The following is a 91509-nucleotide window of genomic DNA, read 5'->3' as shown; positions in this document are numbered from 1 at the left end:
CGCTGGCCGCTTTGAGGACCTTGGAGATGTCCAGATAGCTGGCCGCGGGGGTGTCACCACCCAGGGCGAACGCCTCATCAGCGGCGCGGACATGCAGAGCGTCCCGGTCCGGGTCCGCATAGACGGCCACGCTCGCGATCCCGGCGTCCCGGCAGGCCCGGGCCACGCGGACAGCGATTTCGCCACGGTTGGCGATGAGCACCTTGCGCACGATTGAGGCTCCCTCCTTGAAACAAGCCGAGTTTAGGGACTGCCGACACGGCACTTCGACCCGTCCCCAATGGTGAGCTTGCCCACACGGAGCGTGATTCGAGGCTCACTCGACCCGCGAAATCCCTTGTAGTGCCGCGAAACACAGCACTCCTCGGGCAAACCCTAGCCCTCCTGTGTGGGCAAGGTCTCTGTAAGAGGGTGCTGCGGGCCACTCTGTTTCTTTGTGGAGTCCCTACGAATGGCCCAATGATTCTTTGCCCGCGGCAGACCCCTTGTCGCGAGGTTTACCCGTTAGTAACGTGCCGGATGTCTCGGACGTACTTGGGGTAACAGCTGTCCTGTGCGGCAGCGGTCGAAAGTGGGTGGGGACCGGTGACAGTGCGCAGGCCGGTGGCGTGGACCGTGGCGGTCGTGCTCTTCGCGGAGGCGGTCGGCGTCGCGGCGCTGAACTGGTTCCTCGGGATCGTCGTCGACCGCCAGGACATGTCCCTGGCCGGTCTCGACCCGGACATGATGTCCGTGTCCTCGAAGATCGGCGGAGTCGTCTTCGGGCTCTACTTCGCGCTGTGCGGGCTGGTGGCCCTGCTCGTGGCGGTGCGGGACCGCCCGCCGGCCGGAGTCGGGCGGGTGCTGCTCGTCAGCGCGGCCGTGGTGCACGCGCTGCTCGGCGCCTTCGGCTGGGGGCTGGTGGGCTGGCACGCCTTCCTCTTCATGGTCCTGGTGCTGGCCCTCATCGTGCTGCTGCTGATGACCTACGACACCCGGACCGGGCCCGCGGCCGGTGAACCGGCGGCCCGCGGGCCCGAGGACGGCAAGGGCGGCGACGGCGCCCCCGTCAGCCCTCCACCGGCGCCCACAACTCCGTGATGCCGACCCCGAGGTCGGCCAGGAGGCGGCGCAGGAGGGGCAGGCTCAGCCCGATCACGTTCCCGTGGTCGCCCTCGATGCCCTCGATGAACGGGGCCGAGCGGCCGTCCAGGGTGAAGGCCCCGGCGACGTAGAGGGGCTCGCCCGAGGCGACGTAGGCGGCGATCTCCGCGTCGGTCGGCTCGCCGAAGCGGACGACGGTGGAGGCGGTCGCCGAGACGTGGCGGCCGGAGGCGGTGTCCCAGACGCAGTGGCCGGTCTGCAGGGTGCCCGCCCGGCCGCGCATCGCCTTCCAGCGGGCGGTGGCCTCCTCGGCGTCCGCGGGCTTGCCGAGGGCCTGTCCGTCCAGGTCGAGCACCGAGTCGCAGCCGATCACCAGGGCACCGCGCACCTCGGGCTTCGCGGCCACCACGGAGGCCTTGGCCTCGGCGAGGGCGAGGGCCAGCTCGGCGGGGGTGGGCGCGGTGACCGCGTCCTCGTCCACGCCGCTCACCAGCACCTCGGGGACGAGCCCGGCCTGGCGCAGCAGCCCGAGCCGGGCCGGGGACTGGGAGGCGAGGACGAGGCGGCGGCGCGGCTGCTGATCTGTCATGCCGTCCAGCGTATCGGCGGCGCCGGGCGGACCGCCCGCGCTATCCGAGCCCGATGACGATCATCGCGAGAACCATCGCCAGCGCCAGGAAGACGCTCAGCCGCCGCAGCCTGTCCTGCATGTCGCGCAGTTCCTCGGGCGGCTCGTTCTCGGGATCGGACCACAGCATTCCACCAGCGTGCGACCTGGTGAGGGGGCGGCGCGTGAGTACGGGTACTCATTCCGGGGGCGGGGAGCCCAGGGGCGCGGAGTCTCCTCCTCTGCGCGCTCCCGCCGCGGAGCCGCACATCGGCAGGGCCCCGCGCCCCCGGGAGGGCGGTCCCTAGCCCGGCCAGTAGGTGCGGCCCCAAGCCGCGGGGCCCGGCTGCGGCAGGTGGGCCGACGCGATGCGCGACGGGTCGGACCACGCGTCGCGCGGTCCCCGGGCGCCGGACGGCTCCTCCTCCGCCGCCACGGCGCGGGCGCGGACCACCGCCAGGGCGGCGGCCAGCTCCTCGGGGGTCGGGTTGCCCCGTACGACCTTGATGGTCACAGCGGCTCCTTGCAGGGCTCAGAGAGGGATGTTGCCGTGCTTCTTCGGGGGGAGGGTTTCCCGCTTCGTGCGCAGCTGACGCAGGCCGCGGACGATGTGGCGGCGGGTGTCGGACGGCATGATCACGGCGTCGACGTAACCGCGCTCGGCCGCCGTGTAGGGGTTGAGGAGGGTGTCCTCGTACTCCTGGATCAGGCGGGCGCGGGTGGCCTCGGCGTCGTCACCGGCATCGGCGATGGTGCGGCGGTGCAGGATGTTGACCGCGCCCTGGGCGCCCATGACGGCGATCTGGGCGGTGGGCCAGGCCAGGTTGAGATCGGCGCCCAGGTGCTTGGAGCCCATGACGTCGTAGGCGCCGCCGAAGGCCTTGCGGGTGATGACCGTGATCAGGGGGACCGTGGCCTCGGCGTAGGCGAAGATCAGCTTGGCGCCGCGGCGGATGATGCCGTCGTGCTCCTGGTCGACGCCGGGCAGGAAGCCGGGGACGTCCACGAAGGTGATCACGGGGACGTTGAAGGCGTCGCAGGTGCGCACGAAGCGGGCCGCCTTCTCGGAGGCCGTGATGTCCAGGCAGCCGGCGAACTGCATCGGCTGGTTGGCGACGATGCCGACCGGGCGGCCCTCGACGCGGCCGAAGCCGGTGAGGATGTTCGGCGCGAACAGCGCCTGCGTCTCGAAGAACTCGGCGTCGTCGAGGACGTGCTCGATGACGCTGTGCATGTCGTACGGCTGGTTCGCCGAGTCCGGGACGATCGCGTCCAGCTCGGCGTCCTCGTCGGTGAGGGCGAGGTCCGCCTCCTCCGGGAAGGCGGGCGGCTCGGAGAGGTTGTTGGAGGGCAGGTACGACAGCAACTGCTTGACGTACTCGACGGCGTCCTTCTCGTCGCCCGCCATGTGGTGCGCCACGCCGGAGGTGGAGTTGTGGGTGCGGGCGCCGCCCAGCTCCTCGAAGCCGACGTCCTCGCCGGTGACGGTCTTGATGACGTCGGGGCCGGTGATGAACATGTGGCTGGTCTGGTCGACCATCACCGTGAAGTCGGTGATCGCGGGCGAGTACACCGCGCCGCCCGCGCAGGGGCCGACGACCAGGCTGATCTGCGGGATGACGCCGGAGGCGTGCGTGTTGCGGCGGAAGATCTCCCCGTACGCGCCGAGGGAGGCCACGCCCTCCTGGATGCGGGCGCCGCCGGAGTCGTTGATGCCGATGACCGGGCAGCCGGTCTTCAGCGCGAAGTCCATGACCTTGACGATCTTCTGGCCGTAGACCTCGCCCAGCGCGCCGCCGAAGACGGTGAAGTCCTGCGAGAAGACGGCGACCGGACGGCCGTCGACCGTGCCGTAGCCGGTGACGACGCCGTCGCCGTAGGGGCGGTTGGCGTCCAGGCCGAAGTTGGAGGAGCGGTGCCGGGCGAACTCGTCCAGCTCGACGAAGGAGTCCTCGTCGAGCAGGAGGTCGATGCGCTCACGGGCCGTCAGCTTGCCCTTGGCGTGCTGCTTCTCGACGGCGCGTTCCGAACCGGCGTGCGTCGCTTCCTCGATACGGCGCCTGAGGTCCGCGAGCTTGCCCGCGGTCGTGTGGATGTCGGGCTGCTGCTCTTCCGGCTCGGACATCGGGATGCGGCTCCCTGCCTGCTCAAAAGGGGGGACGGTTACTCGTTCGTAGAGTAGTGGGGGGCCTTCCGATCGGCAGTGCGGTGTTTCCCACACCTAGGGTGGGTTGCATGACGCCCCGAGATGCCTCCGACCCCTCGCGCAGCCCCTGGTCCGACCTGAGCCGGCCGCCCCTCAGCAGCACGGCCCTGCGCCGGGGGCTGGTGCGGGAGGACGGGCTGTGGCGGCGGGTGGACGTGGTGCGGCGCACCGGCTCCACCAACTCCGACCTCGTGGCCCGTGCCGCCGCGGGGGAGGCGGGCGAGGGCGCGGTGCTGGTCGCCGAGGAGCAGACGGCCGCCCGCGGACGCCTCGACCGGCAGTGGACGGCACCCGCCCGCTCCGGGCTCTTCTTCTCCGTGCTGCTGAACCCCGCCGAGGTCCCCCTCACCCACTGGGGCTGGCTGCCGCTGCTCACCGGCGTGGCGGTGGCGACCGGGCTGTCCCGGACCGCGGGCGTCGACACGGCCCTGAAGTGGCCCAACGACCTGCTGGTCACGGTCGGCGACGAGGAGCGCAAGGCGGGCGGCATCCTGGCCGAGCGGGCCGGTGACGCCGGGGTCGTCGTCGGCGTCGGCGTCAACGTCACCCTCCGGGCGGACGAGCTGCCGGTCCCCAGGGCCGGGTCGCTGGCGCTGGCCGGGGCGGTCAACACCGACCGGGACCCGCTGCTGCGGGGCGTGCTGCGGTCGCTGGAGGACTGGTACGGGCGCTGGCGTGCGGCCGGGGGCGACCCGGCGGCCAGCGGGCTCCAGGAGACGTACGCGGCGGGCTGCGCGACGCTGGGGAGGATGGTGCGGGCGGAGCTTCCGGGAGACCGGTCGCTCGTGGGGGAGGCGGTGGCCGTGGACGGGGAGGGGCGGCTGGTGCTGGCCACGGAGACCGGCGTGCAGGAGCCGGTGGGGGCGGGGGACATCGTGCATCTGCGACCGGCGTGAACGCGCCCGCCCCGCCGGCGCCGGGGTGCCACCGCGGACTCCGCGTGACGGAGTGAGCTGGGGCACACCTGACGTAAAGTTGGGGCCGGTCGAACCTGACCGCGGCAGATCGGAAGGGCAGCAGGCGTGACCGTCGACGACACGGGCTCCGGCGCGGACGGGGACGGCCGGGTGGACCCCGAGCCCGACCCGGACTCCGCCGACTCCGGCGAGGACCCGCTCGCGCTGCGCCTGGAAGGGCTCATCCTGGGCGCCGAGCGCCGCTACACCCCCTTCCAGGCCGCCCGCAGCGCGGGCGTGTCCATGGAACTGGCGTCCCGTTTCTGGCGGGCCATGGGCTTCGCCGACATCGGCCAGGCCAAGGCGCTCACCGAGGCCGACGTCCTCGCGCTGCGGCGGCTGGCCGGTCTGGTGGAGGCGGGGCTGCTCAGCGAGGCCATGGCGGTGCAGGTGGCCCGGTCCACGGGACAGACCACCGCCCGGTTGGCCGAGTGGCAGATCGACTCCTTCCTGGAGGGGCTCACCGAGCCGCCGGAGCCGGGGATGACGCGCACCGAGGTGACGTACCCCATCGTCGAGCTGCTCCTGCCCGAGCTCCAGGAGTTCCTCGTCTACGTGTGGCGCCGCCAGCTCGCCGCCTCGGCCGGCCGGGTCGTGCAGGCCGGTGACGACGAGGAGATGGTCGACCGGCGGCTCGCGGTGGGCTTCGCGGACCTGGTCGGCTTCACCCGGCTGACCCGCCGGATGGAGGAGGAGGAACTCGGCGAGCTGGTCGAGGCCTTCGAGACCACCGCCGCCGACCTGGTCGCCGCACGCGGTGGACGCCTGATCAAGACCCTCGGCGACGAGGTGCTCTACGCGGCCGACGACGCCGGTACGGCCGCCGAGATCGCGCTGCTCCTCGTCGAGACGATGGCGAACGACGAGACCATGCCGGAACTGCGCGTGGGCATCGCCTTCGGCACGGTGACCACCCGGATGGGCGATGTCTTCGGCACGACCGTCAACCTGGCTTCCCGGCTCACGTCGATAGCTCCCCGGGACGCGGTCCTCGTCGACTCGGCCCTCGCCGAGGAGCTGGTCCGTACGCGGGACGCCCCCGAGTCGGAGGCCGTGGCGGCCGAGGAGGCCGCCGCCGCCGAGAAGGAGGGCGAGGCGCCGCCGGCGTACCGCTTCGCGCTCCAGCCGATGTGGCAGCGGCCGGTCCGCGGCCTCGGCGTGGTGGAACCGTGGCTGCTCACGCGGCGGGGCGAGGACGGGGAGTCCTGACGAGGGCGTTGGCCCGGCGCCCCCGGGCGCCCGTCAGCGGTTGCCGCCGAGCAGGTCCACGCACAGGCCGATGACCGGCACGCACAGGCCGTCCGGGTGGTCGTGGCCCGGCGCGGGCGCCGGCGTGCCGCGACCGGGCGGCGGGTCGGGTGTGGGGCGAGGTGCGGGCGCTCCCGGCCGGGGCGGCGGGGAGGACCGGGGCGGCGGCGCCTGAGCGGGCGGGCCCGCTTCGTTGCCTGAGGATTCCGAAAGGCCCGAGGAGCCCGATGATCCGGGGACGCCCGAGGAGCCCGTCGTCCCCGACGAGCCCGACGAGCCCGAAGCGTCCGTGGTGGTCGTCCCGGAGGGGGACGCGGCGGAGGGCGTGCCCCCGACCGGCCCCGGTATGAGTCCCGGTGCCGGGAACGCGCCGAGACCGCCCATGGCCGAGGTCGCCGACGGACTCACCCGCGGCGGGCCCGCGGTGCTCGCGGCGGGGGACGTCCGGTCGGCCGCGGTGCCTCCCGCGCGGTCCGTCTCCACGCGGGGCCCGGCCTCGGCACCGAACCCGTGCACGTCGTCCCCGCCGGGCTCGGCCAGCAGGCGTACGAGGCCCAGGGTGCCGGCCGCGAGGGCCAGGCCGCCGGCCGCGACCATCGCCCCGCGCGGGCGGGGCCGGCGGTGCCTGCCGCGGCGGCTCCGTCCGTACCGCCGATCCGTCGGTGTGCCGGTCGTCGTCATGTTCCCTCCCCGGTGCGCACGCGTCCCCGTCGCGGCGCGGCGGGGCGACGCTATGTGCTGCCGTCGGCGGAGGCGGGGCGGTCGGCCGGATGTCACTCGAACGGGTAAGCGGAGTGCTCCGGGAAACGGACGCGCCCGGCCTTTCCCCGTGCGGGTCCGCCTGCGATGATCGGGCGGTCCAGTCGTTAACCCGCGTTAACCGGAGGGTGTCATGAGCGAGGAGCGGTTCGGAGAGTTCGTCCTGGTGCGGAGGCACGCGGACGGACATGTCGCGGAGCTCGCGCTCGACCGGCCGCAGGCCATGAACGCCGTCTCGACCGCGATGGCCCGGTCCATCGGCGCGGCGTGCGCGGCGCTGGGCGAGGACCGGAGCGTGCGGGTGGTGGTCCTGACCTCGACGCACGAACGGGCGTTCTGCGTCGGGGCCGACCTCAAGGAGCGCAACTCCTTCTCCGACGCCGACCTGCTACGCCAACGGCCGGTGGCGCGGGGCGCCTACACCGCGGTGCTGGAACTCCCGGTGCCGACGGTCGCCGCCGTGCACGGGTTCGCGCTGGGCGGCGGCTTCGAGCTGGCGCTGTCCTGCGACGTGATCGTGGCCGACCCCACGGCGCTGGTCGGCCTGCCCGAGGTGTCGGTCGGGGTGATTCCGGGCGGCGGCGGTACGCAGTTGCTGCCGCGCCGGGTGGGCGCGGCGCGGGCGGCCGAGCTGGTGTTCACGGCGCGGCGGGTGGAGGCCGCGGAGGCGCGTGAGCTGGGGCTCGTGGACCAGTTGGTGGACGAGGGGCGTGACCGGGAGGAGGCGCTGGAGCTGGCCGCCCGGATGGCCGCCAACTCGCCGGTGGGCCTGCGGGCGGCCAAGCGCGCGCTGCGGCTCGGGCACGGGCTGGACCTGCGGGCCGGTCTCGAGGTCGAGGACGCGGCGTGGCGGTCGGTGGCGTTCTCGGGGGACCGGGCCGAGGGGGTCGCGGCGTTCAACGAGAAGCGCGCCCCGCGGTGGCCCGGGGAGTAGCCCAGGCCTCCCTGACCTTTCCCGGCCTCGCCCGGCTTCTCCTGCCCCGCGTGCCTCGCGGGGGCGTCCGGCGACGGGCACGGCCCGGCGACCCTTTCGCCCTGCTTGAGTGACGTTTCTCCCTGAATCTCCCTAGCCTGGAGCGATGGGTGAGGACAGTCGGCTCGCGGCCGTCGTGGCGCTGGCGCAGGGCATGGCCGCCGCGCAGGGCTCGCGCGAGGCATGGCGGGCGGCCGCCGTCGGCGCGTGCAAGGCGCTGGGCGGCAGCTTCGCCGCGCTGTCCGTGTGGGAGCGCGAGCTGGGCCGGCTCCGGGTCCTGGTGAACGTCGGCCGGCGGGCCGAGGACGAGGAGGAGTTCCCGGAGGACGAGTCCTATCCGGTGCACCAGTTCGCGGAGATCACCGAGTTCCTGCACGAGCGCTGGGCCGGCGGCGGGGAGCCCGACGCCTGGGTCGAGACCGCCGAAGGGCCCGCCGCCGGGCGTCCGGGCTACGTCCACCAGCGCGTCGCCGCCCTGCGCCGCCGCGGGCGCGGCTGCTGCGTGGTCGCGCCGATCGTGCTGCACGGCCGGGCCTGGGGCGAGCTGTACGTCGCCCGCCCGGTCGGGGAGCGGGTCTTCGAGCGGGCCGACGCCGACTTCGCCACCGTGCTGGCCTCGGTGGTGGCCGCCGGGATAGCGCAGACCGAACGGCTGGAGGAGGTCCGGCGGCTGGCCTACACCGACGCGCTCACCGGTCTGGCCAACCGCCGCGCGGTCGACTCCGCGCTGGACGAGGCCGTCGAGCGGCACCGCAGGGAGGACGTGGTCGTCAGTCTCCTCGTGTGCGACCTCAACGGTCTTAAGCAGGTGAACGACACCCACGGGCATGCCGCCGGGGACCGGCTCCTGGAGCGCTTCGGGTCGGTGCTGTCCCTGTGCGGGGCGATGCTGCCGGGGGCGCTCGCGGCACGGCTGGGCGGGGACGAGTTCTGCCTGCTCGCGGTCGGGCCGGCCGCCGACGCCGTGGTCAAGGCGGCCGAGGAGCTGTGCCGCCGGGCGGGCGAGCTGGAGCTGGGTGAGGGCGTGGCCTGCGGGGTGGCGTCCACGGAGGACCCCGTGGGGCCGGTGCGCTCCGCCCGGAGGCTGTTCCGGCTCGCGGACGCGGCCCAGTACCGCGCCAAGGCCGAACGGTCGGAGGGACCGGTCGTCGCCGGCCGCGAGGGACCCGACGACCCCGTGGTCCGGCTCGCGGACGAGCCCTCCCGCGAGGAGGACGGCGAGCGCAGGCGGTTCCGGGGGCGGCACTCGCCGTGAGGCGGACGTGGTAAGGGGCGAACCCGGTGCCCGGTGGTGACGTACCCCCTCGTGACATCATCGAATTCAGTGCGTACGCTCCTGAATATGGATATGCACAGTGTGATGGTGGGGACCACCGGAGTCACCGCGTCCGACGTCCTCGCCGTGGCGCGCGGCGGCGCCCGGGTCGAGCTCTCCGGCGAGGCGGTGGCCGCTCTGGCCGCGGCCCGCGAGATCGTGGACGCGCTGGCCGCCAAGCCGGACCCCGTGTACGGCGTGAGCACCGGGTTCGGCGCCCTGGCGACCCGGCACATCAGCCCGGAACTGCGGGCTCAGCTGCAGCGCAACATCGTGCGCTCGCACGCCGCCGGGATGGGTCCGCGCGTCGAGCGCGAGGTGGTCCGCGCGCTGATGTTCCTGCGGCTGAAGACCGTCTGCTCCGGGCACACCGGCGTCCGGCCGGAGGTGGCGCAGACCATGGCCGACGTGCTCAACGCCGGGATCACCCCGGTCGTGCACGAGTACGGCTCCCTCGGCTGCTCCGGCGACCTCGCCCCGCTCTCGCACTGCGCGCTCGCCCTCATGGGGGAGGGGGACGCCGAGGGCCCCGACGGCACCGTGCGGCCGGCCGGCGAGCTGCTCGCCGAGCACGGCATCGCCCCCGTCGAGCTGCGCGAGAAGGAGGGCCTCGCCCTGCTCAACGGCACCGACGGCATGCTCGGCATGCTGGTCATGGCCCTCGCCGACCTCGACACCCTCTACAAGTCCGCCGACGTCACCGCCGCCCTGACCATGGAGGCCCTGCTCGGCACCGACCGCGTACTGGCGCCCGAGCTGCACGCCATCCGCCCGCACCCCGGGCAGGCCGCGAGCGCCGCCAACATGCTGGCCGTGCTCAAGGGCTCGGGCCTGACCGGGCACCACCAGGACGACGCCCCCCGCGTGCAGGACGCCTACTCGGTGCGCTGCGCCCCGCAGGTCGCGGGCGCCGGACGCGACACCCTGGCCCACGCGACGCTGGTCGCCGAGCGCGAACTGGCGTCGGCCGTGGACAACCCGGTGGTCCTGCCGGGGGGTACCTCCCAGGCTTTCGGCACTGGGGGTGGCCGGGTGGAGTCCAACGGCAACTTCCACGGAGCCCCGGTCGCCTACGTCCTGGACTTCCTCGCCGTCGCCGTCGCCGACCTCGGCTCCATCGCGGAGCGGCGCACCGACCGGCTGCTGGACAAGAACCGCAGCCACGGCCTGCCGCCGTTCCTCGCCGACGACGCCGGCGTCGACTCCGGCCTGATGATCGCCCAGTACACGCAGGCCGCCCTGGTCAGCGAGTTGAAGCGGCTGGCCGTACCGGCCTCCGCGGACTCCATCCCCTCCTCCGCGATGCAGGAGGACCACGTGTCGATGGGCTGGTCGGCGGCGCGTAAGCTGCGCACGGCCGTCGACAACCTGACCCGCGTGATCGCCGTCGAGCTGTACGCCGCCACGCGCGCGATCCAGCTCCGCGAGGGCCTCACCCCCGCGCCCGCCTCGCAGGCCGTCATCGATGCCGTACGGGCGGCCGGCGTCGAGGGTCCCGGCCCGGACCGCTACCTGGCGCCGGACCTCGCCGCGGCGGACGCCTTCGTGCGCGGCGGGCACCTGGTCGCGGCGGCGGAGACGGTCACCGGGCCGCTGCGCTGACCGGGCCGGACGCGAAGAGGGGCCCCGCCCGGAGGACGGGGCCCCTGTTCCGTCTGCGTACTCGCGGCGGACTCACCGTCTCCGGACGGTCAAGAGTGCCAAAAGAACGTCAAGTTTCCTCAAAAGTCGAGGCGTTCCCGACGTACCGAGTAGCCCACGAAGCCTGCCCCGAGACCGAGGCAGAGGGCGCCGCCGACGACGTACGGAGTGCTGTCGAAGCTGCCGGTGTCGGCCAGGCGGGTGGTGCCCTCGCCGGAGGCGGCCGTACCCGTGGATACGGCTCTGGCCTGCTCGGTGACCTGCGGAGACGGGGTCGCGGCGGCGGACTGGAGCACCTGCGTGTCGGGTGTCGCGTTCGCGGACGGGACGAACCACAGGGCACACAGCAGACCCCCCGCGGCGGCGGCGGTCAGCAACGGACGGCGAGCGGATGACACGGAATATCGATCCCCTTGTGGCGCTGGCGAATTGGCCGTGTGGGCAGATGTTAGTGAAAGGCGCGGGTCACGGGAAAGTCACGGGAGGGGCCGGCCTTACGCTCCGGACATGAGCACTCCAGAGACATCACGTTTTGTACGGGTTCGCGTCGACCTCGTCCTCGCGATCGACGACGACGAGGCCGTCACGGGGGCCGCGCTCCAGGCGCTCGCCGACGACGCCGACCTGCCCGACGGGGAACGCGCCCGGGCCGAGCGCGCCGTGACGGAGGACACCGCCGAGGCGCTGGCCCATCTCGTCGACCCGTTCGACCTGGTCAGCGCGGTGCCCGGGGTGGAACTCCAGCAGGCCTCCTGGAGCAGCGAGCAGATCGACTACGACCCCGATTCGTCCGAGTGGGACCTCGGCGAGGATGATGGCGACGAGAACGACCCGGAAGACGAGGAAATGACGGTCGGCTGACGCGGTGTGGGAAAACTTCTGACCCCGGGCGGCAACCACCGCCCGGGGTTTCGTCGTCTCAGGGGGCGCGCACGACCCACCCTCCCGTCGCACGCCACCGTCCGCCTCGGCGCAAACGTGGCATGCCCCACACCGGGCAGCGATGGGGAACGGGACGAACCGGTCGTAGCGTTGAAGGTCTTGACGGGGAATCTCGGGGTTTCCGGAATCGGCAACGATGGAGAAGCGTGTGATGACGGACGGTAAGCGGCGCAAGGGCCTGGCGGCCGCGTCCGCACTGCTCGGCGGTGTGCTGGTGCTCTCGGCTTGTTCGGGCAGCGACGCCGAGACCTCCGGTGGTGGGGACAAGACCTCGCAGGCCGAGGCCGACGCGGCGGCGGCCAAGGAGTCGTCCGAGGCGCAGATCAAGATCACCCCCGACGACGGCTCGGACAACGCCTCCATCAACAACTCGGCCGGCGTCACCGTGAGCAAGGGCACGCTCACCCAGGTGAAGATGACCGCCACCGACGGCACCGAGGTCAGCGGCCGGATATCGTCCGACAAGACCAGCTGGAAGCCCACCGGCCAGCTGGAGCGGGCCACCACCTACAAGCTGACGGCGACCGCGCAGGACTCCGAGGGCCGCGCCGCCCACGAGAACGCGTCGTTCACCACGGTCTCCCCGAAGAACAGCTTCATCGGCACCTTCACCCCGGACGACGGCAAGACCGTCGGTGTCGGCATGCCCGTGTCGATCAACTTCGACAAGGAGATCACCGACAAGGCCGCCGTCCAGAAGGGCATCACGGTCAACACCACCAGTGGCCAGGAAGTCGCCTGCCACTGGTTCAGCACCCAGCGCATGGACTGCCGCCCCGAGGACTACTGGCAGGAGGGCGCGACCGTCACCCTCAAGCTGGCGCTCGACGGCGTCGAGGGCGCCCAGGGCGTCTACGGCGTCCAGCAGAAGACGGTCAGCTTCAAGATCGGCCGCAACCAGGTCTCGTACGTCGACGCGAAGACCAAGCAGATGAAGGTCACGCAGGACGGCAAGACCGTCAAGACGATCCCGATCTCCGCGGGCTCGCCGGAGAACAAGACCTACGAGGGCCAGATGGTGATCTCCGAGAAGTACAAGGAGACCCGGATGGACGGCTCGACGGTCGGCTTCACCGACGACGACGGCAAGGGCGAGTACGACATCAAGGACGTGCCCCACGCCATGCGGCTGAGCACCTCCGGCACCTTCATCCACGGCAACTACTGGGGCAAGGGGATCTTCGGCCAGGCCAACACCAGCCACGGCTGCGTGGGTCTGGCCGACGCCAAGGGCGCCGACGACCCGAACACGCCGGGTGCCTGGTTCTACGACAACTCCATCGTCGGTGACGTGGTCGTCGTCCAGAACACCGGCGACAAGACCATCGCCCCGGACAACGGCCTCAACGGCTGGAACATGGACTGGGCCCAGTGGAAGGCGGGTTCGGCGGTCTGACGGACGGCGGTCCGGCGGTGTGACACCGAACGGCCCGCCCGCCTCCACGACTTCGTCCGGCGCCCGTCGCCCTCCTCACCGGGGGCGGCGGGCGTCCGTCGTCCCCACGGCTTCTCATCCTCCTCTTACGCGGGCCTTATCCCTTCATCACGGGCCGTCCCTAGCTTGCGGCCATGTTCTTCACGTATCTGAGGCGCGAACTGCGCCGCCGCAGAAAGGCGGCCCTCGTCGTCGCCTCCGGGCTGGCGCTGGGCATCGCGCTGGTCATCGTCGTCGACTCGGTCTCCTCCGGCATGGGCCGGGCGCAGGACAAGGTCCTCCAGTCGCTGTACGGGCTGGGCACGGACATGACGGTGACCAAGGCCGCCTCCCCGGCGGACGCGGGTGAACGGCCGCGCTTCCGTTTCGACGCGCGGGAGGACGGCTCCGAGGAGGAGCAGAGCACGGACCGCGTCATGGTGCAGGGGTTCCAGACGCTGGCGGGTTCGACCGTGCGGAAGGTCGCCGGGCAGAGCGGTGTCCATGACGCGGTGGGCGGACTGAGCCTTCAGGTCGTCAAGGTCAGCGGAGAGTTCACCCGCGGCCAGGTCCAGCAGGAGGGCGGCACCGGCGGACAGGGCGGGGGCGAGGGGCCGGGCGGTGAGCAGGCGCCCCAGGGGCGCGTCCAGGGCGGCGGCGCCGACTTCGACGTCAACAGCTACTCGGTCTACGGCACCGACGTCACCGAGCCCGCCCTCGGCCCCCTCACCTCCTCCACCATCACCAGCGGCCGCACCTTCAAGGCGTCGGAGACCGACGCCGAGGTCGCCGTCGCCGACTCCGCCTACGCCAAGGAGAAGAAGCTCGAGGCCGGCAGCACGATCACCGTCAAGGGCACCGAGTTCGAGGTCGTCGGCATCGCCACGGCCGACAGCGGCGACGCGGCGGCCGATCTCTACCTGCCGCTCCGGCAGGCCCAGACGCTGGGCGACGCGAAGGACAAGGTCACCACGATCTACGTCGAGGCGACCGACTCGCAGCGGATCGACGACGTCAAGGCGGGCATCCGGAAGAACATCCCGGGGACCACGGTCACCACCTCCGCCGACCTCGCCGACACGGTCTCCGGCTCCCTGTCCACCGCCTCCTCCCTCGCCGCCGGCGTCGGCAAGTGGCTGTCGATCCTGGTGCTGGTGGCCGCCTTCCTGGTCGCCGGACTCCTCACCTCCTCGGCGGTCTCCCGCCGGGTGCGCGAGTTCGGCACGCTCAAGGCGCTGGGCTGGCGGTCGGGCCGGGTGACCCGGCAGGTGGTCGGTGAGGCCGTCGTCAACGGCCTGATCGGCGGCGTCCTCGGCATCGCGCTCGGCCTGGCGGGCGCGTACGCCGTCACCGCGGCGGCCCCGACGCTCCAGGCCCAGCTCGGCGGCACCGCGGGCGGCTCCGCCGGCGGCATGGGCGGGGGCCCCGGACGGCAGGCCGCCGCGAAGACCCTGGACGTCGCCCTCACCGCGCCCGTCAGCCTCACCACCGTCGCCCTGGCGGTGGGCCTGGCGGTGGCCGGCGGGCTCGTCGCCGGCGGCTTCGGAGGCTGGCGCGCCTCCCGGCTGCGCCCGGCGGACGCCCTGCGCCGCGTCGAGTGACGGCGGGTCACAGCGGCGCCACCATCCCCACGTATTCCAGGAGTTGCCCCATGTACGAACTCAGCGGCGTCACCAAGCGCTACACCCGTGGCAAGGACACCGTGCACGCCCTCGACGGCGTCGACCTCACCATCGCCGACGGCGACCGGCTGGTCATCCAGGGCCCCACCGGCGGCGGCAAGTCCACGCTCCTGCAGATGCTGGGCGCGCTGGACCGGCCCAGCTCCGGCCAGGTCGTCCTCGACGGGACCGACCTGGCCAAGCTGCCCGAGGCCCGGCTGACCCGGGTGCGCAGCGAGAGCATCGGCTTCGTCTTCCAGTCCTTCAACCTCGTCCCGACCCTGACCGCACAGGAGAACGTGGAGACCGCGCTGGTCCCGCTCGGCGTGAAGGCGAGGGAACGGCGGGAGAAGGCCGCCGAGGCGCTGGAGTCCGTCGGGCTCGGTGAGCGGCTCGGCCATCTGCCCGGTGAGATGTCCGGCGGTCAGCAGCAGCGCGTCGCCATCGCCCGCGCTCTGGTCAAGCAGCCGAAGGTGCTGCTCGCCGACGAACCCACCGGGAACCTCGACGAGTCGATGCGCGACGAGATCATGGACGTCCTCGACCGCATGTGGGAGGAGCTGGGCCTCACCTTCGTCATGGTCACCCACGACTCGGCGATCGCGCGGAAGGCACCGCGCCTGGCGACGCTCCGCAAGGGGCGGATCACGGTGACGGAGAAGGCGAGGGCGTAGGGCCCGTCCGACCCTTCCCGCCTGCCTCGCGGGCGACGGAGCGAAGGGCCGGGCAGGCCCTGGTTCGCCGGCGGGCCGCGCCAACCCGTAGACCACGTAACGGACTTCGCGCGGCCCCGTTACGACGGCCCGGCGGTTTGCCCACCTTCCGCCGAACCGTTGAGCGGATGATCTCCCCTCGGCATACTCCGAGTTCCGGGGGGAGCACGCGCGTGCGAGACCGCCCCCGGCCGGGTGAACGGGGAATTCTCCCGGTACTTCCGCAAGGGGGAACGTTGCGCAGACATGTGAACAGGGCCGGCGCGGCCACCGTCGCCACGGCGGCGGCCGTCGCCCTCACGGCGGGCCTGACCAGCCCGGCCGTGGCGGCCGGGGACCGGACGCCGGCCTCCGAGGAGGGGACGCGGACCGCGTCCCCGGCGAGGACCGGTGCCGCACCGGCCGCCTCCGGCGCGGCCAGACACCGCGTCACGCTGATCACCGGCGACCGGGTCGTCGTGGACGCCAAGGGCCGCGTCGTCGGACTGGAACCGGCCGCGGGGCGGGAGCACATACCCGTCCAGGTCCGCAGGGCAGGCGGGCACACCCTCGTCGTCCCGGCCGACGCGGCCCGTCTGGTCGCCACCGGCAAGCTGGACCAGCGCCTCTTCGACGTCACCGAACTGAGCAGGGCCGCCACCCGCAAGGCGCAGCGGAACGGCCTGAAGGTCATCGTCGGCTACCGGGGCACCGCGGGGGCCACCAAGGCCGACGTCCGCGAGGCGGGCACCCTGCGCCGCACGCTGGCGTCCCTGAACGCCGACGCCGTACAGACCCCGCACGAGGACGCGCCCGAGCTGTGGGACGCGGTGACCGACGGCGAGAGGACGGCCGCCGGCATCGCGCACGTGTGGCTCGACGGCGTCCGCCGGGCCAGCCTCGACCGGTCCGTCCCGCAGATCGGCGCCCCGAAGGCGTGGGCGGCCGGCTACGACGGCAAGGGCGTGAAGATCGCCGTACTGGACACCGGCGTCGACGCCACCCACCCCGACCTGAAGAACCAGGTCGTCGCGGAGAAGAACTTCTCCGTCTCGTCCGACGCCACCGACAGGTACGGCCACGGCACCCACGTCGCCTCCATCGCGGCCGGCACCGGCGCCAAGGCGGGCGCCACGTACAAGGGCGTGGCCCCCGGCGCCCAGCTGCTCAACGGCAAGGTGCTCAGCGACGACGGCTTCGGGGACGACTCCGGCATCCTCGCCGGCATGGAGTGGGCGGCCGAGCAGGGCGCCGACATCGTCAACCTCAGCCTCGGCGGTGGCGACACCCCGGCGATCGACCCGCTGGAAGCGCAGGTCAACAAGCTCTCCGCGGAGAAGGGCATCCTCTTCGCCATCGCCGCCGGCAACGAGGGCGAGTTCGGCGACCGGACCGTCGGCTCGCCGGGCAGCGCCGCGGCGGCCCTCACCGTCGGCGCGGTCGACGACAAGGACCGGCTCGCGCCCTTCTCCAGCACCGGACCCGGCCTGGACGGCGCGGTCAAGCCCGACGTGACGGCCCCCGGCGTCGACATCACCGCCGCCTCCGCCAAGGGCAGCCTCATCGCCCGGGAGGAGGGCGAGAAGCCCGCCGGATACGTCACCATCTCCGGTACGTCGATGGCGACCCCGCACGTCGCGGGCGCCGCGGCCCTTCTGAAGCAGCAGCACCCCGACTGGACGTCCGCCGAGCTGAAGGGCGCGCTGACGGGGTCGGCGAAGGGCGGCGCGTACACGCCCTTCCAGCAGGGTTCGGGCCGCATCCAGGTCGACAAGGCGGTCAAGCAGACCGTGATCGCCGACCCGGTGTCGCTCACCTTCGGCACCCAGCAGTGGCCGCACACCGACGACAAGGCGGTCAGCAAGCAGCTGACCTACCGGAACCTCGGCACCGAGGCCGTCACGCTCAAGCTGACGTCCACCGCCACCGACCCCAAGGGCAAGGCGGCCCCCGCCGGCTTCTTCAAGCTGGGCGCCGGCTCGGTCACCGTCCCGGCGGGCGGCAAGGCCTCCGTGGCCCTCACCGCGAACACGAGGCTCGGCGGCACGGTCGACGGCGCCTACGCGGCGTACGTCACGGCGACCGGCGGCGGGCAGACCGTCCGCACCGCCGCCACGGTGGAACGCGAGGTGGAGTCGTACGACGTCACCCTGAAGGCGCTCGGCCGCGACGGCCGGCCCACCGCGCACTACGAGACCGACCTGACCGGTGTCTCGGGCCTCGCCACGGACACGTGGCTCACGCCGTACGAGGCCGACGGCACCGTCACCGTCCGGGTGCCCAAGGGCGGTTACATTCTCAACTCCTCGATCCACGTGAGCGGTGACCCGGAGGTGTGGAAGGGCGCCGACTGGATCGCCCAGCCCAAGCTGAGCGTCACGAAGAACACCACCGTCACCCTGGACGCCCGTACCGCCCGGCCCGTGGACATCACCGTCCCGGACAAGGCGGCGAAGTCCGCGTTCGTGTCGGCGGACTACACGGTCGAGGCGTCCGGCAACTCCTACAGCTACGGCTGGTGGCTGGACTCGTACAAGGGGCTGCGGACCAAGCACCTCGGGCCGCGCACCACCGACGGCTCGCTCAGCCAGCAGTGGGACGCGCACTGGACCAAGGGCGCCAAGGAGCAGTACGACACCGTCACCGGCGGCCCGGTCCAGCAGCTCGCCACCGGCTACACCCGGCACTACAAGGCCGGCGAGCTGGCCACCCTCAAGGCCGGCCTCGGCGCCTCCGCGAGCGGCAAGAAGGGCGCCGTCTCCGTGACCGGCTGGCTGCCCGGCGGCACCGGCGGCTCCTCGATCGGCATCGAGCAGGCCCTGCCCGGCACCCGCACCCTGCACCTGTCCACCGGGAACGGCGTGACCTGGGACCTCGGCTTCGAGCAGTACGGCGGCCGGGACGCCGAGGGCTTCCCGGTGCTGGAGGCGGACTACGTGTCCGACGCCCCCCAGCGCTACAAGGCGGGCAAGAGCTACTCGGCGACGTTCAACACCGCCGTGTTCGGTCCGCGCCTCACCAAGGACGCGGGCCTGTACCGGGACGGCAACTCCCTCACCGGGATGCTCCCGCTCTTCGCCGACGGCAAGGGCCACCCGGGCTCCTCGGTCTTCACGTCCGTCGCCACCACCCTCTACCGCAACGGCACCAAGGTCGGCTCCCACAAGGACCCGCTGTTCGGCGAGGCCGAGTTCAAGGTCCCGTCCGGTGACGCCGGGTACCGGCTGACGACGTCCGTCAAGCGCTCCGCCAAGGTCGCCGCGGCCTCCAGCCGCATCGACGCGAGCTGGACGTTCCGCTCCAAGAAGACGACCGCCCTCACCAAGCTGCCCGCGTCCACCGCGCGCTTCGCCGCCGTCACCGGCCTCGACAGCAAGGTCGCGGCCGGCAAGACGGTCACCGTCCCGGTCACCGTCGAGGGCGCGGCCGCCGGCCGCAACCTCAAGTCCCTGACCGTGCACGTCTCCTACGACCACGGCAAGACCTGGAAGAAGGTCACCGTGAAGAAGGGGAAGATCAGCGTCAAGAACCCGGCGAAGGGGAAGTCCCTCTCCTTCCGCGCCAAGATCATCGACAAGAATTCGAACGAGTCGCTGATCTCGATCTACGACGCGTACTACGGCAAGTAGACCGCGGCCCCACCACCAGGACCCGGCCGGAGCCCCCGCGGCTCCGGCCGGGTCACCTCGGCAGGGACGCCGCCGCGTCCGAGCCCCAGCTCGCCAGCAGGCGCAGGCCCTCCGCCGAGGGGGAGCCCGGCTCGGCGTGGTACGTCACGAACGCCTGCTCCTCGTCGTCGACCAGGCGGAACGTCTCGAACGACAGCGTCAGGTCGCCGACCAGGGGGTGGCGCATCCGCTTGACGCCGTAGGACTTCTCCTTCACGTCGTGCGTCGCCCACCGCCGCCGGAACTCCTCGCTCTTCACGGACAGCTCCCCGACCAGGGCCGACAGCCTCGGGTCGTCCGGGTGCCGGCCCGCGTCCATGCGCAGGAAGCTCACCATGTCGGACGCCTTCTGGTCCCAGTCCACGAAGAGGTCGCGGTAGTCGGCGTTGAGGAAGACCAGCCGCGCCCAGTTCCGCTCCTCGGCGGGCAGCCTGCCCCAGTCACCGAAGAGGGCCGCCGCCATCCGGTTCCAGGCGAGGATCTCCGACCGCCGGCCCGTCACGTACGCGGGCACCGTCTCGATCGACTCCAGCAGCTGGAGCAGCGCCACCCGCACCGGCTGCTGCGCCCGCGCGCCCGCCGTCCGCCTGCGCTGCTGCCTGGGCTTCGCGAGGTGCGTCAGGTGCGCCTGCTCGGCGTCCGACAGCCGCAGGGCCCGGGCGATCGCGTCGAGGACCTCCGCCGACACGTTCCGCCCGTTGCCCTGCTCCAGGCGCGTGTAGTACGCCACCGACACTCCGGCCAGCTGCGCCAGCTCCTCCCGCCGCAGGCCCGGCACCCGGCGGTGCCGCCCGAACGACGGCAGCCCCACGTCCTCCGGCTTCAGCCGGGCCCGCCGGGTGCGCAGGAACTCGCTCAGTTCGGCACGCCGGTCCAGCTGTCCATCCATGTCCTCCAGTATTGCCGCACGTATTCCCGGTCGTACGCACCTGAGCCTGTCCCCGCCAGTGGTACGCACGCCGGTCGTACGCAAAGGCGTGGCCTGGGTGAACGTCCCGATCGGAGGCACGCTGGAAGGACCACCCAGACCGCCGTCACGAGACCTCGTCTCGGGAATTCCGGAGAACCCGGCATGACCACTGTCGCCGCATACGCCGCACCCGCCGCCAAGGCTCCGCTGGAGCGGACCACCATCGAGCGGCGCGAGGTGCGCGAGCACGACGTCCTGATCGACATCAAGTTCGCCGGCATCTGTCACTCCGACATCCACCAGGTGCAGGAGGGCTGGGGCGAGGCCATCTTCCCGATGGTCCCCGGCCACGAGATCGCCGGCATCGTCTCCGAGGTCGGCCCCGGCGTCACCAAGTACGCCGTCGGCGACCGCGTCGGCGTCGGCTGCATGGTCGACTCCTGCCGCGAGTGCGACAACTGCAAGGCCGGCCACGAGCAGTACTGCACCGGCGGCAACGTGATGACCTACAACGGCGTCGGCAAGGACGGGGAGCCCACCTACGGCGGCTACTCGCAGAAGATCGTCGTCGACGAGAACTTCGTCCTCGGCATCCCCGAGGGCATCGCGCTGGACGAGGCCGCGCCCCTGCTCTGCGCCGGCGTCACCACCTACTCGCCGCTCCGGCACTGGAACGCCGGCCCCGGCAAGAAGGTCGCCGTCGTCGGCATGGGCGGCCTCGGCCACATGGCCGTCAAGCTCGCGCACGCCCTGGGCGCCGAGGTGACCGTGCTGTCGCAGTCCCTGCGCAAGAAGGACGACGGCCTGAAGCTGGGCGCCGACCACTACTACGCCACCAGCGACCCGGCCACCTTCGAGCAGCTCGAGGGCACCTTCGACCTGATCGTCTCGACCGTCTCGGCCCCGCTCGACTTCGGCGCCTACCTCGGCCTGCTGCGGACGGACGGCGCCCTGGTCAACGTCGGCGCCCCCGAGGAGCCGGTCTCCCTCAACCTGTTCACCCTGCTCGGCGGCCGCAAGACCCTCGCCGGGTCCATGATCGGCGGCATCCGGGAGACCCAGGAGATGCTGGACTTCTGCGCCGAGCACGGCATCGGCGCCGAGATCGAGCTGATCGCCGCCTCCGAGGTCAACGAGGCGTACGAGCGGGTCCAGGCGAGCGACGTGCGGTACCGGTTCGTGATCGACGCGGCGACGATCTGACCGGATCACGGGCTCGGGGGAAGACGGGAGAACTTCTTCCCCGTTCCTGTCACACGGCCGCGACGCCGCGGGTCACACCGCCGTACACACACGGCGGACGCCCGGACGGGCAGGTCACGCACCTGTCCGTCCCGGCGCCAGACCCCGGGAGCAGCCATGACGTACCCCTCGTCCACCACCACCCCCCTCCTGGTCACCGGCGGCACGGGCACCCTGGGCCGCCACGTCGTCCCGCTGCTGCGGGCGGCCGGCCACCAGGTGCGGGTCCTCAGCCGGCGCCCCCGCCCCGCCGCGGACGGTGTCGCGTACGTCACCGGAGACCTCCTCACCGGTGCGGGCGTCGACGCCGCCGTCGACGGTGTGCACACCGTCCTGCACCTGGCGGGCGGCCCCAAGGGCGACGACGAGGCGACCCGCACCCTGGTGCGGGCCGCGTCCGGCGCCGACGTGCGGCACCTCGTGTACATCTCGGTCGTGGGCGCCGACAGCGTGCCGCTGGCGTGGCTGCGCACCAAGCTGGAGTCGGAGCGGGCGATTGCGGACTCCGGCATCCCGTGGACGGTGCTGCGGGCGGCCCAGTTCCACGAGCTGACCCTCACGATGATCGAGAAGACGGCGAAGCTGCCGGTCCTCCCCGTCCCGGGCGGGCTGCGCCTCCAGCCGGTCGACTCGCGCGAGGTGGCGGCCCGCCTCGCCGAACTGACCCTCGCCGCCCCGTCCGGCCGGGTCCCGGACATGACCGGCCCCGAGGTACTGGACCTGGCCGACCTGACCCGTTCGTACCGTGCCGTCCACGGCGGGCGCCGGCGCCCGCACCTGCCGGTCCGCATCCCGGGCAAGGCGGGCCGCGCCTACCGGGCGGGGGCCAACCTCACCCTGGAGGGGGCCCTGACGGGCCGGCTGACGTGGGAGGAGTTCCTGACGGAGCGGGCGGGACGCGGGACGCGGTCGACCGCCGCGCGCCCCTCCTGAACCGGGTCCCGGCGGCACCGCGGGGGTGGACCGGGCGGCGCGGGCCGGCCCTCCGCGGCAGGCGCGCACCGTCGCGGCACCCCGATGGTGACGGCCGCCGTGCTCTGACATCATGCTCTGGCATCATGGCCAAGTGGAACCCTGTCCCGCTTGATGGTGCGGAACAGTGCCCCGTTCCGTCCCGTCCGGCGGGTCCGGGAGCGGAGGGAACGACGTGGTGAAGGACGGCGACGGGGCCGCGGAGCACGCGGCCCGGCCCAAGCGGGCGGACGCCCGGCGCAACCAGGAGACCCTGCTCGACGCGGCCGCCGCGGTCTTCGTCGAGTCGGGTGTCGAGGCGCCGGTGCGCGACATCGCGGCCCGGGCCGGTGTGGGCACGGCCACGATCTACCGGCACTTCCCGACCCGGGCCGACCTCATCATCGGCGTCTACCGGCACCAGGTGGAGGCCTGCGCCGAGGCGGGGCCGGCCCTGCTGGCGAGCAGCCCGACCCCGTATGCAGCGCTGGCGCGGTGGATCGACCTCTTCGTGGACTTCCTCGTCACCAAGCACGGCCTCGCCGCCGTGCTGCAGTCCGACAACGCCGGCTTCGAGGCGCTGCACGCCTACTTCCTCGACCGGCTCGTGCCCGTGTGCACCCGGCTCCTCGACGCCGCGACCGCCTCCGGCGAGATCCGCACCGACCTGGAGGCCATCGCCTTCATGCGCGGCGTCGGCAACCTCTGCATCGGCGCGGAGAACGACCCCCGGTACGACGCCCGGAGGCTGGTCGCACTCCTGGTCGCGGGGCTGCGCCGAGCGGGCTGAGCGCGGGGTGCGCGTCGGCGGCGGCCCGGCTCCTCGCCCGGTCTCCGCGTGCCGTGCAGCCGTACGGGATGCGAGGCGGTCTCCGTGTGCCGTGCAGCCGGACGGGGTTCGTGGCGGTCACCGCCCCTCGCGCAGCCGGACGAGGTACGTCGCGGTCACCGCTACGGCACGGTCGTCGTCGTGGACGAGTTCCGCGAGGGCGCGTGAGGCCGTCGGTCCCGGGATGTCCGCCAGTGCCTGGGTCACCCGTACGCGGCCGGGCGCCTCGGTGGCGTCGTCGGCGAGGCGCTCGACGAGTCCGCCCGCGATCCGCTCCGCCGTCGCGTCGTCGCCGGCCAGCATGCTCAGCGCGTCGGCCGCGTCGGTGTCGTTCGGCCCCTCCACGACCATGTCGGTGAGCGTCGGCACGGCATCGGCCACTCCCCGCGTCCCGAGCGCCAGAGCCGCGTGGCCGCGGACCACCACGTCCGGGTGCGCCAGGGCCTCCCGCAACCGGGCGGTGGCCCCCTCACCGGGCAGCTCGGCGAGGCACTGGACGGCGCGTGCCCGCACCGCGGCCACCGGGGACGCGAGGCCCTCCGCCAGCGGCGCCGTGCCGGCGCCGCCCGACCGGGCCAGCGCCCACCGCAGGGCGCCGGCGACATTCGTGTCCGTCTCGCTCAGCACCGCCTCGACCAGGGCCTCCACCGGCACGGGCACCTCGTCGACCGAGGAGAGGGCCGCACGCTGGCGCGCGGCGGCGCTCTTCGACCCCAGGGCCTGGAGGACCGAGACGGCCTGGAGGACGTCCTCCCAGTCGGCGGGCCCCACGGCTCCGATCCGGCTGAGCCGCGTCAGCAGCTCGGTCTCGGCCGCGATGCGTTCACGGGTCTGGCGGATGAGGTCGTCGACGAGCGCCGAGGGCGCGAAACCCGGATCGTCGAGCGCTCGCCCGATCTCCCGCAGCGACAGCCCCAGCGACCGCAGGCTCTCGATGTGGAAGATCCGCCGGATGTCCTCGGCGGCGTACTCCCGGTAGCCGGAGCCGGTACGGCCCGAGGGCCGTATCAGGCCCAGCGACTCGTAGTGCCTGAGCATGCGGGCACTGACCCCGGACCGCCGCGCCACCTCACCGATCAACACCTCCTATCGTCCCTCCTGGCCGGAGCCGCCGAGAGCCACCAGGCGCTTCGCCTCCTCGATCGCCGCCTCGAAGGCGGTGTCCGGGTCGCGCAGCAGCCGCTCCGTGGCGAGCGCGTGCGCGCGGACGCCTTCGTCCGGGGCCGCCGCCGCGGCCCGCAGCGCCGGCGGCACGACGTCGCCCAGCGCGACCAGCGCCCGGCTGAGACTCCGCTGCGTGTCCCGCTCGCCGCGCCCGAGCTGCGTCGCCAGCGCCGAGGCCAGGGCGGCCTCCTCGCCCGCCGGGACGAGCACGACGGCCGCCCGCCAGGCGCTCCGGGCCACTTCGTCGTCGGCGTCGGACAGGAGGGCGCCGGTGATCGCCGGCCACGCCCGCCGGTCCCCGATCTTGGACAGGGTGTGCAGCGCCTGGCTCCGTGCCTGCGCCCGCTCGGACCCGACCTCCCGGAGCAGCAAGGGAAGCGTCGAGGACACCGGGTGACGGGTGAGCGCCCAGGTCAGCATGTCGCGGACGAAGAACTCGGGCTCGACGGCGCAGCGCTCGACCAGTGTGCCGACGAAACGCGGGTCCGGGGTCGTGCCGACGGCCAGCGCCGCCCGCAGCCGTACGGACGGACTGTCGTCCTCCAGGGCCCGCAGCGCGCGCGGCGCGTCCGGGGCCGGTGTCGTGGTCATGGGGAGAACCACCTCCTGGCGGACAGTGAAGGCCTTGTCACCGTGTCAAGGTCAACCCCGCCGCGCGCCCCACCGGCGGACGGGTGCGGAATCACGCGGAGCCTTCCCGTGTTGACACAGGTCGGACGGGATGCGGGCGTGTGCTGAGCAACCCGAGTGACCCGGCTGACAGGAATGGGAGGGCCGCAATGGCTGCGCAGACACAGAGGGCCGTACTCGCGGGCGGATGCTTCTGGGGCATGGAAGAGCTGATCCGCCGGCTTCCGGGCGTGACCGCGACCCGGGTCGGTTACACCGGCGGCGACGTGCCGAACGCGACGTACCGCGACCACGGCACGCACGCGGAGGCCATCGAGATCCTCTACGACCCCGAGCGCACCGACTACCGCGCGCTCCTGGAGTTCTTCTTCCAGATCCACGACCCGAGCACGAAGAACCGCCAGGGCAACGACATCGGCCTCAGCTACCGCTCGGCGATCTACTACGTGGACGACGAGCAGAAGCGGATCGCCGAGGACACGATCGCGGACGTGGACGCCTCCGGCCTGTGGCCCGGCAAGGTCGTCACCGAGGTGGAGCCGGTCGGCCCCTTCTGGGAGGCCGAGCCCGAGCACCAGGACTACCTCCAGCGTTACCCCGAGGGGTACACCTGCCACTTCCCGCGCCCGGGATGGCGGCTGCCCGCCCGCGCCGAGGGCTGACCGCGGGACGGCCCGGCGGGCGCTCCTCCGGGGGCCGCCCGTCGGCGCGCCCTCAGTGGGGGAGCGTCGCCGGGCTGCCGCCGTTCGCCTCGTAGCCCGCCACCGCCATCGCGCGGTAGACCGCGAACTCCCCGGCCGGATCGGGCGACAGGGTCCAGGGGAGGGCGCCGACGTGGCCGTCGATGACGACTATCTGGTTCATGGCCTCGGCCCAGCGCTCGCCGCGGACCAGGAAGAACACCAGCAGATGGCGGACGTGCGCCTGCATCGGGTCGTCGGGGCGGGCCGAGTGCACCGCGTGCAGGGCGCCATGGACCGCCTTGGTGACGACCTCGCTCTGGTAGAAGCCGCTGACCAGATTGACCTCGGGCAGGTGCTCGAAGACCGCGAACAGGGGCATCGCCGCGAGGAGTGAGCCCTGCGGCGCGCGGGCCGCGGCGGCCTCCGCGAAGGAGTACGCCAGCTCCCGGGAGCCGTGCCACTTCTCGCACCAGTAGTGCAGGGCGGCCAGGTGCGCCCCCATGTGGTTCGGAGCGCGGTCGAGGATCTTCAGCCACAGCTGCTCGAACTCCTCGCGCGGATAGCCGAGGCCGCGGGCCACCGACAGCTCCACGATGTACGGGATCGGGTCGCCGGGAGCGAGCAGCGCCGCCTCCGAGCAGGCCGCCCTGGCCTCCTCCATGATGATCCGGAAGTCGTCCGTACCGGGCGTCGCCGTCCGCCACGCCTGCTGCACCAGGAACTCCGCGTGCACGGCCGCGCCGCCCGCGTCCTTCGGGACCTCCGCGCGCCACACCCGCAGCCACTGGCCGCCCGGTGCCTCGCCGACACCGCCCGGCCGCCGCGACAGCTCCAGGGACGCGGCACCCGCGAAGGCCTGCACCCGCTGCCAGCGCCGCTCGCCCTCGGCCTCCGTACCGGCAAGGAGCTGCTGCGCCCCCCGGTAGTCCTGCGTGCGCTGCACCAGGTCCAGGACGTCCAGCAGGTCGTGGTCGGGGCCGGGCATGCGGATGTCCAGCTCCTCCTCGCGCGCGAAGCCGTAGTTCGCGGGGTCCGCCGCGTCCGGGTGGCCGGGGGGCACCAGGCCGACCGCGCTCCGCCGGCGCCGCGAGATTTGGAGCAGCACGAAGCCCAGCATGACCAGCGCTATCAGCACCCAGAGAATCTCCATGTCTCAAGCGAACCAGACGGCGCCGACAATTGGCCAACCTGCGCCCCGACCCTGTGGAAAACGCGCGGAGGCGTCCGCGCCGCTACCCTCGGTGCCCATGAGCGACAGGCACATCAGTCAGCACTTCGAGACGCTCGCGATCCACGCGGGCAACACCGCCGATCCGCAGACCGGCGCGGTCGTCCCGCCGATCTACCAGGTGTCGACGTACAAGCAGGACGGCGTCGGCGGGCTGCGCGGCGGTTACGAGTACAGCCGCAGCGCCAACCCGACCCGCACGGCCCTGGAGGAGAACCTCGCCGCCCTGGAGGGCGGCCGTCGCGGCCTCGCCTTCGCGTCCGGACTGGCGGCCGAGGACTGCCTGTTGCGTACGCTGCTGCGTCCCGGCGACCACGTGGTCATCCCGGACGACGCCTACGGCGGCACGTTCCGGCTCTTCGCCAAGGTCGCCACCCGGTGGGGCGTGGAATGGTCGGTGGCCGACACGAGCGACCCCGCCGCCGTGCGGGCCGCCCTCACCCCGAAGACCAGGGCCGTGTGGGTGGAGACGCCCTCCAACCCGCTGCTCGGCATCACCGACATCGCCGCCGTCGCCCAGGTCGCCCGCGACGCCGGCGCCCGGCTGGTCGTCGACAACACCTTCGCCACGCCGTACCTCCAGCAGCCGCTGGCGCTCGGCGCGGACGTCGTCGTGCACTCCCTGACCAAGTACATGGGCGGCCACTCCGACGTCGTCGGCGGTGCGCTGATCGTGGGCGACCAGGAGCTGGGGGAGGAGCTGGCGTTCCACCAGAACGCGATGGGCGCGGTCGCCGGGCCCTTCGACTCCTGGCTGGTCCTGCGCGGCACCAAGACGCTCGCGGTCCGCATGGACCGGCACAGCGAGAACGCCGGCAAGGTCGCCGACATGCTCAGCCGGCACGCGCGTGTGTCGAGCGTGCTGTACCCGGGACTGCCGGAGCACCCGGGCCACGAGGTCGCCGCCAAGCAGATGAAGGCCTTCGGCGGCATGGTGTCCTTCCGCGTCGAGGGTGGCGAGGAGGCGGCCGTCGAGGTGTGCAACCGCGCGCAGGTGTTCACGCTGGGCGAGTCCCTGGGCGGTGTCGAGTCGCTGATCGAGCACCCGGGCCGGATGACGCACGCCTCCGCGGCCGGCTCGGCCCTGGAGGTCCCCGGCGACCTGGTGCGCCTGTCCGTCGGCATCGAGAACGTCGACGACCTGCTCGCCGACCTCCAGCAGGCGCTCGGCTAGGCCGTCGCCCCCAGCGGGCTCACCAGCCCTCCCAGCCCGTCACGGGTGGGGTCGTCTCCGACGGCGGCTCCACCCAGGGCCGGACGGTCAGCGCCCACACCGCGAACGCCACGGCGGCCGCGCACAGCACCAGCCACAGCAGACGACGGGCGACGGTCCTGCGCCGCAGCATCCGCCCGCCCCGGCGCACGGCGTCCGCGTGCAGTCCCGGCGGCACCCGCGGGGGCGACTGCTCCATGATCCGCCGCGCCGCGGCCTCACGCTGCGGGCGGTTCACGGGCGCCTCCCGATGTTCCTCCGACGCGCGCGCGTGCCCGTCACGGCGTCGCCGCCTTCGCTTCCGCCGGCACCGGGCGGGCCGGTGCGGCGGGCGGGTGCAGCAGCGTGGCCGTCGCGCGGTCGCAGAGGGTCCGGACACGTTCCACCGGCAGGCCCAGCAGGGCGGCCGCCTGTTCCTCGGCGACGCCCTCGTAGAGCCTGAGCACCAGGATCAGGCGCTCCTGTGGGGCGAGGCCGCTCAGCGGGCCGGCGGGCGGCCTGCGCGTCCGGCCGAGGCCGCCGCCGTACCGGTGCCGGAGTTCGTGGGCGAAGCGGCCGGCCAGGTACTGGCGGGCCCGGTCGTAGGGGTCCTCGCCGCGCAGCCGGTCCCAGTACGCGTACGTGTGCGCGAGGGAGAGCGCCAGCAGGCGCCGCGCGCGCGGGTTGTCGGCCGGCGGCTCGGCCGTGAGCAGGGTGGCGGCGTGCAGCAGCCGTCCCGCCGCGCCCGCGACGAACGCCTCGAACTCCCGGGCCCGGCGGGCACCCTGCGAGGCCTGCCGTTCTCGCACCGCGCCTCCCGCCCGGGGGCGGCTCCGCGTCCCGTACGACGACCCCTGGGTCTCATATCAGGCCAGGGGCGGCACGCCGGTCAAGAGTCCGGTACGAACGGTCCGGGAAAGGCGGTGCGGACCGGCGGAAGCGGGTGAGGGCCGGTGGACGGCGGCTCAGGAGGCCGTCGGCGCCTCCTGGCCCGACGCGCCCGTCGGGGCCATACGGGCGGACAGGGCGCCGTTGAAGCGCGTCAGGAGCGTGCAGAACGCCTCGCGCTCCTCGGGAGCCCAGTCGTGGGTCAGTTCGGCCATGAGCAGGCGCCGGGAGGACCGGACCTCTTCCAGCCGCGACTCACCGCGCGGGGAGAGCTGGAGCACCACCGCGCGCCCGTCCTCGGGGTGCGAGGTCCGCTTGACGAGTCCGGTGTCGACGAGCGGGGCCACCTGCCGGGTGACCGTCGAGGAGTCGATCCCCATGCTCGCGGCGAGCGCCTTGACGCCCATCGGGCCCTCTTTGTCGAGGCGGTTGAGCAGCAGGTAGGCGGCGCGGTCCATGGAGTTGCGCACCTGGCCGACCCCGCCGAGCCGGGTCTGTTCGGCACGACGGGCGAAGAGCGCCACCTCGTGCTGGAGCGTCTCGAGAAGACCGGTGTCACCGGCGGTCGTCATGTCCATCGACATTTCAGGTGTTGTGGGCATGGCCGGGGGCTCACTTCGTGGAGGGCTGCTAATTGGGGGACAGGGTACGCGGCCGGGCGGCGAGGCGTACCGGCGCTGGGCAAAGCGGGTCTCGGAGGTTGGTCACAACGGTCTCCGGCGCCCGTGGACTGCGATGCTGGAGGCATGAGCTACAGCACGGCCGCCCTCGTCGGACCCGTCACCCTCGACGACGTGCGCGGGGCACAGAAAATGCTCTCGGGCGTGGCGCGGGTGACGGCGATGGAGGGCAGCAGGCACCTGTCCCAGCTGGTCGGCGCGCCCGTCCACCTCAAGTGCGAGAACCTCCAGCGGACGGGCTCCTTCAAACTGCGCGGCGCCTACGTCAGGATCGCCGGGCTGCTGCCCGAGCAGCGGGCCGCCGGAGTGGTCGCGGCGAGCGCGGGGAACCACGCCCAGGGCGTGGCCCTTGCCTCCTCGCTGCTCGGAGTGCGTGCCACGGTGTTCATGCCGAAGGGCGCCCCGCTGCCGAAGATCAGCGCGACCCGGGAGTACGGCGCCGAGGTGCGGCTGCACGGCCAGGTCGTCGACGAGACGCTGGCCGCCGCGCAGGAGTACGCGGAGCGCACCGGCGCGGTGTTCATCCACCCCTTCGACCATCCGGACGTCATCGCGGGCCAGGGCACCGTCGGGCTGGAGGTGCTGGAGCAGTGCCCCGAGGTGCGGACGGTCGTGGTCGGCATCGGCGGGGGAGGTCTGGCGGCCGGGATCGCGGTCGCGGTGAAGGCGCTGCGGCCGGACGTGCGGATCGTGGGCGTGCAGGCCGAGGGGGCGGCGGCGTACCCGCCGTCCCTGGCGGCCGGGCGGCCGGTGGCCGTCGAGCATCCGGCGACGATGGCCGACGGCATCAAGGTGGGGCGGCCCGGCGACGTGCCGTTCCGGATCGTCGGCGACCTGGTGGACGAGGTCCGTACGGTCTCCGAGGACGAGCTGTCCACCGCTCTGCTGCTCTGCCTGGAGCGGGCCAAACTGGTCGTGGAGCCGGCCGGGGCGAGTCCGGTGGCGGCCCTGCTCAGCGCCCCGGACACCTTCGAGGGGCCCGTGGTGGCGGTGCTGTCCGGGGGGAACGTGGACCCGGTGCTGATGCAGGGCGTGCTGCGGCACGGCATGGCGGCCCAGGGCCGCTACCTGGCGGTCCGGCTGCGCCTGACGGACCGGCCGGGGGCGCTCGCCACGCTTCTCGGGGTGCTGTCCGTGGTCGACGCCAACGTCCTCGACGTGAGTCACGTGCGGACCGATCCGCGGCTCGGGCTCACGGAGGCCGAGGTCGAGCTGCATCTGGAGACCAAGGGCCCGGAGCACTGCGCCGAGGTCGGCCGGGCGCTGCACGAGTCGGGCTACCCCGTCATCGGCTGACGCCCCCCGGCGACCGCCCTCGACCCGGCGTTCACTCGTTCGAGGCAGTTCGTCCCCAAGCCTGGTCGGACGCGATACATCGCGTTATGGTGTGTCGTAATTCGCTCGCTGAGCGCGTCGAACCGTACAAACCTAGGCTTTGCGAAGAATCCCCGACGACGTGGAGACTCATATGCCAGGCGCCATCTACGCCGAAGGCCTGGTGAAGACCTTCGGTGACGTAAGGGCTCTGGACGGCGTCGACCTGGACGTCCCCGAGGGGACGGTCCTCGGTCTGCTCGGACCGAACGGCGCGGGCAAGACCACCGCCGTGCGCTGCCTGACCACCCTGCTCCGCCCCGACAGCGGCAAGGCGGTCGTCGCGGGCATCGACGTGCTCAGGCACCCCAACGAGGTGCGGCGCTCGATCGGCCTCTCCGGCCAGTTCGCCGCGGTCGACGAGTACCTGACCGGCCGGGAGAACCTGCAGATGGTCGGCCAGCTCTACCAGATGCGCGCCAAGGCCGCGAAGGTCCGGGCCCGCGAGCTGCTCGACCAGTTCCACCTCACGGACGCGGCCGACCGCCCCACGAAGACCTACTCGGGAGGCATGCGCCGCCGGCTCGACCTCGCGGCGGCCCTGGTCGTCTCCCCACCCGTCATGTTCATGGACGAACCGACGACCGGCCTCGACCCGCGCAACCGGCAGGAGCTGTGGGAGGTCATCAAGCAGCTCGTCTCCGGCGGGACCACCCTGCTGCTGACCACGCAGTACCTGGAGGAGGCCGACCACCTCGCGCACGACATCGCGGTCGTCGACCACGGCCGCGTCATCGCCCGCGGCACCTCCGACCAGCTCAAGGCCCGGACCGGCGGCGAGCGCGTCGAGGTCGTGGTCCACGAGCGGGGACACATCTCGACGGCGGCCGAGGTGCTCGCCGGCTTCGGCAAGGGCCCCACCACCGTCGAGGACCACACCCGCAAACTCACCGTCCCCGTCACCGGCGGCGCCAAGCTGCTCGCCGAGGTCATCCGCGAACTCGACGTCCGCGGCATCGAGATCGACGACATCGGCCTGCGCCGCCCCACCCTCGACGACGTCTTCCTCTCCCTCACCGGCCACGTGGCCGAGACCGAGACCGCCGGGGACGGCGACCAGGACCCGGCGTCCGGCGCCGGCCACGCGGACCGGAAGGAGACCGTCCAGTGAGTACCGCCACCACCGACACCGAGCAGGTCGCGGCGACCACCCACCCGATCGGCCAGTCCGTCCGGGACTCCCTGGTCATCGCCCGCCGCAACCTGATCCGGATGACCAGGATCCCCGAGATGGTCCTGTTCGGGGTCGTCCAGCCGGTGATGTTCGTGGTCCTGTTCACGTACGTCTTCGGCGGTTCGATGCGCATCGGGAACACCACCGACCCGGACGTCTACAAGGACTTCCTGATGGCGGGCATCTTCGCGCAGACCGTCACCTTCGCCACCGCGGGATCCGCGGCCGGTATCGCCGACGACATGCAGAAGGGGCTCGTCGACCGCTTCCGCTCCCTGCCCATGGCCCGCGGCGCGGTGCTGACCGGCCGCACCGTCGCCGACCTCGTGCAGACCGCCATCACCCTGCTCGTGCTGGCGATCGTCGCGCTGATCGTCGGCTGGCGCACCGGCTCCGCCGAGCCGACCACCGCGGTACGGATCCTCGCCGGCTTCGCCCTGCTGCTCCTCCTGGGCTACGCCTTCACCTGGATCGGAGCGCTCATCGGCCTGTCCGTGCGCACCCCGGAGGCGGCGACCTCCGGAGGGATCATCTGGCTGTTCCCGGTGACGTTCGTCTCGAACGCCTTCGTGGACTCCAGCCAGATGACCCCCTGGCTCCGGCACATCGCCGAGTGGAACCCCTTCAGCGCCACGGTGCAGGCCTGCCGGGAACTGTTCGGCAACCCGGGTGTCGTGCAGTCCGACGCCTGGCCCATGCAGCATCCCGTCTGGGCCTCGGTGATCTGGTCCGTCCTGATCGTCGTGGTCTTCCGGACGCTGGCGGTGCGCAAGTACCGGTCGGCCTCCGCGTGACGAAGCCTGCATGACGAAGCCCCCGGCGTCATCGGACGCCGGGGGCCGTCGCGGACGGGCCGGGGACACCGGCCGGGCCGCCGGGTCAGCCGTTGTAGGGCTCGGCCTTGAGGATCTTCACGGAGGCCGGCTTGCCGTTGGGCAGCTCGTACTGCGCGTCATCGCCGACCTTGTGGCCGATGACGCCCGAGCCCAGCGGGGACTGCGGCGAGTAGGTCTCGATGTCCGAGCTCGCGTACTCGCGCGAGGCGAGCAGGAAGGTCAGCGTGTCGTCCTCGTCACCGTCGAAGGCGATCGTGACGACCATGCCGGGGGCCACCGAGCCGTTCGCGGCCGGGGCCTCGCCCACCTTGGCGCTCTCCAGCAGCTGGGTCAGCTGGCGCACACGGAGCTCCTGCTTGCCCTGCTCCTCCTTCGCCGCGTGGTACCCGCCGTTCTCGCGCAGGTCCCCCTCCTCACGCGCGGCGGCGATCTTGGCAGAGATCTCGGTGCGCGCGGGACCAGTAAGGTATTCAAGCTCCTCCTTGAGCTTGTTGTACGCCTCCTGGGTCAGCCAGGTGACGTTCTCGCTGGTCTGGGTCACGGGTGCTCCTCGTTGGTACAGGGAATACAAATCAACGCCCTACCCAGAAGGATGTTCCTTCACGGAAGGGCGAAACCACGAGCCTAACAATTCAGTGGCCAAAGGGGGAGGACATAAGCCACCAGATTCCCGTCATCGCAGGTCAGTGGCGGTGGATTCGTGCGGGCGGGCCTCGCGGAGTCAGTCCGCGTGGCAGCCGAGCAGCTCGGCGGACGTGCCCGCGGCCTTCGTCCGCAGCGTGACGACCCGGTCGATGCGCGTGTCGTCCCCGTCGAAGCGGAAGTCGGCCCGGCCCACCTCGTCGCCGTCCTCCGCCTGGGAGCGGACGGTGCAGTAGCCGGTCGCCCCGGCGTCCTTGCGGACCTCCAGGTGCACCTGCACCGAGTCCTCCGCGAGCTCGAAACCGATCAGCTCACCGCTGATCTTGTTCTGGCCGACGTAGTGGTAACCGAACCAGCCGATCACCGCGAGCAGGACGGCGCCGAGCACGGCGCCGACGATCTTGAGGGTGCGGTCGGCCCGTTCGTCCGAGGAGCGGCCGTAGCGGCTCTCGGGCGTGCGTGTGCTCGCCGTGCTCATGATCGTCCTCTCGGCGGGAGCCGGACCTGCCGGGCTCCGGAATTATTCCGCCCCCGATTCGGTCACTATAGAAGCCGCCCGCCCGCCCCCGACCGCCGCCCCTCGACGACGCCCCCGCGGGGCGGCACCCATTGGATTGCGCCGACCTACACGGGCGCCGACCGACCGAGGAATGAGTCTTGACTGACCAGCTGCGATTGATGGCCGTCCACGCCCACCCCGACGACGAGTCGAGCAAGGGCGCGGCCACCATGGCGAAGTACGTGTCCGAGGGGGTGGACGTGCTGGTGGTGACCTGCACGGGCGGGGAGCGCGGCTCCATCCTCAACCCCAAGCTCCAGGGGGACGCCTACATCGAGGAGCACATCCACGAGGTGCGCAAGAAGGAGATGGACGAGGCCCGGGAGATCCTGGGCGTCAAGCAGGAGTGGCTCGGCTTCGTCGACTCCGGACTGCCCGAGGGCGACCCGCTGCCGCCCCTGCCGGAGGGCTGCTTCGCCCTGGAGGACGTCGACAAGGCGGCCGGGGAACTGGTGCGCAAGATCCGCTCCTTCCGCCCCCAGGTGATCACCACCTACGACGAGAACGGCGGCTACCCGCACCCCGACCACATCATGACCCACAAGATCACGATGGTGGCCTTCGAGGGCGCGGCGGACACCGCGAAGTACCCGGAGGCGGAGTACGGACCGGCGTACCAGCCGGTGAAGGTGTACTACAACCAGGGCTTCAACCGCCCCCGCACCGAGGCGCTGCACAACGCGCTGCTGGAGCGCGGCCTGGAGTCCCCCTACGAGGACTGGCTCAAGCGCTGGTCGGAGTTCGAGCGCAAGGAGCGCACGCTCACCACGCACGTGCCGTGCGCCGACTTCTTCGAGATCCGGGACAAGGCGCTGATCGCGCACGCCACGCAGATCGACCCCGACGGGGGCTGGTTCCGGGTGCCGATGGAGATCCAGAAGGAGGTCTGGCCCACCGAGGAGTACGAGCTCGCCAAGTCCCTCGTGGACACTTCCCTCCCCGAGGACGACCTCTTCGCGGGCGTCCGGGACAATGCCTGACATGAGTGCAAGCGCAAGCCTGGCAATGACGCACCTCGTCACCCTCGCCGAACTCGACGAGGACAAGGTCACCCCCGGCGTCCTCGGCTTCATCGTCTTCGCGGTGATGGCCCTGGCGGTGTGGGGCCTGATGCGGTCCATGAGCCGCCACATGGGCAAGGTGGACTTCAAGGAGGCACCGGACCCGGAGGCGGAGGCCTCCGGCCGGGCGGAGCCGCAGAAGGGCTGACGCGGCCGGGGTGCCTGACGCGGGCGGGGTGCCTGACGTCGGCGTGAGGTGTGCCCCCACCCCTGCCCGGGTTCGCCCGGGCCCGGGAGGGGGACCGACCCGCGACCGCCGAGCCGGTGCCGGCACCGCCCGCGGTCACGCCGGCACCGCCACCCCCATCACCTCGCGGGCCTGGCGGCTGGGCACCATGCCCAGCCGCCAGGCCTGCCAGCCGTCCTCCAGCTGCACGCCCCGCTCCAGGAGCAGCCGGTACGCCTCCACGTAGTCGTCCAGCTTCCCGTCCCGAGCCGGGTGGCCGGCCCGCGCCAACTGAGCCAGCTCCTCCTGCGCCACCGCCGTACCCACCTCCACGCCCCCCGGCGCGGCGTACGGCAGCAGGGTGCAGCGCAGGAAGCGGGCCCAGTCGCCGCCCCGCCGGTCGCCGTACGCCGCGAAGAGCGCCGCGGCCTCGTCGCACAGCGCCAGCGCCTGCGGGGTACGGGCGTTGCCCGCGTCCACCACCGCCAGCTCCAGACAGGTCCACGCCTCCCCGTGACCGACGCCGATGCGCTGGAAGTCGGCGCGCGCGTCGACCAGGAGCTGGCGGGCGAAGCCGGAGTTGCGCAGCGACCCCGTCCGGGCGGCGCGCTGGTCCCGGGTCACCCGCGCCGAATGGTGCCGGGCGCAGGCCAGACCGTAGACGTCCCGCATCCGGGAGAACATCGTGCGGGAGCGCTCCAGCTCGCGGACCGACTGGTCCAGCGCGCCCGTCTCCTCCAGCGCCTGGCCCACGTAGTACACCGTCCAGGCCTCGCCCCGCGCGTCCTCGTTCTCCCGGTGCCGGGCGGCCGCCCGCCGCAGCTCGTCCAGCGCCTCCGTGGCGTCGCCGTCCACCAGCCGCGCCCGCGCCAGCTGGGTCAGGGCCCAGGCCTCGCCGCGGGCGTCCTGGGTGCGGCCGTACAGCTCCAGCGCCGTCCGCAGATCCGTCTCCGCGCGCGGTACGTCCCCCATGCGCAGACGGAGCTGACCGAGCTGGAAGTGGGCCCAGGCCTGGCCGTGCACCGACTCACCCGCCCGGTGCAGCACCAGCGACTCGGTCAGCAGCTCCAGCGCCTCCGCCAGCCGGGCCCGGTCCCGCTGCACCGCCGCCAACGCGTGCAGCGTCCACGCCCGGTCCGTGTCCAGCTCGGGCGGGGCCTGCAGGTCCAGCGCCTCCCGCAGCTTCGCCGCCGCCTCGGTCAGGTTGCCCTGGTGGTGCAGCGTGATGCCCAGCGAGCACAGGGCACGCGCCGCCCCCGCGTCATGGTGCGCCTCCCGGTACAGGTCCACCACGGAGGTGAGCGTCGTCCGCGCCTTGTCCAGCTCGCCGAGCTGCCGGGCCGCGATACCGGTACGCCACTGCACCGAGCGCACCAGCAGCTCCTGGTCCACGGACTGCGCCAGCTCGCTGATCTCCCCCAGCCGGTACAGGTCGCCGCGCAGCAGGCAGTAGTCGCACAGCGCGCCCAGCAGGTTCAGCACCGCGCGCTGGTCCACGCCCTCCGCGTGTCTGAGCGCCGCCGTGATGAAGCTCGACTCGTCGTCCAGCCAGCGCAGCGCCTCGTCCAGGGACGTGAAACCGTGACTCCCGAACCGGTCGGAGCGGGTCGACACGTTGCCGTCGATCAGGCGCAGCACCGAGTCGGCCAGCTCGGCGTAGTTCGCGATCAGCCGCTCCTGCGCCGCCGCCCGCTCGCCCGGCTCCTCCTCGTCGGCGAGCCGGGCCCGCGCGAAGGCGCGCACCGAGTCGTGCAGCCGGTAGCGGCTGCCGCGGACGCGGTCGATCAGGCCCGCCCGGGCCAGCGCGTCCAACTGCCGGGCCGCCTCCGTCTCGTCCGTGGCCAGCAGCGCGGCCGCCGCCGGATTGCCCAGCGAGGTGCGCCCCGCCAGCGCCAGCCGGCGCAGCAGCCGCCTGGCCGGCTCCGGCTGGTCGGTGTAGCGCAGCCACAGCACCCGCTCGACCGGTTCCACCGGCCCGTACGCGCCCAGGTCGGTCGCCAGGGCGCGCGGCGAGCGCGGCCCCAGCGACGACCCCGCGATGCGCAGCGCCAGCGGCAGCCCACCGCACAACTGCCGCACCAGATCGGCCGACTCGGCGTCGTAGGGGCCCGAGGTGTCCTGCGCGGCGGCCCCCAGCAACTCCTCCGCGCCCGCCGCGTCCAGCGCCTCCACCGGCAGGTGGTACGCCCGGGCGGGCAGGTCGGCCGGCAGCTCCAGCGCCTCCCGCGCGGTGACCAGCACCAGGCTGTCCGACCGCTCCGGCACCAGCGCGCGCACCTGCTCGGCGTCCTTGGCGTCGTCCAGCACGACGGCCACCGGCACCCCGGTCAGATGCTGGTGGTACAGCTCGCTGAGCCGCTTGACCTGCTGGTCCGCCGAGGACCGCTCCCGGAACAGGAGTTGCTCGCGGGGCGCCCCCAACCGGTTCAGCAGGTGCAGCAGGGCGTCCCGGGTGCTCAGCGGCGACTCACCGTCCGGCCCGGGACCGTCCCCGCGCAGGTCCACCACACAGGCCCCGCGGAAGTAGTCCCGCAGCTCGTGCGCGGCGCGCACGGCGAGTGTCGTCCGGCCGCTGCCGGGCGCCCCGTGCAGCACCACGACCGTCGGCTTCGTCTCCGTGCTCGCCCGGGCCGCCTGCACCCACTGCCGCAACCGCGCCATCTCCCGCCGCCGGCCGGCGAAGGTGCCCCGGGGCTCCGGGAGTTGCGCGAACGACTGCTCCAGCGCGCTGCGTCCCCGGGCCGCGGCGCTCTTGTCGGCACCCCGCAGCTTCGGCCCCGCCTTCTTCGGCCCGGTGGACGCGGCCAGCATCCGCTGCTGGTCCAGGAAGGGCCGGATGCCGCGCACCTCCAGCGCCGTCAGCCACTGCAACCGCAACTGCTCGGGCCCGCCGGGCTGGCTGACGGCCCCGGCGCGGTGATGGGCGGCCGGCACGTGCGAGCCGACCACCTTGACGACGGTCGCCGCGGCTCCCACGACGCCGACGGCCACGCCCGCGCCCACCGCCGTGCCGGTGCCGGTGCCGAGCGCCATGTCGGCCACCACCGCGGCGACCGCCGCCACGCCGGCCACCAGCAGGGGAGTGCCGGCGCCCTCTCGGGCGTACCGCTGCCGGAAGGTGAGCTGCCCGGCCTCGGCCTCGTCCAGGGCGTGCGTGTAGGCCGCGTACTCCTCGGCGGCCGCCCCCGCCATCGCGTCGAGCGACCCGCGCGCCCGGGACAGCAGCACGTTCCCGTCCGTGCGGCCGCCCGACCGCCGCACCTCCTCCTCCACGGCCTGCCGCAACAACCGCTCGGCCTCCACCCGATGCCCGTCCCGCATGTCGCGTCCCCCTCCGGCGGCAGCCCTGTCGGCAACTCCCTGATCCACCAGTGTCCTTCGGACCGGGGGCCAGCGCGAGGGGGCGACGATCACCGGATGCCGACGGCGGCCCCCGTGGCGTACGGGCGGGGCCCGGGCGGGTGCGTCAAGATGGAGGTATGCCCAATCGACTCGCGCAGGCCACGTCCCCGTACCTCCTCCAGCACGCGGACAACCCCATCGACTGGTGGCCGTGGGAGCCCCAGGCCTTCGAGGAGGCCCGGCGGCGGGACGTCCCCGTCCTCCTCAGCGTCGGGTACAGCGCTTGTCACTGGTGTCACGTCATGGCCGCAGAGTCCTTCGAGGACGAGGCCGGTGCCGCCTACCTGAACGAGCACTTCGTGGCCGTCAAGGTCGACCGCGAGGAGCGCCCCGATGTCGACGCCGTGTACATGGAGGCCGTGCAGGCGGCGACCGGGCAGGGGGGCTGGCCCATGACCGTGTTCCTCACGCCGGACGCCGAGCCCTTCTACTTCGGCACCTATTACCCGCCCGAGCCCCGGCACGGGATGCCGTCGTTCCGGCAGGTGCTCCAGGGTGTGCACCAGGCCTGGGCGGAGCGGCGGGACGAGGTGACCGACGTCGCCGGGAAGATCGTGCGGGACCTCGCGGGGCGGGAGATCTCCTACGGCGACGCGCAGGCGCCCGGCGAGGAGCAGCTCGGGCAGGCGCTGCTCGGGCTGACCCGGGAGTACGACCCGCAGCGCGGCGGGTTCGGCGGGGCGCCGAAGTTCCCGCCGTCCATGGTGGTCGAGTTCCTGCTGCGCCACCACGCGCGCACCGGCGCGGAGGGCGCGCTCCAGATGGCGCGGGACACCTGCGAGCGGATGGCGCGCGGCGGGATCTACGACCAGCTCGGCGGCGGTTTCGCGCGCTACTCCGTGGACCGGGAGTGGGTCGTGCCCCACTTCGAGAAGATGCTGTACGACAACGCCCTGCTGTGCCGGGTCTACGCGCACCTGTGGCGGGCGACCGGCTCGGACCTCGCCCGGCGGGTCGCCCTGGAGACCGCCGACTTCATGGTGCGGGAGCTGCGCACCGCCGAGGGCGGCTTCGCCTCCGCGCTGGACGCGGACAGCGACGACGGGACGGGCCGGCACGTCGAGGGCGCGTACTACGTGTGGACGCCCGCGCAGCTCACCGAGGTGCTCGGCGCCGACGACGCCGCGCTCGCCGCCCGGTACTTCGGCGTGACCGAGGAGGGCACCTTCGAGCAGGGCTCCTCCGTGCTGCAGCTGCCGCAGCAGGAGGGCGTGTTCGAGGCGGAGCGGATCGCCTCGGTCCGGGAGCGGCTGCTGGCCGCCAGGGACGGGCGCCCCGCCCCGGGCCGGGACGACAAGGTCGTCGCCGCCTGGAACGGCCTGGCGATCGCCGCGCTCGCCGAGACGGGTGCCTACTTCGAGCGCCCCGACCTGGTGGAGGCCGCCGTCGCCGCCGCCGACCTGCTGGTGCGCCTGCACCTCGACGAGCAGGCGCGGCTCTTCCGTACCAGCAGGGACGGCCGGGCGGGCGCCCATGCCGGGGTGCTGGAGGACTACGCCGACGTGGCGGAGGGCCTCCTCGCGCTGGCGTCGGTCACCGGGGAGGGCGTCTGGCTGGACTTCGCCGGGCTGCTGCTCGACCACGTCCTCACCCGCTTCACCGACGACTCCGGCTCCCTCTACGACACCGCGGCCGACGCCGAGCGGCTGATCCGCCGCCCGCAGGACCCCACGGACAACGCGACCCCGTCCGGCTGGAGCGCCGCCGCCGGGGCCCTGCTGTCCTACGCCGCCCACACCGGCTCCGTACCCCACCGCACCGCGGCGGAGCGCGCCCTGGGCGTCGTGAAGGCGCTCGGTCCGCGGGTGCCGCGTTTCATCGGCTGGGGGCTGGCCGCCGCCGAGGCGCTGCTCGACGGGCCGCGGGAGGTGGCCGTCGTGGGGCCGGCCCCGGACGACGGTGCGACGAGGGGCCTGCACCGCACGGCGCTCCTGGGGACGGCTCCCGGCGCGGTCGTGGCCGTGGGCACGGTGGGGAGCGACGAGTTCCCCCTGCTGGCCGACCGGCCGCTGGTGGACGGGGCGCCGGCCGCGTACGTCTGCCGGAACTTCACCTGCGACGCCCCGACGACCGATCCGGAACGGCTGCGTGCGCGGCTGAACAGCTGAAAGGGCACAAAGGGAAACGATCGGTACGGATCTCGACGGCATTTTGTTCAGACCCGGTCCTCATGGTGAGGAAACACCCTCTTCATCGAAAGAGCTGATGAGCTTCACGAAAACCCCCTAACCTCGTCACCGTGCCGCGGCGGATCGGCCGCCCGCTTCTGGGTGTGCCGCCGCGGCCGGGGGATTTCAAGATCTGGGGGGATCTTTGCTGACGTCCGTCTTCATCGCTGCCGTTTCCCTGGCGCTCTTCTGGATGGCGGCGTTCACGCTGTGGTGGCAGATGCACGCCTGGCGTACGCCGGAGGTTCTCGCCTCCACCCGGTTCAGCAGTCCGGACGGGGACGAGCACGTGTCGTTCTCGCTGCTGCTGCCCGCACGGCACGAGCAGGCCGTGCTCGACCACACCATCCAGCGGCTGCTGACCTCGTCCCACACCGACTTCGAGATCATCGTGATCGTCGGGCACGACGACCCGGAGACCACCGCCGTCGCCGAACGGGCCGCGGACCGTGACCCGCGGGTGCGGGTCGTCGTCGACACCCATGAGAAGAAGAACAAGCCGAAGGCCATGAACACGGCGCTGCCGCACTGCCGCGGCGACGTCGTCGGGGTCTTCGACGCCGAGGACCAGGTCCATCCGGAGCTGCTCGCCCACGTCGACCACGCCTTCCGCACCACCGGCGCCGACGTCGTGCAGGGAGGGGTCCAGCTGATCAACTTCCACTCCAGCTGGTACAGCCTGCGCAACTGCCTGGAGTACTTCTTCTGGTTCCGTTCCCGGCTGCACCTGCACGCGCAGAAGGGGTTCATCCCGCTCGGCGGCAACACCGTCTTCGTGCGCACGGACGTGCTGCGGGCGGCCGACGGCTGGGACCCGGACTGCCTGGCCGAGGACTGCGACCTCGGCGTCCGGCTCTCCAGCATCGGCAAGAAGGTCGTGGTCGCCTATGACTCCGACATGGTCACCCGCGAGGAGACCCCGGACACCCTGGTCTCCCTGCTGAAGCAGCGCACCCGCTGGAACCAGGGCTTCCTCCAGGTGTACCGGAAGAAGGACTGGCGGCAACTGCCCACCTTCACCCAGCGGCTGCTGGCCCGCTACACCCTGATGACGCCGTTCCTCCAGGCCTTCACCGGAGTGATCATCCCGCTCAACGCGGCGGTCGCGCTCTTCCTGGACGTGCCGGTCGGCATCGCCTTCGTCACCTTCCTGCCGGCCGTCACCGCGCTGGTCACCTTCGTCTTCGAGGTGGTCGGCCTGCACGACTTCGGCAAGCAGTACGGCCTGCGGATCCGCTTCACGCACTACCTCAAGCTGATCGTCGGCGGCCCCTTCTACCAGGTCCTCCTCGCCGGGGCCGCCGTCCGCGCCGTGTGGCGCGAGCAGCGCGGCCGCAACGACTGGGAGCTGACCAGCCATGTCGGCGCACACCTCACGCCCGTGGACCGAGAGGACGTTCCCGCGTGACCTCCACCCTCCCCGCGGCGACCGGCACCAAGGTCCCCGCGCAGCGCAGACCTGCCCACGACACCGGCCCGGCCACCGCACCGAGCACGCCACCGGGCCGCCTGCGGTCGGCCCACCCGGACCTGCTGCTGTGCGGCGCGCTCCTCGTCGCCATCCTGCTCGTGCAGGGCTGGAACATCTCCGACTACCCGACCCTCAGCGACGACGAGGGCACCTACCTCGCCCAGGCCTGGGCGGTGCAGCAGGGTGAGGGCCTGGCCCACTACACGTACTGGTACGACCACCCGCCGCTCGGCTGGATCCAGATAGCCGTGCTGACCTGGATCCCCGCGCTGATCAGCCCCGAGTCGATGACCGTCGGCGCCATGCGCGGCGTGATGCTGCTGATCAGCGCGGTCTCCGCGGTCCTCGTCTACGTGATCGCCCGCCGGCTGTCCCTGCCGCGCTGGGGTGCCGGGCTCGCCATGGTGTTCTTCGGGCTCTCCCCGCTCTCCGTGGTCCTCCAGCGGGAGATCTTCCTCGACAACCTCGCGGTGATGTGGACGCTGCTGGCGTTCGCGCTGGCCGCCTCGCCGAGCCGGCACCTGTGGCACCACTTCGGCGCGGGCATCGCGGCCGCGACGGCCGTGCTCACCAAGGAGACGATGCTCGTCGTCCTGCCCGCCCTGTTCGTCACCGCCTGGCGGCACAGCCACCGCGACACCCGGAAGTTCGCGCTGACCGGTGCGGTCACGGCCTGCGCGCTCATCGGGTTCTCCTATCCGCTGTTCGCGCTGCTCAAGGGCGAGTTGCTGCCGGGCAGCGGGCATGTCTCGCTGTGGGAGGGGGTCGAGTACCAGCTCACCCGGCCCGGCTCCGGCTTCATCCTCGACGAGGGCTCCGGTTCGTGGGGCGTCCTGCAGTCCTGGCTGTACTACGACCGCGTCCTGCCGCTGGGCGGCCTGGCCGGGGCGCTGCTCCTGCTGGCCACCTGGCGCTGGTCGGTCACCGCGCGGGCGCTGGCCGGCCCGGCCCTGACGGTGGGCATCCTCGCCGCCCTCGCCCTGCGTCCGAGCGGCTACCTGCCCGCGATGTACGTCATCCAGGCGCTGCCCTTCCTCGCCCTGGTGCTGGCCGGCGGCACCGCGAGCGTCGCCCACGCCGTGCTGCGCAGACGCCGTACCCGGGACGAGAGACGGGGTCTGACCTTCGGCCGGTACGCCGTGGCGGGCGCCTTGGCGCTGGCGGCCTGCGCCTATGTCGTCCCCCGCTGGTACGACGGGGCCCGCACCGCCGTCACCGCCGACGCCAACGCCCCCTACGAGGCCGCCGCGGACTGGCTGGACACCGAGGTGGAGGACCCGGCCGGCACCCGCGTGCTCGTCGACGACGCGCTCTGGCTGGACCTGGTGCACGCCGGGTACGAGCCGGGGCTCGGCGTCATCTGGTTCTACAAGGCCGACCTCGACCCGGCCGTGACGAAGACGATGCCGGGCGGCTGGCGCGACATCGACTACGTGGTCGCCTCCCCGACGGTGCGGCGCGACGCGGTCGATCTGCCCAACGTCCGGGCCGCCATGAACCACTCGACCCCGGTCGCCGTCTTCGGCACCGGCGCGGACCGCATCGAGATCCGCCGCGTCCAGTCCTCCGGAGGCGCCCGATGAGTCACGAGTACACCGTCCCCGGCGAGCTGGGCCATCCGGCCGTCGGCGCCTCGGAGGTGCCCGAGCCGGGCGCCGTCACCATCGTCGTACCGACCTTCAACGAGTCCGGGAACGTGCGGCGGTTGCTGCACCTGATCACGGAGTCCGTGCCCGCCCGGCTGCCCTGCGAGGTCGTCTTCGTGGACGACTCCACCGACGACACCCCGGACGTGATCCGCGCGGCGGCGCTCGACTGCCCCTTCCCGGTCACCGTCCTGCACCGCGAGGAGCCGTCCGGCGGGCTCGGCGGCGCGGTCGTCGAGGGCATGAAGGCGGCCGGGTCGGACTGGATCGTCGTCATGGACGGCGACTGCCAGCATCCGCCCTCCCTGGTGCCGGAGCTGGTCGCGACCGGCGAGCGGGCGGGCGCCGGACTCGTCGTCGCCTCGCGCTACATCAAGGGCGGCAGCCGCGCCGGGCTGGCGGGCAGCTACCGGATCGCGGTCTCCCGGGCGGCGACCTGGCTGACCAAGGCGCTCTTCCCGCGCCGGCTGCACGGCGTCAGCGACCCGATGAGCGGCTTCTTCGCCATCCGCCGCAGCGAGGTCACCGCCGAGGTGCTCAAGCCCCTCGGCTACAAGATCCTCCTCGAACTGGCGGTGCGCAGCCGCCCCCAGGCGGTCACCGAGGTGCCGTTCGTCTTCGAGGAGCGGTTCGCCGGCGAGTCCAAGTCCTCGGCACAGGAGGGCCTGCGCTTCCTGCGCCACCTGACCGGCCTGCGCACCGCCTCGCCGCTGGCCCGCATGGTCGTCTTCGGGCTGATCGGCCTGAGCGGTTTCGTGCCGAACCTGGCCGCCCTGTGGGCGCTGACCGAGGCCGGGCTGCACTACCTGCCCGCCGAGGTCCTCGCCAACCAGTTCGGCGTGGCCTGGAACTTCCTGCTCCTGGAGCGGCTGCTCTTCCGCGACCGGCGCCGGCACCGGCACTGGGCCGACCGGACCCTGCGCTTCACGCTGATCGCCAACGCCGACCTGGTGCTGCGCATACCGCTCATCGCCCTGCTGGTCGGGCAGTTCGGGCTGACCGTGCTGCCGGCCACCGCCCTCGCCCTCGTCATCACCTTCGTCCTGCGTTTCGCCGGGACGGAGGCGCTGGTGTACCTCCCGCGCAGGCGTCGTACGTCAAGGAGTGCCGCATGAGAACCGCCCGAAGGAGAACCTCCGCCCTCCTGGCGGTGTCCGCCCTCACCGGCGGCCTCCTGCTCACCGCACCGCAGCCCGCCTCCGCCGCCAACCTGATCACGAACCCGGGCTTCGAGACCGCCGGCACCGGCGACATGCCGTACTGCTGGTCGAAGTCGGGCTGGGGGGACAACGACTTCACCTTCGAGACGGTCGCCGACGCCCACTCCGGCGACAAGGCGATGAAGGTGGAGCTGACCCGCCGGGCCGAAGGCGACCGCAAGGCGCTGATCACCGAGTCCACCGCGTGCGCGCCGGTGGTGACGGTGGGCAAGCAGTACGACCTCTCGCTCTGGTACAAGACGACGACCCCGGACGCGGCCCTCACCCTCTTCCGGCACGACGCCACCGCGGGCTGGCAGTACTGGACCGACCTGAAGACCCTGGAGCTGGCGGCAGGCTGGACGCAGGCGAGCGTCCGCACCCCCGAGGTCCCGGCCGGCACCGACCGCATCAGCTGGGGCGTCTCGGTCTACGGCACCGGCTCGGCGACCACCGACGACTACACGATGGAGCAGGTCGCCGACCCCGTCCCGGACCCGGAGTGCACGGGGACCGCCGAGGAGTGCGCGAACGGCCGCTGGGACGTCCTGCCCACGCAGAACCCGGTGCGCTCGATGCACTCGGTCGTCCTGCACAACGGCAAGGTGCTGCTGATCGCGGGCTCCGGCAACGACCCGGAGATGTTCGAGGCGGGCACCTTCACCTCGGCCGTCTACGACCCGCAGACCGGCACGTACGAGACGATCCCGACGCCCAAGGACATGTTCTGCGCCGGGCACGTGCAGCTCAAGGACGGCCGCGTCCTCGTCATGAGCGGCAACAAGGGCTACCCGTCGGCGGACGGCACGGTCGGCTACCAGGGCTACAAGGACTCGTACGTCTTCGACCCGGAGACCGAGACGTACACGAAGACCAACGACATGAACGACGGCCACTGGTACCCGTCGGCGACGATCCTCGGCAACGGGGACGTCATCTCCTTCGGCGGCCTGCGCGAGGACTCCACCGGTTCGGTGACGGCCGAGCGGTGGTCGGACGAGCAGCAGAAGTGGCTGCCGACCTGGCAGGTCAACCAGACCTGGTCGTACTGGGGCCTGTACCCGTCGATGATCCTGATGCAGGACGGCCGGCTCTTCTACTCGGGCAGCCACGTCTTCGGCAACAACATCCCGGGTACCGGCTCGGCGATCTACGACTACGAGGGCAACACCATCACGCAGGTCCCGGGCCTCCAGGACAAGGACGTGCGCGACCAGTCCGCCAGCGTGCTGCTGCCCCCGGCGCAGGACCAGAAGGTGCTGACGGTCGGCGGCGGCAACATCGACTCCAACCCGGCCGCCAACCGCCTCACCGACATCATCGACCTCAAGCAGCCCAACCCGGCGTACGTCGCCGGGCCGCCGCTGCCGCAGGGCACCGTCGACCTCGGCAACGGCCCGGTCCCGCAGACCGGCGGCCAGGGCAAGATGTACCTGTCCACCGTCCTGCTGCCCGACGGGAAGGTCCTGGAGACCGGCGGCGCCCTGCACAACCGGGCGGACCCGGTCTACGAGACCTCGCTCTTCGACCCGCAGACCGAGACCTTCGACCCGGTCGCCCCCGACCCGGAGGCCCGCGGCTACCACTCCTCGGCCTTCCTGCTGCCCGACGGCCGCGTCATGACCACCGGCGACAACCCGGGCAACGGCTCCTGGAACCACGACGTGTCGGTCTACACCCCGCCCTACCTGCTCAAGGGCGAGCGTCCGGCGATCACCTCGGTCATCGACACCGAGTGGACCTACGGCGACACCCAGCGGATCACCGTCGACCGGCCGATCGCCAAGGCGGAGCTGATCCGCCCGGCGGCCGTCACCCACTCCTCGGACCCGAACCAGCGGTTCGTGGACCTGCCCCTGTCGGTGGACGGCGCCAACGTCGACCTCAACGTCACCAGCAACCCCGACCTCGCCCCGCCCGGCTGGTACATGCTCTTCGCGGTCGACGCGAACGGGGTGCCTTCGGTGGCGAAGTGGGTGCACCTCGACGGTCCGCGGGCGCTGAGCACCAAGGACGCCTCGGCGCACGTGCACTCCTTCGCCGACGCCCCGCGGGGCAAGGTGTCGAAGCCCGGCAAGAAGCGCGCCTCGCAGCCGGTCGCCCCCACCGTCTCGGGCTGCGACCGCCACTACGGTTCCGCCAACGTCTGCGTGCCGACCGTCTTCCCGGCCGAGGTGAAGAAGACGACGGCCGCCCGCTGCGACTGGCTGAAGCGCAACGAGTACGGCCGCCTGGCGGTCAACGGCAAGGACGATCCGCTGCGCCTGGACCCGAACGGGGACGGCGTCGCCTGCGGCAAGGGGGACGTGCTCAAGAAGCGCCGCTAGCGCCCCTGGGCGAACTCGGCGAGGGCGCGCTCCACGAGGGCTTCCAGCTGCTCGTGGTGCGCGCCCTTCCAGTACGCGCGTCCACAGGCGCGGCACTGCGCGAACACGTCGTACGACCGCTCGGTGCCGCCCTTGAGCTGGTCGGCCACCTCCTCCTTGGTGGCCTCCCGCAGCAGGCCGTTGCAGGCGGTGCACCGGGTCCACGGGCGCAGCTCGGGCCGGAACCGGGCCAGGACCTCCCGGAGCTGGTCCTCGGGGCGGGTGCTGTACACGTAGCCGCCGGCCCACAGCTCACGGCGGCGCAGCAGGCCGCGGTCGCGGCTGAGCAGGACCCGTTTCTCGGCCGCCGACAGTGCGGCGAGCGCCGGGTCGCCGAGGTCCGTCGACTCGTACGCCGTGTCCACGCCGAGCAGCCGCAGCCGGCGGGCGAGAGTGCCGAGGTGCACGTCGAGCAGGAAGCGCAGGGGAGCGCCCGGGACCTTCTGGGGGTGCTCGACGGGCCGTACGCTGACCGACTCGCCGCCCGTGGGGACGTGTCCGGGCGCCACCTCGCGGCCGTCCACGAGGAGCGTGCCCACCTCGGTCAGCGGAACGCCGAGGGACTCGACGACGTGGCCGAGCGTGGAGACGCCGTCGGTGGCGGTGCGGGCGGTGCCGGTGGGGCGGGCCCTGGGGACGAACAGGCGCAGCTCGGGGGCGATTTCGACGTCGATCTCGGGTCCGTTCACCCGGTCAGGATGCCACGGCGCGAGGCTGTGGCCTCAGCTTTCTCCGGAGGCGGGCAGGCCGTGCTCCAGGACGTCCAGGGCACGCTCCACCAGGCCGGCCAGGTCTTCCTCGTGGCCGTGCTCGGCCCAGTACCGGGTGACCTCCATGAGGCCGCCGGCCAGGGACATCGACAGGACCCGCACCTCCAGCCCCTCCGGGTCGAGACCGGTGCGGTCGGCGAGGGCGCGGCCGAGCAGCCGTGCCGTGACCGACATGCTCTCCAGCATCCGCGAGCGCACGGCGGGCACTTCGGCCAGCAGCCGGGTCCGCAGCCGGGTCAGCTCGGCCTCCTCGCCGACGCCGCGTTCCACGGCCTTGCGCAGGGCGTGCCGCAGGGCGGTCGGCCACGGCTCGTCGGCGGGCCGGGCGGCCAGCTCCGCCGCCATCACCGGGTCGTACGCGTCGGTGAGGACGATGTCCTCCTTGACCGGGAAGTAGCGGAAGACGGTCGACGGCGACACCTCGGCCCGGTCGGCGATCTGTTCGATCGTCGTCGCGTCGTAGCCCTGCTCCTGGATCAGCCCGTAGGCCGCGGCGCGGATCGCCTGGCGGGTCCTGGTCTTCTTGCGCTCCCGCAGGCCCGGCCGGGGGCCGTCGGCGCGGGAACGGGGGGATGGTGCGGCCGTCATGGGGTCATTGTCGGCCACACCGTCCCGGGGAGCGGCCCGTCTAGTAGGCGATGAGCGAGATTCCCACGTAGTGCGCGATGAAGGCGGCCAGGGTGAAGGAGTGGAAGACCTCGTGGAAGCCGAACCAGCGGGGTGAGGGGTTGGGCCGCTTGAGGCCGTAGATCACGCCGCCCGCGCTGTAGAGGAGGCCGCCCACGATCACCAGGACCAGCACCGCGATGCCGCCCGCCCGCATGAACTCGGGGAGGTAGAAGACGGCGGCCCAGCCCATGGCGAGGTAGCAGGGCGTGTAGAGCCAGCGCGGGGCGCCGACCCAGAAGACGCGGAAGAGGATGCCGGCCACGGCGGCGGCCCAGATGCCCCACAGCAGCCACTGGCCCGTGGCCTCGGGCAGCAGCAGCATCGTGAGCGGGGTGTAGGTGCCGGCGATGATCAGGAAGATGTTGGCGTGGTCGAGGCGGCGCAGGATGCCGTCCATGCGCGGGCTCCAGTCGCCCCGGTGGTAGAGCGCGCTGACGCCGAACAGCAGACAGGCCGTCACGACGTAGATCCCGCAGGCGATGCGGGCCTCGGACGACTCGGCGAGGGCGGTGAGCACCAGGCCGGCGATGAGCACGGCCGGAAACATGCCGAGATGCAGCCAGCCGCGCAGCTTCGGCTTGACGGGGTGCGGCAAGGAGAGCGCCACCGGGCCGTGGCCTGCGGCCTGCGTGTCCCTGGGCGCGTCGGAGGCGGACGCAGTCATGCACTCATCGTACCTACGGGACCGTAGGTTACGCATCAGTACGGGCGGTTGCCGACAGGGAGTGGCCAGCATCTCACGGGGGGTCCCGTCCCGCATCCCGGTCTTCCGGACGTGGCGATCCTCACGCCGCTCAGGTGTGACGCCCTCTGGACAGATGGGCGCTCTCGTCGGATGATCAAATGAGTGCGGTCGACACCGGATGAGCGCCCAGGAGGACGACGTCACGCATCCGGGTCGCAGCCCCCACGGGGCCTCCCAACAAAAAACCCCTCATTTAGGAGCAATCGTGGCGCGCGACATCGCTGCTCCCCCCGTCCCCACCGACCATCAGGAGCTGATCTCGTGGGTGAACGAGATCGCCGAACTGACCCAGCCGGACGAAGTGGTCTGGTGTGACGGATCCGAGGCCGAGTACGAGCGCCTGTGCGAGGAGCTCGTGGCGAAGGGCACCTTCCGCAAACTCGACCCCGTCAAGCGCCCCAACTCCTACTACGCGGCCTCCGACCCCTCCGATGTCGCGCGCGTCGAGGACCGGACCTTCATCTGCTCCGCCAAGGAGGAGGACGCCGGCCCGACCAACCACTGGAAGGACCCCGCCGAGATGCGGGAGATCTTCCGGGGCACGGGCGGTGAGGGCGGTCTGTTCCGCGGCTCCATGCGCGGGCGGACCATGTACGTCGTGCCCTTCTGCATGGGCCCGCTCGGCTCCCCGCTCTCCGCGCTCGGCGTCGAGATCACCGACTCCGCGTACGTCGCCGTCTCCATGCGCACCATGACCCGCATGGGACAGCCGGTCCTGGACGAACTCGGCGACCAGGGCTTCTTCGTCAAGGCCGTGCACACCCTCGGCGCCCCCCTCGCGGCGGGCGAGACGGACGTGCCGTGGCCGTGCAACAGCACCAAGTACATCTCGCACTTCCCCGAGGACCGCGAGATCTGGTCCTACGGCTCCGGCTACGGCGGCAACGCCCTGCTCGGCAAGAAGTGCTACGCCCTGCGCATCGCCTCCGTCATGGCCCGCGACGAGGGGTGGCTCGCCGAGCACATGCTCGTGCTGAAGCTGACCCCGCCCACCGGCGCGCCCAAGTACGTGGCCGCCGCCTTCCCGTCGGCCTGCGGCAAGACCAACCTCGCCATGCTGGAGCCCACGATCTCCGGCTGGACGGTCGAGACCATCGGCGACGACATCGCCTGGATGCGCTTCGGCGAGGACGGCCGCCTGTACGCCATCAACCCCGAGGCCGGCTTCTTCGGCGTCGCGCCCGGCACCGGCGAGCACACCAACGCCAACGCGATGAAGACCCTGTGGGGCAACTCGGTCTTCACCAACGTCGCCCTCACCGACGACGGCGACGTGTGGTGGGAGGGGATGACCGAGGAGACGCCCGCCCACCTCACCGACTGGAAGGGCAACGACTGGACGCCCGAGTCGGGCACCCCGGCCGCACACCCCAACGCCCGCTTCACCACCCCCGCCGCGCAGTGCCCGATCATCGCGCCGGAGTGGGAGGACCCGAAGGGCGTGCCGATCTCGGCGATCCTCTTCGGCGGGCGCCGCGCCACCGCCGTACCGCTGGTCACCGAGTCCTTCGACTGGAACCACGGCGTCTTCCTCGGCGCCAACGTGGCCTCCGAGAAGACCGCCGCCGCCGAGGGCAAGGTCGGCGAGCTGCGCCGCGACCCCTTCGCCATGCTGCCGTTCTGCGGCTACAACATGGGCGACTACATGGGGCACTGGGTCGACGTGGCCAAGGACAAGGACCAGTCCAAGCTGCCCAAGATCTACTACGTCAACTGGTTCCGCAAGGACGACGAGGGCCGCTTCGTCTGGCCGGGCTTCGGTGAGAACGGCCGCGTCCTGAAGTGGATCGTGGAGCGCCTGGAGGGCAGGGCGGACGGCGTCGAGACCCCGATCGGCGTGCTGCCGACCAAGGAGTCCCTCGACACCGACGGCCTCGACCTCGCCGACGCCGACCTGGACTTCCTGCTCAGCGTCGACAAGGAGGTGTGGCGCGAGGAGGCGGCGCTCGTCCCCGAGCACCTGAACACCTTCGGCGACCACACGCCCACCGAGCTGTGGGACCAGTACCGGGCGCTGGTGCGGCGCCTGGGCTGAGTCCGCACACCGCCAGACTCCGTGGCCGGTCCGACTAGCCCTGACCCGCGAAGTCGTCACGAAGGCCGGTCACGAGGGGGGCTCCCCGCGCTCCAGTAGCTCGCAGTACCCCGGAGCGCGGGAGGTTCCCGCTCGGGCCGGGTCACCGCACAACGGCGTGCGGAGGACCCGGCCCTTCGGCATGTCCCGCCCGCGACCCCACCGGGCAGAACGCGCCGTTCCTCTTGCGCCACGCCGCGGAAACCACGCCGTGCCGCCGGGCGGGCCGGTGTACGCTCCCGATCTTGCACGACCCGAACGGCTGTTCCCCGCCCCGCGGGGGAGGGGGTGCCGTTGTCCGTCGGGTCGCCGACACAGCCTGTGGGGGGCACAGTTGAACACGTTCCGAGGTACCGGACGCACCGCACGTCTCGCGGCCACGCTGCTCACCGCCGCGCTCGCCGCCGGCGGGCTGACCGTCGCCGCCGCACCCGCCGCGCACGCGGCGGCCTCCGACGTCGTGGCCAAGCTGCCGATCTCCTCGTTCTCGGCGCTGACCGTCGACTCCGCGCACCAGCGGGTGTACGTCGCCGACAGCAACCTGGGCTACTACGACAACAGGGGCCTCGTCGCCGTCTACGACTTCTCCGGCGAGCGCGTCACCACCATCACCACCCCGCGCCACGTCTCCGGCCTCGCGCTCAACGCCGACGGCAGCGTGCTGCACGTCGGCGGCCGGGACGGAATCCTGCGGTACGACACCAGCACCTACCTGCCGGTCAGCTCCGCGGTGGCGGGCACCGACACCTGCGGCCGCAGCATGGCCTTCGCGGGCGGCAGGGCCTACCACACCACGCCGTACGCCAACAGCATCTCCGACTGCGAGACGACGCTGACGTACCTGGACTACAACCAGGCCGACAACACCTGGCAGCGCAGCGGCTGGCAGGACAACGGCAAGCTCCAGCTGGAGGCGGGACCCGGCGACCGGCTGATGTTGGGGCAGCCGGCCAACGCCAAGGCTCCCAACCCCTTCCTCGCGGTGTTCGACGCGAGCGGGGCGACCCCGGTGCGCACGGCCGAGCGCCGCTTCGCCGACGCCGAGGGCAAGGGCGCGGCGAACCTCAAGGACATGGCCTTCTCCGCGGACGGCACCCGGGTCGCCGTGGCCGACGCGGCCGCCGGTACCCGGCTGCTGGACACCGCCGACCTCTCCGACGCGGCGAGCGGCTACCCGGCGCTGCCGGAGGGTGCCGTCTCCTCCGCCGTCGCCTTCAGCGGGGACGGCAAGTACCTCGCGCGCGGCGCCTCGGCCACCGGTGCGACGCCCGACCTGCTGCTCTCGCCCGCCGACCCGGCCGACGGGACGCCCGCGCTGGAGTTCGCCTTCGAGGGCAGCCTCGACGGCGACCGGGTCGCGCCGCGCGGACTGGAGTGGTCCGCCGACGGCTCCCGGCTGTTCGCGGTGACCACCAACGCCACCGGAGGCCAGTACTGGCTGCACGTCGTCCAGCCGCCGGCCGTCCAGTACGACACCCGCTTCACGGGCGGGCTGACGCACAGCCCCGCCCAGGCGGTCGCGGGTGAGGCCCTGGCCGTGCGCGGCCGGCTGGAGCTGGACGGACCGGCTCCCGTCGAGCCGCTGAGGGTGACGGCGACCCGCACCGACGCGGGCGGCACGCACCGGCTCGGCACGGCGACCGTCAAGGCGGACGGCACCTTCAGCGTGCTCGACGAGCCGGAACTGGTCGGCGAGGCCACGTACACCGTGTCGTTCCTCGGCGACCTCACCCACCGCCCGGCCACCGACGTCACCCACACGGTGTCCGTGGGCAGGGCGGCCACCTCGATCGCCCTCACCGCCCCGGCCGAGGCGGCGATGAGCACCGGCGTCCACATCACCGGCACCTTCACCGCGCAGGGGAAGGCGCTGCCCGAGCGGGCGGTGCTGAAGGTGGAGCGCACCGACCGGCTCGGCACCGGGACCCTCTCGTCGGTGACGGTCGCCGCCGACGGCACCTTCACCGTCGACGACCTGCCGCGCGCCCGCCGCAACACGACCTACACGGTCAGCTGGCCCGGCGACGACCTGCACGAGGGGTCGACCGCGTCGGCGACGGTCCGCGTCACCCGCTGATCACGCACCCGCGGGCGGGGCACCGGGGGCGCTGCCCTCGGTGCCACCGCCCGCGGAGTGGGGTGAGTGGCGCCCGGTCCGCGCGTCGCTGCGGGTGCGCGCGGACCGGGGCCGTACGGGGGAGCCCGGAGGGCTCAGCGGGACGCCAGCTCGCGCGGCTCCAGGGCCGCGGCGTGCGCGTCCATGCGCTCGGCGGTCAGGATCGCGACCGCCGTGTCGGCGTTGGAGGCCGCCACCACCAGGGCGCGGCTCGCCAGGGTGTGCGCCCGCCGGTGCAGGGCCGCCAGGTGCGGCTCGGGGTGCGCGGCGGTCAGCGGCGCGCGGAGCGCCGCCCGGCCTCCCCGCAGCCGCGCCACCTGCTCGGCGAGCCGGTCGGCGGCGGTGTCCAGGTCGGGGGAGGGGGCCAGCGCGCGCAGCTCGTCCGTGGCGGTGAGCAGCGCCGCGAGATGGCCCGCGAGCTGGATGTCCAGCTCCTCCTCACGGGACCGGTGGGGGAAGTCCGAGGTGCTGCCGCCCGTCGTGGTGTGGACGGACCTGGTGCGGATCGGTTCGTACATGGGACGGCCTCCTGAATGCTTCAGGAAACCATCCTACATTGGATTCAATCTAAAGTTGAGAAGGATCGGAGACTGGCTCGGTTCGACCTCAGGGTTGGCCGTAACCGTCCAGGAAGTTCCCGATCCGGCCGACCGCCTCGCGCAGGTCACCGGCGGTCGGCAGGGTCACCACCCGGAAGTGGTCGGGCTCGGGCCAGTTGAAGCCGGTGCCCTGGACGACCATGATCTTCTCCTGGCGCAGCAGGTCGAGGACCATCCGCCGGTCGTCCTTGATCTTGAAGACCTTGGGGTCCAGCCGCGGGAAGAGGTACAGCGCGCCCTTGGGCTTCACGCAGGTCACCCCCGGGATGCTGGTCAGCGCCTCGTGGGCGGCGTCCCGCTGCTCCCGCAGCCGCCCGCCCGGGAGCACCAGCTCGTTGATGGTCTGCCGCCCGCTGAGCGCCGCGACCACGCCGTGCTGCCCCGGCATGTTGGCGCACAGCCGCATGTTCGCCAGGACCGTCAGGCCCTCGATGTAGGACTCGGCGTGCGCGCGCGGCCCCGAGATCGACATCCACCCGACCCGGTAGCCGGCCACCCGGTACGCCTTCGACATGCCGTTGAAGGTGAGCGTGAGCAGGTCCGGGGCGATCGCGGCGGTCGGGGTGTGCGTGGCCTCGTCGTACAGGATCTTGTCGTAGATCTCGTCGGAGCAGATCAGCAGGTTGTGCCGGCGGGCGATGTCGGTCAGCCCGCGCAGCATCGCCTCGTCGTAGACCGCGCCCGTCGGGTTGTTCGGGTTGATGATCACGAGCGCCTTGGTGCGGTCGGTGATCTTCCGCTCGACGTCGGCCAGGTCCGGCATCCAGTCGGACTGCTCGTCGCAGCGGTAGTGCACCGCCGTGCCGCCGGACAGGGAGACAGCGGCCGTCCACAGGGGGTAGTCGGGCGCCGGGACGAGGACCTCGTCCCCGTCGTCCAGCAGGCCCTGCATCGCCATCACGATCAGCTCGGAGACGCCGTTGCCGATGAAGACGTGCTCGACGTCCGTCTCGATGCCGAGGGTCTGGTTGTGCATGACGACGGCCCGGCGCGCCGCCAGCAGGCCCTTCGCGTCGCCGTAGCCGTGGGCCGTCGACACGTTGCGGAGGATGTCCTCCAAAATCTCCGGCGGGCACTCGAAGCCGAAGGCGGCCGGGTTGCCGGTGTTCAGCTTGAGGATGCGGTGTCCGGCCGCTTCCAGCCGCATCGCCTCCTCGAGCACCGGGCCCCGGATCTCGTAACAGACGTTGGCGAGCTTGGTCGACTGGATCACCTGCATGTCCGTGAGCTTACGACCCGACGCCGTGCGGTGGGCCGTGTCTTCCGCCACGTGAGACGTGTGGTTTGGGTGGATTTCCCCGAGCCGCCGCGGAGGCGGCTCGGGGAAATCCACCCGGGAGGGCTACCGGGGGGTGCGCCGCACCGAGCGCCCCGCCAGCACGTCCGTGCGCCGCCCGTCCCGCATCACGAACCGCCCGTCGACCAGCACGTGCGGGATGCCCGTCGGCAGCACGCGCGGGTTCTCGTACGTGCTGCCGGCCGCGACCGTCGCCGGGTCGAAGAGGACCAGGTCGGCCCGGTAGCCCTCGCGGACCAGCCCGCGGTCGGGCAGCCGCAGCCGGGCCGCCGGGCGCGAGGTGAGATGGGCCACGCACTCCTGGAGGGAGAGCACGCCCAGCTCGCGCACGTAGTGGCCGAGGTAGTGCGGGAAGGTGCCGTAGGCGCGCGGGTGCGGCTTGGTGCCCTGGAGGATGCCGTCCGAGCCGCCGGTGTGCACGCGGTGCCGCATGATCGCGCGCACGTTCTCCTCGTGGCCGACGTGCTGGAGGATGGTCGGCGCCAGCCGGTCGGCGAGCAGGAGGTTCCGGGCGACCGTCCACGGGGTCTCGCCGCGCCGCCGGGCCGACTCCAGGACCGTACGGCCGACGTACTCCCCGAGCGCGGGGTCGCCCGTGCCGGAGATCTCGATCGTGTCCCACTCCATGCGCACGCCGTGGCAGCCGTCGGAGCCGATCTCCTCGATGTGGTGCCGGATGCGTTCGGCGGTGTCGTCGTCCGCCAGCCGCTTCATGATCTGCTCCGGGCCGCCCTCGCTCGCCCAGCTCGGGAGCATCGCGACGAGGGTGGTGCAGCCGGGGGTGTACGGGTACGTGTCGAGGGTGATGTCGGCCCCCGAGGCCAGCGCGTCGTCGAGCAGCGTCAGCAGTTCGGGGGCCTTGCCCTTGTTGACGCCGAAGTTCATGGTGGCGTGCGCCAGGTGCAGCGGGCAGCCCGCGTCCCGGGTCAGCTCGACCATCTCCTCGTACGCCTGGAGCGCCCCGGCCCCGTACGAGCGGTGGTGCGGGCAGTAGTAGCCGCCGTACGACGCCACCACCCGGCACAGCTCGGTCAGCTCCGCGTCCTTGGCGTACATGCCCGGCGTGTACGTCAGGCCGGACGACATGCCGACCGCGCCCTGCTCCATGCCCTCGGCGACCAGCCGCCGCATGTGCTCCAGCTCGGCCCCGGTCGCCTCCCGGTCGTCCCAGCCGACGGCGAGGGCGCGGACCGTGCCCTGCGGGATCAGGTAGGCGGCGTTGACGGCGATGCCCCGGTCGAGCCGGTCCAGGTACTCGCCGACCGAGCGCCAGTCGAAGTCGATGTCGTCGCCGGGGCCGTTCCACCCGGCGATCGCGCGGCGCACCTCGGCGAGGGTGCGGTCGTCGACCGGGGCGTACGACAGCCCGTCCTGGCCGATGACCTCCAGCGTGACGCCCTGCGCGGCCTTGGCGCTGTGGTCGGGGTCCCGCAGCAGCGCCAGGTCGCTGTGGGCGTGCATGTCGATGAAACCGGGGGAGAGGACCAGGCCCTCGGCGTCCAGTTCCCGGCGGGCGCTCGGGCGCTGGCAGCCCGCGGCCGCCGCCTCCTTGACGATCGACACGATCCGGCCGCCGTCGACCACGACGTCGGCGCGGTAGGAGTCGGCGCCGGAGCCGTCGACGACGTCCGCGTCCCGGATGACCAGCTCTTCCATGGCAGACCTCCTAGAAGAACGTACGGATGTAGTCGACGACCGTCCCGTCCGCTTCCGCGACCGGGATCAGCTGCCACTTGTCGAAGGACGTGCACGGGTGGGACAGGCCGAGCCCCACCCAGTCGCCGACCTCCAGCTCGGCCTCCGGGGCGGTGCGCAGCCAGGCGTGCTGGTCGGACAGGCCGGTCACCGTGATGCCGGTGGCCGGGCGCTCCGGCCCCCCGTCGGCCGGGCGGACCGCCTGGGGGAAGGGCAGGTCGAGGTCGTAGGCCGCGTCCCGCTTGCCGGCGTTGGCGAAGGCCTGCTCGGCGGAGGGGCGGGAGACCACCTGGGTCCACAGCCGGAAGGCCGGCTCGAGGGCGCCCTCGGCGGGGACGCGGTTGAAGGGCGTCACCTCGCGGTAGTGCCCGTCGTCGTGCGAGACGTACGCGCCCGAGCGCAGCAGCTTCAGCACGGGCAGGGAGAGGTCCGGGACCTCGGCGAAGACGTCGGCGACCGCGTCGAACCAGGCGCTGCCGCCCGCGCTCAGCACGATCTCCTCCAACCCGGCGAAGCGCCCGGCCCCGTCGAACTCCACGGTCAGCGCGACCAGCCGCCGCAGCCACGCGCGCACCTTCTCCGGGTCGGCGTCCGGCACCTCGCCCTCGTACCCGGCGACCCCGGCCAGCCGCAGCGTCCGCGTCCCGGCCACCGCGTCGGCGACGGCGGCGCACTCCGCCTCCGTGCGCACCCCGGTGCGGGCGCCCTCACCGGCGGCCAGCTCGACTACGACGTCCACCGGGCGGCCGGCGCCCGCCTCGGTCAGCGCCGCGTCCATCAGCGCGACGCCGCGCACGGAGTCGACGTAGCAGACGAAGCGGAAGTCCGGGTCGGCGTCCAGCTCCGCGGCGAGCCGGCGCAGCGCGGCGGCGTCGAGCAGCTCGTTGGCGAGGAAGATCCGCCGGACGCCGAAGGCCCGCGCGACCCGCACCTGGTGCGGCACCGCCAGGGTGATGCCCCAGGCACCGCGCTCGATCTGGCGGTGGAAGAGCTGCGGGGCCATGGAGGTCTTGCCGTGCGGCGCGAAGGCGAGGCCGTGCCGGGCCGCGTAGGTCTCCATCAGCGCGAGGTTGTGCTCCAGGCGCTCGGCGGACAGGGCCAGCACCGGCGTGGTGAAGCCGCCGGTGAAGAGGTTGCGGCGCTGACCGGCCAGCTCGGCGACGGTCAGGCCGTCGGCGTCCGGCGGCAGGCCCTTGAAGCGGTGGTCGACGGGCTCCTCGGCCAGACGGGCGAGGGCTTCGGTGCCGGTGTCGAGGGCCATGGAGCCTCCATGAGGTGCGGTGTCGCGTCAGGTGCCGCGGCAGGTGAAGCGTCGGGGAGCGTCAGGGAGCGTCGGGGTACGCCCGCACGTTGCATTGTGTGCAACGGGCATTGCGTATGTCGCTTACTGCTGTCTAACATCTCGGCCAACGCGGGGTCAACGGATCCGCCGAGGCCCGCGAAGAGCCGCAAGGGAGCCCTCACCATCGTGACCGCCACCGGACCCACCAGCACCGCCCCCGGCGTCGTGGACGTCGTCGCGCTCGGCGAGTCCATGGTCACCTTCCTCCCCTCCCGTCCCGGGCGGCTCGCCGACGTCCCCTCCTTCGACCGGGGCATCGGCGGCGCCGAGTCCAACGTGGCCTGCGTCCTGGCCGCCGCCGGGCACTCCGCGCGCTGGGTCGGCCGGGCCGGCGCCGACGGCTTCGGCGACCACCTCGTCGAGGCGATCGGCGCCTACGGCGTCGACGTCTCCGCCGTGCGCCGCGACCCCGACCGCCCGACCGGCGTGTACTTCCGCACCGCCGGGGACCGGGCCACCGACGCCCACGAGGTGGCGTACTACCGGGCGGGCTCGGCGGCCTCCGCGATGTCGGTGCGGAACATGGACCTCGACGCGATCCGCGCCGGACGCGTCCTGCACCTCTCCGGCATCACGCCCGCCCTCTCCGCCGACTGCCTCGGCCTGATGCGCGAGCTGACCGCCCGCCGCCCCGGCCGGCCCCTGGTCTCCTTCGACGTCAACCACCGCCCCGGGCTGTGGCGCGGGGGGAGCGACGGCTCCCGGGTGCTGCTGGAGCTGGCCCGCGGCGCCGACCTCGTGTTCGTCGGCGACGACGAGGCCTGGGGCCTCAGCGACCCCGAGGCCGTGCGCGCCGCACTGCCCGAACCCGAACTGCTCGTCGTCAAGCAGGGCGCGACCGGCGCCACCGCCTTCCACGGCACCGAGGTCACCTCGGTCCCCGCCCTCACCGTCGACGTCGTCGCCGCCGTCGGCGCGGGCGACGCCTTCGCCGCCGGGTTCCTCTCCGCCACCCTGCGCGGACTGCCCGTGCGCGAGCGCCTGCGCCACGGCCACCTGATGGCCGCCGCAGCCCTCACCGTCCCCGGCGACCTCGCCGTCCCCCCGGCCCGCGACCACGCCGACCGCCTGGCCGCCCTCGACGACGCCGCGTGGGGGAGACTGCGACTCGGCCCCGGCTGGACACAGGCCGCCGAGAGGGCCGAGGAGGAGGTACGCACACCATGAGCCAGACCGTCGACCGCGCGCTGAGCATCCTGCCGCTGCTCGCCGAGGGCCCCGCCGACCTGGGCCGGGTCGCCGACCGCCTCGGCGTCCACAAGTCCACGGCGCTGCGCCTGCTGCGCACCCTCCACGAACACGGCTTCGTCTACCGCCAGTCCGACCAGCGCTACCGCCTGGGCGCCCGGCTGATCGCCCTCGCCCAGGAGGCGATGGAGAACCTCGACGTCCGCGAGATCGCCCACCCCCACCTCGTACGCCTCAACGAGAGCTGCGGACACACCGTCCACCTCGCCGTCTACGAGGAGAACGAGGTCCTCTACATCGACAAGGTGGAGAGCCGTTACCCGGTCCGCATGTACTCGCGGATCGGCAAGCCCGTCGCCATCACCGTCGCCGCCGTGGCGAAACTGCTGCTGGCCGACCTCCCCGAGAACGAGCGCCGCGCCCTCGCGGAGAAGCTCGACTACCCCCTGTACACGGCCCGTTCGACGCCGAACGCCGACAGTTTCGTCAAGGAGCTGGCCAAGGTGCGCGAACAGGGCTGGGCCACCGACCTCGGTGGCCACGAGGAGTCCATCAACTGCGTCGCCGCGCCCATCCGGGGCGCCGACGGCCGGGTGGTCGCCGCGATGTCGGTCTCCGCGCCGAACGTCGTCGTCACGGCCGACGAACTCCTCACCCTGCTCCCGCTGGTGCGCCGTACGGCGGACGCGATCAGCGGCGAGTACTCCGGCAGGACCCCCGTGCAGCACCCCGAGCACCACCCCGAGAAGGACACGGTATGACCGACAAGACCGCCCTCACGCCCGCGACCCACACCGTCCCGCCGGCGAAGTTCTCCCACGGCGTGAAGAAGGGCAACATCCTCCAGGTCGCCGGCCAGGTCGGCTTCCTCCCCCACGAGGAGGGCAAGGCCCCCACCCCGGCCGGCCCGACCCTGCGCGAGCAGACCCTCCAGACCCTCGCCAACGTCAAGGCGATCCTGGAGGAGGGCGGCGCCTCCTGGGACGACGTGATGATGATCCGCGTCTACCTCACGGACGTGGACCACTTCGCCGAGATGAACGAGATCTACAACGCCTACTTCGAGGAGCAGGGCCTCACCCAGGCCCCCGCCGCGCGCACGACCGTGTACGTCGGTCTGCCCGCCGGCCTCCTCATCGAGATCGACGCGCTGGCCGTCCTGGGCTGACCCTTCCCCGGTCGCCCTTCCGTTCCGTCTGCCTGTCTGTCGCACGGCACGGTGCCCCCACCCCCTCCGGGGGCGCCGTGCCGCGCCCCGCCCTGCCCGAAAGCAGTATGTGTTTACCCAGAGGACCCCCGTATGTCCTACCCGTCCCTCCAGCTCGCCGCTTCCGCCCCCGCTCAGACCCCACCGCACACCGGTGGCCTGCTCCACCTGATCGACGGCACGGCGGGCCTGCTGACCGTCGCCGCGATCGGCATCGCGCTCCTGCTCTTCCTCATCATCAAGGTGCGGCTCCAGCCCTTCGTCGCGCTGCTCGCCGTCTCCATAGCCGTCGGCCTGCTCGCCGGCCTGTCGGTCACCGAACTCTTCGGCACCGTCCAGAAGTCCGACGCCGTCTCCACCATCGAGTCCGGCATGGGCGGCATCCTCGGCCACGTCGCCATCATCATCGGCCTGGGCACCATGCTCGGCGCCATCCTGGAGGTCAGCGGCGGCGCCCAGGTGCTGGCAGGCCGGCTGCTGGGCCTCTTCGGCGAGAAGCGCGCCCCGCTCGCCATGGGCCTGACCGGCCTCATCTTCGGCATCCCGGTCTTCTTCGACGTCGGCATCTTCGTCCTCGCGCCGATCGTCTACGCCGCCGCCAAGCGCTCCGGCAAGTCGATCCTGCTCTACTGCCTGCCGCTGCTCGCCGGCCTGTCGATGACCCACGCCTTCCTGCCGCCGCACCCCGGCCCGGTCGCCGCCGCCGGACTGCTGCACGTGGACCTCGGCTGGGTGATCCTCATGGGTGTCGTCTGCGGCATCCCGGCCGTGCTCGCCGCCTGGGTGTTCTCCGCCTGGATCGGCCGCCGCATCTTCGTGCCCGTGCCGCAGGACATGGTCGAGGCGGCCGAGGAGGCCAAGCAGGCCGTCATCGACGAGCAGACCAAGGCCGGCGTCGCACCGCACGAGAGCCCGGTCGCCCTCGGCACGGTCCTCGGCATCATCGGCACCCCGCTGGTCCTGATCCTCGCCGCGACCTTCTCCTCCATCGCCCTGGACCCGTCCACCCTCCGCTCGGTGATCGAGTTCTTCGGCAACCCGTTCGTCGCGCTGACCATCGCCCTGTTCCTCGCCTACTACCTGCTCGGCATCCGGCGCGGCTGGTCCCGCAAGTCCCTGGAGACCGTCTCGACGGCCTCGCTGAAGCCGGTCGGCAACATCCTGCTGGTGGTCGGCGCGGGCGGCATCTTCGGCGCCGTCCTCAAGGCCAGCGGCGTCGCCCAGGCACTCTCGGACACCTTCAACGACGTCGGCCTCCCGGTGATCGTCCTCGCCTACCTGATCTCGCTGGTCCTGCGGGTCGCCCAGGGCTCGGCGACGGTCGCCATCGTGACGACCGCGGGCATCGTGGCGCCGCTGCTCGCCGAGGGGGACCACTCGCAGGCGTTCGTCGCCCTGGTCATCATGGCCATCTCGGCGGGCTCCATCTTCGCCTCGCACGTCAACGACGGCGGGTTCTGGATGGTCGCGAAGTACTTCGGCATCAGCGAACGGGACACCCTGAAGACGTGGACCGTGCTGGAGAGCGTGCTGTCGGTGGCCGGCTTCGTGGTCGCGGCGCTGCTCAGCCTGTTCGTGTAGGCGTCCCGTGCGGGCGCTCACCCGGGCGCTCGCGCGGGCACTCGGACGGACGTCTCGTGTAGGCGTCTGATAACGAAGTTGGGGCTGGCTGTGTCCGGCACAGGATCGTCGACCATACTGCCCGCTGTGGAGCAGCGCAGAGGATCGACGAGCCAGCCCCTGGAAGGCGCCGGATTCGACCCGGCCTTCATCCCCGGGCTCACCGCGCCCGTGACCCGCGAGCCGGAGGACGCGAAAGCGGACGAGCCGGAGGCGGAGTCCGGGACGGGGCCCGGGGAGGTCCGCGACGCGGCGGAGGCCCCGGTCGGGGACCCGTCCGCCGCGGAGCCCGCCGGGGAGTCCGCCGAGCAGTCCGGCGAACCGGACGAGGAGGTCCCCGACGGCCCCGTCTTCGAGGCGTCCGACCGCCGCGCCAGGATCGTCGCCGACCACAGGGGCGTACGCCTGTCCCTCGACGACCAGAGCTGCGAGTTCCGCTGGGACGAGGTCGGCGCCGTGGAGACGGAGACGGGACGCTTCGGCAAGAGGTTCACGGTGACGGTGCACACGCCCGACCGCCGCTGGTACCCGATCGAGATCGAGGCGAAGTCCAGGAGCCTCTTCCCCGAGTGGGAGTCCGCCCTGGACGAGGTCCTGGACGCGTACTTCGAGGACGACGCGACGTCCGACGCGCAGGCCGGCGCGGAGCCTGACGCGCGGGACGACGCGCAGGCCGACGCGCGGGACGACGAGAAGCCCGGTGCCCAGGCCGGCGCGGAGTCTGATGCGCAGAACGGCGCCAAGGGCAAGGCCGACGGCGACGAGTAAGCGCATCGGGTGAAGATCCGCGCACGCCCTCTTGTCCCACCGGCGGTCATGGGCTTGGTTGGCCCGCATGGCGGACACCACGGGCAACATCGCAGACACCGGCGGGCCGGGCGGCACCGACTCGGCTCCCCGTAAGTCCAGTTGGCGCTACATCGGCCCCGGCATCGTCGTGGCGGCGACCGGTGTGGGCGCCGGCGACCTCGTCGCCACGCTCATCGCGGGCAGCAACTTCGGCTACACCCTGCTGTGGGCCGCGGTCCTCGGCTGCCTGGTGAAGATCTCGCTCGCGGAGGCCTGCGGCCGGTGGCACCTGGCCACCGGCCGCACGCTCTTCGACGGCTGGGCCAGCCTCGGCCGCTGGACCACCTGGTTCTTCGGGGTCTACACCGTGATCTGGGGCTTCGTCTACGGCGCGGCGGCGATGTCGTCCAGCGCCCTGCCGCTGCAGGCGCTGTTCCCGGACGTGATGGACCTGGAGTGGTGGGGCATCGCGTGCGGCCTGGTCGGCCTGGTCTTCGTCTGGTTCAACAAGTACGCGGTCTTCGAGAAGGTCATGACGGTCCTGGTGGGCGTCATGTTCGTGGTGACGGTCTACCTCGCGATCCGTGTGACGCCCAACCTGGGCGACGCCTTCGCCGGCCTCCTCCCCGTCCTGCCGGACGAGAAGGACTCCGTCCTCAACACCCTGGGCCTGATCGGTGGTGTGGGCGGCACCATCACGCTCGCCGCGTACGGCTACTGGGTCAACGCCAAGGGCTGGACCGACACCGGCTGGATGAAGGTCATGCGCCTGGACAACCGGGTCGCCTACGCCACCACCGGCATCTTCGTCGTCGCCATGCTCTTCGTCGGCGCGGAGCTGCTCCACTCGGCGAACATCGCGATCGCGAGCGGGGACAAGGGCCTGATCCAGCTGGGCGACATCCTGGAGGACGAGTACGGGACGGCGACCGGCAAGCTGTTCCTGGTCGGCTTCTTCGCCACGTCCTTCACCTCGCTGATCGGCGTCTGGCACGGAGTGAGCCTGATGTTCGCCGACTTCCTGTCCCGGCAGCGGGGGGAGCGTCAGGCGAGGGGCGAGGAACTGGCCTCGGGGCGGCGCGAACGCTCCTGGGCCTTCCGCGCCTACCTGCTCTGGCTCACCTTCCCGCCCATGGTCCTGCTCTTCCAGGACGAGCCCTTCCGCCTGATCATCATCTACGGCGTCCTGGGCGCCGCCTTCATGCCCTTCCTCGCCCTGACCCTGCTGTGGCTCCTCAACTCCGGTCGCACACCGCGCGAGTGGCGCAACGGCCGGCTGAGCAACGGCATGCTGGCCGTCGCCGGCCTGCTGTTCCTGGTGCTGTGCGTGAAGCAGGTCTGGGACCAGCCGTGGTCGGAGTTCTTCTAGGGGTCTCGTTCCCATCCGGCCGCCATGTCGACGACACCGCCGTCGGCATGGCGGCCACCGCGTCCCGTCGATGTTCAAGACCATGAACGGCAATCACGTACCCAACCGTTGACGTGTCCGCAACACGGTCGTAGCTTGCGTGAAAGCGCTTTCCCTTTCCGCGGCCCACTCATGGCTCATCGACGATCCGGAGACCCACGATGCTTCGCAGACCCGTCATCGCCAGTGCCGGCCTCCTGGCCGGAACGCTCGTCGCCCTGTCCGGCAACCCGGCGCAGGCCGCCACCACCCGCTACGAGGCCGAATCCGCCCCGGCGAGCTGCACGGGCACCGTCGACTCCGACTGGTCCGGCTACTCGGGCGGCGGGTTCTGCAACGGCACCAACGCGACGGGAGCCCACGCCCAGTTCACGGTCGACGCCCCCGCGGCGGGCACGGCGACCCTCCGGGTGCGCTTCGCCAACGGCACCGGCACGCAGCGCCCCGCGAACATCGTCGTGAACGGCACGACGGTCGCCTCCGCGCCCTTCGAGGGCACCGGCGCGTGGAGCACCTGGGCGACCCGGGAGTTCGAGGTGCCCCTGAGGGCCGGCGGCAACACCGTCCGCCTCACCCCGACCACCTCGGCCGGCCTGCCCAACATCGACTACGTGGAGGTGGAGACGGACGGCGGCACCACCACCCCGCCCCCCACCACCGGCACCCTCCACGTGTCCCCCAACGGCACCGACGGCGCCACCGGCACGGCGTCCGACCCGACCACGCTCACCTCGGCGCTCACCCGTGTCGCCCCCGGCGGCACGATCTACCTGAGGGGCGGCACCTACCGCTACTCCCAGACGGTGACCGTCCCGCAGGGCAACGACGGCACCTCCGCGGCCCGCAAGACACTCGCCGCCTACCCGGGGGAGACCCCGGTGCTGAACTTCTCCGCCCAGAGCGAGGACCCGGCGAACCGGGGCCTCGCGGTGAACGGCTCGTACTGGCACGTCAAGGGCCTCGTCGTCGAGCGCGCCGGCGACAACGGCATCTTCGTCGGCGGCAGCAACAACATCTTCGAGCGCACGGTGACCCGCTTCAACCGGGACACCGGCCTGCAGCTGTCCCGGATGCTCTCCAGCACGCCCAAGGCCCAGTGGCCGTCGAACAACCTCGTGCTGAGCGCGGTCTCGCACGACAACGCCGACTCCGACGGCGAGGACGCCGACGGCTTCGCCGCGAAGCTCACCTCCGGCCCCGGCAACGTCTTCCGCTACGCCGTCGCCCACAACAACATCGACGACGGCTGGGACCTCTACACCAAGTCCGACACCGGCGCGATCGGAGCGGTGACCATCGAGGACTCCCTCGCCCTCGAGAACGGCACCCTCAGCGACGGCTCCCAGGCGGGCAACGGCGACCGCAACGGCTACAAGCTCGGCGGCGAGGACATCGAGGTCGACCACGTCGTCCGGCGCAGCATCGCCTACGGGAACGGCAAGCACGGGTTCACCTACAACAGCAACCCGGGCACCATGCAGGTGTCGGACAACGTCAGCGTCGGCAACGAGGAACGCAACTTCAACTTCGACGACGGCGACTCCGTGTTCCGGAACAACACCTCGTGCGACAGCGGCTCGAACGACCGGATCATCGGCAACGCCGACGCGTCCAACCAGTTCTGGTCCGGCTCGAACGGCTCCCGCTGCTCCTCGTACGCCGGAGCCCCGCGCTGGTCCTTCGCCGCGGACGGCCGCCTGGTGGTGACCTTCGGGGGGTGACCGTGCCCCGTCGACCGCCGGCGCCGACGTCGATGCCGGCGGTCGGCGGGGGTGCCCACCTCAGCGCCTCCCGCCCCGACCGAGGGCGACCTCCCTGAGCGCGGCAGTGACCGAGGCGGAGGGCCGGTGCGGAAAAGGCCCCCGGCGCTCCGAGCGCCGGGGGCCGGACCGCACCAGGGGGCCTACGGCAGCGCGTGCACGTGGGCGCCCACCGCGTTGGACCAGGCGTTGCCCGCCGTCGCGTCCCAGTTGGTGGACCAGGTCATCGCGCCCCGCAGATCGGGGTAGGTCCTGGACGGCTTGAAGGAGCCGCAGTTGGTGCCCTTGGTGAGGCAGTCCAGGGCGGCGTTCACCACCGACGGTGCGACGTAGCCGCCGCCGGCCGCCCGGGTGGAGGCCGGCACGCCGAGGCCCACCTGGGAGGCGTCGAGGCCGTTCTCCAGCTGGATGCAGGCCAGCGCGGTGAGGAAGTCGACCGTCCCCTGGGAGTAGACCTTGCCGTCGCAGCCCAGCATGGAGCCGCTGTTGTAGTACTGCATGTTGACGACCGTGAGGATGTCCTTCACGTTCAGCGCGGTGCGGAAGTACGAGCCCGACGTGGACTGCATGTCGATGGTCTGCGGCGCCATCGTGAGGATCATGTCCGGCCCGGCCTTCGCCGACAGGGCACGCAGGGCCTGCGTCATGTAGGTCGGGTTGAGGCCGTTCTCCAGGTCGATGTCGACGCCGTCGAAGCCGTACTCCTGCATCACGGCGTACACCGAGTCGGCGAAGTTGGTCGCGGAGGCGGAGTCGTTCACCGAGACGGTGCCCTTCTCGCCGCCGACCGAGATGATGACCTTCTTCCCGGCGGCCTGCTTGGCCCGCACGTCGGCCTTGAACTGGTCGACGGTGTAGCCGCCGAGCCCGGCCGAGTCGAGGTTGAAGGTGACCGCGCCCGGGGTGGTCGTCGCGTCCGCGAAGGAGACCGCGATGATGTCGTACTGGGAGGAGACGTCCGAGATCCGCTGGACCGCCGCCCCGTTGTTGAAGTTCTGCCAGTAGCCGGTCACCGCGTGCTTGGGCAGGTCGCCGCCCCCGCCGCCGCCCTGCTCGGTGGTGCGGGCCGTCACGGTCGCCGATCTCGCGGACTCGCCCGCCGCGTTCGTCGCCGTGACCTGGAAGGAGTACGAGGTGGCCGCCGCGAGGCCGGTCACCGTCGCCGAGGTGCCGGTCACCGCGGTCACCTTCGTGCCGTTGCGGTAGATGCTGTAGCCGGTGGCGCCGGAGACCGCGTTCCAGGCCAGGGACGCCGACGACGAGGTGGTACCGGTGACGTTCAGGCCCGCCGGGGCGCCCGGCACGGTGGGTCCGGGGCCGTCGCCGCCCCCGCCGCCGTCCGGACCGAAGACCGAGAGGTCGTCGACGTGGTAGGCCGCCTGTCCGTACCAGCCGTGGGTGTACACCGTCACCGAGGTCGTCGAGGAGCCCGTGGTGAACCTGGTCGACAGCTGCTTCCAGGAAGCCGAGTCGGGGGTCCAGGTGGACACGTCCGTCGTGCCCGTGCCCGTGACGCCCAGGTAGGAGTACCCGCCCTGCACCCAGGCGCCCAGGGTGTACGTCGAGCCGGGCTTGACCTTCACCGTCTGGGAGCAGCGGGCGTTGTCCTGGCCGTTCGGCGTCGCCTTGAGCGCGGCCGAGCCGCCGTGCACCGGGGAGGAGACCGTCGTGCCGCTGTTCGCGGAACAGGACCAGTCGCTCAGTCCGGCCTCGAAGCCGGCGTTCTTCGCGTTGTTGACGTCGGCGGCGGACGCCTGACCGACGGCCGTGACCGAGAGGGCGAGCGCGGCGGTGACGGCTCCCGCCCAGAACTGCGTGCGTCTGCCGGGCCGTCTGCGTACGGGCTCCATGGGGGCCTCCGCTGGGGATGTGGGGGCGTTGCGGTGTGTCCGCCCAAGGTGGTCCAGACCAATTGAGGGTGTCAAGGGGTAGGTCCGGACCAACTTGGCGCTCAGGCCGCGGACTTGGTGAGCGCCGGGAGGGGAGGGTCGGGGGTGGGCGCGAAGGCGACCGGGAAATGCTCAACCTGTCCTGATTTGACGCACCTTGTACATCACAAGTTGTTCCACAGCTGTAGGAAACGCTGTTCTCCGGTCACAGGCGCGTGGATACAGTGCTCAGGTAGTCACGCAGTGAAGTCATCCGGGTGTGCCGGAGTTACGCCGGTGGACCGACGGCCATGGGGAGACGGGGAGCCGCGCGTGCCAACTGCCATTGCCGTGACCAGTGCCGACATGGCGCTGCCGCCGCACGACGAGCGGACGCTGCCCGCGGTCGTGCTCCAGGACGTGGACCGGCGTCCGCTGGACCAGGTGCTGGCCGAGCTGCAGTCGCTGGTCGACCTGCACGGGCACCTGATCGTGGTGTGCTCCCGGGCCGTCCCGACGGGCGTCGAGCGGCGGCTGCACACCGTCCGCGCCCTCCTGGAGACCGACCGGATCGCCCTGTTCCGTCCACCGCTGCCGCCGCTCGGACTCGCCGTGCTGGCACGCCAGTTGAGGCAGCTCGCCTCCTGCGACCTCAGCCCCGGCGTCCTGGCCTCGGCCGGCCGCCTGCTCACCCACTACCTCCACGCCGGCGCGCTCCTCGGCTCCGTCGCCCGGCTCGACCACGTCCCCGTCGGCCTCAAGTCGCACGCCAGGTCCTGGATGCCCGGCAGCCAGTTCGGGGTCGTGGCGCACCCCGTGCCGCAGCTGGTGCGGATCGGCCCGGAGGCCGCCCTGGACGGGCCCGAGTTCGGCACGTGGCTGCTGGTCGCCAAGGGGCAGCTCCCCTCCGACTGGGTCACCGGCACCCTCGCCCCCTCCTGGCGTGCGCAGGGGCTGCGCGAGGCGCCGCTGCCCGCCGAGTCCGCGCGCTGGTGGGGGACCGGCAAGCTGACCGAGTTCTGCGCCTACCTCCCCGACCTCTCCGTCCTGTACCAGCTGGTCACCTCGGTGCGGCAGAGCCGGTGCCACTGGTGCGGCATCGACGTCATCGGCGACCGCTGCGTCTTCTGCTCCGCGACACCGCCGGAGTACGAGCGGCGGCCCGACTCCGGCCGCTCCCTCCAGCACCGGGAGAGACGCGCGCTCACGGGGTAGGCCCGCAAGGCCCCGCCCGCGCCCCCCCCGCCCCGCCATCCGATCCGGCTCGACCGATTCCCCCAATGAGGTTGCACGGTTCATGAACTCCCGTCAGCGCCGCGGCATCATCCTGCTGATCCTGTCGGTCCTGTGCGCCCTCGGCGCCTTCGCCGGCGTGCTGTCCGTCGTCAACGACGTGAAGTCCAAGGTCGGGCCCGAGGTCACCGCCTATCGGCTCAAGAACGAGGTGCAGCCCTACACGCCCCTCGACGCGGGGCAGTTCGAGAAGATCCAGATGCCCGAGCGCTGGCTGTCGGAGAACGCCGTCACCGACCTCGGACAGGTCCGCGGCAAGATCGCGGTGACGACGCTCAAGGCGGGCTCGCTGCTCCAGAGCGACATGATCGTCGATCAGCCCGCCCTCCAGCCGGGGCAGCAGGAGGTCGCCATCATGATCGACGCGGCGACCGGCGTCGCCGGAAAGATCACACCGGGCTCCACCGTCAACGTCTACGCCACCTTCGAGGGGGCGCGCGAGGGCGACCCCGCCCAGTCCAAGATCATCGTGACGAACGCCCGGGTCATCGACGTCGGCGACCTCACCCCGCTGAAGCCCGACGAGGACAGCCGCGACCGCGAACCGACCGACGCCGTCCCCATCACCTTCGCCCTGTCCACCATCGACGCCCAGCGCATCACCTACGCCGAGTCGTTCGCCCAGCGGGTCCGGCTCGCGCTGGTGGCGCCCGGCGGCGGCACCACGGTCCCGGACAAGGACCGGACGTACGAACTCGCGAAGGACAAGTGAGACCCGTATGCCCACGAGGATCCTCCCGGCAGTCGGCGACGCGGACGCCGTACGGTCCGTCACGACCCTGCTCAGCCAGCTCCCCGACGCCGAACCGGTGGCCCCGGTCGTCGACTCCACCCAGCTCGTCGACACCCTCGCCCGACTGGCCGCCGAGTCGGTCGACGAACTGCCCGAGGTCGTCGTCGTCCACGAGCGCATCGGCCCGGTGCCGGCCCTGGAGCTGATCCGCGAGGTCGCCCTGCGCTTCCCGGCCGTCGGCGTCATCCTCGTCACCTCCGATCCCGGCCCGGCCCTCTTCCAGGCCGCCATGGACCACGGCGCCCGCGGCCTGGTCGCCCTGCCGCTCAGCTACGAGGAACTCGCCAGCCGCGTCCACGCGGTCGCCCAGTGGTCCGTGGGCGTCCGCCGGCACCTGGGCAGCGGCGGCGACGTCTTCACCGGGGCCGGCGGCACCGTCGTCACGGTCAGCGGCGCCAAGGGCGGGGTGGGGACCTCCCTGACGGCGATCCAGCTGGCCCTCGCCGCCCAGGCGTCCGGCCGCCCCACCGCCCTGGTCGACATGGACCTCCAGACCGGCGACATCGCCTCCTACCTGGACGTCCAGTTCCGCCGGTCGGTCGCCGACCTCGCCACCATCACCGACATCTCCCCGCGCGTCCTGGCCGACGCCGTCTTCCGCCACGACACCGGACTAGCCCTGCTGCTCGCCCCCGGCGAAGGGGAGCGCGGCGAGGACGTCACCGACCGCGCCGCCCGCCAGATCGTCGGCGCCCTGCGCTCCCGCTACGAGGTCGTCGTCATCGACTGCGGCGCCCAGCTCGGCGGGGCGGGCGCGGCGGCCGTGGAGACGGCGGACACGGCGCTGCTGGTCACCACCCCCGACGTGGTCGCCGTGCGGGGCGCCAAGCGGGCGGTGCGGATGTGGGACCGGCTGCAGATCCGCAAGGCCGAGGAAACCACCGTGGTCGTCAACCGGCACACCCGCGGCACGGAGATCCAGCCCGCGCTGATCCAGAAGATCACCGGCACGCTGATCGCCGCCACCACCGTCCCCGCCAACTTCAAGGAGCTCCAGGGCGCCGTGGACGCCGGCCGCGTCCACGAACTGGACAGCCGGAGCACGGTGAAGCAGGCCCTGTGGGCCCTCGCGGGCGAACTGGGCCTGGTCCGGGCGGCCGAGCCCGACCGCAAGGCCGGCCGGTTCCGCGGCGACCGGGGGGCCACGGGCGTCCGACGGCGGAAGGACGGCGGGGGATGAGCGCGTCACGGGCCCGCATCCGCGGCGAGGCACTCCGACCTGCGCGCCGGGACCGGGGCCAGGTCACCGTGGAGTTCCTCGGCATGCTGCCGACCATCATCGTCACGCTGGTGGTGCTGTGGCAGCTCGCCCTCGTGGGATACACCTACACGCTCGCGGGTAATGCTGCGGACGAGGCGGTACGGGCGGCGACGGCCGCCGACCCGGGGGCTCGGCAGAGCGCCTGCCAGGAGGCGGGCCGGGACAAGCTGCCGGGCGCGTGGGAGGGGGGCGCCGGCGTGGACTGCGGCACCGGGGGCGGGTACGTCACCGCCGACGTACGCATCGAGGTGCCCATCCTCTTCCCCGGCACGGTCAGCTTCCCCTACACCGTGCACGGGCACGCGGGGGCCGTCGAGGAGGAGGACGACTGAGATGCCGTACTCCGTGCGCGGCCGGGCGAGGGACCGGGGCCAGGTGGCCATCGAGTACCTCGGCTTCCTCCCGATCCTGATCATCGTCGGCATGGCCGTCGTCCAGCTCGGCCTGATCGCGTACGCCGCCCAGCAGGCCGGGACCGCCGCCCGGGCCGGCGCACGCGGGGCCTCGCTCGACCGGAGCGCGGAGGCGGCGTGCGCGGTGGCCGTCAGCGGCTGGCTGGCCGGCGGCACGAACTGCACGGAGGCGCAGGGCGGCGACGAGGTGACGGTCACCGCCACCGTCGAGATCCCCTCGATCGTGCCCGGCTGGGACTTCGGGGACGCCACCAGAACCGCCACCATGCCCCTGGACCACTGACCGAGGAGCCGGACACGCATGAGCCTGCGCGCACGCATCCACTCCCCCGAGGAGCACGGCAGCCGGGGCGAGGACACGCACCTGGTCGCCTCCTACCGGACCAAGCTCCTGGAGGAGATCGACCTCGCCGAGATGAGCTCGCTGGCGACGGCCGAGCGCCGGGCCCGCCTGGAGCGGGTCCTCGGGCACATCATCAGCCGCGAGGGCCCGGTCCTGTCCACCGTCGAACGCTCCCAGTTGATCCGCCGGGTGGTGGACGAGGCCCTCGGCCTCGGCATCCTGGAACCGCTGCTGGAGGACGCCTCGATCACGGAGATCATGGTCAACGGCCCCGACGCGATCTTCGTCGAACGCGGGGGGCGCGTCGAGCAGCTCCCGCTGCGCTTCGCCTCCGAGGACCAGCTGATGCAGACCATCGAACGCATCGTCTCCACGGTCAACCGCCGCGTCGACGAGTCCAACCCGATGGTCGACGCCCGGCTCCCCTCCGGTGAGCGCGTCAACGTCATCATCCCGCCGCTGTCCCTCACCGGCGCCACCCTCACCATCCGCCGCTTCCCCCGCTCCTTCACCCTCCAGGAACTGATCGGCCTCGGCTCGCTCGACGAGCACATGCTGTACCTGCTCGCCGGCCTGGTGCGGGCCCGCTTCAACATCATCGTCTCCGGCGCGACCGGCACCGGGAAGACCACCCTCCTCAACGCCCTCTCCGGCCTGATCCCCGAGACCGAACGCATCATCACCATCGAGGACTCGGCGGAACTCCAGCTCCAACAGGCCCACGTCATCCGCCTGGAGTCCCGCCCGCCGAACGTCGAGGGACAGGGCCGCGTCACCATCCGCGACCTCGTCCGCAACTCCCTGCGCATGCGCCCCGACCGCATCGTCGTCGGCGAGGTCCGCGGCGGCGAGTCCCTGGACATGCTCCAGGCGATGTCGACGGGCCACGACGGCTCCCTCGCCACCGTCCACGCCAACAGCGCCGAGGACGCCCTGATGCGGCTCCAGACCCTGGCCTCCATGTCGGACGTCGAGATCCCCTTCGTCGCCCTGCACGACCAGATCAACAGCTCCGTCGACGTCCTCGTCCAGCTCACCCGGTTCGCCGACGGCGCCCGCCGCATCACCGAGATCGCCCTGCTGGCCAGCCACGGCGGCGAGCCGTACCGCCTGGCCACGGCCGCCCGCTTCAACGCCCGGCCGATGTCCGCCGACGGCCGAGTCGACGGCGTCTTCGAGTACTACCCCCTCCCGCGTCGCACCGCCGAACGCCTCTACATGGCGAGCCAGCCCATCCCGCAGGCCTTCGGCGTGGCCCACACCGCGGACCAGCTCGCCACCCGAGAAGCCAGGTAGGAACCGAACCGATGGAAACCGAGTAGGTACCGCCCGATGGAACTGGACACGCTCGTCACGCTCACCACCGGCATCACGCTGCTCACCTGCACCCTGGCGGTCGTCGGCCTGCACTCGTGGGCCGCCGGCAAGGCCCAGCGCGACGCCCTGGTCGACCGTCTCTCCGCCACGGGCCGGCTCACCCCCTCCGGCCGTCCGCGCCGCTTCCGGACCCTGGACCGCCGCCTGCGCCGCACCAAGCTCGGCCGGCAGCTGGAACTGCGCCTGGCGGCGACCGGCCTGGACGTCACGCCCGGTGAGTTCTTCGCGTACATGCTCGCGGCGGTGGCCGGTCTGTGGCTGATCGGCCAGGCCGCCCTCGCGCCCTTCTTCGGGCCGCTCGCCGGCCTGCTCGGCATCGCGGTGGCGGTGCAGTTCCTCAACTGGCAGCGCCAGAAACGCATCGAGAAGTTCATCAACCAGCTCCCCGAACTCGCCCGCATCCTCGCCAACGCCACCCAGGCGGGCCTCGCCCTGCGCACCGCCATCGGCATGGCCGCGGAGGAGCTGGAGGCCCCGGCGGGCGAGGAACTCGGCAAGGTGGCCGACCAACTGGCCCTCGGCGCCGCGATGGACGACGCCCTCGGAGAACTCGGCGAGCGCCTCCCCTCCCGCGAACTCGTCGTCCTGGTCACCACCCTCGTCCTGTCCAACCGCGCGGGCGGCCAAGTGGTCAGCGCCCTGCGCAACCTGACGGAGACGCTGGAGGAGCGCAAGGAGACCCGGCGCGAGGTCCGCACCCAGCTCTCCCAGGTCAGCATGACCTCGTACGCCGTCCCCGTCCTCGGCGTCGGCTCGTTGTTCCTCATGAACGGGGTGAAGGACGGCGCCCTGGAACGCATGACGGGATCCCCGGCCGGCCAGGCCGCGGTGATCATCGCCTTCGCGCTCTACGCCGTCGGCTTCGTCCTCATCCGCCGCCTGTCCCGCATCGACGTCTGAGGAGGTGACGCCATGACCCTCGGTCTCCTGCTCGCCCTGCTCATGGCCCTGAGCGTCTGGGGGGTCTTCGCCGGCATCCGCATGTACCGGGCCGACGTCAAACTCCCCGGCGACCTGGCCCTCGCCCTGGAGGTCGGCTCCACCCGCACCGGCGCCGTCGACTCCCTGATCGACCGCATGGGCATGCGGTACGCGCCCGCCGTACTGCGCCTGATGGGCCCGGCCCTGGTCGCCCGGTACCGCCGCCGCATCGACCTGGCCGGCAACCCCGGCGGCCTGACCATCGACCGCTACGCCGCCCGCCGCGCGGTCTACGGCTTCCTGGGCGCCGTCGGGTTCCTCGTCTTCCTCCTGCGCGGTCAGTTCGTGGTCGCCCTGCTCCTCCTCGCCTTCGGCGCGTTCTGGACGGAGGTCGGCATCTGGTCGGCGATCCGCATCCGCAAGGACGTCATCGAGCGGACCCTCCCCGACTTCCTGGACGTGCTGGCGGTCGTGGTGAGCGCGGGCCTCGGCTTCCGCCAGGCCCTGGACCGCGTCGCCACCCACTACGAGGGTCCCTGGGCCGACGAACTGCGCATCACCCTGCGCCAGATGGACCTCGGCATGAGCCGCCGCGAGGCCTTCGCGGAACTGCGCCGGCGCAACGACTCCGAACAGGTGGCGATGTTCGTGACGGCCCTCCAGCAGGGCGAGGAACTGGGCGCGCCCATCGTCGACACCCTGGTCTCGCTGGCCAAGGACATGCGCCGCACGGACGCCCAGAACGCCCGCCGCAAGGCCGCCCGCGCGGTCCCCAAGGCCACGATGATGATCACGACCTTCATGGTCCCGGCCACGATGATCCTCCTCGGCGCAGGCCTGATCCTGGGCTCGGGGACGGACTTCGGGACCATCACGGGGGAGTAGGGGAGGTGGACCACATGCCGGCCACGCGACCGGGGACGAGGGAGGAAGTCAACCAACAGAGTGCGACTGCACACGAAACAACGAAATCAACACCCCGCAATCCATTGCCCACTAGTGCCACATCCATCCAAATCCTTTCGCAGCTGCAATCAACTGTGAGACAGTCGTCGTCTGGTGTTTCCGACCGGCCGGGGACCCGACCGGAGTCAGGGGAGGTGGAGATCGTGACCCCCGTCGCGCCCGGCACGACCACCGCGGACCTCCACCACCGTGCCCTGCCTCCGGGACGGACCCCGATGGACCGGCTCACAGCCCGAGACACAGCCTGCGAACGGGCCCCGCGGCCCTCGGACCCGAGGACCGCCCACCCTGGAGGGGAACACCATGACCAACTGGCTCCGCACCACGACCGCTTACCTGCACACCCGCACCCACGCCCGCGACGACAGGGGCCAGACGGCGGTGGAGTACCTGGGGATCATCGCGGTGGTGGTGGCGATCGTGCTGGCTATCACGGGGACGGACATCGGGCAGACGATTTTCGACGCGATCACTTCGAAGATCGCCGAAGTCACCGGTGGCTGAGTCGAACCCGGGAGTACAGCGACGCGGGGCAGGCCTTCCCGATCTACATCACGGTAGTGGGAGGCCTGCTTCTGCTGGCATTGGCGTACTTCGCGGTGGGGCAGGCCGCAGCCACTCGAAGTGACGCCCAGTCGGCGGCCGACGCCGCGGCGCTCGCGGCCGCCCTTGAGACCCGCGACCACCTCGCGGACGAGTGGCTCGCAAACGTGTTGGATCCCGACACCTGGCGGGACATCTTCGAGGGAGAGGTGCCGGTCCCCGACGCCTGCTGGCGAGCTCACGAGTTGGCGGCTCTCAACGACGCGAGCGTGGACTGCGGATCCGATGGGATGCTGGGCTACACAGTCGTTGCGGAGACCAACGACACCGTCGGGGACACGATCGTGCCGGGCACGGAGGATCAGAAAGCGACGGAGTCCGCGCGAGCCGTCATCGAAGCCCGTTGCGACTTCAAGCCGCTCGCCGAGGATGCCGACGAGGACGTGCTGCCGGTGCTTTCCTGCAAGGGTGAGGACTGGGAATTCGACCCGGACGACCTCTCGGTCCTGCCGAAGCCCGAGGATCTTTTCGACGTCCATCTGGCCGACTGACAAGTGAACGACGAGGACGAAGGAAGCGGAGTCATGAGCATTCGGTTCACGAGGACATCCCGTCAGGGGATGCTCGCATTGGCCGTTCTCGCCGGTCTGGCCTCTGGTGCCGTCGGCTGTGGTGGTGGCGGTGACGACGAGAAGCCGAAGGCCTCAGCGTCCGCCTCCAAGGAGAGCGGGTCGGGACCGAGTGCTCAGGAGGGCGGCACGGAGGAAGCCTTGGCCGAATTGAAGGGGCCCAACGGTCTGATCCTGCGTATTTCCTCCGCTGAGCGTGATTCGGGTGGCTTCCTGACCGTGAACGGCGACCTGAAGAACGATGGCGACAAGAGTGTCGCGATCCCGTCGGCGCTGAGCGGGAACGAGACGGAGATCATCAGAAACGGTAGGTCGCTCGGCGGGGCGACACTCGTGGATTCCAAGGGCAAGAAGCGATACTACGTGCTGCGCGACACAGATGGCCGCCCGCTGACGACGGCGGGTTTCTCGTCGATCAAATCCGGTGACCGCCTGGCGGTGTTCATGCAGTTCCCTGCTCCGCCGACGGAGACAACCGAAGTGACGTTCCAACTGCCGACCTTCGCCAGCGCGACCATCTCCATCTCCGGGTGAGGCGCGCCATGACCTCAACCCCGCGACTCACCCTGGTGCTTACGGCAGTCACCGTCCTGCTCAGCTCCAGTCTTTACGGGGCTGCCATGGCCCACGCCGACGACCCCAACGACCCCCCCGGCACCGAACCCTCCGCCTCCGCCCCGGTCGAGGTGGACCCCAACGACCCGGACCTCAAGATCCCGGACGGTGCCACGCTCGCGCAGGCGAAGGTGCTGGACATCAAGTCGGTCGTCGAGGACCAGAGCGGCGACGAGCGCCGTGAGGACACCAACACGAACGTCACCTTCGCGCTGCAGGCCGAGGTGCTGTTCGGCAAGGACAGCGCGAAGCTCGGCGCCGAGGCCAAGTCCCGTATCGAGGGGATCGCGGAGGAGGTCAGCAACCAGAACGCCACCAGGGTCCGCGTCTTCGGCTTCACCGACGACCTCGGCTCCTCCGCCCACGGCGACGTCCTGTCCAGGAAACGCGCCAACGCCGTGCACGACGTCCTGACCCAGACCCTGAACGACGCCGACATCACCTACGAGGTCCGCGGCTACGGCGAGCAGTACCCCATCGCCGACAACTCCACGGAGGCCGGCCGCAAGAAGAACCGCAGGGTCGAGGTCTCCTTCCCCCGTACGGAGGCCTGACGGACCGACACCGCAGCCGCGCGGAGGCGCCCCGCGCCTACTCCTCCACGACCTCCACCCGTACCCCCACCCGCACGCCCCACCCTGCCATCGCCCCGGCCTCCGCCTCCAGCACGTGCCGGGAGCGCAGGCGCGGTGCGCCCAGCAGGCCCGGCCGCATGGTGCGTACGGCGATGACCGTCAGCCGCCGGTCGAGGTAGGCGACGTCGATGGGCATCCGCATCCGGAAGGTGTGCACGTTGTTGGCGGGCGACAGCAGCATCGCCCCCTCGACGGATTCGCGCCCCAGCAGCCCCTTCGTGCGGGCGCGGTAGGACCCGGCGATCTCCAGCGGAACGCGGACATGCGCGCCGCCCTCCCCGTGCACGACCAGGACACCCGTCCCGTCCCGCCAGCGCCGCCCCATGCCGCTGCCCCTCCCGCCCGTCCGGTGTGCGTTATGCAACCGTAATGGCCCGAGAAGGCACACGTACGGAGGATGCGGAGCCCTGTGGCGCCCCGGGTTCGCGTTCTCCACCCCTGGTGCCCCTCCAACCTGGTGGATAGCGTTGCCCCGCTCGACACAAGCCTCGCCCCACCCAGGAGCCACCGTGAATCGCCGCCGCCCCACCCTCCTCGCAGCGCTCACGCTGACCACAGCAGCGGCCCTGACAGTGTCCGCGTGCGGCAGCGACGACGGCCCGTCCGGCGACAACGACAAGATCGCGGGCGCGGACACGGGCAGTTCCGCGCCGCCCGCGTCGCCGACCGCATCCGCCACGTCGCAGGCCGACCGGCCGGAGATCGAGTTGCCGGGCGATGTCACGTACACCTTCGAGTGGGACAAGACCGGTGATCCCGTCAAGGACGCCGTGCTGCATGATGCCGAACAGCGCATCAGGGCCGTGGACATGGCCATCGCGAAGCAGAATCCGCTTCATGAGGCCTATCGCTTCTACTCCGAAGGGGAAGCCGCCGCCGGAAGTCAGAAGTACATCCAGGATTTCGTCGACCACGAGGCCCGTACGACCGGCTTGACCCGGTACTACCGTGAGAGCGTCAACGTCAAGAAGGACGGCACCGCCTCGATCGTGTACTGCGAGGACCAGAGCAAGTCGTTCAACAAGTTTCTCAAGACCGGCAAAACCGATGTCACATCGGTGACGAAAGACAGCTATGTCGTGTATGCGGGCACCCTGCGCAAGAACAATGACGGCGTCTGGGTGACGGAGCGACTGGTTTCGGAGCGGGGGAGCTCGAAGTGCCAGCCATGAACCGAAGCAACGTCCTGGTCCTCGGCGCGGGACTGGTCGCCCTCAGTCTCTGTGCTGTTGGCCCCGCCCATGCGGAAAAGGGGTTCGGGGGCGGCACGGACGGGTCGGAGCAACGCGCTGACACCGGCGCAGACGGCACCGTCTCCGTCACCGTGGGCGGCATCGTCTTCGACCGTTCGAAGAACGGCACCGGCGATTCCACCGGGGCTCTGACGTCGCCCGTGTCGTGGACTCCGCCGGCCTGCTGGTACGCCCCGAAGTACACGCCCGAGGAGTTGCAGAAGTACCTGGAGCCCATCTGGGAGGCGGGCTCCACGGGTCACGAGTGGGATGCCGAGCAGCGGGAGCAGTACAACGCCGACGACGAGAAGAAGGCCTTCAACAAGGACAAGTCCGGCAAGGGCTACTGGTGGGGCTCTTACGTGAACAAGAGTTACCCGCCAGGCTGGGACGCCTGCGACGAGGACTACTTTTGGGTCGACACGGGCGACGCCCCGCCCCCGGACATCGAGAACGCCGTCACTCCCAAGATCCTCGCCGAGCTGGCGTACGCGGAGATCCGCGTTCCGGGTACCGAGGTGACGCTGGCGCCCGCGCAGGCGACCAAGGTCAACCTTCCGACGTGGGCGTGGCTGGACGGTGCCGAGTTCAAGCCGGTCTCGGTCACCGCGTCGATCGAGGAGATCGGTATCGAGGCGACGGCCACGGCGGAACCCGTTTCCCTGCGCATCGAGCCGGGCACGCCGGACGCCGAGACCTACCCGGCCTCGGGTGTCTGCGAGATCGAGGGCGGCCGTATCGGGGCGCCGTACGAGAAGGGCAGGGCGAACGACACGCCCCCGTGCGGAGTGCGGTACCTGCGTTCGTCGGGCGACGGGACGTTCCCGCTCCAGGCGACGGTCACGTGGGACATCCACTGGACCGGCAGCGGCGGTGCGGGCGGAGACCTTCCCGAAGGCACCTTCGGCGCCACCCAGGCCGTCACCGTCCAGGAGATCCAGGCCATCAACCGCTGACACCCCCGCCGGCCCGCCCGAATCCGGTTGTCCGGTGCCCCGCGCCGAAGGTAGGAAGGTCGCATGACTGGACTCGGCGCGGTGTTCCGCCCCCAACTCGCCCCCGAGCGGCTGCGTGCCGTCGCGCAGGCCGCCGATGACGCCGGCCTCGAGGAGCTGTGGCTCTGGGAGGACTGCTTCCGCGAGGGCGGCGTCTCCTCGGCCGCCGCGGCGCTCGCCTGGACCGAGCGGACGCGGATCGGCGTGGGACTGCTGCCCGTCCCCTTGCGGAACGTGGCGCTCACCGCGATGGAGGCCGCCACCCTGCACCGCATGTTCCCCGGCCGCCCGATCCTCGCCCTCGGCCACGGTGTGCAGGACTGGATGGGGCAGGTCGGAGCGCGGGCCGAGTCGCCCGTCACCCTGTTGCGGGAGCACCTGCACGCGCTGCGGGCGTTGTTGCACGGGCAGCGCGTGACGACCGAGGGCCGCTACGTCCGGCTCGACGACGTTTGCCTCGACTGGCCGCCGGACCGGGACGTCCGGGTCTTCGCCGGCGCCACCGGCCCCCGTTCACTGCGGCTGGCCGGTGAGGCCGCCGACGGGACCGTGCTCACCGCGTCCACCCCGCCCGACGGGGTACGGCAGGCCCGTCGGCTCATCGACGAAGGGCGCGCGGCGGCCGGGCGGACCGAGCCGCACGAGGTGGTCGTGTACCTCCTCGCGGCGACCGGCCCGGGCGCCGGCGAGCGGCTGCGGGCCGACCTGGCCGCCGAGGGCGTCGGCTCGGTGCCGGACCTCGGGGTCGCGGGGGACGCGGCAGCCGTCGCCGAGGCCGTGCGACGGCTGGCCGAGGCGGGAGCCGACACCGTGGTCCTCCAGCCGACCGGCGACGAGCCCGACCCGGAGGGCTTCGTACGGTTCGCCGCCGAGCAGGTCAGGCCCCTGGTCGTCTAGACCGCGCCGCGCTCCACGTCCCCCCATGACGCCGAACGGATCCGCCCCCATGGCACACCCACCCGCCCCTCGCCCCCGCACCTTCGACGAGCTGGTGGCCGAAGGCGCCGCCGTGCCCACCGAGGGGTGGGACTTCTCCTGGTTCGAGGGCCGGGCCACCGAGGCGCGGCCCTCCTGGGGGTACGCCCGGTCCCTGTCCGCACGGCTGGTGGCGGCCGGCGCGGTGCTGGAGGTGCAGACGGGGGGCGGGGAGGTCCTGGACCACGCGCTCGCGGCCGCCGCACCCCACCGCCCGCCGCTCGTCGTCGCCACCGAAGGCTGGCCGCCCAACGTCGCCGGGGCCACGAGGCTGCTCCGCCCGCGCGGCGTCCCCGTGGTCGCCTCGCCCGACGACGCGCCCTTCCCCTTCGCGGACGGCGCCTTCGACCTGGTGGTGAGCCGCCACCCCGTCCGGCCGCACTGGACGGAGATCGCCCGGGTGCTCGCGCCGGGCGGCACGTACTTCGCCCAGCACGTCGGCCCCGCCAGCGTCTTCGAGCTCGTCGAGTACTTCCTCGGGCGCCTGCCGGAGGAGAACCGGAACCACCGCCACCCGGACCGTGAGCGCGCCGACGCCGAGCAGGCCGGTCTGGAGGTCGTCGACCTGCGCGCCGAACGGCTGCGGATGGAGTTCCACGACGTCGGCGCCGTCGTCCACTTCCTGCGCAAGGTCGTGTGGATGGTGCCCGGCTTCACCGTCGACGGGTACCGGGACCGGCTGCGTGAGCTGCACGAACGCATCGAGAGCGAAGGGCCCTTCGTCGCCCACAGCGCGCGTCACCTCTTCGACGCCCGCAAGCCGCACGAGTAGGGCCCGCCCGGCGGGTCACGCGTGCGCGCCCGTCGTCACCTCGCCCACCACCAGCTCCGCCCGTGCCTCCAGGACCTCGCCCACCCGCTCCACCCGTGCGGACAGCTCGCGCCGCTGCCGGGCCGTCAGCCGCCCCAGCGGTTCGACCGTGACGGTCGTGAGCCGTCCCCGGCGCCGCTGGTGCCACACGCCGGCCACGGCGCCGTCCACCAGGAGGACCGGGAAGTTGCCCGCCTGTCCGCCCGCCAGCGCCCGTTGGTACGCGGCTCCGGGGAAGAGCAGCTCCCGCGGCTGCGCGGCGATGACGTAGGCGTCGAAGTACGGCAGCAGCCGCACCCCGCGCAGCAGGTCGTCCCGCGCGGGCCCGTCGGGGAAGACCGTGTCGCCCGCCACCACCCAGGCGGGCGCCCCCTCGAAGCGGATCTCCTCGATCTCGCCCGCGGCGGCCAGGCCGTCGTACAGCGCCCGCGCCCAGCCCGCGGGTGCCGCGAGCCACCTGGCGAAGTGCTGCGGGGTGGCGGGGCCGTACGCGTGCAGGTAGCGGCGTACCAGGAGCCGCAACGCCTCCTCGGGCGGCAGGGGGGTGAAGCGGGGCGGGCGGGTGTACGTCACCTTGCGGCCCCGGTTCGGGCCGAAGGAGAGCGCGCCGGACTGGCCCGCCCGGTGCAGCACCTGCCGCCAGCGCGGCCACAGGGTCTGGAACGCGGGCATCACCAGGTCGCCGGCCCACGGGCCCGTACGGGCGACGACCTCCTCGCCCAGTTCGTCGACGGTCAGGAACGCGCCGTCCAGGGCGGCCCCGATCGCGGCCACGACCTGATCGGCCCGCTCCTCGTCGAGGCGTACGTCGGCGGCGAAGGACGCGGCGCCGGAGGGGACCGCGGGCAGCGCCGCGCACCACATCGCCAGGTCGCGGGTGGGCAGGAGGTGCACCGTCCCGCGCGGACCGTGGGTCTTCACCAGCGAGGCCGGTGCGGCGGCCGTCCCGGTCGGCCACAGGGCGTCCCGTACGTCCGCACGGGTCACCCCGTCCGCCCGCAGCCCGAGCGACAACTCGGCCGCGGACAGCACCTGCGCGTGGGTTCCGAGCATCGCGTCGGCCACGTCGGCGAGCGCCGTGCCCTTGCGGGCGGACTTGGCCAGGAACTGCCGTTCGAGCCGTCGCGCGCTCACCGCGCCCCAAGGGGGCGCCACCGTCGTCGTCATGAGGCGACGTTAGAGGAGCAGTAGGACAGGAACTGTCCCAGTGGAGCCGGGGCGGGAGGGGATCTTCGGGGCGTAAACGGCGTACCTTCGCACATGTCCTCGGGTTCGGCGGGAGGTGCGGAATCACCCCTCGATCCGCACAGGGTTTCCACATCGTTATTGACCGGTGGCCTTCGCGGGTCGAATCGAGCCCGCCCGGTCACGTAAGTTCTAGGCCAGGCAATTCGCGTGAGCAAAGCTGCGCGTGTGGCGCCGCGCGGCGGAGGGGGCTGCGCGGTGCCCGGTCAAGCGGGCGTTCGCCGGTGGTGTCACCCGGTCGGACGAGTCGCGGGCGGCCCGCGACGGGGGACGCGTGGTCCGCCGGACCGCCCGCGGTACCGCCCGGATCGCCCCTTCGGGAACCCTCGGCGCCTCCCCGGTCCCGCCCGCCACCCCGTTCGCCGACGCATCCGCCGCGTTCCGGCCACCGCTCGCGACGGAATGAGGGCTTCCCTGGCCACTCCGGCGTTGTCGGGCGATTTCGGAGAGTAGTTGTGGCACGCCGATGCGCGCGACATCCCTTACGAAGGGTTATGGTGGAAACCCCCCCTCGGGCCGGTCCGTCTCCCCCCCACGGACCGGCCCGTTTTTTCTGCCTCCCGCGCCCCGGCTCCTCGCGCCGCTCCGTCCCGCTCCGCGCGGGACGCCCGTCATGAGGAGTTCACCGGTGCGTCGTCCTGGGTCGTGGCATGGCGGCGCTCGTTCCCGGGCATAAGCCAAGCAGGTCGACGCCCGAACCACGGGTGTCGGATCTCAGCGGACGGCACGGAGCCGTCCGCCCGGGAGGCCCTTTGCACCAGCCCCACCGTGCGGTCACGGCACGGAAGACGCGGCGGAGGGCCGGTCCGCGGCCCGCGCCAGTGCAGGGCGGTCGTCGATCGGTCGGCTCATTGCAGCGCTCCCGGCCCAGCGTCCACTCCGTCGCTCCCCGACCTCTTCCGAGGGGGTACGTCCTTCCGTGGTGACCAGCACAAAGCGCCACAAGCCAGATAGGCGCACCTACGTTCTCGACACCAGCGTCCTGCTGGCCGACCCGAACGCCCTGAACCGCTTCGACGAGCACGAGGTCGTGCTGCCGATCGTCGTGGTGACGGAGCTGGAGGCGAAAAGGCACCACCCCGAACTCGGCTACTTCGCCCGGCAGGCCCTGCGTCTGCTCGACGAGTTCCGGGTGCGGCACGGCCGCCTCGACGCCCCCATCCCGATCGGGGACCTCGGCGGCACCGTACGTGTCGAGCTCAACCACTCGGACCCCAGCGTGCTGCCCACCGGCTATCGCTTGGGGGACAACGACTCCCGCATCCTCGCGGTCGCCCGCAACCTGCAGGCGGAGGGATTCGACGTCACCGTCGTCTCCAAGGACCTCCCGCTCAGGATCAAGGCGTCCTCCGTCGGCCTGCTCGCCGAGGAGTACCGCGCCGAGCTCGCCATCACGGACGCCTCCGGCTGGACCGGGATGTCCGAACTCACCCTGCCGGGTGAGCAGGTGGACGTGCTCTTCGAGGAGGGCCGGGTCCATGTCCCCGAGGCCGTCGACCTGCCCGTGCACACCGGTCTGACCCTCCAGTCGGAGCGCGGCAAGGCCCTCGGCCGGGTCACGCCCGACGGCGACGTCCGCCTGGTGCGCGGCGACCGGGAGGCGTTCGGCATCAAGGGCCGCAGCGCCGAGCAGCGGATCGCGCTCGACCTGCTCCTCGACCCGGACGTCGGCATCGTGTCGCTGGGCGGCCGGGCCGGCACCGGCAAGTCGGCGCTGGCGCTGTGCGCGGGACTGGAGGCCGTGCTGGAGCGCCGGCAGCACCAGAAGGTGATGGTCTTCCGCCCGCTGTACGCGGTGGGCGGACAGGAGCTGGGCTATCTGCCCGGCTCCGAGGCCGAGAAGATGAGCCCCTGGGCGCAGGCGGTCTTCGACACCCTGTCGGCGGTCACCAGCCGGGAGGTCATCGAAGAGGTGACCGCGCGCGGGATGCTGGAGGTCCTGCCGCTCACCCACATCCGCGGCCGCTCGCTGCACGACGCCTTCGTCATCGTGGACGAGGCCCAGTCGCTGGAGCGGAACGTCCTGCTGACCGTGCTCTCCCGGATCGGGGCCAACTCGCGGGTCGTCCTGACCCACGACGTGGCGCAGCGGGACAACCTGCGGGTCGGGCGGTACGACGGAGTCGTCGCCGTCATCGAGAAGCTGAAGGGGCATCCGCTCTTCGCCCACGTCACCCTGACGCGGTCCGAGAGGTCACAGATCGCGGCACTTGTGACCGAAATGCTGGAGGACGGCCACATCTGAGGAAACAGGTCCCGAGAGGGCCGATTGTGTGACGGTTGGCGCCGTCCGGAAGGCGAAGAGCCTAGCCGGGCGGCGTCGTCGTGTGTGGGGGTTTCCGGAATTCCCCTGGGCCAAACGGGATGTGAGCTTTCACACGCAACACAGAATTGCCTCACCCCGTCGGGTTACGGCAGAGTCTCCTTCCTGTCAGGCCCCGCATACGACTCAGCTGTACCCCCAGCGGTACGGCGCCCCAGAAGCACCAGAGCCAACTCCATAGCAGCGTCGTATGCCGCCCGAGCACCACGCGGCGCTCCCCTCGCGGGAGTTGTCCACCGGGCCCGTGCCTCCCGTGACCCGTAGTTGGGGAGGCCTGCGCCAGGGGCACGATTGCGTCCGCGAGGGTCACCGAAGCGGGCGATGCTGGAAGGAAACCGTGTGAGCCGGATCTCGGTCCGGGGATTCGCAGTGGCCTCGGCCACGGCGGTCACCGCAGTCGGAAGCGTCGTCGGCGTTGCCTCGGGCAGCACCGCGCAGAACAACGACGCGGAGGCGACGGCAGCAGGCACGACGCTGCTCGCGGACATCCCCATGGGCGAGCAGGCGCAGGTGCAGACCGCGTCCCTGACGCAGCAGGCCGACGTACAGGCCATCGCCGCGGACGTGAGCGCCAAGAAGGACGCCGAGGAAGCGGCCCGCAAGGCAGCCGCCGAGACCGCCGTGGCCAAGCAGGAGAAGGCCAAGAAGGCGGCCGAGGAGGCCAAGAAGCGCGAGGCGGAGCAGGAAGCCGCCAGCCGCGACGCCAAGCGCGAGTCGACCAGCTTCGCCGTCCAGAGCTCGTACAGCACCAGCCAGATCCAGGCCATGGCCCGCCAGATGGTGCCGAGCGGCCAGTGGCAGTGCTTCAGCAACATCGTGGACCACGAGTCCAGCTGGAACTACCAGGCGGTCAACCCCTCCTCCGGCGCCTACGGCCTCTTCCAGGCACTGCCGGCGGGCAAGTACTCCTCCGCGGGCGCCGACTGGCGGACCAACCCGGCGACCCAGATCAAGTGGGGCCTCAACTACATGGACAGCCGCTACGGCAGCCCGTGCGACGCCTGGGCGTTCTGGCAGAACAACCACTGGTACTGAGCCCGCCCCGGGAACGGACCCGCTCCGCTCAACCTCGCACAGCCCCTCACCGTCCTACGGTGAGGGGCTTTCGCGTCCCCGCCATGTACGGTCGTGCCGGAACGACTCCAGGGGGGAGTGGTGAGGAGAGACGGGGGAAGAGGACGGATCATGTCGCGAGTGCCAGGGTGGCTCGGCCGGCTCGGCGCCGGGCTGACGCAGATGAGCAAGCGGTTGGACCAGCGCCGCGAGGAAGCGCGGCGCGCGGAGGCCGACGACGGACCGGTGCCGGTCGCCGACCACGCGCCGCCGTCCGCGCCGGACGTGTCGGTGGAGCACCTCGGCCCGCACCAGCAGCTCGTGGTCCAGACCCGCCCCGACCCGGCGCAGGCCGTGCCCTGGGGCGTACGGGTCGCCGCGGAGGCCGGATGGCGGCTGCTGGTCCTCGCGGGCACCGTATGGGTGCTGATGAAAGTCATCAGCGCCGTGCAACTGGTGGTGCTGGCGTTCGTGGCCGCGCTGCTCATCACGGCGCTGCTCCAGCCGACCGTGGCCCGGCTGCGCCGGCACGGGGTGCCCCGGGGGCCGGCCACCGCCCTGACCGCGATCCTCGGGTTCGTCGTGATGGGGCTGATCGGCTGGTTCGTGACCTGGCAGGTCATGGAGAACATCGACAACCTCTCCGACCAGGTCCAGGACGGCATCGACGAGCTGCGCAACTGGCTGCTGAACAGCCCCTTCCACGTCACCGACAAGCAGATCAACGAGATCGCCAAGAACCTGCGCGAGGCGGTCGGCGCCAACACCGACCAGATAACGTCCGCCGGCCTGGAGGGCGTCACGGTCGTCGTCGAGGCGCTCACCGGCATCCTGCTGGCGGCCTTCTCGACGCTCTTCCTGCTCTACGACGGCAAGCGCATCTGGCAGTGGACGCTGAAGCTGGTGCCGGCGGCGGCCCGGCCGGGCGTCGCCGGGGCCGGCCCGCGCGCGTGGCGGACGCTGACGGCGTACGTGCGGGGCACGGTGATCGTGGCGTTGATCGACGCCATCTTCATCGGCCTCGGCATCTACTTCCTGGACGTGCCGATGGCCGTCCCGCTGGCCGTGTTCATCTTCCTGTTCGCCTTCGTGCCGCTCGTCGGCGCGGTGGTGTCCGGCGCGCTCGCGGTCGTCGTGGCGCTGGTGACGCAGGGCGTGTTCGCGGCCGTCATGACCCTCGTGGTGGTGCTGGCGGTGCAGCAGATCGAGGGGCACATCCTCCAGCCGTTCATCCTCGGGCGCGCGGTGCGGGTCCACCCGCTGGCCGTGGTGCTGTCCGTGGCCGCCGGCGGCATGATCGCCGGCATCGGCGGCGCGGTGGTCGCCGTACCGCTGGTGGCGGTGACGAACACGGTCGTGGGCTATCTGCGGGCGTACTCGCGGGAAGCGGCCCTGCGGCAGGCCCCGAAGCCGCACGGGGCGACGTCGACCGACGCGTCCCCGGCGACGGACCACCCGCCGCGGCCCGCCGAGGCCGAGGCGCCGCCGCCGGACACGTCACCGGCGTAGCGACACGCGACGGGCCCCGCCCACCGGATCGGTGAGCGGGGCCCGTGTCGTGTGCGCGGCGCGGGACTACTGCGCGGCCAGCACCGCCTCGGCGTCCAGCGTGACGCCGACGGCCTCGACCACGGCGGCGATCTTGAACGCCTCCTGGATCGTGTCGCGGTCCACACCGGCCTTGCGGAGCACCTGCTCGTGCGAGTCCAGGCACATGCCGCAGCCGTTGATGGCGGACACCGCGAAGGACCACAGCTCGAAGTCGACCTTGTCGACGCCCGGGTTGCCGATGACGTTCATCCGCAGACCGGCGCGCAGGGTGCCGTACTCGTGGTCCGACAGCAGGTGCCGGGTGCGGTAGAAGACGTTGTTCATCGCCATGACGGCGGCGGCCGACTTGGCGGCCTGGTACGCCTCCGGCGACAGGTTCGCCTTCGCCTCCGGCTCCAGCTCACGCAGCACGATGGGGGAGCGCGAGGCGATGGCGGTCGCCAGCACGGTGCCCCACAGCTGCTGCGCCGGGAGGTCGGAGTTGCCGATGACCGAGCCCAGGTTGAGCTTCAGGTCCTTGGCGTAGTCGGGTACAGCGGACTTGAGGGAGTCGAGGGACATCTCGGATCACTCTCCGGAGAGCAGCGCGACCGGGTCGAGGGTCTCGTCGCCCTTGCTCCAGTTGCACGGGCAGAGCTCGTCGGTCTGCAGGGCGTCGAGGACCCGCAGGACCTCCTTGGGGTTACGGCCGACCGAGCCGGCGGTCACCATGGTGAACTGGATCTCGTTGTTCTGGTCCACGATGAACACGGCGCGCTTGGCGAAGCCGTCCTCGCCCTCGATGCCGAGGTCGCGCATCAGCTCGTGCTTGGAGTCCGCCATCATCGGGAACGGCAGGTCCGTCAGGTCCGGGTGGTCCTTGCGCCAGGCGTGGTGCACGAACTCGGAGTCGCCGGAGAAGCCGAGGACCTGGGCGTCGCGGTCGGCGAACTCGTCGTTCAGCTTGCCGAAGGCGGCGATCTCGGTCGGGCACACGAAGGTGAAGTCCTTGGGCCACGCGAAGACGACCTTCCACTGACCCTCGTAGGTCTTGTGGTTGATCTGCTGGAACTCCTTGCCCTTCTCCAGCGAGACGCAGGCGGTCAGATCGAACTCGGGGAACTTGTCACCGACAGTGAGCACGCGCTCTCCAATAGTGCAGCGAAGAAACACCCGGATTGCGGGCGTTTCCCATGGGTTGGACGTTCTTGATGTTGGCACAGGGTGCATTGATTAGTGAAATAGCTACACTCGGTCGAGTTGATCGGAGGTGGCTATTAGTGTCGGGTAAGAAGAGGCAGCCCAGCCTCGCCCAGCTGCGGGCCTTCGCCGCGGTCGCCGAGCATCTGCACTTCCGCGATGCCGCCGCCGCGATCGGGATGAGCCAGCCCGCGCTCTCGGGAGCCGTCTCGGCCCTGGAGGAGACACTCGGTGTCACCCTCCTGGAGCGTACGACGCGCAAGGTGCTGCTCTCGCCCGCGGGTGAGCGGCTCGCCGTGCGGACGAAGGCGGTGCTGGCCGAGGTCGGCGCGCTGCTGGAGGAGGCGGAGGCGGTACGGGCGCCCTTCACGGGGGCGCTGCGCCTCGGGGTCATCCCGACGGTGGCGCCGTACCTGCTGCCCACGGTGCTGCGACTGGTCCACGACCGCTACCCGGCCCTCGACCTCCAGGTGCACGAGGAGCAGACGGCGAGCCTGCTGGAGGGGCTCACGTCCGGCCGTCTCGACCTGCTGCTGCTCGCGGTGCCGCTCGGCGTCCCCGGTGTGACGGAACTCCCGCTCTTCGACGAGGACTTCGTGCTCGTCACCCCCCTCGACCACCCGCTGGGCGGGCGGGAGGGCATCGAGCGCTCGGTGCTGCGCGAACTGAACCTGCTGCTGCTCGACGAGGGGCACTGCCTGCGCGACCAGGCGCTCGACATCTGCCGCGAGGCGGGCCGCGCGGGCGTCCCGGCGACGACCACGGCCGCCGGCCTGTCGACGCTGGTGCAGCTGGTGGCGGGCGGCCTCGGGGTGACGCTGCTGCCGCGCACGGCCGTCCGCGTGGAGACGTCCCGCTCCAGCCAGCTCCTCACCGGCGCCTTCACCGACCCGGCCCCCACCCGCCGCATCGCCCTCGCCATGCGCACGGGTGCGGCCCGCTCCGCGGAGTACGAGGAACTGGCGGGTGCCCTGCGGGAGGCGATGCGCGAGCTGCCGGTGCGGATCGTCACCGGCTGACGCACGCGCCGGCGCCCGTCCCGGCGGCACAGTGGGTGCCGCCGGGACGGGCGCGCGGGCCGGCCCGGGCGGGGACCGCCGGATCACTCCGTCCGCAGGCCCTCCGGGCGCATCAGGCGCAGCAGCGGCGGGAGACTGGCCAGGGTCACCAGCAGGACGACCGCGGCGCCGATACCGGCCATGGCCAGGACGCCGATCCAGTCGACGGAGACCGGTGTGCCCGTCATCTTCAGCAGCACCGTGCCCAGCGTCAGGCCGACCACCGAGGCCAGTACCAGGCCCAGCGTGATCGGGATCGCGGTCTGCCACAGCACCGACAGGCTCAGGGTGCGGCGCCGGGTGCCGAAGGCGACCAGGGACGACAGCAGCTTCCGGCGCTCCCGCAGCTGCTCCAGCTGCGACACCAGCAGACTGGCGCCGATCAGCCCCAGCACGCACGCGGCGCCGACGAACAGGCCGGTGCGGATGGCGTCGAAGCGGCCGCTGCGCTCCGTGGCGGCCCAGACCATCGGGTAGGCCAGCGGGTCCACGGCCGCCGCCGTGTTGCGCACCCGCTCGTGGACG

At 72.1% G+C, this 91509-nt stretch carries 85 protein-coding genes (1 of these 85 only partly in view); 55 read left to right on the top strand and 30 right to left on the bottom strand.

What is annotated here, in order from left to right:
* A partial coding sequence (locus ACZ6EG_RS18050; protein ID WP_469605543.1) for a biotin carboxylase N-terminal domain-containing protein occupies window positions 1-211 on the bottom strand: 211 nt, incomplete at its 3' end.
* Between the two features lie 374 nt (window positions 212-585).
* Between ACZ6EG_RS18050 and ACZ6EG_RS18045 the strand changes: the two genes are divergently transcribed.
* Complete coding sequence (locus tag ACZ6EG_RS18045; RefSeq protein ID WP_469605540.1) at window positions 586-1080, top strand: hypothetical protein; 495 nt, start codon at window positions 586-588, stop codon at window positions 1078-1080.
* On the opposite strand, the gene ACZ6EG_RS18040 is transcribed toward ACZ6EG_RS18045, so the two are convergent.
* The 4 genes from ACZ6EG_RS18040 to ACZ6EG_RS18025 form a co-directional block, all read right to left on the bottom strand.
* Window positions 1049-1672, bottom strand: coding sequence for a nucleoside triphosphate pyrophosphatase (locus ACZ6EG_RS18040; RefSeq protein WP_384701223.1), 624 nt, complete (start codon window positions 1670-1672; stop codon window positions 1049-1051). The two genes, ACZ6EG_RS18045 and ACZ6EG_RS18040, sit on opposite strands and share 32 nt — an antisense overlap.
* A 40-nt stretch (window positions 1673-1712) precedes the next feature.
* On the bottom strand, window positions 1713-1841 hold the full coding sequence (gene mmpB / locus ACZ6EG_RS18035) for a morphogenic membrane protein MmpB (protein ID WP_079030363.1): 129 nt from the start codon (window positions 1839-1841) through the stop codon (window positions 1713-1715).
* A 153-nt stretch (window positions 1842-1994) separates the two neighbouring features.
* Window positions 1995-2204, bottom strand: a complete 210-nt coding sequence (locus tag ACZ6EG_RS18030; RefSeq protein WP_356603995.1) for an acyl-CoA carboxylase epsilon subunit — start codon at window positions 2202-2204, stop codon at window positions 1995-1997.
* Between the two features lie 18 nt (window positions 2205-2222).
* Complete coding sequence (locus tag ACZ6EG_RS18025; protein ID WP_356603997.1) at window positions 2223-3815, bottom strand: acyl-CoA carboxylase subunit beta; 1593 nt, start codon at window positions 3813-3815, stop codon at window positions 2223-2225.
* 110 nt (window positions 3816-3925) lie between these two features.
* On the opposite strand from ACZ6EG_RS18025, the gene ACZ6EG_RS18020 reads away from it, so the two are divergent.
* Both ACZ6EG_RS18020 and ACZ6EG_RS18015 read left to right on the top strand, forming a co-directional pair.
* The gene (locus tag ACZ6EG_RS18020; RefSeq protein WP_391969789.1) at window positions 3926-4792 is read left to right on the top strand and encodes a biotin--[acetyl-CoA-carboxylase] ligase; all 867 of its coding nucleotides are present in this window, start codon (window positions 3926-3928) and stop codon (window positions 4790-4792) included.
* 126 nt (window positions 4793-4918) lie between these two features.
* Window positions 4919-6061: an adenylate/guanylate cyclase domain-containing protein gene (locus tag ACZ6EG_RS18015; RefSeq protein ID WP_356604001.1), complete on the top strand. Its 1143-nt coding sequence runs from the start codon at window positions 4919-4921 to the stop codon at window positions 6059-6061.
* A gap of 33 nt (window positions 6062-6094) precedes the next feature.
* Here ACZ6EG_RS18015 and ACZ6EG_RS18010 read toward each other — a convergent pair whose 3' ends face one another.
* Window positions 6095-6781: a hypothetical protein gene (locus ACZ6EG_RS18010; protein WP_469605531.1), complete on the bottom strand. Its 687-nt coding sequence runs from the start codon at window positions 6779-6781 to the stop codon at window positions 6095-6097.
* 211 nt (window positions 6782-6992) lie between these two features.
* Here ACZ6EG_RS18010 and ACZ6EG_RS18005 point away from each other — a divergent pair, with 211 nt between their 5' ends.
* From ACZ6EG_RS18005 to hutH, 3 genes are all read left to right on the top strand, one after another.
* Window positions 6993-7793, top strand: a complete 801-nt coding sequence (locus ACZ6EG_RS18005) for an enoyl-CoA hydratase/isomerase family protein (RefSeq protein ID WP_391969787.1) — start codon at window positions 6993-6995, stop codon at window positions 7791-7793.
* 145 nt (window positions 7794-7938) lie between these two features.
* A complete protein-coding gene (locus ACZ6EG_RS18000; protein ID WP_391969786.1) occupies window positions 7939-9087 on the top strand; it encodes a GGDEF domain-containing protein in 1149 nt (382 codons plus the stop codon).
* 93 nt (window positions 9088-9180) lie between these two features.
* The gene (hutH, locus tag ACZ6EG_RS17995) at window positions 9181-10749 is read left to right on the top strand and encodes a histidine ammonia-lyase (RefSeq protein ID WP_469605575.1); all 1569 of its coding nucleotides are present in this window, start codon (window positions 9181-9183) and stop codon (window positions 10747-10749) included.
* A 119-nt stretch (window positions 10750-10868) separates the two neighbouring features.
* Here hutH and ACZ6EG_RS17990 read toward each other — a convergent pair whose 3' ends face one another.
* Window positions 10869-11186, bottom strand: coding sequence for a hypothetical protein (locus tag ACZ6EG_RS17990; RefSeq protein ID WP_356604009.1), 318 nt, complete (start codon window positions 11184-11186; stop codon window positions 10869-10871).
* A gap of 109 nt (window positions 11187-11295) precedes the next feature.
* Between ACZ6EG_RS17990 and ACZ6EG_RS17985 the strand changes: the two genes are divergently transcribed.
* From ACZ6EG_RS17985 to ACZ6EG_RS17965, 5 genes are all read left to right on the top strand, one after another.
* Window positions 11296-11649 carry a hypothetical protein gene (locus tag ACZ6EG_RS17985; protein WP_391969785.1) on the top strand — a complete coding sequence of 118 codons (354 nt, stop codon included), beginning with the start codon at window positions 11296-11298 and terminating at the stop codon, window positions 11647-11649.
* Window positions 11650-11881: 232 nt separating this feature from the next.
* Entirely contained in the window at window positions 11882-13126 is a 1245-nt protein-coding gene (locus tag ACZ6EG_RS17980) for a L,D-transpeptidase (protein WP_383648154.1), read from the top strand.
* 173 nt (window positions 13127-13299) lie between these two features.
* Entirely contained in the window at window positions 13300-14745 is a 1446-nt protein-coding gene (locus ACZ6EG_RS17975) for an ABC transporter permease (protein WP_469605524.1), read from the top strand.
* Between the two features lie 50 nt (window positions 14746-14795).
* Window positions 14796-15479: an ABC transporter ATP-binding protein gene (locus ACZ6EG_RS17970; protein ID WP_391969783.1), complete on the top strand. Its 684-nt coding sequence runs from the start codon at window positions 14796-14798 to the stop codon at window positions 15477-15479.
* 275 nt (window positions 15480-15754) lie between these two features.
* Window positions 15755-19126: a S8 family peptidase gene (locus ACZ6EG_RS17965; RefSeq protein ID WP_469605520.1), complete on the top strand. Its 3372-nt coding sequence runs from the start codon at window positions 15755-15757 to the stop codon at window positions 19124-19126.
* A gap of 52 nt (window positions 19127-19178) precedes the next feature.
* On the opposite strand, the gene ACZ6EG_RS17960 is transcribed toward ACZ6EG_RS17965, so the two are convergent.
* The gene (locus ACZ6EG_RS17960; RefSeq protein ID WP_391969781.1) at window positions 19179-20054 is read right to left on the bottom strand and encodes a helix-turn-helix domain-containing protein; all 876 of its coding nucleotides are present in this window, start codon (window positions 20052-20054) and stop codon (window positions 19179-19181) included.
* A gap of 183 nt (window positions 20055-20237) precedes the next feature.
* Between ACZ6EG_RS17960 and ACZ6EG_RS17955 the strand changes: the two genes are divergently transcribed.
* From ACZ6EG_RS17955 to ACZ6EG_RS17945, 3 genes are all read left to right on the top strand, one after another.
* Entirely contained in the window at window positions 20238-21278 is a 1041-nt protein-coding gene (locus tag ACZ6EG_RS17955; protein WP_391969780.1) for an NAD(P)-dependent alcohol dehydrogenase, read from the top strand.
* A gap of 156 nt (window positions 21279-21434) precedes the next feature.
* Window positions 21435-22250 carry an SDR family oxidoreductase gene (locus tag ACZ6EG_RS17950; RefSeq protein ID WP_469605514.1) on the top strand — a complete coding sequence of 272 codons (816 nt, stop codon included), beginning with the start codon at window positions 21435-21437 and terminating at the stop codon, window positions 22248-22250.
* A 217-nt stretch (window positions 22251-22467) separates the two neighbouring features.
* On the top strand, window positions 22468-23058 hold the full coding sequence (locus ACZ6EG_RS17945; protein ID WP_469605572.1) for a TetR/AcrR family transcriptional regulator: 591 nt from the start codon (window positions 22468-22470) through the stop codon (window positions 23056-23058).
* A gap of 117 nt (window positions 23059-23175) precedes the next feature.
* Here the strand turns inward: ACZ6EG_RS17945 and ACZ6EG_RS17940 are convergent, their stop codons facing one another.
* Window positions 23176-24180, bottom strand: a complete 1005-nt coding sequence (locus tag ACZ6EG_RS17940; RefSeq protein WP_469605512.1) for a MerR family transcriptional regulator — start codon at window positions 24178-24180, stop codon at window positions 23176-23178.
* A gap of 3 nt (window positions 24181-24183) precedes the next feature.
* Window positions 24184-24852: a HEAT repeat domain-containing protein gene (locus ACZ6EG_RS17935; RefSeq protein WP_469605509.1), complete on the bottom strand. Its 669-nt coding sequence runs from the start codon at window positions 24850-24852 to the stop codon at window positions 24184-24186.
* Window positions 24853-25040: 188 nt separating this feature from the next.
* On the opposite strand from ACZ6EG_RS17935, the gene msrA reads away from it, so the two are divergent.
* Window positions 25041-25553 carry a peptide-methionine (S)-S-oxide reductase MsrA gene (msrA, locus tag ACZ6EG_RS17930; RefSeq protein ID WP_356604029.1) on the top strand — a complete coding sequence of 171 codons (513 nt, stop codon included), beginning with the start codon at window positions 25041-25043 and terminating at the stop codon, window positions 25551-25553.
* Window positions 25554-25605: 52 nt separating this feature from the next.
* Here the strand turns inward: msrA and ACZ6EG_RS17925 are convergent, their stop codons facing one another.
* Window positions 25606-26724 carry a hypothetical protein gene (locus ACZ6EG_RS17925; RefSeq protein ID WP_356604031.1) on the bottom strand — a complete coding sequence of 373 codons (1119 nt, stop codon included), beginning with the start codon at window positions 26722-26724 and terminating at the stop codon, window positions 25606-25608.
* A gap of 97 nt (window positions 26725-26821) precedes the next feature.
* Between ACZ6EG_RS17925 and ACZ6EG_RS17920 the strand changes: the two genes are divergently transcribed.
* Window positions 26822-27976, top strand: coding sequence for a cystathionine gamma-synthase (locus ACZ6EG_RS17920; RefSeq protein WP_391969769.1), 1155 nt, complete (start codon window positions 26822-26824; stop codon window positions 27974-27976).
* A 19-nt stretch (window positions 27977-27995) separates the two neighbouring features.
* On the opposite strand, the gene ACZ6EG_RS17915 is transcribed toward ACZ6EG_RS17920, so the two are convergent.
* The 3 genes from ACZ6EG_RS17915 to ACZ6EG_RS17905 form a co-directional block, all read right to left on the bottom strand.
* Window positions 27996-28253: a hypothetical protein gene (locus ACZ6EG_RS17915; RefSeq protein WP_391969770.1), complete on the bottom strand. Its 258-nt coding sequence runs from the start codon at window positions 28251-28253 to the stop codon at window positions 27996-27998.
* A gap of 40 nt (window positions 28254-28293) precedes the next feature.
* Window positions 28294-28803, bottom strand: coding sequence for a sigma factor-like helix-turn-helix DNA-binding protein (locus tag ACZ6EG_RS17910; protein ID WP_391969771.1), 510 nt, complete (start codon window positions 28801-28803; stop codon window positions 28294-28296).
* A gap of 156 nt (window positions 28804-28959) precedes the next feature.
* The gene (locus tag ACZ6EG_RS17905) at window positions 28960-29466 is read right to left on the bottom strand and encodes a MarR family winged helix-turn-helix transcriptional regulator (protein ID WP_391969803.1); all 507 of its coding nucleotides are present in this window, start codon (window positions 29464-29466) and stop codon (window positions 28960-28962) included.
* A 162-nt stretch (window positions 29467-29628) separates the two neighbouring features.
* Between ACZ6EG_RS17905 and ilvA the strand changes: the two genes are divergently transcribed.
* From ilvA to ACZ6EG_RS17890, 3 genes are all read left to right on the top strand, one after another.
* On the top strand, window positions 29629-30858 hold the full coding sequence (gene ilvA / locus ACZ6EG_RS17900; RefSeq protein WP_391969772.1) for a threonine ammonia-lyase: 1230 nt from the start codon (window positions 29629-29631) through the stop codon (window positions 30856-30858).
* A 172-nt stretch (window positions 30859-31030) separates the two neighbouring features.
* A complete protein-coding gene (locus ACZ6EG_RS17895; protein ID WP_391969773.1) occupies window positions 31031-32047 on the top strand; it encodes an ATP-binding cassette domain-containing protein in 1017 nt (338 codons plus the stop codon).
* Window positions 32044-32904: an ABC transporter permease gene (locus tag ACZ6EG_RS17890; protein WP_391969774.1), complete on the top strand. Its 861-nt coding sequence runs from the start codon at window positions 32044-32046 to the stop codon at window positions 32902-32904. The genes ACZ6EG_RS17895 and ACZ6EG_RS17890 overlap by 4 nt, the downstream gene beginning before the upstream one ends.
* Before the next feature lie 85 nt (window positions 32905-32989).
* On the opposite strand, the gene greA is transcribed toward ACZ6EG_RS17890, so the two are convergent.
* Window positions 32990-33487 (bottom strand): transcription elongation factor GreA, encoded by a 498-nt coding sequence (gene greA, locus ACZ6EG_RS17885; protein WP_356604045.1) that lies wholly within the window; start codon window positions 33485-33487, stop codon window positions 32990-32992.
* Window positions 33488-33667: 180 nt separating this feature from the next.
* Entirely contained in the window at window positions 33668-34066 is a 399-nt protein-coding gene (locus ACZ6EG_RS17880) for a DUF4307 domain-containing protein (RefSeq protein ID WP_391969775.1), read from the bottom strand.
* A gap of 179 nt (window positions 34067-34245) precedes the next feature.
* Between ACZ6EG_RS17880 and mca the strand changes: the two genes are divergently transcribed.
* Both mca and ACZ6EG_RS17870 read left to right on the top strand, forming a co-directional pair.
* Window positions 34246-35127, top strand: coding sequence for a mycothiol conjugate amidase Mca (mca, locus tag ACZ6EG_RS17875; RefSeq protein ID WP_391969776.1), 882 nt, complete (start codon window positions 34246-34248; stop codon window positions 35125-35127).
* Window positions 35120-35356: a hypothetical protein gene (locus ACZ6EG_RS17870; RefSeq protein ID WP_356604051.1), complete on the top strand. Its 237-nt coding sequence runs from the start codon at window positions 35120-35122 to the stop codon at window positions 35354-35356. The genes mca and ACZ6EG_RS17870 overlap by 8 nt, the downstream gene beginning before the upstream one ends.
* 135 nt (window positions 35357-35491) lie before the next feature.
* Here the strand turns inward: ACZ6EG_RS17870 and ACZ6EG_RS17865 are convergent, their stop codons facing one another.
* Window positions 35492-38695 (bottom strand): tetratricopeptide repeat protein, encoded by a 3204-nt coding sequence (locus ACZ6EG_RS17865; RefSeq protein WP_469605497.1) that lies wholly within the window; start codon window positions 38693-38695, stop codon window positions 35492-35494.
* 158 nt (window positions 38696-38853) lie between these two features.
* On the opposite strand from ACZ6EG_RS17865, the gene ACZ6EG_RS17860 reads away from it, so the two are divergent.
* From ACZ6EG_RS17860 to ACZ6EG_RS17840, 5 genes are all read left to right on the top strand, one after another.
* The gene (locus tag ACZ6EG_RS17860) at window positions 38854-40884 is read left to right on the top strand and encodes a thioredoxin domain-containing protein (protein WP_469605494.1); all 2031 of its coding nucleotides are present in this window, start codon (window positions 38854-38856) and stop codon (window positions 40882-40884) included.
* A gap of 205 nt (window positions 40885-41089) precedes the next feature.
* Entirely contained in the window at window positions 41090-42352 is a 1263-nt protein-coding gene (locus tag ACZ6EG_RS17855) for a glycosyltransferase (protein WP_391969767.1), read from the top strand.
* Window positions 42349-43998, top strand: a complete 1650-nt coding sequence (locus ACZ6EG_RS17850) for an ArnT family glycosyltransferase (protein WP_391969766.1) — start codon at window positions 42349-42351, stop codon at window positions 43996-43998. The genes ACZ6EG_RS17855 and ACZ6EG_RS17850 overlap by 4 nt, the downstream gene beginning before the upstream one ends.
* Window positions 43995-45176 (top strand): glycosyltransferase, encoded by a 1182-nt coding sequence (locus tag ACZ6EG_RS17845; RefSeq protein ID WP_361017687.1) that lies wholly within the window; start codon window positions 43995-43997, stop codon window positions 45174-45176. Before ACZ6EG_RS17850 ends, ACZ6EG_RS17845 begins: the two co-directional genes overlap by 4 nt.
* The gene (locus ACZ6EG_RS17840; RefSeq protein WP_469605489.1) at window positions 45173-47587 is read left to right on the top strand and encodes a galactose oxidase-like domain-containing protein; all 2415 of its coding nucleotides are present in this window, start codon (window positions 45173-45175) and stop codon (window positions 47585-47587) included. The genes ACZ6EG_RS17845 and ACZ6EG_RS17840 overlap by 4 nt, the downstream gene beginning before the upstream one ends.
* On the opposite strand, the gene ACZ6EG_RS17835 is transcribed toward ACZ6EG_RS17840, so the two are convergent.
* Genes ACZ6EG_RS17835 through trhA form a run of 3 tightly spaced genes read right to left on the bottom strand, consistent with a single transcriptional unit; the run spans window position 47584 to window position 49729 of the window.
* The gene (locus ACZ6EG_RS17835) at window positions 47584-48315 is read right to left on the bottom strand and encodes a Mut7-C RNAse domain-containing protein (protein WP_391969764.1); all 732 of its coding nucleotides are present in this window, start codon (window positions 48313-48315) and stop codon (window positions 47584-47586) included. The genes ACZ6EG_RS17840 and ACZ6EG_RS17835 overlap by 4 nt on opposite strands.
* Before the next feature lie 33 nt (window positions 48316-48348).
* Window positions 48349-48984: a TetR/AcrR family transcriptional regulator gene (locus tag ACZ6EG_RS17830; RefSeq protein ID WP_391969763.1), complete on the bottom strand. Its 636-nt coding sequence runs from the start codon at window positions 48982-48984 to the stop codon at window positions 48349-48351.
* A 40-nt stretch (window positions 48985-49024) separates the two neighbouring features.
* On the bottom strand, window positions 49025-49729 hold the full coding sequence (gene trhA, locus ACZ6EG_RS17825) for a PAQR family membrane homeostasis protein TrhA (RefSeq protein WP_391969762.1): 705 nt from the start codon (window positions 49727-49729) through the stop codon (window positions 49025-49027).
* A gap of 286 nt (window positions 49730-50015) precedes the next feature.
* On the opposite strand from trhA, the gene ACZ6EG_RS17820 reads away from it, so the two are divergent.
* Entirely contained in the window at window positions 50016-51845 is a 1830-nt protein-coding gene (locus ACZ6EG_RS17820) for a phosphoenolpyruvate carboxykinase (GTP) (RefSeq protein ID WP_391969761.1), read from the top strand.
* A 373-nt stretch (window positions 51846-52218) separates the two neighbouring features.
* Window positions 52219-53961, top strand: a complete 1743-nt coding sequence (locus ACZ6EG_RS17815) for an Ig-like domain repeat protein (RefSeq protein ID WP_469605482.1) — start codon at window positions 52219-52221, stop codon at window positions 53959-53961.
* Between the two features lie 134 nt (window positions 53962-54095).
* On the opposite strand, the gene ACZ6EG_RS17810 is transcribed toward ACZ6EG_RS17815, so the two are convergent.
* The 4 genes from ACZ6EG_RS17810 to ACZ6EG_RS17795 all read right to left on the bottom strand — a co-directional run bounded on the left by ACZ6EG_RS17810 (window position 54096) and on the right by ACZ6EG_RS17795 (window position 58852).
* Window positions 54096-54518 carry an SCO4983 family protein gene (locus ACZ6EG_RS17810; protein ID WP_356604073.1) on the bottom strand — a complete coding sequence of 141 codons (423 nt, stop codon included), beginning with the start codon at window positions 54516-54518 and terminating at the stop codon, window positions 54096-54098.
* An 88-nt stretch (window positions 54519-54606) separates the two neighbouring features.
* Window positions 54607-55818 (bottom strand): pyridoxal phosphate-dependent aminotransferase, encoded by a 1212-nt coding sequence (locus ACZ6EG_RS17805; RefSeq protein WP_053136336.1) that lies wholly within the window; start codon window positions 55816-55818, stop codon window positions 54607-54609.
* A 123-nt stretch (window positions 55819-55941) separates the two neighbouring features.
* Entirely contained in the window at window positions 55942-57552 is a 1611-nt protein-coding gene (locus tag ACZ6EG_RS17800; protein ID WP_391969759.1) for an N-acyl-D-amino-acid deacylase family protein, read from the bottom strand.
* Window positions 57553-57562: 10 nt separating this feature from the next.
* Window positions 57563-58852: an amino acid deaminase gene (locus ACZ6EG_RS17795; protein ID WP_469605477.1), complete on the bottom strand. Its 1290-nt coding sequence runs from the start codon at window positions 58850-58852 to the stop codon at window positions 57563-57565.
* A gap of 207 nt (window positions 58853-59059) precedes the next feature.
* Here ACZ6EG_RS17795 and ACZ6EG_RS17790 point away from each other — a divergent pair, with 207 nt between their 5' ends.
* The 7 genes from ACZ6EG_RS17790 to ACZ6EG_RS17760 all read left to right on the top strand — a co-directional run bounded on the left by ACZ6EG_RS17790 (window position 59060) and on the right by ACZ6EG_RS17760 (window position 66866).
* Window positions 59060-60100, top strand: a complete 1041-nt coding sequence (locus tag ACZ6EG_RS17790; protein ID WP_469605474.1) for a sugar kinase — start codon at window positions 59060-59062, stop codon at window positions 60098-60100.
* A complete protein-coding gene (locus tag ACZ6EG_RS17785; protein WP_356604082.1) occupies window positions 60097-60882 on the top strand; it encodes an IclR family transcriptional regulator in 786 nt (261 codons plus the stop codon). Before ACZ6EG_RS17790 ends, ACZ6EG_RS17785 begins: the two co-directional genes overlap by 4 nt.
* On the top strand, window positions 60879-61289 hold the full coding sequence (locus ACZ6EG_RS17780) for a RidA family protein (RefSeq protein ID WP_053136351.1): 411 nt from the start codon (window positions 60879-60881) through the stop codon (window positions 61287-61289). Before ACZ6EG_RS17785 ends, ACZ6EG_RS17780 begins: the two co-directional genes overlap by 4 nt.
* Window positions 61290-61421: 132 nt before the next feature.
* Window positions 61422-62909, top strand: coding sequence for a GntP family permease (locus ACZ6EG_RS17775; protein WP_391969756.1), 1488 nt, complete (start codon window positions 61422-61424; stop codon window positions 62907-62909).
* A 126-nt stretch (window positions 62910-63035) separates the two neighbouring features.
* Window positions 63036-63716 (top strand): hypothetical protein, encoded by a 681-nt coding sequence (locus tag ACZ6EG_RS17770; RefSeq protein WP_391969755.1) that lies wholly within the window; start codon window positions 63036-63038, stop codon window positions 63714-63716.
* Window positions 63717-63783: 67 nt separating this feature from the next.
* Entirely contained in the window at window positions 63784-65106 is a 1323-nt protein-coding gene (locus ACZ6EG_RS17765; RefSeq protein ID WP_391969754.1) for an Nramp family divalent metal transporter, read from the top strand.
* Window positions 65107-65306: 200 nt separating this feature from the next.
* Window positions 65307-66866, top strand: a complete 1560-nt coding sequence (locus ACZ6EG_RS17760; RefSeq protein WP_469605468.1) for a carbohydrate-binding protein — start codon at window positions 65307-65309, stop codon at window positions 66864-66866.
* Between the two features lie 182 nt (window positions 66867-67048).
* On the opposite strand, the gene ACZ6EG_RS17755 is transcribed toward ACZ6EG_RS17760, so the two are convergent.
* Window positions 67049-68755, bottom strand: a complete 1707-nt coding sequence (locus ACZ6EG_RS17755; protein WP_469605465.1) for a chitinase — start codon at window positions 68753-68755, stop codon at window positions 67049-67051.
* A 384-nt stretch (window positions 68756-69139) separates the two neighbouring features.
* Here ACZ6EG_RS17755 and ACZ6EG_RS17750 point away from each other — a divergent pair, with 384 nt between their 5' ends.
* The 12 genes from ACZ6EG_RS17750 to ACZ6EG_RS17695 all read left to right on the top strand — a co-directional run bounded on the left by ACZ6EG_RS17750 (window position 69140) and on the right by ACZ6EG_RS17695 (window position 78481).
* Window positions 69140-69988 (top strand): hypothetical protein, encoded by an 849-nt coding sequence (locus tag ACZ6EG_RS17750; RefSeq protein WP_356604722.1) that lies wholly within the window; start codon window positions 69140-69142, stop codon window positions 69986-69988.
* 82 nt (window positions 69989-70070) lie between these two features.
* Window positions 70071-70778 carry a Flp pilus assembly protein CpaB gene (cpaB, locus tag ACZ6EG_RS17745; RefSeq protein ID WP_391969751.1) on the top strand — a complete coding sequence of 236 codons (708 nt, stop codon included), beginning with the start codon at window positions 70071-70073 and terminating at the stop codon, window positions 70776-70778.
* A 7-nt stretch (window positions 70779-70785) separates the two neighbouring features.
* Window positions 70786-72039 carry a CpaE/TadZ family protein gene (locus ACZ6EG_RS17740; RefSeq protein WP_391969750.1) on the top strand — a complete coding sequence of 418 codons (1254 nt, stop codon included), beginning with the start codon at window positions 70786-70788 and terminating at the stop codon, window positions 72037-72039.
* Entirely contained in the window at window positions 72036-72452 is a 417-nt protein-coding gene (locus ACZ6EG_RS17735; protein WP_391969749.1) for a TadE/TadG family type IV pilus assembly protein, read from the top strand. The genes ACZ6EG_RS17740 and ACZ6EG_RS17735 overlap by 4 nt, the downstream gene beginning before the upstream one ends.
* Before the next feature lies 1 nt (window position 72453).
* On the top strand, window positions 72454-72816 hold the full coding sequence (locus tag ACZ6EG_RS17730; protein WP_391969748.1) for a TadE/TadG family type IV pilus assembly protein: 363 nt from the start codon (window positions 72454-72456) through the stop codon (window positions 72814-72816).
* 18 nt (window positions 72817-72834) lie between these two features.
* Window positions 72835-74172: a CpaF family protein gene (locus ACZ6EG_RS17725; protein ID WP_469605460.1), complete on the top strand. Its 1338-nt coding sequence runs from the start codon at window positions 72835-72837 to the stop codon at window positions 74170-74172.
* Between the two features lie 36 nt (window positions 74173-74208).
* On the top strand, window positions 74209-75153 hold the full coding sequence (locus ACZ6EG_RS17720; protein WP_391969747.1) for a type II secretion system F family protein: 945 nt from the start codon (window positions 74209-74211) through the stop codon (window positions 75151-75153).
* A 12-nt stretch (window positions 75154-75165) separates the two neighbouring features.
* Entirely contained in the window at window positions 75166-76059 is an 894-nt protein-coding gene (locus ACZ6EG_RS17715; protein ID WP_391969746.1) for a DUF5936 domain-containing protein, read from the top strand.
* Between the two features lie 384 nt (window positions 76060-76443).
* Window positions 76444-76644: a Flp family type IVb pilin gene (locus ACZ6EG_RS17710; RefSeq protein WP_384701373.1), complete on the top strand. Its 201-nt coding sequence runs from the start codon at window positions 76444-76446 to the stop codon at window positions 76642-76644.
* Complete coding sequence (locus tag ACZ6EG_RS17705; RefSeq protein ID WP_469605567.1) at window positions 76641-77234, top strand: pilus assembly protein TadG-related protein; 594 nt, start codon at window positions 76641-76643, stop codon at window positions 77232-77234. The genes ACZ6EG_RS17710 and ACZ6EG_RS17705 overlap by 4 nt, the downstream gene beginning before the upstream one ends.
* 33 nt (window positions 77235-77267) lie before the next feature.
* Window positions 77268-77846, top strand: a complete 579-nt coding sequence (locus ACZ6EG_RS17700; protein ID WP_469605457.1) for a hypothetical protein — start codon at window positions 77268-77270, stop codon at window positions 77844-77846.
* 8 nt (window positions 77847-77854) lie between these two features.
* Window positions 77855-78481 (top strand): OmpA family protein, encoded by a 627-nt coding sequence (locus ACZ6EG_RS17695; protein ID WP_469605454.1) that lies wholly within the window; start codon window positions 77855-77857, stop codon window positions 78479-78481.
* Between the two features lie 37 nt (window positions 78482-78518).
* On the opposite strand, the gene ACZ6EG_RS17690 is transcribed toward ACZ6EG_RS17695, so the two are convergent.
* A complete protein-coding gene (locus tag ACZ6EG_RS17690) occupies window positions 78519-78887 on the bottom strand; it encodes a DUF192 domain-containing protein (RefSeq protein ID WP_469605451.1) in 369 nt (122 codons plus the stop codon).
* A 184-nt stretch (window positions 78888-79071) separates the two neighbouring features.
* Here ACZ6EG_RS17690 and ACZ6EG_RS17685 point away from each other — a divergent pair, with 184 nt between their 5' ends.
* The 4 genes from ACZ6EG_RS17685 to ACZ6EG_RS17670 all read left to right on the top strand — a co-directional run bounded on the left by ACZ6EG_RS17685 (window position 79072) and on the right by ACZ6EG_RS17670 (window position 82536).
* The gene (locus ACZ6EG_RS17685; protein WP_469605448.1) at window positions 79072-79734 is read left to right on the top strand and encodes a hypothetical protein; all 663 of its coding nucleotides are present in this window, start codon (window positions 79072-79074) and stop codon (window positions 79732-79734) included.
* The gene (locus ACZ6EG_RS17680) at window positions 79731-80750 is read left to right on the top strand and encodes a hypothetical protein (protein ID WP_391969740.1); all 1020 of its coding nucleotides are present in this window, start codon (window positions 79731-79733) and stop codon (window positions 80748-80750) included. Before ACZ6EG_RS17685 ends, ACZ6EG_RS17680 begins: the two co-directional genes overlap by 4 nt.
* Before the next feature lie 63 nt (window positions 80751-80813).
* Window positions 80814-81686: an LLM class flavin-dependent oxidoreductase gene (locus ACZ6EG_RS17675; protein ID WP_391969739.1), complete on the top strand. Its 873-nt coding sequence runs from the start codon at window positions 80814-80816 to the stop codon at window positions 81684-81686.
* Between the two features lie 25 nt (window positions 81687-81711).
* A complete protein-coding gene (locus ACZ6EG_RS17670; protein WP_469605444.1) occupies window positions 81712-82536 on the top strand; it encodes a methyltransferase domain-containing protein in 825 nt (274 codons plus the stop codon).
* Between the two features lie 15 nt (window positions 82537-82551).
* Here the strand turns inward: ACZ6EG_RS17670 and ACZ6EG_RS17665 are convergent, their stop codons facing one another.
* On the bottom strand, window positions 82552-83742 hold the full coding sequence (locus ACZ6EG_RS17665; protein ID WP_391969737.1) for a winged helix DNA-binding domain-containing protein: 1191 nt from the start codon (window positions 83740-83742) through the stop codon (window positions 82552-82554).
* 997 nt (window positions 83743-84739) lie between these two features.
* On the opposite strand from ACZ6EG_RS17665, the gene ACZ6EG_RS17660 reads away from it, so the two are divergent.
* From ACZ6EG_RS17660 to ACZ6EG_RS17650, 3 genes are all read left to right on the top strand, one after another.
* Entirely contained in the window at window positions 84740-86065 is a 1326-nt protein-coding gene (locus ACZ6EG_RS17660; RefSeq protein WP_391969736.1) for a PhoH family protein, read from the top strand.
* Window positions 86066-86482: 417 nt separating this feature from the next.
* Complete coding sequence (locus ACZ6EG_RS17655) at window positions 86483-87178, top strand: aggregation-promoting factor C-terminal-like domain-containing protein (RefSeq protein WP_356604129.1); 696 nt, start codon at window positions 86483-86485, stop codon at window positions 87176-87178.
* A 150-nt stretch (window positions 87179-87328) separates the two neighbouring features.
* Window positions 87329-88705 (top strand): AI-2E family transporter, encoded by a 1377-nt coding sequence (locus tag ACZ6EG_RS17650; protein ID WP_391969735.1) that lies wholly within the window; start codon window positions 87329-87331, stop codon window positions 88703-88705.
* A 66-nt stretch (window positions 88706-88771) separates the two neighbouring features.
* On the opposite strand, the gene ACZ6EG_RS17645 is transcribed toward ACZ6EG_RS17650, so the two are convergent.
* Entirely contained in the window at window positions 88772-89308 is a 537-nt protein-coding gene (locus tag ACZ6EG_RS17645; RefSeq protein WP_356604133.1) for an alkyl hydroperoxide reductase, read from the bottom strand.
* 6 nt (window positions 89309-89314) lie between these two features.
* Window positions 89315-89869, bottom strand: coding sequence for a peroxiredoxin (locus ACZ6EG_RS17640; RefSeq protein WP_356604135.1), 555 nt, complete (start codon window positions 89867-89869; stop codon window positions 89315-89317).
* Window positions 89870-90006: 137 nt separating this feature from the next.
* On the opposite strand from ACZ6EG_RS17640, the gene ACZ6EG_RS17635 reads away from it, so the two are divergent.
* Window positions 90007-90945, top strand: a complete 939-nt coding sequence (locus ACZ6EG_RS17635; protein ID WP_391969734.1) for a LysR substrate-binding domain-containing protein — start codon at window positions 90007-90009, stop codon at window positions 90943-90945.
* A gap of 83 nt (window positions 90946-91028) precedes the next feature.
* Here the strand turns inward: ACZ6EG_RS17635 and ACZ6EG_RS17630 are convergent, their stop codons facing one another.
* On the bottom strand, window positions 91029-91509 hold the final stretch of the coding sequence (locus ACZ6EG_RS17630) for an ABC transporter permease (RefSeq protein WP_391969733.1). The gene runs 1862 nt beyond the window's last position; 481 of the gene's 2343 nt are visible here — the last part of the coding sequence; its start codon lies off the right edge, out of view; its stop codon occupies window positions 91029-91031.

The organism is Streptomyces sp. NPDC041968 (assembly GCF_055589025.1).
The sequence above is the reverse complement of the archived record's forward strand: the minus strand, read 5'-3'. Positions and strand labels throughout refer to the sequence as shown.

Excerpts from the sequence above, each read along its gene's own strand:
- ACZ6EG_RS18040 (WP_384701223.1), bottom strand. The coding sequence starts at position 1,672 with ATGACAGATCAGCAGCCGCGCCGCCGCCTCGTCCTCGCCTCCCAGTCC.
- mmpB (WP_079030363.1), bottom strand. The coding sequence starts at position 1,841 with ATGCTGTGGTCCGATCCCGAGAACGAGCCGCCCGAGGAACTGCGCGAC.
- ACZ6EG_RS18025 (WP_356603997.1), bottom strand. The coding sequence starts at position 3,815 with ATGTCCGAGCCGGAAGAGCAGCAGCCCGACATCCACACGACCGCGGGC.
- ACZ6EG_RS18020 (WP_391969789.1), top strand. The coding sequence starts at position 3,926 with ATGACGCCCCGAGATGCCTCCGACCCCTCGCGCAGCCCCTGGTCCGAC.
- ACZ6EG_RS18010 (WP_469605531.1), bottom strand. The coding sequence starts at position 6,781 with ATGACGACGACCGGCACACCGACGGATCGGCGGTACGGACGGAGCCGC.
- ACZ6EG_RS18005 (WP_391969787.1), top strand. The coding sequence starts at position 6,993 with ATGAGCGAGGAGCGGTTCGGAGAGTTCGTCCTGGTGCGGAGGCACGCG.
- ACZ6EG_RS18000 (WP_391969786.1), top strand. The coding sequence starts at position 7,939 with ATGGGTGAGGACAGTCGGCTCGCGGCCGTCGTGGCGCTGGCGCAGGGC.
- hutH (WP_469605575.1), top strand. The coding sequence starts at position 9,181 with ATGCACAGTGTGATGGTGGGGACCACCGGAGTCACCGCGTCCGACGTC.
- ACZ6EG_RS17985 (WP_391969785.1), top strand. The coding sequence starts at position 11,296 with ATGAGCACTCCAGAGACATCACGTTTTGTACGGGTTCGCGTCGACCTC.
- ACZ6EG_RS17980 (WP_383648154.1), top strand. The coding sequence starts at position 11,882 with ATGACGGACGGTAAGCGGCGCAAGGGCCTGGCGGCCGCGTCCGCACTG.
- ACZ6EG_RS17975 (WP_469605524.1), top strand. The coding sequence starts at position 13,300 with ATGTTCTTCACGTATCTGAGGCGCGAACTGCGCCGCCGCAGAAAGGCG.
- ACZ6EG_RS17970 (WP_391969783.1), top strand. The coding sequence starts at position 14,796 with ATGTACGAACTCAGCGGCGTCACCAAGCGCTACACCCGTGGCAAGGAC.
- ACZ6EG_RS17960 (WP_391969781.1), bottom strand. The coding sequence starts at position 20,054 with ATGGATGGACAGCTGGACCGGCGTGCCGAACTGAGCGAGTTCCTGCGC.
- ACZ6EG_RS17955 (WP_391969780.1), top strand. The coding sequence starts at position 20,238 with ATGACCACTGTCGCCGCATACGCCGCACCCGCCGCCAAGGCTCCGCTG.
- ACZ6EG_RS17950 (WP_469605514.1), top strand. The coding sequence starts at position 21,435 with ATGACGTACCCCTCGTCCACCACCACCCCCCTCCTGGTCACCGGCGGC.
- ACZ6EG_RS17935 (WP_469605509.1), bottom strand. The coding sequence starts at position 24,852 with ATGACCACGACACCGGCCCCGGACGCGCCGCGCGCGCTGCGGGCCCTG.
- msrA (WP_356604029.1), top strand. The coding sequence starts at position 25,041 with ATGGCTGCGCAGACACAGAGGGCCGTACTCGCGGGCGGATGCTTCTGG.
- ACZ6EG_RS17925 (WP_356604031.1), bottom strand. The coding sequence starts at position 26,724 with ATGGAGATTCTCTGGGTGCTGATAGCGCTGGTCATGCTGGGCTTCGTG.
- ACZ6EG_RS17920 (WP_391969769.1), top strand. The coding sequence starts at position 26,822 with ATGAGCGACAGGCACATCAGTCAGCACTTCGAGACGCTCGCGATCCAC.
- ACZ6EG_RS17905 (WP_391969803.1), bottom strand. The coding sequence starts at position 29,466 with ATGTCGATGGACATGACGACCGCCGGTGACACCGGTCTTCTCGAGACG.
- ilvA (WP_391969772.1), top strand. The coding sequence starts at position 29,629 with ATGAGCTACAGCACGGCCGCCCTCGTCGGACCCGTCACCCTCGACGAC.
- ACZ6EG_RS17895 (WP_391969773.1), top strand. The coding sequence starts at position 31,031 with ATGCCAGGCGCCATCTACGCCGAAGGCCTGGTGAAGACCTTCGGTGAC.
- ACZ6EG_RS17880 (WP_391969775.1), bottom strand. The coding sequence starts at position 34,066 with ATGAGCACGGCGAGCACACGCACGCCCGAGAGCCGCTACGGCCGCTCC.
- ACZ6EG_RS17870 (WP_356604051.1), top strand. The coding sequence starts at position 35,120 with ATGCCTGACATGAGTGCAAGCGCAAGCCTGGCAATGACGCACCTCGTC.
- ACZ6EG_RS17865 (WP_469605497.1), bottom strand. The coding sequence starts at position 38,695 with ATGCGGGACGGGCATCGGGTGGAGGCCGAGCGGTTGTTGCGGCAGGCC.
- ACZ6EG_RS17860 (WP_469605494.1), top strand. The coding sequence starts at position 38,854 with ATGCCCAATCGACTCGCGCAGGCCACGTCCCCGTACCTCCTCCAGCAC.
- ACZ6EG_RS17845 (WP_361017687.1), top strand. The coding sequence starts at position 43,995 with ATGAGTCACGAGTACACCGTCCCCGGCGAGCTGGGCCATCCGGCCGTC.
- ACZ6EG_RS17840 (WP_469605489.1), top strand. The coding sequence starts at position 45,173 with ATGAGAACCGCCCGAAGGAGAACCTCCGCCCTCCTGGCGGTGTCCGCC.
- ACZ6EG_RS17830 (WP_391969763.1), bottom strand. The coding sequence starts at position 48,984 with ATGACGGCCGCACCATCCCCCCGTTCCCGCGCCGACGGCCCCCGGCCG.
- trhA (WP_391969762.1), bottom strand. The coding sequence starts at position 49,729 with ATGACTGCGTCCGCCTCCGACGCGCCCAGGGACACGCAGGCCGCAGGC.
- ACZ6EG_RS17810 (WP_356604073.1), bottom strand. The coding sequence starts at position 54,518 with ATGTACGAACCGATCCGCACCAGGTCCGTCCACACCACGACGGGCGGC.
- ACZ6EG_RS17805 (WP_053136336.1), bottom strand. The coding sequence starts at position 55,818 with ATGCAGGTGATCCAGTCGACCAAGCTCGCCAACGTCTGTTACGAGATC.
- ACZ6EG_RS17800 (WP_391969759.1), bottom strand. The coding sequence starts at position 57,552 with ATGGAAGAGCTGGTCATCCGGGACGCGGACGTCGTCGACGGCTCCGGC.
- ACZ6EG_RS17795 (WP_469605477.1), bottom strand. The coding sequence starts at position 58,852 with ATGGCCCTCGACACCGGCACCGAAGCCCTCGCCCGTCTGGCCGAGGAG.
- ACZ6EG_RS17785 (WP_356604082.1), top strand. The coding sequence starts at position 60,097 with ATGAGCCAGACCGTCGACCGCGCGCTGAGCATCCTGCCGCTGCTCGCC.
- ACZ6EG_RS17780 (WP_053136351.1), top strand. The coding sequence starts at position 60,879 with ATGACCGACAAGACCGCCCTCACGCCCGCGACCCACACCGTCCCGCCG.
- ACZ6EG_RS17775 (WP_391969756.1), top strand. The coding sequence starts at position 61,422 with ATGTCCTACCCGTCCCTCCAGCTCGCCGCTTCCGCCCCCGCTCAGACC.
- ACZ6EG_RS17765 (WP_391969754.1), top strand. The coding sequence starts at position 63,784 with ATGGCGGACACCACGGGCAACATCGCAGACACCGGCGGGCCGGGCGGC.
- ACZ6EG_RS17760 (WP_469605468.1), top strand. The coding sequence starts at position 65,307 with ATGCTTCGCAGACCCGTCATCGCCAGTGCCGGCCTCCTGGCCGGAACG.
- ACZ6EG_RS17755 (WP_469605465.1), bottom strand. The coding sequence starts at position 68,755 with ATGGAGCCCGTACGCAGACGGCCCGGCAGACGCACGCAGTTCTGGGCG.
- ACZ6EG_RS17750 (WP_356604722.1), top strand. The coding sequence starts at position 69,140 with ATGGCGCTGCCGCCGCACGACGAGCGGACGCTGCCCGCGGTCGTGCTC.
- cpaB (WP_391969751.1), top strand. The coding sequence starts at position 70,071 with ATGAACTCCCGTCAGCGCCGCGGCATCATCCTGCTGATCCTGTCGGTC.
- ACZ6EG_RS17740 (WP_391969750.1), top strand. The coding sequence starts at position 70,786 with ATGCCCACGAGGATCCTCCCGGCAGTCGGCGACGCGGACGCCGTACGG.
- ACZ6EG_RS17735 (WP_391969749.1), top strand. The coding sequence starts at position 72,036 with ATGAGCGCGTCACGGGCCCGCATCCGCGGCGAGGCACTCCGACCTGCG.
- ACZ6EG_RS17730 (WP_391969748.1), top strand. The coding sequence starts at position 72,454 with ATGCCGTACTCCGTGCGCGGCCGGGCGAGGGACCGGGGCCAGGTGGCC.
- ACZ6EG_RS17725 (WP_469605460.1), top strand. The coding sequence starts at position 72,835 with ATGAGCCTGCGCGCACGCATCCACTCCCCCGAGGAGCACGGCAGCCGG.
- ACZ6EG_RS17720 (WP_391969747.1), top strand. The coding sequence starts at position 74,209 with ATGGAACTGGACACGCTCGTCACGCTCACCACCGGCATCACGCTGCTC.
- ACZ6EG_RS17715 (WP_391969746.1), top strand. The coding sequence starts at position 75,166 with ATGACCCTCGGTCTCCTGCTCGCCCTGCTCATGGCCCTGAGCGTCTGG.
- ACZ6EG_RS17710 (WP_384701373.1), top strand. The coding sequence starts at position 76,444 with ATGACCAACTGGCTCCGCACCACGACCGCTTACCTGCACACCCGCACC.
- ACZ6EG_RS17700 (WP_469605457.1), top strand. The coding sequence starts at position 77,268 with ATGAGCATTCGGTTCACGAGGACATCCCGTCAGGGGATGCTCGCATTG.
- ACZ6EG_RS17695 (WP_469605454.1), top strand. The coding sequence starts at position 77,855 with ATGACCTCAACCCCGCGACTCACCCTGGTGCTTACGGCAGTCACCGTC.
- ACZ6EG_RS17690 (WP_469605451.1), bottom strand. The coding sequence starts at position 78,887 with ATGGGGCGGCGCTGGCGGGACGGGACGGGTGTCCTGGTCGTGCACGGG.
- ACZ6EG_RS17680 (WP_391969740.1), top strand. The coding sequence starts at position 79,731 with ATGAACCGAAGCAACGTCCTGGTCCTCGGCGCGGGACTGGTCGCCCTC.
- ACZ6EG_RS17675 (WP_391969739.1), top strand. The coding sequence starts at position 80,814 with ATGACTGGACTCGGCGCGGTGTTCCGCCCCCAACTCGCCCCCGAGCGG.
- ACZ6EG_RS17670 (WP_469605444.1), top strand. The coding sequence starts at position 81,712 with ATGACGCCGAACGGATCCGCCCCCATGGCACACCCACCCGCCCCTCGC.
- ACZ6EG_RS17665 (WP_391969737.1), bottom strand. The coding sequence starts at position 83,742 with ATGACGACGACGGTGGCGCCCCCTTGGGGCGCGGTGAGCGCGCGACGG.
- ACZ6EG_RS17650 (WP_391969735.1), top strand. The coding sequence starts at position 87,329 with ATGTCGCGAGTGCCAGGGTGGCTCGGCCGGCTCGGCGCCGGGCTGACG.
- ACZ6EG_RS17645 (WP_356604133.1), bottom strand. The coding sequence starts at position 89,308 with ATGTCCCTCGACTCCCTCAAGTCCGCTGTACCCGACTACGCCAAGGAC.